The following is a 115343-nucleotide window of genomic DNA, read 5'->3' as shown; positions in this document are numbered from 1 at the left end:
AACGCCGCGCTGGTGGCAAACGGCATCGAGCGCGTGCAGATCGTTCAAGCGCCCGGTGGTCGTTTCATGGTGGATCACCGCCACATGGCCGATGGTACGGTCCGCGTCGAGCATGGCGGCCAGCCGCTCGGGATCGGGCGCCTGCATCCAGTCATGTCTGATCACCTCGTGGTCGATGCGGTATTGACTCGCGATCTGCGTCATGCGCTCACCGTACACGCCGTTCTCGACAATGAGCAGCTTGCCGCGCGCGGGCACCAGCGCGGCAATCATGCTTTCGACTGCTGCCGTGCCTGACCCGGTCATCAATACCGCGGCCCATTCTGCAGGGTCCAGCCGGTAAACGTCGAGCAGCCGCGCGCGCGCCTCGTCCTGCAAATCGAAGAATTCACTTTCGCGATGGCACAGGTCGGGCTGCAGCAGGCTGCGGCGGACGCGCTCGGACAAAGTAACCGGGCCGGGGTTGAGCAATAGCATCAGTTCTCTCCGAGATCAGCGCCGATGTGGCGCGCGAGGCGGAACTTCACTTCCGCGGGGGTGATGGTGGGCCGGGGCAGGCCATCCGGCGTGCCGGCGCGTATCATCAGCCGCACGAAGCGCGAGCCGGGCGCACCCGGCTCGACAGGTGCCGCCGCAAGCCTATCGTCAAGCAGCTCAAGGCGGTCGCCTTCGACCGCCGAGCGATAGCCGCAAGCCGCCGCCACGCCGGCGAACGACACATTGGGCGACACCGTGGCCTGTGCGCCGGTCGAGTCGTGCGCGCCGTTGTCGAGCAGCACGTGGGTGAGGTTCGACGGGCCGTATGCGCCCAGCGTGGCGAAGTTGCCCATGCGCATCAAGGCGGCGCCGTCGCCATCGATGGCGACCACATGCAGGTCCGGCCGCACCAGCGCGAGGCCGAGCGCCAACGACGCCACGCAACCCATCGATCCCACCATATAGAGCTGGTTTGGCCGGTCATCGAGCGCATACAATTCGCGGCCGCAGAAACCGGTCGATGCCAGCACCACCGTCGAAGCGGCCGGCGTATGCGCGATCACGCGCTCCAGGGCCTCGCGACGCGAAGGCAGCGCATCCAGCCCCCCTCCCCGCAATTGCGTGCGCGCCTCGCATCGCGCACGCGGCGCGGGTCGATCCTGCGGCTTGAGCGCAAAGGGCGCGACACTGCCCTTTTGCATGACCAGCGCGTAAGGGCGTCCGGTCGCGTCCATATGCGCCAGCGCGCGGTCAAGCGCCGGGCCGATGGCGGCCGCATCGGTCGGGAACAGCTCCCAGGGTATCTCCATGGTGTCGAGCATCGCAGGCGTGACCGGGCCCATCAGCGCGTGCTGCGGCTCGTCCGCGGTGCCCGGTTGCCCTCGCCATGTCACGATCAGCAGTTGCGGCAGCCGAAACGTCCAGGTCAGCGAAGTGAGCGGGCTCACCGCATTGCCAAGGCCGGAGTTCTGCATCATCGTGATGCCGCGCTGCCCCCCTCTGGCCCCGAGCGCCACGCCCGCGATCAGCGCCACCGCGTCGCCTTCGTTCGCCGACGAGACGTAGTGCAGCGATGGATCCTGCAGCACGTAATTGATGAAGGGAGTGAGGTACGAGCATGGCACCCCCGCATACCAGGAGAAGCCACGCGCCAGCGCCGCCTCGATAAACTGAGCCGCTTCGATCATGGGCGATTCTCGCTGCTGGTTGCGCCCTGGGCGATCGGCAGCCGGGCATGCGCGAACTCGCCAGCGCGCTGGTAGTCCTCCAGGTCGTTCACGCTGCGCCAGTGGCCGTGCACATACTTCACGTCGATCTCCTCGCCTGCATCGATCAGGGCGTTGAGCAGGTCAGGCATGTCCAGCGTGTCGAAATCCGCTCGCGCACGCAGGCCGGCAAGGGTCTGCTGCAGGGCCTCGCGCCCGGCGCCGCGCACGCACAGCAGGCCAATCCAGCGTCCCTGCGGGGCCTGACCGCCAGTGACCGCCACTTCCCGCGCCTTGTTCGAGACGTGCCGCAGCAGGATCTTCTGGCCGAACAGGGCGCGATCGTCGGGCGCGGAGCAGTAGGCGAAATCGCGTACGCTCTGATTCGACGGTTGCGTCTGCGACGAGTCGACCACCACGCTGAAGCGGGACTCGCTCTCGAACAGGTCGCGCAGGAAGTAGCTGCGAAAGAGCAGGTCACCGTAGGCGATCACGGTATCCGTATGCAGGCCGTCGGCCGCACACGCAAGCGACGCCAGTTCCCCGGTACTCGCGTGGCGCTCGTTGCGCACAAGCTTGACACCCGTGCTCTGGATCGCATCGGCACGATAGCCGCCGACCACGGTGATGTCGTGGATCCCTTGCATCTTGAAGGCGTCCACCAGCCAGCGCAGCAGCGGCTTGCCCGCGACCGGAAGCATGACCTTGGGCCGCTCGGCGGTCAGCGCGTCAAGCCCTTCACCCCGGCTCGCCGCCAGCACGACCGCGGCGCCGAGCGCCTCGGTTCCAGACAGGTACAGCCGTTCGGCGGCGGAATACTCGTCGGCATCCTGCAGCCGGAAGATCTCGCTCATCGGCGCGATACGGTCCTCGACATGAACCAGCGTCTGGGTGTCGTGGATTTCCCTGGCCACCGCCTGCATCGACGATGCAGCCGCACGGATCAGATGGTTGGCCCAGATCACGACGCTGATGCCGGCCTGGCGGAACACCTCGGTGGGGGTGCTGTAGTACTTGGTCGGCACGATCACCAGCGGAGCGCGGCCGGCCCACTCGCGTGCGAACTCGAGGATCTCATCCGGCCGCGACAGCTTGCTGTGGATCAGGATCGCGTCGGCACCGGCCTGCCGATAGGCTTCGGCCCGGCGCAAGGCCTCGTCCATGCCCCAGCCCGCGATCAGTGCTTCCACGCGCGCGACGATCGAGAAATCGGCATCCGCCTGGGTATCCTTGCCGGCCTTGATCTTGCCGCAGAATTCGTCGATGGTGGCCAGCGGCTGGTGTTCGCCGTCGATAAAGCTGTTGGTCTTGGGGAACTGCTTGTCCTCGATGCACAAACCCGCGATGCCGCGCTGTTCGAGCTTCCTTACCAGGCGCCGCACATTGTTGAAGTTGCCGTAGCCGGTATCGCCGTCGACCAGGATCGGCAAGCCGCTGGAGTCGGCCATGAATTCGAGCGTGTCGACCACCTGTGTCCAGCTTGCCTCGTTGTTGTCGCGCACGCCGAATTGCGCCGAGATCGCCAGGCCGGAGGCCCAGATGGCCTTGAAGCCTGCTTCGCGCACAATCCGGGCCGAGAGCCCGTTGTGGGCCTCCATCATGAATTCAAGTTCGCTGCCCACCAGCAACTGGCGCAGCGCGGTGCAGCGCGACGCAGTGGGCATAGCCAGATCGCGTGCGTTCATGGCGTGACTCCCGAGTTGACTCCCGAGGTGACTCCAGATTGGCGCTGGAGTTGCGGCAACACTTCATCGCGCGCGCGCGCGACGTCGCCCGGGAAGTCGATCTCGAGCCAGGGCGCACCGGTGACGTCCGCGATCTCGAAGGCATGGCCGCCCTCCAGCAGCAGATCGCGCACGGCTTCCTCGTGCGGCATCTTTTCCTGGTTGCGCCCGACATACCCCGCGACGATCTGCGCCAGGCGGCGTGCAGTCTGCTCGCTAAAGCGGAAGAAGCCGACCGACTCGCCGATCGTGTCATATTCCAGGCCCACCGCGACCTGCTTGCGCAGCTCGACCGGAAGGCCGTCCCGCAGGCAGAGCTTGACTGGCTCGTCGCCGGTTTCGAAGTCGCGGTCGATCAGCAGGCGGTTGACGCTGTCGCCGGCGACCAGCGCGGCGAGAATGCGCTCGTCGTAGAGCACGTCGGCGTCCATCAGCAGCACGTCGCCGCCGCGCGTGAGCGCGTCGGCGACGGTGTGCACGGTCAGGACGCTGCCGAGCTCGTAGCGCGGATTCAGAATGATTTCAGGATGGGGCAAACGTCCGATCCGGTCGAGTTCGGCCTTGACCTGTTCAGGCTGGAAACCGAGCGCAAGCACGACCTCCGTGACGCCCGCCGCGTCCAGCATGCGTAGATGCCGTTCCAGCAGGGTGATGCCATCGAAGCGCAACAGGCACTTCGGGAATTGTGCTTCAGGCGGTTGCTGCAAACGCAGGCCAAGGCCCGCGGCAAGAATAATCGCTCGCATATTTCTCCGCTCCCATGCAAACCGCCATCAATCGGTAGCCGGCACACCACCCATGCTTCGCCGCCGGTGGTTTCGTTCACTCCAGTACAAATACAGAAGCCCGGGCGCGCCAAGCACGATTTCCCGGGCGCGCTTGATCAGCGACAGCGCCAGCGCCGCGTCGGCAGGCAGACCCACCAATGGCGCGAGCAGCAGGTAGCCAGCCTCCTGGGCACCCAGCGAGCCGGGAATCGCAAACGCGGCGCCCCGGATCGCCTGCCCGGCGCTCTCCAGCAGCAACGCGTCGAGCCAGCTGACGGGATGGCCGAGAAACCGCAGGGCCAGCCACACCTCCCCGGTGCCGACCAGCCAGCCCACCAGGCTCAGCGCGAAGGTCGCGGCGACCTTGCCGGGCGCGCGATAGGTCTTCCGCACGGCTGCGTCCACGGCATCGGCGCGCGTCGTCAGCGCAGACCAATCGCGCTTTCCCGACAATCTCGACAGCAAGCGCAGCACGCGCCCAAACAGGCCGCGCCGCTGCGCCACATAGAACCCGAACAGGCACAGCGCCAGCAGCGCGGTGGCGGCAATGGCCGGCAGGCGAACATCCTCGCCCGCGCCGCTCGCCGTTGACGCGCCGAACAGCACGAGGCCGAGCACTGCGAACACCAGCTGCGCGATCGCCTGCATCGTCGTGCTGACGGTGATCGCCGCGGCAGCGTCGCGCATGCGCGCACCGCGTTGCGCAAGATGGCGCACCATCACCACCGGACCACCCAGCTGTCCGGCGGGCAGCAGGCTGTTCACGGACTCGCCCACCCAGCGCGCAAGCAGCGCGTCGCGCATGGCGCGATGCCCGGCGTGGCGATCGAACAGTACGAAAATGGCACCTGCATCCAGCGCCAGCGGCAGCAGGTGAAACGCCACCACCACCAGGCTCAACCACCCCGCCGACATCAGCGTCGATGTCACCGGGCCGAATCCGGTATAGGCAATCAGGGCGACAAAGAGCGCCGCGCCGAGCGACAGCGAAATCATCGCCGCACGCGTCATGCCCGGGGTTGCTGGCCCTTGGCCAGCCGTTTGAATACTTGCCGGAAGCCGAAATACGCGAGCGCGTCCTTCATGTTGGAGACGAAACGCAGCCAGGGCCGCATGCCCGGGTCGGTGACGTATTCGAAGGTCAGCGACACCCGCATCTGGTTCGGCCCGAGTGGCGTGATGCGGTGGCGCAGCTTGTCGCCATCGAAGAAAACGAGGCCACCGGGGGAAATCTGTACCGACCCCGCTTGCACGGGCACATCGGGCTCGCGCGTGTGCAATTCGTAGTCGAGACGGCACGACGATTCGTCGATCACGCCGAACAGCAAGGTGTAGCGCCGGCCGTTGTAGTAAGAGGTGTCGTAATGCCAGCCGATATGGTCGCCCTCGCGCGTGTAGTAATAGAGCGCGTAGGCATGCGGATCCTGCTCGGGCGAAGGCAGCAGCTGCTCGCCGCAGATCTGTTCGAGCCAGCCGATCAGCGCCTTGGACCGATAGAGCTGCGCGATAAAAGGCGCGTGCTGGTCGATCGTATGGCGACTGACGCTGCCGCCCTGCTTGTGGCCTGGAAGATAATTGCGATTGATCCGGTCTTGCAAGGCCTGGGCGCTGGCAACCAGCCCTTCCGTGACTTCGTCCGGCAAAAACTCGCCCACATGCAGGAACGCACCCTGGCGCTCGAATTCCGCGCGCAGCGCGCTGTGCCCGAGTGTGCCAACACGTACGGCCACAACTGCATCGGGATCGGCACGCGCGTCCGCAGGGTCGGCGAACGGCTGCTGCCGCTCGCCCGGCACGGTGAGAAGATCCCGGTCCGCTTCGGCTTGTTCGCTCATCGGCGCCTCATGGTCTGGTAGACGCTGTAACGGGGCGAGTGCGCCGCACGACGCGCCAGTAGTCGATGAACACCCATGCCGCGAACAAGGGCGCGCCGATCGACGCCGCCGTCAGGAACGGGGCGACGGCACTGCTCAGTGTCACAAGTGGCAGGAGGTAGAGCACATCCTCCGTCTCGAAGCCGCCGACCGAGGCCTGTTTGGTGGCGGTCTTGCCAGCGAGCGCTTCGATGCGCATGCGCAAGAAAAAGATCAGCGCCACGGCCACGCCCGCCACGCTGCCGCGCATGACCGCTGACACCGCGGCGTCCTGAAACTGGCCCGAGACGCCAATCCCCATGCTGACGAAGAGCAGGATAGTGACCGCTGCGTCACTGGCAAGATCGTAGAAATGGCCTAACTTGCTGGATTTCCCGCTGATCCTCGCTAGTTCTCCGTCAGTGTGGTCAATAAAATTGGAAAGCACGACCAGCAGCGCACCGCCATTCGCCCAGGCGAAGCCGCCTTGCGCGAGGCACGCCGCGCCGGCCATGCCGGTCAAAAGCCGGAGTGTGGTCAGATGATTGGGCGTAACCCAGGAATCCTTGAGCGGTTCGACAAGCCGTCGCGCCAGGCGTGCGTCCCATGTGCGCGGAGATGGCGGCGGTGCAGGCGGGCCCATTGGATTGCTGCTCATCTTGCAAATCCCCCGCGGCAGGAAATGCGACATGGCCAGGACTGCAGGGCCAGTTCGCGTGTTTTGCTTGGCAGTATTTCGATCTGAAGGATCAAGGTCTATCGCGCGCGGGATTCCGCGCCGCAGTCGCGTTCAGACACTGCGACCGCAAGCCCCGGGCCAGGTGCCGTCCCTTGTGTGCACAAGACAAGTGCACTCCGGCCTTCATTGGCGTTAATGATAGACGTGATTCCGACAAGCTGCCGAGGCAGCGTGCTTCTTCGCCCCTGCCATCCGCTGGGCGATCTGCAAGAGTTTTCCCAAGGGTTTATACTACGTCTGTCTCCTCCCTTTCTCCTAAGGGATTCGTGCCCGCCCTTGACGCGGGCTTTTTTTCGCCTGCTTCAGGAGCGGCCTGGCGGGGCTGTGTCGGCCGTATCCGTCGTGAGCGTCGACGGCGGACAAAGGTTCTGCCGGGGTCCGGCCGCCTCCATTCAGGCATTCAAATAACCTCCAGCAGTCCGCAAACTTTTGCTCTGCGGGCGCTAAGTTCAGCTCTGTCTATCGGCATGTCGTCGACGCGACTGATGTCGGCTCAGGATTTGCAGAGCATGGCGCTGCACAAGGAAGCGATCCGCCTGATTCAGGTGAATGATCAGGGCCCGCACACTTTGCGCTTTCCCTAACTGTCCCGAAATGTCAAATATTTGCCCCCGAATGTTAAGACGCTTTGCATCGACCGCTCATACTTCTGGCACGACTTCCGTCGTCAATGGCACCCAATTCCAGCCCACACCCATAACGGGGAGACATCTATGCCAATCCGCCCTGCCCTGAACTGCGTGCGCCGCGCCGCCGTCTGCGCCGTCCTGGCCCTGTCCATGCCCGTCGCCATGGCATGGACCAACAAGCCGGTCCGGGTACTGATCCCTGCGCCTGCCGGCGGCACCATGGATGTGCTGGCACGCGTGCTGTCAGAAGCGCTCACGGCGGAACTGGGCCAGCCCGTGGTCGTCGATAACAAGCCCGGCGCCGGCGGCAGCATTGCGATCAACACCATGCTGGCGGCGCCGGCCGACGGGCAGACCATCCTGGTATCGACCACCAATGTGCTCACGGAGATCCCGCATGTAATGAAGACGTCCTTCGATCCGATGAAGGAAGTGAAGCCCGTGGCCGCGGTGGCGAGGTCGACCCTCGTGCTGGTCGGATCGACGAGCCTGCCGCCCAAGGACCTGCCAAGCCTGGTCAGCTATGCGAAGGCCCATTCGGGCCAGCTCAGTTTTGCTTCCTACAGCGCGGGCACGGTCGCCCACTATGCCGGTCTGATCATGAACCAGAAAGCTGGCATGGATCTGCAGCACGTGCCTTTTGCCGGCTCTCCGCCTGCGCTGACACAGGTCATGGGCGGACAGATCGCCGTGATGTACGACGGCATGGTGACCTCGCTGCCGATGATCAAGGCCGGCAAGCTGCAGGCCTATGCCTTGGCCGCGAAACAGCGCTCGCCGCTGCTGCCGCAAGTCCCGACCTTTGCCGAACTGGGCTATCCGGACATTGACTTCAACAACTGGGCGGGCGTGTTCGTATCGTCCAAGGTGCCGTCAGACGTGGTCCAGAAAATCCAGGCTGCCGTCTACAAGGCGGCCTCGACGCCCAAGGTGCAGGACCGGATTCTCGGGCTCGGCTTCGAGACCGTGTCAGCGCAAACCCTTGCTCAGCTTGGTCAGGGCTTGCGCACCGAGTACGATCGCAATGCCGCCATCGTGAAAGCCAATAACATCCAGCCCTGACGGTCCGCGGCTCCGGCGGCGTTGGCTGTTTCCTTCCTGCCGGAGCTCGCTTCAGGCGACCGGCGACGATCGGCGCGATGCTTCAACCGTCGCCGGTCGCTCCCCTCCTTTCCGATTTCCATCGCCATCCGCTTGCCCAATGTCCCCAGCGGTCACGGCAAAGACCCCTATCATCAATCGCCAAGCCGGCCGTCTGCCTAGAATCGGCACACATACCTCACGGCACCGCGCACCGCGCACCGCCCTGCCCCCGATCCGCCGAACCTTGCAGGAGCTTGCATTGCCTCTCAACCGTGCCCTAAACCATGCCGCCACCCCCGAAGAGGTGGGATTGTCAGCGCCGCGGCTGCGGGCCATTTCATCGGTATTCAATGCGGATGTCGACCGGCGCAAGATCCCGGGCGCCGTCGTGCTCGTCGCGCGCAAGGGCCGGATCGCCTGGTTCGAGGCGTTTGGCTTCGAGCATGCGGATACCCCGTCGCGTCCGATGCAGCGCCATTCGGTCTTCCGCATTGCAGCGATGACGCGGCCCGTCGTCGGCGTGGCAGCGCTGATATTGATGGAAGAAGGCCGGCTGGCCCTGAACGACCCGGTCGAGCGCTACATCCCCGGGTTCGCCTGTCTCCAGGTCGGTGTCGAGTCGGTCGATGCGAACACCGGGGAGCGCCGCCTTGCGCTCGAACCCATGCGCCGCGCCATGACGGTTCACGACCTGTTCCGGCACACCTCCGGTCTGACATACGGGCAATTCGGCGATTCGCTGGTGCAGCGCCAGTATCGCGAAAGCGGCCTGATGGATCCCGGACAGACCAATGCCGAGATGGTTGCGAAGCTGGCGGCCATCCCGCTGCAATGCCAGCCGGGCGAGGTGTTCGAATATGGCATGTCCACCGACGTGCTTGGCCGCATCGTCGAGATTGTCTCGGGCATGGACCTCGCTCACTTCGTCGCGGAGCGCGTGACGCGGCCACTGCGCATGCATGCAACAGGCTTCCGGTTGATCAGGCAGGACGGCGCGGGCCTGGCGCTGCCCTCCGGCGCATCCGGCAAATCCACCGCCCTGTTCGACTACGACGAACAGAATCCGCCTCGCTGGCATTCCGGGGGCGCCGGCCTGCTGTCCACGGCTGGCGACTACGCGCGCTTCTGCCAGATGCTGCTCAACGGCGGTGTGCTCGATGGCGTGCGCCTGCTTTCCAGGAAAACGGTCGAATTGATGCTGGGCAACCATCTGCCTCGGTCCACGCGCTTTGGCGGTTCGACAACAGGGCTCGGCATCAACGCGCCGTTGCCCGATCTCGGCCAGGGCCATGGCCTGACAGTGGGCGTACGCACCTCCCCGGGCTTGAGCCCGGTGCCGGGTTCCGTCGGCGATTTCTACTGGGGCGGCGCGCTCGGAACCTATTTCTGGGCGGATCCGCAAGAGCAGCTGCTCGCCATCCTGATGCTTCAGGAAAACGACCTGGCGACGCGTGTCGGATACCGGTCCCTCTTGCGCAACCTCGTCTACGGCGCGCTGGAAGACTGAGCAGCGAGCGCATTACGGCGACCGTCGGTGCGGCCCGCGCACACGGCGCCAGGCAAATATTTTGGAGGAGCAAGCATGAAGACAATGAACCGGCGCTGGATCCTCAGGCAGCGCCCCGTCGGCGATATCGGCGACAACGACCTGCAGCTCGTGGAAGCACCGCTGCCGCGACCGCGCGACGGCGAGATCCTGGTGCGCAACATCTATCTGATGGTGGCGCCGACCAACCGCGTCTGGATGAGCGATATCGACCAGTACATGGCCCCGGTGGCGCTGGGCGAGGTGATGCGCGGCGTCACCATGGGCGTCGTCATGGAGTCCCATCACCCAGACTTCAGGCCTGGCGACATTGTCGAAGGCGGCATGGCGTGGGAAGAGTATTCGGTAACGAGAACGGCCCGGCGCGTCCCGGTGGAATACGGCCTGCCCTTGCATGCCTATGCGAGCGTGCTGGGCAACTCCGGCATGACGGCCTATTTCGGCATGCTCGACATTGCCAGGCCCAAGGCTGGCGAGACCATTGTGGTGTCGGCCGCCGCGGGCGGCGTCGGCTCGATCGCCGGCCAGATCGGCAAGATACTTGGCTGCCGGGTGGTGGGCGTTGCGGGCGGCCAGGGCAAATGCCGGTTCGTCACGGAAGAGTTTGGCCTGGATGCCTGTGTCGACTACAAGGCGGGCAACGTGCTTGCCGATCTTCGCGCCGCCTGCCCAAACGGCATCGACGTCGATTTCGAGAACGTGGGCGGGGACACCATGGATGCCGTGCTGGCTCTGATCAATCCGGGTGCCCGCATCGCCCTGTGCGGGATGATCTCGACTTACAACGCGAGCGGTGACTGGTGGAGCCCGAAAATGTTCCGCAACGTCATCATGAAACGCGCCCGCATCGAAGGGTTCCTCATTGCCGACTACCGCCCGAGGTTCCACGAAGCCGTGGAAGTCATGGCGAAATGGGTCAGGGACGGCCAGCTCAAGTACCGGGTCGACATTATTGATGGCATCGAGCAGGCGCCCGCCGCCCTGAACCGCCTGTTTACCGGCAAGAACATCGGCAAGCAGCTAGTCCGCCTTGCCCCGGAATCCGTGATCGGCTGAATGCCGCGCCCCTCAGCCCCCCCGCCCCTCAGCCCTTACCTGCGACATCCATGATTCATCCAGACATCGACAGCAACGATCCCCCGCCAGACACCCGACCCCGCCTTCATGACTTCCAGGGCAAGACGGCAATCATCACAGGCGCCGCGTCCGGCATCGGCCTGGCACTGGCCAATACACTCGCGGCGCGCGGTGCTGACCTTGCGCTGGCCGACATCGACGCACACGGCCTTGACGCTGCACGCGAGCGGCTCGCATCGACCGGCAGGCGCATCTGCACGCGCGTACTGGATGTTTCCTCCGATGCGGAGGTACGCGATGCGGCGGCGGAGTTCGCGGCGAAACTGGGGCGCATCCACCTGGTCTTCAACAATGCCGGCATCGATATGAGCGGCGAGCTGGCATCGCTGTCCGAGCAGGACTGGACCCGCGCGTTCGGCATCAACGTGTTTGGCGTGATTCACGGCATCCGTCATTTCCTGCCACTGCTGCGCCGGCACGGCGAGCCGGCGCATTTCGTCAACACTGCGTCAGGCGCGGGCTTCTGGGTGAACGGCGACTTTCCCATGGGCGCCTACGCCGCCACGAAGTACAGCGTGGTGGCCCTCTCCGAGGCGCTCGAGCAGGAGCTTCGCGGCACCGGCATCGGTGTATCGGTGCTTTGCCCTGGTCCAGTAAAGACCCCCATCGCCGAACGCTCGCTCCATGCCAGCGATTCGTTCAGGGCCAGCGTTGCCGCAGGCACGGCTCCGGAGCTGGTGGCCGGCCAGGCGCTGGAGGCGATACAGGCAGGCGAGTTTTACATCTTCACGCCAACGCGCATGCGGCCGCGCGTGGAGGCGCGCTTCGCGCGAATTCTCGATGCACTGGAGCGCGCGCCCACCATCGTCACCTGAGTGCCGACGACATGATCAATCTCACTGCATGCCACCGCTGCGCCATGCACTGGGGCTGCAGCCAAAATGGCCGCGGAACCAGCGTGAAAACGCGCTCTGCATCGAAAACCCAAGCAACACCGCCACATAGCTGACCGGGCGTTCCGAATGCCGGAGATACTGCACCGCCAGCGAGACACGGACCTCATCGAGAATGCTGCTGAAAGTCGAGCCTTCCTGCAGCAGCTTGCGGTGGACCGTGCGCCGGTCGACGCCAAGCTGGCTGGCGACGCGCTCCACACTGCAGTTTCCCGAAGGGAGCAAGGAGAGCACCATGCGCCGGACCTTTTCGGCCATGGACAGGGTCGCATGCGCAGCCAGTGAGTCCAGATAGGCATGCGCGTACTGCGCCAGCTCCGGGCGCGCGGAGCACGGCACTGCCTCCAGGTCCTTCTGCTCGCAGACAATGCCGTTGAAGTCGCAGCCGAAATCCACGGACCGGCCGAACACGCGCGCGTGGGATGCCGGATTGCCTGGGGCGCCATGCGCAAGGCAGATACGCCGCGCGCGCCACCCCGGACCGATCAGTTCCTGAAGCATCCGGTAAAGCGCAACCACTACCATCTCGTCGGCCTGTCGTGTCGACCCGGAATGCTCGACCATCAGCGACACGCGGATGACAAGCGCGCCCTCCCGTTCTTCCACGCCGAGGAACAGAGCCTCGCTGTGCAGCGTGATGTAGCGCACCATCGCACCAAGCGCCTCCCGCAGCGTCCGCGAATCACGCACGGCCATGCCGAGAGGCCCGAGAACCGATAGTTGACGGCCCTCACCCAGTCGCAGGCCGAAATCTTCGGCATCTGAAGCTGCCGCGGTCATTTCGAGAAGCCGGCAGACTGTGCTGGCGCAAACCAGGTTGTCGCCGGCGTCCAGGCAGCTTGGCGGCAGCCCTACTTCTGCCAGGATCCGCAAGGGATCCGCGCCAACCGAGCGGGCCACCTCGGTATAGCGCGACAACGTGGCACTGCGGACTAAACGGCTCACGGGCCTCCTTGCACGGGCAGCGGCTGCAAGGCCATTGCAGCCGGCAGGTGTCGCGGGAACTGTGTGCGCCCGCCTTTCGGCCACTTGGCGTCAGGCGCGGCGCATCAGGCTGTAGCTCTGCGCACTGGGGCCGAAATCGGGCATGCCGGCCAGGAACAGGGCAAGCGGGACAACGTCCGCGGGATCCTTGAACCATTCGCCGGGCGGCGCCGCAACGTCGCGCGTCATGTCGGTCCTGACCGGCCCCGGTATCAGCTCATTGACGCTGATGTTGTCCTCCTGGAGTTCCATCGCCAGCGACTGGGTAAGCATCCACAGGCCGCTCTTGGAGCACGAGTAGGCCGAAAAGCCCGCGTTGGGCCGCTTGCGCTGGCCGGAACCGATCATGATGATCTTGCCGGCGCCGCGGCGGCGCAGGTGGGGAATGGCGGCATGGGCGGTGTGGTAGGCACCGGTCAGGTTGATATCGATGGTCTTGCGCCAGAGCGCGGGATCGCCGTCAGCGATCCTGCGCTGCTCGAGCGCGACACCGGCATTGGCCACGACGATATCGACACCGCCGAAGGTATCGCTGGCGCGCCGGAACAGGGTCGCGACGGTCTCGTAGTCCGCCACGTCCACGGTCTGGGCAATGGCCCGGCCACCCGCTTCGCGGATCAGCGCGGCCGTCTGCACGATGTCGGCCTCGCTGCGGGCGCTGCACACCACCGCAGCACCGGCGCTGGCATAGGCCAGTGCAATGGTGCGTCCGATGCCGCGGCCCGCGCCGGTGATCACGGCAACCTTGTCCTTGAGCATGTTGGGATCGATCTGGCTCATTGTCTGTCTCTCAGTTTCGCTTTGCGTTGCATTGGGGTGCAGGGAATCAGGACACTGTGATCAAGCGTGTCGCTCAGAACGGGCGATCTCCCATCACCGTGGCCCGGTCCATCCTGCGATGGCACGGCGGGTAATCCATGACCGCGTAATGCTGGGTCGAGCGGTTGTCCCAGATCGCCACGCTGTTCGGGGTCCAGCGCCAGCGCACCTGATACTCGGGAACGTAGGCTTGCGTGATCAGGTAGCGCAGCAAGTCAGCCCCGCCGGGATTGAAGTCCTGCCCGAAGCGCACGCGTTCGGGCGTATGGAAGTTCGTAAAGTGGGTGGTAAAGCCGTTGACGAACAGCACCTTCTCGCCGGTCTCGGGATGCGTCCTGACGACAGGGTGCTCGGCATCCGGAAACTGGGCCTTCAGCGCGAGACGCTTTTCGATCGGCATGGCGGCGCCGAAACTTGCCTCGATGCTGTGGCGTGCGCGCAGGTTGGCGATCTGGTCCTTGACGTGTTGCGGCAGGTTCTCGTAGGCGAGCACCATATTGGCCCACATGGTGTCGCCGCCGACAGGCGGGCATTCCCGGCAACGCAGGATGCTGGCAAGCGGCGGGGCTTCGCGCCAGGTAGCGTCCGTGTGCCAGGAGTTCTCATAACGCGGCGTGGGCTCGTCGGGACTCTTGTAGATACGGACCAGCCCCGGATGTTCGGGATCGCTGCCCGCTACCGGATGGTCTTCAAGTTCGCCGAAGCGGCGGGCAAAGGCGACGTGCTCGCCGGCCGTGATGTCCTGGTCGCGCAGGAACAGCACGCGGTGCCTGAGCAGCGCTTCACGAATGCCGGCGAATATGCCGTCATCGTGGATCGCGTCGGCGAGGTTGACGCCGGCCAGTTCGGCGCCGATGGAACAGGTAAGTGGCTCGACTCGCATTGCGACTCCGAAAGTTTGTAGGTACAGGTCGAAGCAGAAGGGTCGATGCAAAGTATTGAAGAAGCCGCGCACGATGCATTGACATTGCGGGGCAGCGACTTTACATTTTGGGGCACCTTGGGGGAACTCCTATGTCGACGCTGCTGCAACACGTGAACCTGACGGAGTTTGTCGACGTGGCCCGCCAACTCGGCCTGGATCCGTACCGCCAACTCCGGCAGGCGGGTATCAGCCCGACGGCCCTGGTGGACCCGGAAATGCGGGTGCCGGCGAAGTCGGTCATGCAGTTGCTGGAGGATTCGGCACAGCTTGCCGGCCTGGAAGATCTTGGGCTACGCGTGGCGGAAACCCGTCAATTGACAACACAGGGACCTCTGTGGACGGTGATGCGCGAGGGCGCCACCCTGCGCAATGCGCTGGATGCGATGGCGCGCTATCTGCATTTGCTCAACGAAGGCATCGATTTGCGCATCGAGACGGTCGGGGACGCCGCGGTGGTCAGGCTCGAACTCCTCGTGTCCATCGAAGGTTCCATGCGGCAATCGACGGAGTTCGTCATTTGCCTCTGGTTCCGGTTGTTCAAGCTGCTTGCCGGGACGGCATGGAAGCCGCGCAGCGTCTGCTTCACCCACGCCGCGCCCGCCAGCCTTGCCACGCATCGGCGCGTGTTCGGTGTACCGGTGCGATTTCGCCAGGATTTTGATGGCATCGTGCTGGCCGCCTCCGATCTCGACGTGGCTGGCGCAGCCTCGGATTCGGCGCTGGGCCGTCATGCGCGCGAATTCCTGGATATCAAGCTGGCGCAATCCGGCTCCACCATGCCGGACAAAGTACGGAAGCTGGTATTCGCGCTGTTGCCAACCGGCGAGTGCGGGGCCGAACAGGTGGCCCGGCAGCTTGGCATCGACCGCAAGACGATGCATCGCCATCTGGCTGCCTATGGGCAGAACTACCTGTCCGTCGTCGATGCGGTCAGGGTCGACCTCGTCACGAGATACGTGAAAAACAGCGAACGACCGCTGTCGGAGGTTGCCATCCTGATGGGCTTTTCCTCCCTCAGTGCCTTCTCCAGGTGGTTCTCCATGCGCTTCGGCTGCAGCGTGTCGGCGTGGCGCCGTCAACCACCGGAACCGGAAAATACGCGCTAGACGCCGTGCATCGCGGCCGGCATGGCACGAGTCGGGTCCGATTGGCGCACTGTGGTTAGGGCTTTCCGATTATCCGAAGCAGGCGGCCAGCTGCGCCCCCTGCGCGAAGGATGCGCGAAGGAGGGGGCGAAACGGACGCGAAAGGCCGGGAACTACTCGAGCCCCTCCAGCAGTCCCAGCAGCTGGGCGCGCCGTACGGCGTGCTTGCGCGTGCCGGCGCTCAGCTTGCCGAACAGGTTCTTCACATGCCACTTGGCCGTGACTTCACCCACGCCGATGGCCTGTGCAATCTCCTTGTTCGAGAGATTGCGCGCCAGCAGTTCCAGGACTTCGCGTTCCTTTGGGGTCAGCACCGTACTGGCCACGACACGCGGCGCCATGGTCGGACGTTCGGCGCGGCGCGGTGTGCGCGCCACCGGCAGCGGCTGGGCGGCGCCAGGCTCCGCGGCCCCCTCCTCCACCAGGCGCCTGGCCCAGTCGGCGAGGCCTGGATGTGCGTCAGCGAAGGTGCGGGCCAGGCCATAGGTCCGCGCAAGGTTCATGGCTTCCTGCATCAGCGGGCGGCTATCCTCGCCGCCGCGATGACGCACGAACGCCTCCAGCGCCATGATCTCGATGCGCTTGCGCCCGAGCTTCATGGCTTCCGCCGCAGGCGCCGCCCGGCGCAGCGCATCGAGCGCGGATGGCCAGTCCTGGGCGGCGATTGCCGCATTGGCATGTGCCATGGCCTGCATCAGCGCCACGTCGCGGCGCCACAAGGGGCCGTGGCCCGCCTCGGCCCCGGCGACCAGTTCGTCAAGGCGGACGATCAGGGCCCGGCAGGTCTCGGCACGGAAGCGCCCGGCGTGCATGCGCACCTGCTCCGCCAGGCTCGCAATGCAAAGCCGCGGCGTCCGGCGCGCGACGCCCACCGCGTACAACGCTTCGAGCAGGTCGAGTGCGCGGTGCTCGACGCCTTGCACGGCGGCCACGCGCGCAGCGCTCAGATACGCCAGCAACGACGTCTCGGCCGTGCCCGACCGCTCCAGCACGTCGAGCCGGTTGGCGAGCAGCGCAGCCGCTTCGTCGACCCGGTCGCATTCGTAGACCGCCGCGGCCAGCAGCGACGCGAGCATGCAGGCGAGCGGGTGGCGGCGGCCAAGATCGGCTTCCGCGCTCGCAAGCGTGGGCCGCAAGATCGCTTCGCTCAAGATCACCTGCCCCTCATGCAGGTAGCTCAGCCCGATCACGAATTCGCCCCAGCGCGCTGCGTAGCGATGTCCCTCGCCCAGGTTGCCGCGGGGCGCGAGTTGCAGGTGGCGCCGCGCGTTCCCGGTCTGCCCATGCAGAATCGCGGCCATTGCCAGGCGGTTGGCATGCATCTGGGCGAGGCGCGGGTCGTGCGCGGCAGGCTGCTGCTGCCATGGCTCCAGCAGCGCCAGGCAGCGGTCTGGCTGGTCCGCGTAGTAGGCCGCGATGCTCAGGATCAGCGCGCATTCATAGCGCAGGACGGCATCGTCGCCGGCGCCGTCAAGCATGCGGGCGACCAGCGCCTCGGCCTCCGCATGGCGCTCGCCCAGCGCGAGCACCCAGGCAGCGGCAAGGCGCAGGCCCGGGTAGCGGTCCAGTTCCGCGTCAGGCAGGCGCTCCAGCCATTCGAGCACGGTACCCAGCCGCCCCTGCATCACGGCGTCGTATAGCGAGCGCCCTGCCAGCTCGTAGGCAAGCGCATGCTGGCCCGCCGCGTGTGCGTGACGCGCGGCTTCCTCCGTGATGCCGCGCGCGGCGAGCCAGCGCAGTGCGCGCGTATGCAGTTCGTCCTGCTCCGTGCGGGACAGCTCGGCCACGCGCGCCTGCAGGGCACTGCGCGCGAGCGCGTGCAGCCGGCACCAGTCGCTGTTGTCGCTGGAGATGAAGATCGGTGTCTCGCGGACCAGCCGTGCCAGCTGCTCCGGTGCCTGCTCGGCGCCCGTCAGCGCACGGCACAGGTCCGGATGAACGTGGTCTACGACGGCGATGCGAGTCAGGAACGCGACGTCGTCGGGCGTGAGCTTGGCAATCAGGCCACCAACCAGATGCTCGCCTTCATCAGCCGGGCGAGCCGCCATGGCGTCCACGACGCTGCGCGGATCGGCGCCGCGCTCCATGGCCGCCAGGACAAGTTGCAGGCCGAGCGGCCATCCGTCGGTCAACTCATGCAGGCGCGCACAACTGTCGGCATCGACCCGGTCGCCGAAGCGGCTGCGCACGAGGGTCATGGTTTCATCAAAGCGGAAACGCAGCGTTTCCGCGCCGATGCCGGTGCATTGGCCGTACGCCGTCAGGTCGCTGAGCGCGGCGTCGAACCCGCCGCGCGCCGCGACCACGATGCGCAGATTGGGAGGCGCGTTGTGCAGCAGGTAAAGCAGCGCCCCAACCCCGTCCTGCGAGAGACGTTCGGCTTCGTCGACGATCAGTACAAGGTCCAGCGATGTCTGGGCCACCTCGGCAAGCCAGGCCGTGAGCCCTTCAGTGCTGCCCGGCGCCGCGGCCGCGCCTTCGAGAAGGGTGCGGCCAAAGCCGGGCCGCGCGCAGCCTGCGCGGACGGCAAGCACAAGGCATTGCAGGAAATGCAGCGGATCGTCGTGGGTGTCCGCCGAAATCCAGGCGACGGCCGCGCCGTGCGCCAGGTACTCGCGGCGCCATTGCGCCAGCAGCAGCGTCTTGCCGAAGCCCGGTGGCGCCTGCACGACCACCGCGGGCCGGTCGCGCAGCGCTTCGCTGTCGAGGCTGAGGCGCGCACGCGCAAGCAGGTGCCGCGGCGCGCGCGGCGGCATGGTCTTGAGCGCAAGCTCGGAAAATGCGGTATCCGAGCCGCGGTTCACGGAGGTCATCTGGCGGGTACTGGTTGGCTTGGATGCGACGCTCGCCGGGACGTGCATGCCGGGCTGCGGCGCGGCAATGCCGCTTCCGTGGCTTCGCCCTGCCGTTGGGCGCGGCGTGCCTGGCTCGAAATCTGGTGTCTCATTATAGGCACACCGCCGGCCTGGCGGGCAATCGCCCCCTCCTCCGCGGAGGGGGCGTACAAGGTGTGCGGCGGCTAGCATGCGTCCAGGTCGAAACGGAACGCGAGGTGCCTTCGATGCAATTCATGGACGTGTGCGCGCTGGAGCAGGGACGTGTACGGGTCGGGGTGTCGGCATGAGCCGCCTTTGTCCCGATGCCGACGCCGTCACGTGCCGCCACCTGCTGGTCCCGCTCGACGAAACGGATGAATGCATGGCCACCATCACCGGGGCCATCGAGCTGGCACGCATTGCGGCCGCACGGATCACGTTTGTCCATGTGCCCCGCCTGATCACAGTACCGCGCGACGAGATGAGTCGCGGCCGCGAACTGCTCGGCAAGGCCGAGTCGGTGGCGCGGGCGCTAGGGGTGCCATGTGCGTCGGCTGGCGTAGCCGAGGGCGACGCACCTGCCGCCATCCCCGCAACCGCGCGCAAGGCTGGCTGCGACCTGGTCTTCATCGGCGCCCACGGGCATGAAGCGATGACAAGATCGCTGGTCCAGGCGGCGCTCGCGGCAGGTATCCCGGTATTCGCCATGCCGGGTCACACGCCGGTGATGCCAGTGCCGGCCATCCGCGAGATCCGCGACGAGCACCGCGCCCTCAGTACCGTATTGCGCGCATGGCTGGACATGCTCACGGCTGCGAATGACCGCGGCGCCGGCGCGAATGTCCAGGTGATGCGGAACATGATCCGGTTTATCGAGGCCTTCCCAGTGGCGCGCCACCATCCCCGCAAGCAGGCCTGCCTCTACGGCAGGCTGCGCCGGCGCACGGCCCGGACCGACGCAGAACTCGACGAACTGGAGCGCCAGCATGAACGCAATGCGCAATGGCTTGGCGCGCTCACCGAAGCCGTTGAGCGGTTTGCTGCAGGCGGCCCGCTGGCGGAGCTGCTAGGCAAGGTAGATCACTACGCGCAATTCGTCTGGGCACTCATGGGGCGCGAGGAAGGCGTCATCCTGCCGGCGGCGCAGCGCTACCTGACAGAAGCGGACTGGGACAAGATCAACGCCGCTTACGATTCGGCGAATCCCGTCGCCGCTCCCGGCACGCGTGCCGGTGGGCATGAGGACCGCCAGTTCGACACACTGCTTGCCTTCATTGCCGACCTTCCGGATGCCGATTGCGTGGCCCGCATTTGCTCGCGAGCAGGAAACGTATCGGTGCGGTTCAGCTGAGAGCGCGGCCACGCGCTCCGAATCGTGGCCTGTGGATCAAGACCGTCAAACGGGCGCCAATGGATGCGCCATTCACCATCAGGAGGAGACCATGCAATTTCTCGACGATTCCCTGCACCCGGAGAACCAGGACAAAGTGGTAATCACCGTGGCCCCGTATGGCCCCGAATGGATGCCGGAAGATTTCCCGGAAGACATTCCGGTGACCATGGAAGCGCAGGTGCAGAAGGCCGTCGATTGCTATAACGCCGGCGCCACCGTGCTGCACCTGCATGTGCGCGAACTCGACGGCAAGGGTTCCAAGCGCCTGTCGAAGTTCAACGAGCTGATCGCCGGCGTGCGCGCCGCCGTGCCCGACATGATCATCCAGGTCGGCGGCTCCATCTCGTTCGCGCCGGAAGACGATGGCCAGGCTGCCAAGTGGCTGTCGGATGACACCCGCCATATGCTGGCTGACCTGGACCCGAAGCCGGACCAGGTCACCGTGGCGATCAACACCACGCAGATGAACATCATGGAGCTGCTCTATCCCGAGTACCTGAAGGGTACCTCGCTGGAGCATCCCGCCTACCAGGCTGCCTACCGCGAAATGACGGTGCCGGCCGGCCCGGGCTGGGTGGAAGAGCACCTGCGTCGCCTCAGCAACGCCGGCATCCAGCCGCACTTCCAGCTCACCGGCATCCACGCGATGGAAACGCTGGAGCGCATGGTGCGCGCCGGCCTCTACAAGGGTCCGCTGAACCTGACGTGGATCGGCATCGGTGGCGGCTTCGACGGCCCCAACCCGTTCAACTTCTTCAACTTCGTCCACCGCGCGCCGGATGGCTGCACGCTGACCGCGGAGTCGCTGCTGAAGAACGTGCTGCCGTTCAACATGATGGCGATGTCGATGGGCCTGCACCCCCGCTGCGGCATCGAGGACACCATCATCGACCAGCACGGCAACCGCATGACGTCGGTGCAGCAGATCGAGCAATGCGTGCGCGTGGCCAAGGAACTGGGCCGCGAGATCGCCTCGGGCAAGGAAGCGCGCGAGATCTACCGCATCGGCACCTGGTACGACAGCGTTGAAGAAACGCTGGCCGCCCACGGCATGGCGCCCAACCGCCAGGCCGGCATCAGGAACCTGCCGCTACGCGCCGCCTGATGTGCAAGGCCCGCCCGGACGCAGCGATTCGGCTGCGGCCAGGGCGGCCGGCCATCCTGTCCCTGACGGAGCCCAACATGTCCCATCGCCCTGACGCGCTACGCACGGAATACGAGCGCAATGCCGGCATCGTCAAGACTTACCACATCCAGCCATGAGATCCACGGCCCTTGCGGGCACCGGACCGGCATGAACTTTCTCCAGGAGACCAGAATGGCAAAAGCAATCCGCTTCTACGAAACCGGCAGCGCCGACGTCCTCAAGCTTGAGACCGTCGAAGTCGGCGATCCCGGCCCGGGCCAGGCCCGTGTCCGCCATACCTATATCGCCGTCAATTTCATCGACATCTACTTCCGCACCGGCCACTATCCGCTTCAGCTGCCCAACGGCCTGGGCTCCGATGCGGTTGGCGTGGTCGAGGCCGTCGGTCCGGGCGTGACCGACATCCGCGTCGGTGACCGCGTCGGCTACCTGCTCGGGCCGCAGGGCGCTTACTCGGACGTGCGCGTGATGCCGGCGGAAGTGCTGATCCCGCTGCCCGATGGCGTCTCCGACCGGACTGCCTCGACGCTCATCATGAAGGGCATGACGGCCCAATACCTGTTCCGCCAGGTCTACCCGCTCAAGGGTGGCGAGACCATCCTCTACCACGCCGCGGCGGGCGGCGTCGGCCTGATCGCGTGCCAGTGGGCACGAGCGCTTGGCGTGACCATGATCGGCACGGTCAGCTCCGACGAAAAGGCGGAGATCGCCAAGGCCAATGGCTGTACACACACCATCGTCACCTCGCGCGAGGACATCGTCGAACGCGTGATGGAGATCACCGACGGCAAGAAGGTCCCGGTCGTCTTCGACTCGATCGGCAAGTCGACGCTGGATGCATCGCTGTCCTGCCTGCAGGTGCGCGGCACCCTTGTCAGCAACGGCACGACGTCCGGGCCCGTGGAAATCGACAGCCGCACGCTGGCGGCCAAGGGGTCGCTGTGGGTCACGCGTCCGGCCATGGTGCACTACGCCACGCCGCGCTCGCACATGCTCGACATGGCCAGGGAAGTGTTCGACATGGTGCTGGCCGGCAAGATCACGAGCGAGCCCAGGCAGAGCTTCGCGCTGGCCGATGCCGCCGAGGCCCATCGCGCGCTCGAATCGAGGAAGACCAGCGGCGCTACCGTACTGGTGCCGTAACGCATGCGGCCTGGCGCCCGGGCATCACCGCCCTGTACGCCCTGACGCGAAACGACCTACGGGGCGACGTGTTCCTGGCACGATCGCCCCGAAGCCATTGCAGGAAATCGGAGGGATCATGGACCTGAAGTTAAAAGGCAAGCGTGCAATCGTGACCGGCGGCAGCCGCGGCATAGGCAAGACGATTGCTCTTCAGCTCGCGCAGGAAGGCGTGGACGTCGTGCTCGCCGCGCGCGCGAAAGAAGCGCTGGAAGCGACCGCCGCGGAACTTGCGGCGCTGACCGGCCGTCGCATTGTGCCGCTCACGGTCGACACCGCCGACAAAGCTTCCGTCGATGCCATGGTGGCGCAAGCGATCGAAGCCCTGGGCGGCATCGATATCCTGATCAATGCCGCGGCCATGCCGGGCGGCATTTCGCCAGCCACGCAACTCGACGAGATCGTCGATGCGCAAGCGCTTGAAGACATCGACATCAAGGTCATCGGCTACCTTCGTACCGCGCGGGCGTTGGCCCCGCATCTCGCCGCGAATGGCTGGGGCCGCATCATCAATATCGGTGGCCTGGCGATCTACCACACGGGCCGGCCCGTCGCCACGCTGCGCAACGTCGGCGTGGCGGCCATCACCAAGAACCTTGCTGACGAACTTGGCCCGAAGGGCATCAATGTCACGGCGGTCCATCCCGGGCCAACGCGCACCGAGAAGACGGACGCCGCAACCGAGGCGTGGGCGGCGACCAGGAGTTCCCTTGGCCGCATGGTCGATGCCAGCGAGGTCGCTTGCGTGGTGACCTTTCTCGCCTCGCCATTGAGCGTGGCAATCAACGGTGAGGCCATCGCAGTCGGCGGCGGGACGCCGGGCATCATCCACTACTGACATCGCCGCCATCGGCGGCGGCGGGTTGACCTGCGAGCCCCTGGGCGAAGCGGGGCCCGCAGCTTGCTGCCGACCTCAGTGGCTGTTGCCTTCCTGCAGCCGCTGGCGCAACACCGCGCGCAGATCCTCGCCGTAGCCGGTAAGGGTGCCGCCGTCCACCGCCAGCATCTGGCCCGTGATCATGTCCGCGCGCTCGCTGGCGAGAAAGGACACCGCTTCACCAATCTCCGAGGGCTCGCAGAACCGGCCCAGCGGTACCGTGCGCCGGATCAGGGACTCACGCTTTTCGGGGCTTGCGTACGCTTCGATCGCAGGCGTCCGGATGCCGCCGGGGCATACCGCATTGACGTTGATGCGCTGGTCGGCCAACTCCCATGCAAGATGCTGGGTCAGTCCCGTTACCGCATGTTTGGACGCGGTGTAATCGACGCTGCTGAAGTACGCCATGCGAATACCGGCGATCGAATCGATATTGACGATCTTGCCCTTGCCCTGCGCCCTCATTGCCGGGATGACCGCCTGGCAGCAGAACAGGATGCCCTTGGCATTCACCCCCATCACGTGGTCCCAGTTCTCCTCGGTGACGTCGCAGACCAGCGCAGAGGCCCCGCCCACGCCGGCATTGTTGACCAGGATGTCGATGGCACCGAAGGCCTCGAGGGTCTGGCTGGCCATGGCCTGCGCTTCGGCCTTCTTGCTGACGTCGGCGCGGATGGCAATGGCGCGCTTTCCCTCCGGATCGAGGCTGGATGCGACGCGCCGCGCCGCCTCAAGGTTCAGGTCGACCACGGCGACCCTGGCCCCTTCCCGCGCCAGCACGTGCGCGATGCCTTCGCCGCCACCCTGGCCAGCCCCGGTGATGATGGCTACTTTGTCCTTCAGTTCCATTGTCGTCTCCTTGCGAAGCCGCGCCGGTTCAATACCGTGCGCGTGCCGTGCGCGTTGTGGGTCGGGCCGCCGCTAGTGGCGGCCGGATACAGTTCTTGACGCCGCAGCGTCATGTCCCGAAAGCCGTGAGATCAGCCTGTCCGCCATTGGCCACTCGCCAAAACCGGAGGCCGGATTCAGGTGCCCCACCTGACCCAGGTCGACCAGTTCGCTGCTCCAGTCCCGCGCCAGCGCGGCGACGCGTCCAGACCTGGCAAGCGGATCATTCCGACTCGCCGCCACAATACTGGGCAATGGCAATGGCAATGGCTCGCGCGGCACCGGCAGCCAGCCCGCGGCGGACAGCGCGTCCATGGTCGGATAGCCGGCAGGCATCGGCTGCTCAAAATCAGGAGGCGCTGCCAGCAACGCACCGAGGATCGGATGGCGGTATTTGCTAGCCCAGTGGGCGACCATGACCACGCCACCGCTGTGCGCAATGATGATGGCCGGGCTCCTGACCTGCGCGAACGCGGCTTCGATCGCCTCGACACGTGACGTGCAAAACAGGTCGTCGCGGCCCATCGGCGGCACGCTGACCACCGACCGGCCCGACTCGCGCAGCCGCCTCTCCAGCAAAGTCTGCCAGTGCTGCGCAACATGGTCACGTAGTCCCGGTACGAACACCAACGTCGGCTCGCTACATGTCTTGCTCATGGGTCTCCTTCTGCGGATTCGGACGGGAAATTCCATGCCGGCCGGGGAAATGGCTAGTCAGGCGGAGGCGCAATGAGACGCGCCATTGCATGCAAGCCCAGCAAGTATCCGGGAATGACGACTACTCACTTGACAATCCGGGGCACTGGATTGACAGTTTGGGGCAGGGCACTCGATGGCCGTGGAGGTGACCCCGCTCCGCTCGCTTAAACGCGTCGCTTACTGCCACAAGCTGTCGGCTTCGCAACGGCGGTAGCCGGCCATGAAGCGTCATTCACTCGTACCATCGGTCGGGCGTTCAGACGTCGGCTCCGGCTGCAGCTTCGGTCATAGGCCGGACCCGATCAAATGGCCGCTTAACCGTTGGATGTCCAGGAAGGCGGTCACTCACTCGTGCAGTCTCCAATTGTGCGCAGAAAGTAAGCCTTCTGCGCGGAAGCCGCAAACTCCGGGGCGTTGCATAACGGGGCCCACACGATCACTTGCGCAATACAATGCTCCTGTACAAGCGGCGGTGGGCCTGAGTGAGTCTCCATATGACCGACAAGAGAGTGAACTCCAATCTTCGCAATACCTGGGAGTCGGCAGCACCCGGCTGGGCGAAGTGGGAGCATGTGTTCGCCACCAATCTTGCGGGCGCCACGGACACGCTCATCGATATGGCCGGTATCCGGCCGGGCATGCGCGTTCTCGATCTGGCTTGCGGTGCCGGCAGCCAAAGCATCCAGGCAGCGATACGAGTGGGTGCCAGCGGCGAGGTGGTCGCCAGTGATATATCGGGCACCATGCTGGAGCATGTCCGCCAAAATGCCGCTCGCGCCGGTCTTCAGAATATCCAAACGCTGGAATGCGCAGCAGATGAATTGGACGGGACATTGGCCCCGTTCGACGCGGCGATGTGCCGATTGGGATTGATGCTTTTTCCGTCACCTAGAGAAGCATTGAAAGCTGTCCGAAGCGCACTCAAGCCTGGCGCGCGTTTCGCGGCGCTGGTTTTCACGACGCCGGCCAACAATCCCTTTATGGCTCAGCCGATGGCGATCCTTCTACGCCACGCGGGCAAGTCTCCTCCTGCGCCCGGACAACCTGGAATCTTCGCACTGGGAGGCGATGGCGTGATGGAACGCCTGATCAACGACAGCGGTCTTGGCGATGTGAAAACACAGCACCTTCGAGCGCAGCTCGTCTTGCCGAGCGCGTCCGATGCTCTGCAACTGATGCAGGAAGCCGCCGGGGCATACCGGGCCGTGGTAGCGGACCTCGACGTCGCTGCAAGACTGAGGGCCTGGAGCGATGTTTATGAATGCCTGAAGCAGTTCGACGTCGGTGAAGGCTTTAAGACCGAGCTTGAACTTATCATCGGGTCGGGCGCCAAGCCAGGATAGTTTTCGCCCGTTGTAGACTGAGGTGTCGGCGTACGCGCGAATTGCGCTGCGGATTCAACAAGCCGATGCAGATCGGCAGAAAGTGAGTCCTGTCTGCGCTTCCGAGTTTTTAGGTGTGAGCGAATGACGGCTCAACGACGATGGACGGCCGTTCCAGACACGAAGACTTGATTGACGGCGAAGGGCCGCTTTGAGCCCCCCACCCGCCACCGGATTCCCGGCTCAATTGCAGGGGGCCTCTCTCCAGCATTAGGTGCGCTGCGCCACAAAACCACTTCCTCCGAGGGGGGCGGCTAATCCGGCGCCTTGCCCTATATTGCCTTGGCTACCAGGCTGCGGCCTTCGTGACTCAGGACCAACTGCTATGAAAAGAAGATTCCTGTTTGCCGCCGTTCTCATGTGTTCGTTGCAGGCGATCGCGGGATGGACAGATGGCAATGGACGCCCGGTGCCGGATAGTGACGCTCGCAAGTCCTCAGGTGATTTTGGCGTACAACTTGTGTTGACAGGCGATGCCAAGATGTTTCGGGACACGTGGAACCGCCCGGGCACGCCCATCCTCCCCACCACGAAGGCCGTAAAACGGGGGGAGTCGGTGAGCACCATGCTCCTGTTCGCTGGATGTAAGCCTGGTAAGGACGGACGATGTAATGTGGAGGTGAAATACCGCCTGATCTCACCCAACGGTTCGAGCGACAACTTTGGTACAACCCTGGTCTCTCGTCGAGCGGCACCGAAGCGCGGAATCACGGAGCTGGGGGATTCCGTCGTGACCCTAGAGTTCACCCGCGAAGAACCCGCAGGAAGGTATGTATTCGTTGCCACGGTCACGGATCGCGTTGCCAGCAAGACAATCGAAGTCTCAGCGCAGGTGACAGCCAAGGACAAATGGATTTAGAGAGAGGTCCTGAAGCGCTAGTCGTTATGGTTACGCTGAACAAACTGGGTGAATGGCCCGTCAGAAAGGGATGAAGGCCAATGCCGGCCAGTTTCTGTCTCTCAGGCACGAATTGTGGATGGCAGATGTATCGCTGATTGCGGTCGTTCGTCGTCGTGTCATGCCATACAGGTGCGCATATGCGACGGATTTCGCTGGGGCGACCGGGGCGCAAGACAGTCCCCGGTCCACGAACTCAAACTAGAGCCGGTGAGACAGCACGTGACTCGCCAGGGCGGCAACGCCCGGCTTTGCAAACTGGGCCGCCAGCATTGTTTCCACCCGCATGCGGTTCGCTGGGTCACCTGTCACGACAATCAGTCCGCTGTCCAATGCTTGCTTCCAGCCGATCCGCCCGTCCAGCAGGCCACGCAGCACCTGTTCGCCCGTCACCACGACGACATCGCCGTCGGCCGGACCCGCGTCATGATCCGCATGGAGGTCTGCCTTGCGTTGGCTTGCCAGGGCGTAGCGCGTCCAGAGCCTCGATTCGATCAGCAGCAGCGAGGTGGGCGGCAGCTTTACCCTGACCGACGCCAGCCGCTGTTCCAGCAGGTGCGCGGTGACGTCGGCTCGCAAGCGCGCTTCGGCGCCAGTCAGGCTTTCCGGGGGCGCCAGCGCGCCCGCCCTTAACGCATCGTTCATCGCGAAGGCGACGCCGATCGAGGCCGGGTGCGCGGCGCCGACTTCGTCGCCGAGGACAAAGTCGGATCCGCACGCGGCAACCGGCCCCGGCGCGAGGGCCAGCCAGCCGGCGGCCAGCATCACCATCAGGGCGTTCGGCTTGGTCTTCATGGCGTCACGATGTTGAACCAGAACGGGAAGGAATCCAGCAGGCCGAGGAACTCCCCCAGCGCCTCGCGTCGGCCTTCCACTTTCATGTCGCCCTTCGCGATGGCGTTTTCGATCGTCGTTTCCTTGAGCTGGATGGCATCGAGCGTCGCCTTCGACATCGTGATCTTCGCGTCCGCCTGCGGCAACGGCTTGCCGTAGTTCAGGACCGCATTCTCCACCGCCAGGCCGTATTGCTTCTTCAAGTCAGTGAAGTCGAGATTGAGCGCGATCTTCTTTCCCGCAGCCTTCGGGCCATTCAGGCGCACCGAGAGATAGTCGAACAGCATTTCAGGCGGCATTGCCTTGATCGTGTCCGGGCTGGCAACGTCGGTGCCGCCTGCCTTTGGCACGCCATTGCGCAACTCATACGCCCCCATCAAATACACGCCGCGCCATGGGCCACTTTCCGCCTGATAGCCGAGTTGCTCGAGCGAATCGGCGAGCAGGTCCTTGCCTGCCTTGCTGTTCGGGTTGGCGAAGACCACGTGCTTGAGCGCTTCGGCAGTCCAGCGATAGTCGCCCTTGTCGAAATCGGCCTTGGCGCGGCGCAGGATCGCGGCCTCGCCGCCCATGTACTCCACGTATTTCTTCGCGGCCATTTCCGGCGGCAGATTGTTCAGGTCCGACGGATTGCCGTCATACCAACCCATGTACCGTTGATAGACTGCCCGCGAATTGTGGCGCAGCGTGCCGTAATAGCCGCGGTTCGGCCAGAACTTGTCGAGCTCTGGCGGCAGCTTGATCATTTCCGATATCTCTTCACCGGTATAGCCCTTGTTCATCAGGTTGACCGACTGGTCATGCGTGTACTTGTAGAGGTCGCGCTGCTTCTTCCAGTAGTCGATGATCTTGGCATTACCCCACATCGGCCAATGGTGAGCCTGGAACTTGAAGTCCACGTCCTTGCCGTACGTGTCGATGGTCTCGTTCAGGTAGCTCGACCATTTCAGCGCATCGCGCACCTGGGCACCGCGCAGCGTCAGGATGTTGTGCATGGTGTTGGTCGTGTTTTCCGCCATCCACATGCCCTTGAACTGCGGGAAGAACGTATTCATTTCCGCCGGCGCCTCGGTGCCCGGCGTCATCTGGAATACCATCTTCACGCCATCCACGGTGACTTCGGTTCCGGTCTTGCTGATGATGTCGGAAGGAACAATCAAGCCTGCGGTGCCGGTCGAAACTGTCTGCCCCAGCCCGCCGTTCACACCGCCGCGGTCATTGCGTGGCAGGAGCGCACCATACATGTACACGGCACGACGGCCCATCGCGTTGCCGGCAATGACGTTCTCGCTGACGGCATGCTCGGTAAAGCCTTCGGGTGCGAAGATCTTGATCTTGCCCGATTTCACATCGGCCTCGTTGACGACGCCGCGCACGCCACCGTAGTGATCGATGTGCGAATGGCTGTACACCACCGCCACTACGGGCCGTGAACCAAGGTGTTTGGTCACGAATTCGTAGGCCGCCTTGGCCGTTTCCTCCGAGATCAGCGGATCCAGTACGATCCACCCGGTATTCCCCTGGACAAAGGTCACATTGGAGAGATCGAAGCCGCGGACCTGGTAGATGCGATCCGAGACCTTGAATAGACCGTGCTGCATAGTCAGTTGGGCGTTTCGCCACAAGCTGGGGTTGACGGTGTCCGGCGCGGGCTTGTCGATCCCAATGTATTGTTTGTATGCTTCGAGATCCCAGACCACGTCGCCCTTGGCGTTGCGAATCGTCAGCGTGTCCGGCTTGGCAACCAGACCGCGTTGCGCGTCTTCGAAATCGGATTTGTCGTTGAACGGCAGCTCGTTCAGCAGGGCGGCATTCGCGGCCTTTGTCGCTGCTGTGGCAGGCTTGCCGCCTATCGGCTGAGCCTGGGCCCAACCAGAGGATGACCACGTCATGGCAATCGCAGTGGCTAAAACGAATGCGGCCTTCATCGCTATCTCTCCGGAAATGTTGGTCCTGCGGATCGCTTAGATACTTGCCGGCTCAACTAAGCGTGCAAAGTGCATCGATGCTCCCTTATCGAGGGTCGCGACAGAAGTGAATATTTTTTTGCGCGCCTGAAATGATTTGATCGCGCTCGCTGGATGCGCGCACCAAGAAGCACTTTCTCCAGCAGATGACCTCGACGAAAAATCGATCCTTGACGGCTGACAGACACCGTAGAGCAGCCGCTGGGAGTTGGAAAATTCAATGGCAGAGAAGGGTCGGGAAGAGCCTACCGGATGGGGCGGCAGGTCCTTGCCGGCGTCCGCGCTGCTCTGCCTCTCCAGTGATGAAGACCTGGCTCTGGCGATGCCGAGAATTACCTTGCAAGCTAAAGCACCGTGTCGGTATCAAGGAGAGAATCGGCGCTCGAGCCTGTCGGAAAACCAGCCTTCCCTGGGGATCGCTGCGGATGATTGATCGAGCCGGTGCTTAGACGTTGCGGGACAGCCTGACCTTGCATCCGGGATAGTTTTGGCAACCCCAGAATGTGCCGGCTGGCCCTTTCCGCTCAACCATCTTAACCCCACAGGCCGCGCATGTCGGCGTTCGGTAGTCGTCCCGAAACGCCTGCTTCAGCAACGTCGCTTGCTTGTACTGATCGAGCGCGCAGATCCGCTCGACGATGGCCGCACCGTCAAGTAATTGAATGCCGGCTCGCTCTGCCGACTCCTTTACCGGCCGCCCGACATAGCCAGACAACGACCAGAAAACGCCCCGACGCACCTTGTGTTCGTGCATGACGCCGGCAAGTGCGCGGACCTGTTCCACCTTCACCGGCTTACTCCATGCTTTGCATTGGACCACGGCCACGGGAACATCCAGGCCAGCCTTGTACAAAGTAGCATCGATGCCGCCATCGGGCCCATGGGGGACGGTCTTGACCGCGAACCCCATCGCCTCGTAGTACCCAACACAAAGTAGCTCAAATCGCTTCCACTCCAACTGCTTGAGGGCATCCAGCGTCCAGCTATTGATTTCTGGCTTCTCCGGTACGGGTACTGTCCGCGCTGGCGGGCCAGCGGCCTCCTTTGACTTGGCGGATTCACTGGAGGACCGGGGTGACTTGGGCGGCGAGGACGGTCGGCTCGTGCGGAAGCGCCGAGCCCTGATTGGGACTTCTTGCTTGCTGGTCCCTGCCCTACCTCGCGCACGGATGTATGACAGCACACCCAGGAAGCCGAACATGGCGGCGGGAACCCAGGCTAACGACTGGCTTAACACGGAAATGCCCGTCAACAACGGCCTCGACGCGAATATCGCTGGCACGACCGCGCGAAACACAATGTAGGCACCCACGGCCAGCGCGGCGGATACCCACCACGGCGCATCCATCAACACCTCGCTAAGCGAGGGCTCCTTTCTCCTGCGACCCATTTCTCTACCTGTTGTTGTTCTTCATCTCATGCGGCGCCATCCCGCCATCGGCAATCTACCTGATCTGATATACACGGCGGGTTGCAACAGGCCAACACCCCACCAACTACGGGTGGCCAAGCAGCCGGCCTATACCCTGGTGAGTTCACGGATTTCGCCATAGTTTCGCTTGACGGCATCCCTTAAACTGGATCCTTCGCGCAACACTAGACGAAAACCATGAGAAAAGCAGGTCAGGTCAAGACGTGGCATGCCGACAAGGGCTTTGGCTTTATCGACGTCCACGCGGACACGAAAGATGTGTTCTTTCACATCACCGCGCTACAGACACGGGCCGTGACGCCGACGCCTGGCGACCGCGTGAGCTTCGAGCTCGGCAAAGGCCGGGACGGCCGGATACAAGCCCTGAGCGTTGCCATCGTCGGTGCACCGAAGGCGCAGTCAGGCGTGAGTCTTTGGCCAGTGTTCGCGGGTCTCGCGGCGTTGGGGCTCATCGCCGGCGGCGCCCTGGCGGGTTATTTCCCGCGACAGGCCGGCATGGTCAGCCTCCTGGCCAGCCTTATCACGTTCTTCGCTTATGCAGACGACAAGACGCGGGCCAGCCGGAATACCTGGCTCCCCCCTGTTTGCGAGTCCGGCGAAACGCAACGGCAGTAGCCCGCTGCCAGTTTCCGCCGCTCCGAGCCAGCTTTCCCGATATGAAGGGATTCTCACCGCGCAACCTCAAATAAATGCGCCACCGCCCTAGCTGAGACAAGGCCCGACGTCGAATTTGTGCAGCAGCCTGCTGCATGCTTCAGCTCTGTACCTCGCTAAAGTGAATAATACGCATCTTTCAAATGGCATGCCGCTCAAGCACTCGCCCACGGTTGGTCCCGCAAGGCGTTTGGTGATGCAGATAGAGACCCGATTGCATGAGCGCGAAGGTCAGGCCGTCCTTGGATGCTGATCGCGCACAGGATTGAACTAGACCCTACCCGAGCCCAAGAGACGAACCGGGCTGCCGCAGTCCACGTGGCTAACTTTGGCGAGATATGGACGTAAATTGTCATTCATGCCACTAGTTCGTTCAAGCCGCGCTCCCTATCCTGTGCTCGGTGGATCGTGGCCCGACAGGGACATAGTCCGCCCAGAAACTTCAACTTACTGTGAGATAGAAATTGAAAGACAAGCTACTGATGCTCCGCGCCGATTTTACTCAAGCCTCGGACACAGCCAGCTAATGGGCATGGACCGCTACGACAAACAAATCCTTGACATCCTGCAGGAAGACGCCACTGTCTCCGTAACGGAAATTGGGGACCGCGTCGGCCTGACCTCGACGCCGTGCTGGCGCCGCATCCAAAAGCTGGAAGAGGCCGGCATCATTCGCAAACGGGTTGCATTGCTGGACGCAGACGCGTTGAACGCCGGTGTCACAGTCTTTGTCTCAGTGCGTACCAGCCAGCACAACCTGAAATGGATCAAGCTGTTCCATGGATTGGTGGCATCGATCCCGGAGGTGACCGAGTTTTACCGGATGGCCGGCGACACCGATTACCTGCTGCGCGTGGTAGTACCGGATATCGCGGCCTATGATCGCGTTTATAAGAAGCTGATCCAAGGGGCGGAGCTTGCCGATGTTAGCTCCAGCTTTGCGATGGAACAGATCAAGTACACCACTGCGCTACCATTGGATTACGCGTAAGCGGGCACCGGTCATCCTGGACTGGCGAAGGAACCTACTATCTCACGCGTACAGGTGGCTCGGTTGGATGGACACCCCGTGCCACCATAAAAGAGCGCAATGGCAACTGGGATCCGCCATTGGCCGGAATCAATGCAGCGCAGATGTACTGAAATGTCGTCTGTAGTGTCCGGGACTTGTTCCGAGCCGGGTCCGGAAGTGATTGCGCAACGTGGCTGCGGCGCCGAACCCCACTTGCACCGCGATGTCATCCACGGATGCATCGGTCTCTTCGAGCAACACCTTCGCTCGGCTTAAACGCTCTATCAGCAACCACTCGCCAGGCGGCATACCCATCATACTGACAAAGTGCCGCTGGAACGTGCGGGCACTCATTGCGGCTTGCCTTGCCATCCTGGCAATCGGCCAGTCTTCGTCCAATGTTGCGCGCACCGCGTCCACCAAGGGGGCCAACGAAGCATTGCTGCGCTTCGAGACCGGCTCGGCAATGTACTGGGCTTGGCCGCCTTCACGGTGTGGCGGCATGACAAGTCGGCGTGCGACCTGATTGGCCGCGCGAGGGCCAAAGTCCCGGCGGATCAGATGCAGGCACAGATCGATTCCTGCTGCGCTTCCGGCCGACGTCAGGACATCGCCGGCATCGACGTAGAGGACATCTGCCTCCACCCGAATTTCCGGATATCGCTCCGCTAGTGTTGCCGCGTGACGCCAGTGCGTCGTCGCGCGCTTACCGTCGAGCAATCCTGCGGCGGCCAATACAAAGGCCCCCGTGCAGATCGACATGATTCTCGCCCCTCGCTTGTTCGCCTTTCGCAAAGCGCGGCAGAGATCCGGCGGCACAACCGCTTCAATATCCCGCCAGCCCGGGATGATGATCGTCTTCGCCTTCGACAGAAGTTCAAGGCCACCGTCAGCCTGTACTTGGATGCCACCCGGCCCGCGCAACGTCCCGAACTCGGCCGAACACGTCGCAAAGCGATACCACGTGCTTCCCATTTCCGGTCTGGGCAAACCGAACACTTCAACGGCGCAGCCGTATTCAAAGAGGCTCAGGCCGTCGTAGACGACGACTGCGACAAGTCCCCCATTGGCGCCTGATTTGGATTCGTTTCTTGGCACGATGCAGATAGAAATAGGCATTGATGCCATCTCGCCAGATTTTGCGCCCTCTGCCTCGCGTCTCGCAAGTGTGGAAACGGGTCAGTTTGACAGTGCCGGGAGCACGCCAGCCTGCTCGCAGGCGCTGTGGACATCATGCGGCGCACCTTGGCATGATCGAGACGAAAAGTGTCGTTCGTGCCACTGGTGCGTTAAACGCTCGCTCCTATCCATTGCTTGGTGGATCGGCGGTCAGACTTTTTTCGCGAGACTCCATGTGCTTCGAGAAATGGTCTTCACCCCGGCTTGTGCCGGTCAACGGCGACACCGGCGGCGCGTCGAAGGCACGAACCTCCGGCGGTTCTCCGTTGGACCACGGCGCGATCTCGACCAGTGCGGAATGCGCGCTGCACCCTTGGGCCAGGCGGGACGTGCCGCGGTCCATTGTCAGGACGTTGGGATTGCCGTGGCGCTCAAGCGAACTGTTGCTCGCATCGAACCAGGCGCCGGTCGACATCACTACGACTCCTCGTATCAGCGTATCGTCCAGACGAGCGCCGGCCAGGCATGCCCCGCGCTCATTGAACACACGCACAATATCGTTCTGCACAATGCCGCGCTCTGCCGCGTCCATCGGATGCATATGGATCGCCTGCCGGCCTCCAATCTTCATGGACATGGAGTGGCTACCCGCGTCCAGCTGGGAGTGCAGCTTGTCCGCCGGCTGGGACGTGATGAGGTGCAAAGGCCAGCGCTGGGCTGCGGCATCTCCAAGCCATTCGGCAGGTGGCAGCCAGGACGGATGAGGAGGACAATCCTGATAGCCGAATTCTCCAATGCGCCGGGAGTAGAGCTCGATCTTTCCGCTGGGTGTGCTCAGGGGACTGCCCTGTGGATCGGCACGGAAGTCCGAGAACAGCACGAACGGCGTGCCCGGCTCCGGCAAGCCGGTGTACCCCTGCTCCCAGAACTGTTCAAACGGCGGCGCTTCGAAGCCTGCCTCGGCCCAGCGTTCCACCATGCTGTTGTAGATATGGCGAATCCATGCGAATTCGTCGCGGCCTTCCGTAAACGCGACTTCGCAGCCGGCGCGCAATGCCAGGTCTCGATAGATGTCGAAGTCGTTGCGGCTGCTGTACTGGGGCGGTAGCGCCTGATGCATCGCCAGCACGTACCGGTCTCTTGACGAGCCCCCGATGTCGTTGCGCTCCAGCGTCGTGGTGGCCGGCAGAACGATGTCCGCGCGCCGCGCGGTCGGCGTCCACCAGCTGTCGTGCACCACGATAGTCTCCGGCACTTGCCAGGCGCGCGCGAACCTGTTCAGGTCCTGATGGTGGTGGAACGGGTTGCCGCCGGCCCAGTACACCATGCGGATATCCGGATAGATGCCTTCGCGGCCGTTGAAGTCGTAGCGCTGCCCTGGATGGAGGAGCATGTCCGAAATACGCGCGACGGGGATGCTGCTGCGCGCGGGATTGGCACCCGCGCCCATCTCCGGCGCCGCAACGTCGGGCCTGGGCGTTCCGGCGCCGTTGATGGAGCCATGCCCGAACGCAAAGCCACCGCCCGGCAGCCCGATCTGCCCCAACATCGACGCCAGCGCGATGCTGGCCCAGTACGGCTGTTCGCCATGATGCGCGCGCTGCAACGACCACGTGCAATTCAGCATCGTGCGCTGCCGGGCGGCTTCCGTGGCCAGTTCGATGATGGTCCCGGCCGGCACCGCGCAGATCGATTCCGCCCAGCGGGCGTCCTTGGCCCGGCCATCGTCGCGGCCAAGCAGATAGGCCGCGAACGCGTCAAAGCCCTCGCAATGGCTCGACAGAAAATCCGCGGCGTGCAGGCCGCGCGTCAGCAGGGTGTGCGCGATGCCAAGCATCAGCGCGGTGTCGGTGTTAGGCCGGATCGGCACCCATCGGGCCTGCAGGCCGTCGGGTATGTCAGCGCGCGTCGGGCTGACCACAACGAATTTCACTCCCGAGCGCTTTGCACGTTCTATCCACTCTTGCGAGCTGTGCGCACCCGCGCCGCCGGAAGTGATCTGGGTGTTGCGCAAGGGCAGACCGCCAAAGGCGATGAACAGCTCCGTGTGTTCAAGAACGCTGCGCCAGTCGGTTACTCTTCCCGTGACTGGCTTGTAGGTGCCGATCACATGGGGCAGCAGGAACTGCGCAGCGCCCCAACTGTAGTTGCCCGCCTGCGTGGTGCAACCCCCGCCTGCGAACAAGAAGCGGTGCGTCAGCGTGCGGGCATGATGCAGGCGCCCGGCGGAGGACCATCCGTAGGAACCGCCAAAGACGGATGCGTCGCCATGGTCGGCACGCACCCGTGCCAGCTCGCCGGCCACCAGGTCCAGCGCGGTGTCCCAATCCACCTCGACGAACTCATCGTTGCCCCGCTCGCTGCGCTCCGCGTTTTCGCGCTTGCGCAGCCAGCCGCGCCGCACCGAAGGGCGGTGGATGCGCAGGGGCGAATGCACCATGCCCGGCATGGATTGCAGGATCGGTGAAGGTGCGCTGTCGCAGGGAAACGGCTCGCACGCGACGAGTCTTCCGCCTTCTACGATCGCCGTATATGCACCCCAGTGCGAAAGCGTGGGAAAGCGGCTGCGAGTATCGGCTGCAGCAAGCTTCGTTGTCATGTTGGTCTCCTCCACCGGAATACAGACGCCCGCTACGGGCGGCGCAAGCACCCAATGTTGGGCGGGCCGCGCGAGCATTTTTTTCTCTTTTGGACGGGATACTTCAGTGGAATGAGATGAATTTTCTCCGTACGCATCCCTAAGCTGATCGACATTCCAGCGGCGATCACCACACGAATGCCGCACCGCTCAGCTACGGAGATCCGATGAAAGAAAGCACTCAGTTAGTTTGCGCTGGCCGCCACCCGGAGCGGTTCGGCGGGGTCGTCAACACGCCGATCTTCAGGGCATCGACCATTCTTGCCGGGTCGATGGCCGAATGGGAGGAAATGAAGCGCGCCCGCGCCGCGGAAGAGCCTGGCGCGACGACCTACGGCCGCTATGGCACGCCCACCATCCACGCGCTGGAAGAAGCCGTTGCCGCGCTGGAAGGCGGATACCGGTCGCTGGTGTTTCCGTCCGGCCTCGCGGCGATCAGCACCGCGCTGACGGCGCTGCTGTCGGCCGGTGACCACGTGCTGATCACCGACAGCGCCTATTCGCCAACACGCGCTTTCCTGGAGCGCGTCCTGACGCGGTTCGGCGTCGAAGTCGAGACCTACGATCCCACCGGCGGCACGCCGATCGAGTCATTGCTGCGGCTCAACACGCGTGTCGTATACGTCGAATCACCGGGGTCGGAGACGTTTGAGATTCAAGACATAGCGGCCATTTCGGCCGCCGCACATCGACATGACGCCGTCGTGGTCATGGACAACACGTGGGGAACTCCGCTCTTCTTCAAGCCTTTCGCCCACGGCGTCGACGTTTCGATCCAGGCCGCCACCAAATACATCGTCGGACATTCCGATGCCATGCTCGGCGTGGTCACGTGCAATCGGGATACCTGGCCGCTGATCAAGCAGACTACGCAGGACATGGGACAGACCGCGGGGCCGGACGACGTCTACCTGGCACTGCGCGGCCTGCGCACGATGGCGGTGCGGCTCCAGCGCCACTGGGAATCCGGGCTGCGCGTCGCCCAATGGCTGGAGCGCCAGCCGCAGGTCGAGGCAGTGCTGCATCCCGCCCTGCCGTCCCATCCCGGCCACGTGCTGTGGAAGCGCGACTTCACCGGTGCCTGCGGCCTGTTTTCCGTAGTGTTGCGCACGAACTCGAAAGCATCGCTCGCCGCCTTCATCGACACACTGGAGCACTTTGGCCTGGGGGTTTCCTGGGGCGGCTATGAAAGCCTCGCCATCCCATTCACGCCGGGAAAGAACTGCACCGGCGCGCGCTGGCCGCATCAAGGGCAGGCCGTGCGCCTGCATGTGGGTCTCGAAGACCCGCAAGACCTCATCGACGATCTCCAGCGCGGCTTGATGGCGCTTTCCGCGCATGAATCCAGCCTGGAGGCCTTGCAGGACGCCCAGGCCGACCAGGCTTGCCCGACCTGAACGACAACGCAGCCTAAAGCCGGGTGTTCCCGGCACTTACCCCTCCCCTACACGAATCCACAACGGAGACAGACATGAGCAAGATGAAGATTGAAGGGTCCTTTGTTGCCCTGATCACCCCCTTTTCCAAGGACGGCAGCCCGGACTTCGGCGCCTTTCGCGAACTGCTGGATTTCCAGGAACGCCACGGCACCTCGGCGGTGCTGATCATGGGATCCACAGGCGAGGTCTCGATGCTCTCGCAAAAAGAGCGCGAGGCCATCATCGTGGAAACCGCGAAGATGAAGACCGGCAAGATGAAGCTGTTCTATGGATGCACGGGTAACAACACCCAGACCACCAAGGATTACCTGCGCTTTGCCAGGGCCAATGGCGCGGATGGCGCCATCATCGCCGCGCCCGCCTACATCTGCGCGCCGGAGGCCGATATCGAAAGCTACTTCCTGGAAGTGGCCGACGAGACCGACCTGCCCCTCGGCATCTACAACAACCCGCCGCGCGTGAAGACCGACCTGCATTGGGACAGCCTGCTGCGCATCTTCAAGCATCCCAACTATGTCGTCCACAAGGAGTCCACGACGCGCGTGGGACAGGTAGCGCAAGTGCTGCGCGGCGCGCCGGATGTCTCCGTGATGTGCTGCGACTCGCCCAACCTTGGCCTGGTCGTTCCAACCATGAGCCTGGGTGGCCATGGCACCGCGAACATGACCGGCAATATCGCCCCGGCGGAGCTGACGCAGATCTCCCGTCCGTGGACATCCCCCGACACCGCGGCCAGCTTCCACCGGGCCTACCTGCAGAACCTGCAGTTGTTGCACTACGCCTACTCGGCCATCAACCCGGTCGCGATCAAGTCGCTGATGAAGGCGGTGGGCCTGCCTTCGGGCGAACTGCGCAAGCCGCTCACCGGCCTGGAAGGCGAGCCCCTGCTGCGCGGCCTGCGCGTCATCAAGGAGCTCGAACTCGACCGGAAGTACGGCTGGTCGTCGCCGATGCTCAAGGCCGTTTGAACCGAACCGGGAGCGATCAATGGACCTCGGCATTGCAGGGCGCCATGCACTCGTCTTCGGCGGGAGCAAGGGCATGGGGCGCGCTTGCGCGCACCAACTGGCGGCGGAAGGCGTGAAGGTATACATCGCCGCCCGCACGGAAAGCACGCTGGCCGCGGCGGCAGCGGAAATCGGCGCCGCGACGGGTGGTGATGTCCGCTACGTGGTCGCGGACATCACCACGGACGAGGGGCGCGTCGCCGCGCTGGCGGCATGCCCTGCCCCGGACATCCTGGTCAACAACGCGGATGGCGCCCCGCCCGGTGATTTTCGCCAGTGGACACCGGCAGACTGGCACGCCGCGATCGATGCCATGATGATCGGGCCGATCGACATGATCCGGCGCACCGTTGACGGCATGATCGAACGCCGCTTCGGCCGCATCGTGAATATCGTCTCGCGCAGCGTGAAGACGCCGCAGCTGGAACTGGGCCTGTCCAATGGCGCTCGCTCTGGCCTCGTCGGCTTCGTCGCAGGGCTTGCGCGCCAGACGGTTCGCCACAATGTCACGATCAACAACCTGCTCCCGGGCGTGTTTGCGACCGATGCCCAGCGCCACCACATCGAAGGCATGCTCGAATCGACCGGCAAGAGCTTCGAGCAACTCTGGAACGAACGCGGCGCCAACAACCCGGCCGGCCGCTATGGCCGGCCGGAAGAGCTTGGCGCACTCTGCGCCTTCATCTGCTCCGGACACGCGAGCTATATCTGCGGTCAGAACATCCTGATCGACGGTGCAGCTTACCCCGGCACCTTCTGAGCCACCAGCTTCTCCGAAGCCATCCTAAGGCAGCGCCGCACGCCGCACCCCACGTCATCGCTCGCGATGGCGCTGCCTTCCCCTGTCCAGCAAGTTACGTTGATCCGGCTATGCAACCACGCCCCCTCACCCAGATCCGTTCCGACCACATGCCCCTCGTACGCATGGGCATCTTCCTCCTATCTTTCGTGACATCCGCAGGCGTCGTGAAAGCGGAATCCAGGCCTGACAGCGCCTACCCCGTTCGTACGATCACCATCGTCGTGCCGCATGCGCCTGGCGGCTCGGTGGACGGCCTTGCGCGCGTGTTCGCGATGAAGCTCGGCCAGGAGCTGAAGCAGACCGTCATTGTCGACAACCGGCCGGGCGCATCGGGCCTTGTCGGGGCCGGCATTGTCGCCCGCGCGCCGGCTGACGGCTACACCCTCTATATCAACGCCTCGATCCACAACATCAATCCGATGCTCTATCGGAAGACTATCAAGTTCGATGCGGTCAAGGATTTCACGGCGGTCAGCATGCTCGCGCAAGGCGCGCTGATCTTTAGCGTGAATCCGCAGGTGCCGGCAAACTCGCCGCAAGCATTGGCGCGCGCCGTGAAAGCCAACCCCAAGCAGTACAACTTCGCGACCAGCGGCAACGGCTCCGCCGGCCACCTGGCCCTGTCCCAGTTCATGTATGACAGCGGCATCGCGGACCTGCAGGTGCCCATTGCCCTGTACAAGGGCGGCGGTCCGGCGCTGACCGACCTCATGAGCGGCCAGGCCCAGGGGATGATGGATCCCATGCTCTCGTCGCTGCCCGGGGTCAAGGCCGGCAAGCTGCGCGCGATCGCGGTGACCGGGCGCACGCGCAGCCCGTTGTTGCCGGATGTCCCGACCATGCAGGAAGCGGGCTTCAAGAACTTCGAGTTCTATTCCTGGTACGGCCTGTGGGCGCCGGCCAGGCTGCCCGATGGGATCAGGAAGAAGCTCGACAGCGCCTCGGCGAAGATCATGTCGTCGCCAGACATCAAGGATCGCCTGAACGGACTGGGATTCGAGAGCGCCTACAAGGATGGCGGCGAATTCGAGCAATACATCGACAGCGAAACCAGGCGCTATCGCGCGATCATCGATCGTGCACACATCACGGCCGATTGAATCCTTGGAACGGGGCAGCAGACATGCGCGTACTAGTGCTTGGCGCCGGCGTCGCCGGCATATCCGCCGCCTACCACCTGTGGCGCGATGGCCATGAGGTGACCGTGCTGGAGCGGCAAACGGGGCCGGGGATGGGATCGAGCTTCGGCAACGCAGGGGGCCTTTGCCCCGGCTTTGCCGGGCCGTGGGCGTCGCCGGGCATGCCGTACAAGGTGCTGCGCATGGCTCTGCAAAGGCATGCGCCGGTGCGCTTTTCGATGATGCCGGATGCCGAGCGCCTACGCTGGCTCGTCAAATGGCTCAAGGAATGCAATGCGGAGCGCTTTGGCATCAACAAGGCACGCATGCAGCGCATGGCGCACTACAGCATGCGCTGCATGCAAGCCTTGCGTGACGAAGTGCCGGAGTTCAACTTCGGCTTTCACCGCGACGGCACGCTGCAACTGCTCGAGACCGACCAGGAAGTCGAACTGGCACAGCTGGCCACGCGCACACTCAGCCAGTTCCAGGTGCCATGGCGAATGATGGGGCGCGACGAAGCCATGGCGCTCGAACCATCGCTGCGGGCGTCTGCTACAGCATGGCAAGGCGCACTGCATCTGCCAGACGATGCGTCAGGCGACAGCGCAAAGTTCTGCGCCGGCCTTGCCAGCTATCTTGCCCGTCGCGGCGTGTCGTTTCAGTACGGTGCTTCGGCAACCCGCCTCGTCCATGCGCACGGCCGCCTTCGCAGCGTCGAGATCACGCATGGCGGGCAGACGGATCAGCGCCAGGCCGATGCCTGCGTGGTGGCGCTCGGCTGCCAGGCGCCCGCGCTACTCGCTACTGCAGGCCTGCGGATCCCGATCTATCCGCTCAAGGGCTATTCGATCACGATCCCCATTGCCGACACCGGGGCTGCACCGCGCATGGCGATCATGGACGAGCATAACAAGATCATGCTGACTCGCCTGGGCGACAAGTTGCGCGTCGCGGGAATGGCCGAGTTCGTCGGATACGACCTGTCAGTGCGCCGGGTCCGCACGGAACTGCTGTCGGCACTGACGCGACGGCTCTTTCCACGCGGGCTCGACTATGCCGCGGCCACGTCGTGGGCCGGCCTTCGTCCAATGACACCGGACGGGCCGCCCATCCTCGGCGCGACACCGCTGCAGGGCCTCTACCTGAATGCTGGCCACGGCTCCAATGGCTGGACACAGGCATGCGGCACCGGCCGGCTTGTTGCCGACGCGGTCACCGGCAGGCCGCCGGAGATCGACATGGACGGACTGACCGTGGAGCGCTTCGGCATGCACCGCGCCGGATGCGCGCCGGCTCGCGTGGGCTGATCCATTCACTTACACGGCCGCCGCTGCCGGCGGCCCCGTTCGCGCCGAGTGCCATCGGCGTGGATGGCAGCGCCTGCGTGACACGCACGGCCGCCCGCTGAACCGCCTTAGCCGCATCGCCAGTTATCGCCGCATCGCCCGTGCCCGGGCGGTGGCGCGCGCTGCCCTGCGCGGGCAGCAACTCGAACATACCTACGGAGGAGAACGATGAAAACATCAGGAAAGTGCGCCATCGCGGCGTCAATGGGGTGCCTGCTTGCCGCGACGGCACAGGCGCAGTCGAACGTCACGCTGTATGGCGTCATGGATGCCGGCGTGGAGTATGTCAGCCATGCCGGTACGAATGGCTCGGGGTCTGCATACCGGGTCACCTCCGGAAACACTGCGGCATCGCGGTGGGGCATGCGGGGCAAGGAGGCGCTGGGCGCGGACATGAGCGCGATCTTTGTGCTGGAGAGCGGGTTCCTGACGGACACCGGCATGGCCGGATTTGGCGGCCGCCTGTTCGGCCGGCAGGCATTCGTCGGTATCGCGGGGCCTTGGGGCCAGGTCACGCTCGGGCGCCAGAACAATATCCTGTTCGATTTTTTTATCCCCTTTGACGCAAACCGCTATGCGCCGTACTCAGTGCTTGCCCACGATGCGCAGTTCGCGGGTCGGGCCGACAATGCCATCAAGTACACGGGCAACTTCGGCGAACTGACTATCAGCGGGCTGTACAGCGCCGGCTACGACTCGACCATTGCCAATGGCGGCGAAGTCCCCGGCGCGCCTCGCGTGGGCCAGGAGATCGGTGCCGGCGCCTCATATACCGTCGGCAAGTTTGGACTGGCCGTTGCCTATGACCAGCGCCGCGGCACATCCACGGCCACGGCAGGCAACATTGAACGCCGCTACGCAGCAGGACTTCTCTATACCAGCGGCCCCTTCACGGCCGAGGCCGGATACCGGTTCCTGCAGAACGGACTGGGCGCGCCCGCCAGCCGCTCCCATCTCTACTGGCTGGGCGGTGCTTACGCGGCAAGACCAGCACTGACGCTGCGCGCCGGTATCTACCGGACGGATAACCGTGACTCGGCTGACGACGCCACCAGCTACGTGCTGCAGGCCGCGTACAACCTGTCGAAGCGCACGGAGCTTTATGTCAACGCGTCCTACATGGACAACGCGGGCCGCTCGACGCTGGGCGTGGCGAGTGCGACCAAGGTCGCGCCAGGCGTCGGACAGACCGGCCTGGCAGCGGGCATGAAGCATATTTTCTAGTCTCACACGCGGGGTGCGGTAGATATTCCCGGCCGCCGCGGCCCAACATCGATCATTCATCCAAGGAGACAGAGATGTACATAGGTATCCCGCGCGAGACGCGGGCCGGCGAGACTCGCGTCGCCGCCACCCCCGAGACGGTCAAGAAGTATGTGGCCCAGGGCCACAAGGTGGTCGTCCAGGCCGGCGCCGGCGTTCGTGCCAGCCAGCCCGACGGCGCGTATGAAGCGGTCGGCGCCACCATTGGCACTGCCGCCGAAGCGCTGGGAGCACAGCTGGTGCTCAAGGTGCGCGCGCCGGACGACGCGGAACTGGCACAGATGAAGCCGGGGGCCGTACTGGTGGGCATGCTCAATCCCTTCGATGCCGAGAACAACGCGCGCATGGCGGCAGCCAACGTGACCGCCTTCGCGCTCGAGGCCGCACCGCGCACCACGCGCGCGCAGAGCATGGACGTGCTCTCGTCGCAGGCCAATATCGCCGGCTACAAGGCCGTGCTGGTGGCCGCGCACCACTACCAGCGCTTCATGCCGATGCTCATGACCGCCGCCGGCACCGTCAAGGCCGCGCGCGTGCTGATCCTCGGCGCCGGCGTGGCCGGCCTGCAGGCGATCGCCACCGCCAAGCGGCTGGGCGCGGTGATCGAAGCGTCCGACGTGCGCCCCGCGGTCAAGGAGCAGATCGAATCGCTCGGCGGCAAGTTCCTCGACGTGCCGTTCCTGACCGACGAAGAGCGCGAGATCGCGCAAGGCGTGGGCGGCTATGCGCGCCCGATGCCGCCGGACTGGATGAAGCGCCAGGCCGAGCTGGTGCACCAGCGCGCGATCCAGGCCGACATCGTCATCACCACCGCGCTGATCCCGGGCCGCAAGGCGCCGGTGCTGCTGCAGGAAGCGACCGTGCAGCAGATGAAGCCGGGCTCGGTGGTGGTCGACCTGGCCGCCGCGCAGGGTGGCAACTGCCCGCTGACGGTGGCCGACGAAGTGGTCGAGCGCCACGGCGTCATCCTCATCGGCCATACCAACCTGGCCAGCATGGTGGCGGCCGACGCCTCGGCGCTCTACGCGCGCAACGTGCTCGACTTCCTCAAGCTGCTGATCGACAAGGACGGCAAGCTCGCGATCAACCCCGACGACGACATCGTCGCGGCCTGCCTGATGACGCGGCGCGAGCAACTGGCGCTGGCCAGCTGAACCGGCAATCTAGGAGATATCGATGGAAATGGTTAGCCACACGGTGATCAACCTGATCATCTTTGTACTGGCGATCTACGTGGGCTACCACGTAGTCTGGACGGTCACCCCCGCGCTGCACACGCCGTTGATGGCGGTGACCAACGCGATCTCGGCCATCATCATCGTCGGCGCCATGCTCGCCGCGGGCCTGACCGAAGGCTACGTTGGCCGCGCCATGGGCACGCTGGCGGTAGCACTGGCCGCGGTCAATGTGTTCGGCGGCTTCCTGGTCACGCAACGCATGCTGGAGATGTTCAGGAAGAAGCCTCCCAGGGCGCAGGCTGAAGCCAAGGGGCAGCCTGGCGGCAAGCTGGCGGAGGTGGCGCAATGAATGGCCTGTCGATGAATATGGTGACGCTGTCCTACCTGGGCGCGTCGGTCTGCTTTATCCAGGCGCTCAAGGGGCTGTCACACCCGACCACGGCGCGGCGCGGCAATGTCTTCGGCATGGCCGGCATGGTGGTCGCGGCGCTTACCACGGTGGCGCTGATCTTCAAGCTGAAGGGCGAACTGCTGTCCGGCGGGGCGGACCCGTCCGCGCCGGGCACCGGCCTGGCGCTGATCCTGGCCGCGCTGGTGGTGGGCGGCGGCATCGGCGCCTATGTGGCAAAGAAAGTCCAGATGACCAAGATGCCGGAACTGGTGGCGGCGATGCACTCGCTGATCGGCCTGGCGGCGGTGTTCATTTCGGTCGCGGCAGTGGCGGAGCCCGCGGCGTTCGGCATCACGGCTGCCGGTTCGCATGACATCCCGCTGGGCAATCGCATCGAGCTGTTCATCGGCTGCTTCGTCGGTGCCATCACCTTCTCCGGTTCGGTGATCGCCTTCGGCAAGCTGGCCGGGCGCTACAAGTTCCGCCTGTTCCAGGGCGCGCCGGTGGTGTTCGCCGGCCAGCACTGGCTGAACCTGCTGCTGGCGGTGGCGATGGTGGGCTTTGGCATTGCGTTCTTCCTGACGCAGGACTGGCTGCCGTTCCTGGTCATGCTGGTGATTGCCTTCGTGCTGGGCGTGCTGATCATCATCCCGATCGGCGGCGCCGACATGCCGGTGGTGGTGTCGATGCTGAACTCGTACTCGGGCTGGGCGGCGGCGGGCATCGGCTTCTCGCTGAACAACCCGATGCTGATCATCGCCGGCTCGCTGGTGGGATCGTCCGGTGCCATCCTGTCGTACATCATGTGCCGGGCGATGAACCGCTCGTTCTTCAACGTGATCCTCGGGGGCTTCGGCAGCGACGCCGCCGCCGCGAGCGGCCCGGCAGGGCAGGCCCAGCGCAACGTGAAATCGGGTTCGGCCGACGACGCCGCCTTCCTGATGGGCAATGCGGAGACGGTCATTATTGTCCCGGGCTACGGCCTGGCAGTCGCGCGGGCCCAGCATGCGCTCAAGGAACTGACCGAAGCGCTCACGGAAAAGGGCGTGACCGTGAAATACGCGATCCACCCGGTGGCGGGCCGCATGCCGGGCCACATGAACGTGCTGCTGGCCGAGGCCGAGGTGCCGTACGACCAGGTCTTCGAGATGGAAGACATCAACAGCGAGTTTGGCCAGGCCGACGTGGTGCTGGTGCTGGGCGCCAACGACGTGGTCAACCCGGCGGCCAAAACCGATCCCAAGTCGCCGATCGCCGGCATGCCGATCCTGGAGGCGTACAAGGCCAAGACCATCATCGTCAACAAGCGCTCGATGGCCGCCGGCTATGCCGGCCTGGACAACGAGCTGTTCTACATGGACAAGACCATGATGGTGTTCGGCGACGCCAAGAAGGTGGTCGAGGACACGTTCAAGGCACTTGCATAGATCCCCGACCGCTTTTGCGCTCAACGTAAGCAGACTGCTGAAAACGCCGGCATTGCGCCGGCACACCGAGATGCCGTTTCACGGCGCTCCGATCACAAGCCCACGATGACACCAGCCCAAAATTCCTCGTCGTCTATGGAAGTCGACGCCTTCTTCGACCCCGATACCGGGACCCTAAGCTACATTTTGCTCGATAGCTCCAGCCGGCAATGCGCCCTTATCGACAGCGTGCTCGACTACGACCCGAAGTCCGGCCGCACCCGCACCACCAGCGCCGACCGGTTGGTAGCGCGCGTGCAGGAACTGGATGCGACCGTGCAATGGATTCTCGAAACTCATGTCCATGCCGACCATCTCTCGGCCGCGCCATATCTAAAGCGGCGACTCGGCGGACAGACTGCCATTGGGAACCAGATCACCACAGTACAGAAGGTCTTCGGCAAGCTGTTCAATGCCGGTCCGGAATTCTCGCGCGAGGGGGGGCAGTTCGATCGGCTACTGAACGATGGCGATAAATTTGCCATCGGTAGCCTGCAGGCGCGGGCGATGCACACGCCCGGCCACACACCGGCCTGCATGACCTATGTGATCGGCGACAGCGACGGCCACGAGATCGCAGCCTTCGTCGGCGACACACTGTTCATGCCCGACTATGGTACCGCCCGCTGCGACTTTCCGGGCGGCGATGCAGGCACTCTTTACCGTTCCATCGGCAAGTTGCTGACCCTCCCGCCGGAGACTTGCCTTTACATGTGCCACGACTACAAGCCTGACGGCCGGGAACTACGCTACGTGACCACGGTAGCAGACGAGCGCGCGAACAACATCCATGTGCGCGATGGCATCCCGGCGGAGGAATTTGTCGCGATGCGCGAGGCGCGGGATGCCACGTTACCGATGCCCGCGCTGATCCTCCCCTCAGTGCAGGTCAACATGCGCGCCGGTGAATTCCCAACGCCAGAATCCAACGGCGTGCGCTATCTAAAAATTCCACTCGACGCGCCATGAACAGGAAGGCTTTCGCCAGCGCCGTAGCGTCTTGAAAAAAATGAAAGGGACCAGCTGCCCTCACCCCGCTGACCTTTGGGGTAAAACCTAGGAAGGGACATCCGGTCTTCAATAAGCACAACGTTTTCGAACCATATTGCTGCGCCCTGCGAAGGCTGGAACTTGGAGCCAGTCCACGCGCGGCGAGTCTGGAGGGCAGCGGCAGCTTCCGGCAGTCGGGAAGAGCCGGCCGGCACCGCGCTCACTCGGCGGATGCCGAGCCAGGCGTTAGTTTTGCCGCGCGGTAGCAGATAGCTGGACGTTCGTCGGAAGCGGCCGCGAACCGAGGCAGGCCGTTCGCCAGCGACAGCTCTCGTGCACTATATCTAGCAGAAGCAGGTGTGGGGCCCTCAGCGCTTGGATTGGTACCGACCTGATGGTCGCCACCAGCACCGTGTGCGCGACCACCAACCCCTTCGACCGCCTCCCTCGACCACCGGCCTCGCCCATTTCGCCCGAGCCACCGCCCGCACGCGACTGACCGCGCTCATGCCGGCCCCGCTGGAGCTGGCGGACATCCTGCGCCGCCACGGTCCGTCGCATCGTCAACTGCACGCCGACTTGCTTGGTCGCGAGCCGCAGCGTGTCATGCGCGCCATCGAGCAATGCCGTACCGCGGCCTTGGGCGGTCATGTCGAGCAGTGTGATAGCTGCGGCCATCAGCGTATTGCCTATAACTCATGTCGTAATCGGCACTGTCCGAAGTGCCAGTCGCTCGCCCGCGCGCAGTGGCTTGACGACCGCCAGGCGGACCTCCTGCCTGTGCCGTACTTCCATGTCGTCTTTACCCTGCCCGAGCCAATCGCGGCAATCGCCTTCCAGAACAAGCGCGTGGTCTATGACATCCTGTTTCAGGCCACCGCCGACACCCTGCGGACCGTCGCCGCGGATTCCCGCCACCTGGGTGCCACGCTCGGCTTCATCGCGATCCTGCACACCTGGGGACAGACGCTGGTACATCATCCACACCTACACTGCGTCGTCCCCGGCGGGGGTCTCTCGCTGGTCGGTAAGCGCTGGGTCGCCTGCCGCCCCGGGTTCTTCCTGCCCGTGCGGGTGCTCGCGCGCCTATTCCGGCGATTGTTTCTCGCGCGCCTGCAACATGCCTTCGACGCCGGAAGGCTGCGATTCTTCTCAACGCTAGCGCACTTGGCCAAGCGGGACTCCTTCCTCGGCCATCTTGTCGGCCCGCGCCACACAGAGTGGGTCGTCTATGCTAAGGAGCCGTTCGGCGCCCCCGGCAGGTCCTGGACTATCTGGGCCGCTACACCCATCGCGTAGCGATCTCCAACAACCGGCTACTTGAGCTTACCGAGGAGCACGTCACGTTCCGCTGGAAGGACTATCGCCACCCCGGCGAGCCGCACGCGATGTCCTTACCCGCCCACGAATTCATCCGACGCTTCCTGCTGCACGTGCTGCCGCGAGGATTCCAGCGGATCCGCCACTACGGCCTGCTCAGCAATCGCTCACGCGAGCGTGGGCTGGCCGATTGTCGCCGGTTGCTCGAGGCCCCGCCCTTGCGCGAGGTTCGCCTTCTCCCGCAGTCTGACTACCGCGACCGCTACGAGAAGCTGACCGGCCGGTCGTTGTACGACTGTCCCGTCTGCGCGCGGGGGCGCATGTTTTGTATCGAGCGCCTGTTGCCAACCGCTTTGCCACGCGCACCGCCGAGGAGGGTTGCATGACCCCCCACGCGCGTGCCGTCAATCACTGCGTTCGCTCCCTTTGGCGCGACACAGCAGACAGGTTCGTGCCACAGGCCTCCAAGCGTCGCCGGCTCCGCCTAGGGTCAGCCGCCGATCCCACGCAATGGCATCCATTGCCCACTCAGGTGCGAAGCGAAACTCCCAATCCGCACTGTCGCTGGCATCCGACCCCCAGGCGCAACGCGATTCAATGCCCATAGCTCCCACGGCCCGTGGAGCGGTTTAGCTCAAGTATTTTTTTGCATAGCGAAGACGGGACGCGCAACTGTGCCCATGCTGACCATTGCGCCGTCTCCGCTGCGCAAAAAACTCTCTGGCTTATTGCCTCCTCCTGCGTTGCGGCGTCTCCGAGCGCCGCTCGCTAAGGCCCGTGCTTATTCGAGAGCACGCAACGGCGGGTATCCAGCCACAAACGGTCGGCCAGCCAGCGGCCCTTTAAAGCAGGCAACTAAAGGCTTCGAGGGTTGACCCTCCGTGCCTGTACCTCGGCAAGCAATGCAATGCCGGAGACACTCCCACTCCACTACTCAGCGGCTTCAGGCGTCCGCACCGGGTAATGTCTTCTCCACCGTCGGCGCAGCACCGACGGTGTTGGTTTGCTTCCTCGCGACTTGATCGCGGTAGTGCAGCCGCTGCTCGTGCACTGGCAGCACGTTCGGCGTCAGGAGGATGTCCAGCGGCATTTCCTGCACGTGCCACGGTTTGGACGGTGCGCGGCCTGCAGGGCAATGCAGCAATGTCAATTTGCGGCACGACGACAGTCGCTGATGGAGCGCGTTGGGAAGGGGCACGTCCAGGAAGTCGAACTCCTCCTCAGAGCTCGCAGCATCGAAAAAGACAAATACGCGCCGTTTTTCTTCGTAGACCGCCTTCACCAGTTTGCCCTGCATATGGAACGGCATCGCGTGGAGCAACCACACCTCATTGCTTCCGTCGAACACCATGAGTTCGAAGAAATCCAGCCGGCCAAGTGCAGCAGGAGACTGCAGGATCTGCTCTAGTGAGGTCTTCGCCTGCTGCAGGGAGCGGAAGAACAGGATGCTGTTGAGCCGGATCACCAAGCGGTCGAGCGCCGGAAAGCGCATCGGGACGCGACTGTCGTTGCCGGACAGTGCGGCTGTCTTGCAATGCAGCAGATCCAGCAGCAGCTCGCGCTTGTGGCGCTGTTCGATGAGAAGCGCAAGCGTGAGCACCAGCACAGTGATCAGGAAGGCAGCGGCCGTGGCTTCAAGTCGGCCGTAATCCAGCAGCCCAGCAAGCAAAGCCCACGCTGGAACAAACACCAGAGCCGCGGAGAACAGGAAAGACCGCAGCGCACCCAGAGATTCCTTGAATTGTGCCCGGTCCTTGGCCTCCACCTCCCGAGGATTGAAGACCTTGTAGACTTTGTACGACATCCCCATCAACGAGTACACGGCATTGCGGACCTTGTCGTAGTCCTCCCCTTCGCCGAAAGGATGCACAAACTTGCCCCGCGCATCCACACGCCAGGGCGGCGAGACGCTCGTGATGAGCCCGACGTGGTCGCGTAGGAGTCGCAGCGAGACACCCGAGTCGGGAAACGCGAAGGCACGCTCCAGCGCGATCGGCCGCACGGTGTAAGGCGGATCGCCACCGGGGAACTCGACCGCAAGCCACTCGGTGAGCTCGTCGAGCGAGCCAACAAACGTGTGCCGCGTGGCGATCACCTTTATCATTGTGGAGACGACCGTACCGGCCACCGCGAAAGTCATGAGCGATTTGGCCCACAGCGTGTTCGCAGCGGCCAGTAGCGACGGTGGTTGGAACGCGGCCAACTCGCCGAACAGCGCCTGCGGCACGCCGAGCGAAACGACGTCGGCAAACATATAGGCGAAGAAGCCGAGCCAACTCAGCATGGACGGTGGCTCTTGAAGCGCAGGATCGATGAAGATGGTCGTGGTTGGGCAAGCAGTTGCGTACATCAGCAGCGGCATGGCCATCAGCCCTGCCACCTTGATGCGCCCGACCATCTTTTGGCGCGAGGTCTCCGACACGCTGAGCACGTAAGTCATGGCCCAGTAAGCGGCAGAGCCGGTGAAGTACGCCGCCATGCCATACGCCACCGCCGACAGGATGGCCAGGTGTCCGACCAGTCCCGCTGCGAACCACACAATGCCAAACAACGCGAGTATGACAAGACCCAGGCGGGCGAGCACACCGGCCAGCTTCGCGGCGATTCGCTCCAGCGCAATGAGCAGCGGCACGGCGCGCCGCGACTCCTCCTCGAACTCGCGAAGCTGCTCGGAGGACTCGATAGCCTGTGGCAGCAGCCGTGCGAGCACATGACGCGACACGAGTGGATCGTTTCGGCTAACCTCCCAGCGGATCACCGCGTCACGGTCGAGCACATCAGGCCGTACTGGCGGCTGCTGCGGGTCGCTGTCCATATGGCGTCCTCCCCTAACCATCCGGCGGGCCGCGTCTCAGGAGGTGCACCGCGGCACCCGACCGCGCAGGCAGATGGATGCCGAGACTTCAGCCCCTATGCGCCGACATTACCGAAAGCGGCAGTCACAACTTACCTGATCACTAAGTCCGACGAACAGATGCAGCTTAACGTCGCCGGCTGGTAAAGCGCAAGACGACACACCCTGCCGAAAGGGGCACCGTGCAATTGGTGATGTCGCCGCAGAGTTCGTTCAGGGGTGCAACGGGTCGGCTAAAGACGACGAGCATGACCTTTGGCGGGATCCTCGCCACAGCCCAATAATTTCGTGATCATGAAATTATTGGGCTCTTCCTAGAACTGTCGCCTGCCAAACCTGCAGCCTAGTTCACCGGGCCTCTGTGAAGTGCTCTGCGGGAGTCTTCGCAAGAGTTTATACTGATCCTCGTCTCCTCTCTTTCTCCGAAAGGGATTCATGCCCGCCCGAGCAGCGGGCATTCTTTTGCTTGTATTCCCGATCGACTAGCCAGAAGTCCCCGGAAGTCAGGATTCTCACGTCCGCCACCAACAGAGTCGAGTGCGAAAAAATCAGCTAACCATGTACTGTGCCTCGATCATAGGATTGGTATTCATTGATTGTACGTCGTCACCTCCGCCGCCGCAGGCCGTCAACAACAGCGCACACGCGATTCCAGTTAGCCAAAGAACAGGACTTTTTAACATTTGCCGTTGCGTCATGATCCACCTCGCTTGATAAGGCACCTCACCTCCTGCGTTGTCGCTCAAGAAGGAAGTTGTACGGGAAGAACGTGGCGTCGGAAGCGAAACCGATAATATCGCCACGATTGTTGATCGCCGCGAAAGAGTTATAGCGGAGGCCCTCCGGCGCGCCTTCGATGGCCTCCAGCAGGTTGAAACGCACGCCAGGACGTGGAACAACGTAGACATTGCCTCTTTCGGAGGCAGGCCTTGTGACCCCATAGATCAGGATTTGCTCGTCGTTACTGACCTTAAGATTTCCACTGATTGTCGGGTACTCTGGGATTCCTTGAGTGAAATGGTTGGTGAATCGCCCGTTTCGGTCCCAGATGCCGACATGTTCGATGCCGCCCGGGATGAATGACCAGCCTACAAATTCATCGTGCTTGTTAGCGTCCTCGATCCTCGTATCGGTATCGCCCTGGAAGACGGGCGAGAACAGGGTCGTTTTGCCGGTCTTTGGATCCATGTGATACGCCCGGTGGGTGATGACGTTCGCAGAATCCACTGCGAAGATCGCGTTTCCAAAAATAAGCCCGCCGTTGCTAAGACCGTAAGTCGCCACGCGGTAGCCGACATCCTCTAAATGGACAGCAGTCCATCTTCCTCCATCGTAGAGCCAGAGCGAAAAGGCGAAACTTTGGTCTTGGGATACCACTAAAGCGACATCGTCATCAGTGATGCCAACCACTTGGCTGCTTACTTCCCCTGGTTGTCTCGGGATGAGTTCAATTCCTGACCTCCGAGCGAACGCTGCTTGCCCATAGAAAAAGACCGGGTCAGTCACCACCATCCCGGCGGCAGTGCCCTTGTCATTGGCGACATTAGGAATGAAGTTCCTCACGCGTGCGTAAATCTCTTTGTTGCGAATGAAAACTACGTCATTGAGAACATCATCTCCTGTAAATGTGGCCGCCCATCCAATGATCCGACCGGCATCATTCAAACTAAGTGGTTGGATTCCGAGGTTGTATTCAACCGGGGCTAATGCATCTAGTGACGTGTATTGATAGTCAGGCTGCTGCTGCGGCGTCCTGCGCGCAGTCGTTGAGAGACTGCCGGCACTTAACTGCGCTTCCTCAACTGGCTTGAAAATATCAGGTCGCTTCGTCGCCAAGCGCGCATATAGCGCCTCTGGAATCCGTTGCCCAGTTCCGCTGAGGCATGGGTCCGGAACCGTGGCGGCTCGCCGGTTGGCCGCATCGAGCACGGCTTTCCCCATGACTTGCGGGTCGCGGGAAGCATCCCGCATAAACCAGGCGCCAGCGGGATCTCTGACAATGCACCCCATTTCGGCTGAGACCGATGGCTTAGAGATTGTGGCTAGAAATAACGCAGCGCCACACGCCGCGATGAGCTTGGCGAGTTGCATGATTGTTCTTCCCTTCGTTGTTGCAAGCAGACTTGTCACCCCCTGTTAGAGAATGGGCCAGGATGATCACGTCAGCGACCGCGTTTCCCTGACGACGAACGATCCGTGTTCATAGTAGTGACGTGCGGTTGCATTGCTACTCCCATTTGGGAGGGACAGGTACCCTAGGCGATTCTCTGTTAGGACGATCTGCTCGCACGCCCCCGCTCACGCGCAGGCCATCCTCCAGGTCTAGTGCTGGCTTCGACGCGTGCATGACAAATGCGAAAGACCTCTCCCAGTGGGGAGCTGATCACGGGCAACGAAGTGCGTCAATTCTTGAGGGCGCCTGATTCGCCTTCGTCCCCTGCCCCGACCGCGCCCACTGGTGCCTGTCGTGTGGCTACGCCGGTGGTGGTGCAACGCCAATCAACGGGCAAGGGTTAGGCAGTGCATCTTTCCTATGGGTTAAGGTCGCTGAAAGCTGAGGGAGTCAGAGCTGGAATCACCGCTTACTGGTTGGCCTCTGAGCAGAAGGGAAACCAACTCACCTTGGCGGTGCGTACCGGTCTTTGCCAAAACATGTTTGAGGTAACCACGCGCGGTGCCGATCGTAATCCCCAGCTGCGATGCCACATCGGTAAGCGCTAATCCACTCGCTAGCATGGCAGCCAGTTCGGATTCGCGCTGGGTCAGGTCGAACATTTCGGCGGCGTGAATAGGTTCAGCGCCTGGTGGCACGTCGGGGTCTACCACAAACAAGATTGCGCGCGTCGCATTACTGACCCCATTTAGCCGGCAGGCGTCTTGGACAGGAACTACTGTAACAAGTAGGGGCGGCCGCGGCTGTCTGCGCGAAAGATGGCACCTGAGAGCGGGATGATGGATCGCACCCTCGCTGGCGTCACGCGACAGATGGTTAAAGGCGATCGCTCTAGCGACTAACTCCGATAGAAGTTTGGACTCGGCAGGAGTCGAGGAAGAAATCCCTTGCTCCCGCAAGAGTAAGCCGTCGCCAACAGCGGCGATCATTTCTGCCCTCGCGTTCGCAAAGACCGGCCGCATCCAAACATCCACAAGTATGACGCCCACATTCAATTGGCCGAATACCTCAAGAGCCCATCTCCCCTGCAAGTCCGCAGCTTCTATTCGGTGCCGGACCGCCAAGGCAGTTAGGAGGTGGGGCACAAGCATGCGAAAGGCGCCAACGTCTTCTTCTGTGAAGTCCCGCTCACCTAGGTTACGTCCTGCAGAAAGGAGGATTCTCCGCTCCGGCGTTCGGGCTAGCGGCGCAATGATCCCGTAAAAGGCGTCCGCTGGCCGGAGCGCGTCTTGATAGAGATCGGTTCGACGGAAATCCGCATCCGAGATCACGGAGGTTTGCCGCATCACGGCGCCAACTGGGATGGACTCGATCCAATCTGGCATGCGGGTCGCAAACTCCTGTTGAATCCTTCTCGCATGTTCGTCGATAAACCCAGTTGCAACAGCAAAGTTGGGACCGTTACTCGGTTCGAAGAACAACATGCCACGATAGCTCCCCACCGTTGCAAACACCGACCTAAGCGCTCCGGTCCATTCCTCTGGGGCTAGCGCCGCTTGATAAAGCGTTCGGATCGCCTGATGAATGGTCTCGGCACGGGTCATTGCGCCCCTCCGCTGAGCAGAACACTCCCAAATGGGAGTGTTCGAATTGCACTGCACCAATAATATGAAATGACGAGACAATCCACTAGTACAACATCCCTTAAATAGCTTCAATAATTATCGGGCTGCAGATACGGGTTCAAGAGCGAGACGACCACCTCGGCCATCTCGTCGAGTGTACCGTTGCCTGGCAACGGTTCCCAACGCCCGCTATGGGTGCGAAAAGCTGCGCCATAACGATTGCGACCGAGCTCGGTCAACCGAGCCACCACGGTCGGCTCTTGGTCGTCCAGACGCTTAATCAACAGGTGACGCCCGTAGGCTTGCGTGATGATCTGCTCGTGGCCGAGCAGGCTGCGCAGTTGCCCCTGCAATTTGGCAGCATAATGTTTGGCGGGTAAGGCTGACATTTCTATCCTCGATTACGATGCGCCGGTTTGCAGCGGATAGCCCCGGAAAGACCATTTGAACGGGCACGCCGCCTGATTGTGCGCGCGGACAAACTGTTCGGTGCGCTCGCGCAGGTGCGCGATGCTGGTGTGGCTCGCATTGCGCAGTACCCGGCGCGTGTAGCGGGCAAACCAGAGTTCGATCTGATTGACCCAACTCGCGTGCAATGGCGTGAAGTGGAAGTGAAACCGCCCATCGTGTCGCGCGTTGAACGCCTGCCAGACGGCCTGGGCGCAATGTGTGTTCAGGTTGTCCCACACGACGTGCACCTGTTTGCCCGGATACGCGGCGGCCACGCGCTCCATGAAGGCCACCAGGTCGTCCTGGGTGCGCCGGTCGCGGCATTCTGCCAACACCTGTCCGGTGTGCACGTCCAGCGCTGCAATCAACGCCTGGGTGCCGTGACGAACATACTCAAACTCGCGACGACGCAGTCGTCCCGGTGCAGGTGCGCGTCCAGGGTGCTTGCGTTCGATGGCCTGAATGCCGGTCTTCTCGTCGATACTGAGCACCACCGCGTTCCGAGGCGCCTTGCGATACAGCTTGCAAATCCCGTTGACCTTCTCACGAAAGGCCGGATCTGGGCTATGCAGCCATTGCTGGACCCGGTGCGGACGCACGTCGCCGGCCTGCAGAATGCGCTGCACCTGGCTGCGGCTGATTTGCTCGACGACTCCACGCTCCACAGCGCGCGTCACGATCTCATCGAGCGTGGGCGTGACTCGACCTTCAGGTTCCTGCGTCTCACATGCCAGCGCAATCAACTGCAGTCGCGCCTCCTGGCTGATACGTGGCGGCCGGCCACTGCGCTCGCCCTCCCGAATTCCTTGGACACCTTGCTGCGCAATGCGCTTACGCCACAGGCAGACCGTTTGCGCCGATACACCCAGTTCCCGCGCAATGACCGTGTTAGCGTGACCCTCGTGGGCCCACAACGCGATTCGCGCACGCATCACATCTCGCTGCGCGGCCGTCTTCCGCTCGATCAGCGTTTGCAGTTCCTGTCTTTCCCTTTTCGCCAGCTTCACTGGCATTGCTTGGCGGCCTCGGCTCATCCCGCCATGATATCCGAGGCGATTACTTATTCAAGATATTTACGGGATGTTGTACTAGGTTGATTGTGTCTCGACACCTGTAGCTATGGCAGGACGAGCCCATTTCGGTGAGCGCCAATCGCACTCATCGAGAACTAGAAGCATTTTCAATTGCGGACCCGCCCTCTGAATGCGCTCCCAGCATTTAGGAGAACGTTGGGGTTGGTCAGATTGCACGGTACGGTATTACGGTGCATCCTGTGGATCCGATCTCTCCGCAATACTTCGATCTTGCCTCAGGATCCGATTAGGGCGGAGTTGGGCACGGTGGATGCGAACTGGCAGACACTAGTTGGCGCGAATGGCAACCCTTCGAAGACCGAGGTGAGTCGCAGCGAGCGCTAGCCTATTTCTCGACTCGCCGCAGACAGCAATGCTTGCCGGCATCAGGCGCCGTTGCTGCGCCTTCGTCTTAGCGTATGTACCTGAACTTTCCGGAACCGAGCGCCTACATGCCGACGGGACTGAGCTGCTCGCGGGGCCGACAGACATTCACCCTTCTCCCTCAACAACGTAACCTCCCGCAACCCGGACAGACAATAAATGTCCAGGCAAAGTTGAAATGTCCGGACATTGAACCTTTGCCGCTACAAATAATAAAATTTCTCAGTACGGGCGTTATGTGCAAAAGTACGCGGCTAAGCCTCAGCCCGTTGGTCCTGCCCCCTTCGTTGAAGCTTACCGGAATCAGTTCTCCGGCGCAGGCTCCTGACGCTTGCGAATCCACTCGGCAAACGCTTCGTCTTCGATGCGGTAGTCGCCCATGGCCAGACGGGTCACGACGTTATCGGCAAGCAAACGGCGCAGTGCATGGGCCGTGGTGTTCCGGGTGGCAGGCTTGCCAAGCATGGTACTCAGCTTTTCGAGTGTGGCGCTGGAGTGCAAATCGGACTCGCCGCGTGCTAGCAGGTATAGAATCGCCCGGTCAGCCGGCTTAAGCTGGCGCCACTGAGCGAGCGAGTGTTCGTTTGAGAAGACTGAGGCCTTTGTGTAGGCAAGCGCTGCGACGTCTCCCTGCGGTTGATAGAGCATGTACCTTTCGATAAACCGTTTGAAGAACTCCGGGGTGCGATGCAGTTCGTCGAACGCGCGCATACCCTGCTCCAGCGTTAGCTTCTGACGCGCCATGCTGTTCAGGAGCTTGACCGTGAAGGCAACGAACTCATCGCCAAGCAAGGGGAACGGCTCGAGAGGTGCCCAGTTGAAGAACGGCTCCGACGCCCTCGCGAACATGGCGCGAAGGGTCGTCTCGGAACTGCCGGCAAAGATGACTTTGATGCGATCCTTGCGGATATCGAGCGCGGCGCGCAGGGCGTGAGCGAAATCGCTGTGGTCCGCGCCGGCCAGGACTTGGGCTTCATCAATCACGAGGAGCAGCGGCTTCTTGGTGCGGTCGAACTGCTTGAGTACTTCATGCAGCGCCGCGGTCCTGTCTACGCCAGCCTTTCCTAGCTCGGCTTCCAATGAACCCTCTACCCCACCTGGAATTTTCGCGCTGGCCTTCAACTTCCTGACCGGGGCGCGAAGCTTGGACAACAATGCGGCCGCTCCTTTGGGTTCGAGGGCGTCGCCAAGCGCTGCCACAAGGGCGTTTTCAGGCGAGGTACGGCTATCCCAGAGGTTTGTGTACGCTGTGAGGTAACCATGCTCAACGGCCGCCGGCATCAGGTCTCGGCGCAAGAACTCGGTCTTTCCCATTCGTCGGCGAGCGAACAGTCCCCGGGCTGCGGATAGTTTTAAGTCAAACGCATGCAGATACCCGTTTGCCAACTCGGGGCGGCCAAAGTGCCAGGGATCGGGCAAGCTCTTCTCTTCAGTTCTCATGAGATTTGAGAATTCTCAAAATTCGTGAGAAGTCATGATACAAGTCGCTCAGCGACGCGTAAAGGGCTAGCGTGCGGGCTCTGTCTTTTGAACGTTGGGAGCACCCGATGGGCGGCACCAGCACCGGTGGTGGAACCAACAACCACCGACGTGACAGGCTATGCCTCAAATCCAGAAGGGCTAAGGGTAGTCCATCGCGCTACCGCTGCTTTCAGACGAGTGCGGTAAGGCAACGTTATCGTGCATTATTCCGTCTGGAATTCGGACTCACGTTTCGCCAGGCGCCGCCGCGGCCAGATTCGGCTGGGAGGGGATGACAAGCCATGCCTGCCGACCGAATCCAGGAATTCGGCCGGGTCGAAGCGTTCGAACAGCACTAACTCCGTGCCGCGGAACAGATTGGGCTGGACGAGCATGCCCGACGCATGCGTGACCGGGCCCAGCAACGCCAGCCGATCGCCGGGACGTACCTCGCTGTCGGACAGCAGCACCTTGCGAAACGCGGCCAGGCGATTGCCGTAGCTCTGCATCGCAGCCTTGACTTTGCCTGTGGAGCCGGAGGAAAAATGCAGCACGGCAAGATCGCCGGGGCCACGCGGATGTCCAGGCGGCTCGTCGGTGGATTCCGGCCGAACGCGTCACAACCCAATAATTTCGTGATTGAAATTATTGATTGGGCATCCGGAACGGAGCGCCTGCGCGTCGAGGAACTCCTTTACAAGATAGGCATTCACCGAAACTGGCCAGCCCCCGCTAGCGCCCCGTCCGTCCAGCCGACTCATCGGTGAAGTGGTAAAGGTGCGTGTTGTCCGGCGCCTCGCCGATCCTCTCGCCGCTCGGGCGGAACTCGACCTGGCGCCGGTAGTTTTCGCTGTCGGCCCTGGCGTCGCGGGCCGCGAGCTTCAGCGCCTCGGGATAGGGCATGGGGTCCTTCGATTTCTCGATTTCGAGCAGCATCGTCTGTTCGTTGACACGAACGCTGTACCTACCGAGGTTGAAAAGGAGGTACATCGCCAGAAGGTTGTCATAGTCCTGGTAAGCCCCGGCGTCGCGGCGGAAGTCTAGCGACAGGACCGAGGGAAAGCGGTCGGGCAAGTCCTTGAAGGCCACTTTCTCTTCCTCTTGCGGGTCGACATAGGCCGAGCCACGGTACTTTTTATACAGCACCACGTCCATGCCGTACTTGCGCCGGCCCCACTCCTTGATCAGCTTCATCGCCATATCGGTAGGGACGTTGGCGGTGGCTGCCGCCACCACGCGCCGTCCTGACAGCACTCTCGCGCTGGTCACCTCCAGGTCGCGGTAGCCAGCCCCAAACCTGAAGGCGGCGCCGATGGTCTTGGCGCAGTTCAGGCGCAGGTAGTCGTACTTTATTTGCCCTCGGTGATACTCGGTGTTACTACGCTGCCGGTGATAGTCTTCGTTGATGCGCCGGAAATAAGCTGCCAGGGCCGCCCTTTCCGCCGCTGGCACGCCGTAGACACGCACACCGATGACTGAGCGCTTGTAGATTTCGCCGAAGTCCAGCCCAAACGATGCTGTCTCGGCGATCGTGGAGATTGTCCTGAACAGATATTCCTGCTTGGGTATGGCGATCATCAGATCGGCGGTGTAGTAGCCGCTCGCGTGCTTGATGTCTCGGTCCGCATAAAAATTGGCCGAATACACCACCTCGTCGCCAGCCAGATCGTCACGGAGCGCCAGTGCGATATGGCCGGCCGATCCGCGTTTGGACGTGCCAAAGCTGATCAGCAACTCCAGATCATAGGGATCCTCGCGAAGCCGTGCTGCGATCTGTTCAATGTTGGCGGGCTCCGGCCCGCCCTTACTGCCGAATTCGGTGGCAAGGGCCAACCGGGGCGATAGAATCGCTACAGCGACGAACCAGAGCACCAGCCTCGTTCTCATTATTCCCCCAGCCCTCGGGACGGCCAATGGCTAACCATTTGGAACGCCTTTTCCGGAGACATCCCCTCCATCACCAGCATTACAAGCTCATCCCGGTAGTTGCGGATTTCGTTAGGAAGTTCTGCCTTATGGGCCCGAAAGTGAGCCGCCACCATCTCGAGCGCCTCTGGCTCTTTCGGCTTCCGCTTCACGGGCGTGGCATCGGTGTCGAGCAACGAGTACGAGCCAATCAGTGAACTCCTCTTGCTCTGAGCTTGGCGCTCCCCCAGCTTGCCGAGGGCGTTTGCCACCCAATACCCACCCCAAGTATTCACGACGTTCTTGCCGAGGGCAGCGCACTGAATCTCATAGCGGCGCCGCCATTCTGGGTTGCTCTCTATCGCACCGAAGACTTCATCGATGACGTGTTCCGTGTATGGTGTGGGCAAGATGCTCAGTACTTCTCGCACCAGGAATTTGACGTCGGCAGTTTTCATTCGCTCCTCGCGTGAGGCCTATCGATCCAGCATAAATTTCAGAAAATCAAGAACTTAGGCTGACCCAGAACCCGGTTAGGTTTGCAAACCGTCGCACACATTGCACCGAAATCAAGACTACGCCCTGTGGAACACCTTTGGCAGGCCCGGATGCGAAAAAAATGGGCAGGTGCGTCCAGCGTACATGCATTCGAGCCCCTCCGAACAAAGCGCAGTGGAGGGCGTTAATGTCTCCTTTTCGAAATTGCTGTTGTGCTGTATCACGGGTGCGTACTCGGCAACCTTTCTTGGTAAATCGCCAAGGCGTGCGGAGTCCAGATAATCCAGGCTCAGGTTCACCGTGACCGCGCTTTTCGAGCCCCCGGATTCCAGTACCTACGTAGGAACCGATGCAGCACCGTGCGGCTAGCGGCGCGTGGTGTCACTCACGCCAGCCTAGTCAAGACTCAGATTCGAATGACGGACGATCTGGCCCCAAAGTCGCTGCTCGCTGTCGACGAAGGCAGCGAACTTCGCCTGCGGCTGCCCTCCCGGGAGGCTTCCCATCTCCCTGATCTTCGCCACGACTTCCGGATCGCGCATGGCCTTGATCAGGCTGTCCTGCAGCTTGGCGACAATGGCCGGCGGGGTCTTAGCGGAGACGAAGAATCCGGCCCAGCCCGTCACCACGAAGTCATTGACGCCTGCTTGCGCCATGGTGGGCACCTCCGGCAGGCTGGCAACGCGTTCCGCGCTGGTAACTGCCAGGGCGCGCAGTTTCCCAGAGCGTATTTGCGGCAGCGCTTGCGTGAGGTTGTCGAACATGAAGGTGGTTTCACCGGAGACCAGCGAGGTGGTCGCGGGAACCGAGCCGCGGTAAGGCACGTGAATGGCCTTGGTGCCGGTGCGCATCCCAAACATTTCACCGCTCAGGTGCGTGGTTTGCCCGATGCCGGCGGAGGGGAAGCTAAGCTGCCCCGGCCGGCTCTTGAGTTCCGCGACTAGCTCCGCGACCGTCCTGATCGGGGACTGCGCGTTGACCACCAGTACATTCGGGAACACGATCAGATCGGTGAGCGGAATAAAGTCCGCGGGGCGATAGGGCAGTTGCTTGTAGGCGCTGTAGTTGATAGCGTGGGAACCGGTATTCCCCGCCACCAGGGTGTAGCCGTCTGCTGGCGCCCGAAGCAGTGCCTGCACGCCGATAATGCCACCGCTTCCGGGGCGATTGTCGATGATGACAGGCTGGCCCAGCAGGCCAGTAAGCTTCTGTGCCATGAGGCGGGCCGGAATGTCGATGGTGCCCCCCGGCGCTCCCGGAACGATGATGGTGATCGCCCGCTCCGGCCAGGCTGCCGCAGCCGGCGTCGTGACGGCGGCCGAGAATGCAGCCACCAGCGACAATCCCGCCTTGATCAATAGCTTGAAACGCATGGTTTTTCTCCTCCACGTAGTGGTGTCGCGCCAGTGGGCCGGCCGGATCATTCCGGCTCTTGCAGTCCCACTGCGCAAATTTGTGTGCGCCCAGCGCGGTCGTTAGCGCGCGGCCATCCGGATGGCACCGTCAAGGCGAATGGTTTCGCCGTTGATCATCGGATTTTCAAGGATGTGCAGCGCCGTCGAAGCAAACTCGTCCGGTTTGCCCAGGCGTGCCGGATGCGGAACGGAAGCGCTCAGCGCGGCTCGCACAGTCTCCGGCAGGCGATCCAGGATGGGAGTATCGAACACGCCCGGCGCGATGGTGCTGACGCGGATCAGGCGCTGGGCCAGGTCGCGCGCAGCCACAAGCGTCATGCCGACCACGCCGGCCTTGGCGGAGGCGTAGGGAATCTGGCCAATCTGACCCTCGTAGGCAGCCACCGAGGCGGTGAGCACGCAGGCACCGCGCTCACCGTCGACGGGCTCGTTCTTTGCCATGCGTGCCGCCGCCAGCCGCAGCGAGTTGAAGGTGCCGATCAGGTTGATCCGTACGATCGATTCGTATTTCTCGATCGATCCCGGTGTTCCGTCCTTCTCGACCAGCCGCACGGTACCGCCCAATCCCGCGCAGTGGACCAGCGCGCGCAGCGAGCCAAGCGATTCGGCCGTGTCGTAGACACGGCCCATCTGCTCCGTATCGCAGACGTCCGCCTGCACGAATCTCGCCTTGTCGCCAAGTACCTGCATGGCGGCGGCACCCCGCTCTGCCGACAGGTCGGCGATGACCACGGCGACGCCTCGTTCGAGCAAGCGGCGGGCGGTGGCAAGTCCCAGGCCAGAGGCGCCCCCGGTAACCACGGCAGACATGTTTTCAAGCTTCATCTTGGTTCTCCTATCCTTCTTGGTGTATCACCCTGGATCGACTGTCGCGATCCGGGTCAACGCCGCGCAATGGTTGCGGCGTGCGGTCATGCGCCCAGGCGCGTAGCGGAGGCGGCAGCGGCCGCCAGCGGTAGGCGATTGCGCGTCGATTCAGTACGATTTCGGCAGGCCCAGCACGCGCTCGGCGATAAAGCACATGATCAGTTGCGGGCTGACCGGCGCGATACGCGGGATATACGACTCGCGCAGCAATCGTTCGACCCGGTACTCGCGCGAGTAGCCCATGCCGCCCAGCGTCAGGATGGCGGTCTGGCAAGCGTTGTGCCCTGCTTCCGCAGCAAGGTATTTGGCGGTGTTGGCCTCGGCGCCGCAAGGCTCGCCGGCGTCGTACAGCGCGGCAGCCTTGAGCATCATGAGGTTGGCCGCCTCGAGCTGCATCCATGCCTGCGCCAGCGGATGCTGCACCCCCTGGTTCATGCCGATCGGACGGCCGAACACGACGCGCTCCTTGGCATATTGCGTGGCGATGGCCAGCGCCGCGCGGCCGAGGCCGACGGCCTCGGAAGCGATCAGGATGCGCTCCGGATTAAGCCCGTGCAGGATGTACTCGAAGCCGCGCCCCTCCTCCCCGATGCGGTCTTCCTCGGGAATGAACAGGTCGTCGATGAACAGCATGTTGGTGTCGACGGCAGCGCGGCCCATCTTGTCGATCTCGCGGATCTCGATCTTGCTGCGATCTATCCTGGTGTAGAACAGCGACAGCCCGTCGGTGGGCTTCTTCACCGATTCCAGCGTCTGCGTGCGCGCCAGCAGCAGCATGCGGTCCGCCACCTGTGCGGTCGATATCCAGATCTTTCGGCCGCTCACCGAATAGCCGCCCGGCACCTTCCGGGCAAAGGTCTTGAGCTTGGATGTGTCGAGCCCCGCATCGGGCTCGGTCACGCCGAAACAAGCTTTTTCCTGGCCGGCGATCAGGGGCGGCAGGTAACGGCGCTTCTGTTCATCGGTAGCGAACACCACCACCGGATTCAGGCCGAACACGTTCATGTGCACTGCCGAGGCGCCGGTCATGCCCGCGCCCGACTGCGAGATGGTCTGCGTCACCAGCGCGGCCTCCAGAATGCCCAGGCCGGCGCCGCCATACGCTTCCGGCATCGCTACGCCAAGCCACCCGCCTTCGCACAGTGCCTTGTAGAACTCATGCGGATAAGTGCCGGACTTGTCGAGCCGGTCCCAGTACTCCATGTCGAACTGCGAGCAGACCGCCTGGACTGCCTCGACGATGGACTTCTGCTCTTCGGAAAATTGGAAATTCATTTCTGATCCTTGCTCAGATTGTGGAATCGGACCGGGTGCCACAGCTTTCCATCGAACCGCGGTGCCGGCCTTGCCTGAAGCTGGCCATCCTCTTCAACGTAAATGCCGCGTGCGACGTTGTGCGGATGCCTGGCTGCGTCATCCGGACTGAGCAACGGGGCGAAGCAGACATCAATACTTTCCAGCAATGCACACTCGCAGAGCCGGCCGCCGCTGCTCCCGTCTGACCAGCGACCGGGTTCTCCCCGCTCACAGGCTGCGGCCGATGATCTCCTTCATGATCTCCGACGTACCGCCATAGATCCGCTGTACGCGGCTGTCCACGAATGCCCGTGCGATGCCATACTCGCGCATGAAACCGTAGCCGCCGTGCAGCTGCAGCAGTTCATCGACTGCCTGCCCTTGCGCTTCCGTGGCATAGAGCTTGGCCATGGCAGCCATTTCGCTGGTGAGCTCTTTCTTGAAATGCAGTGCGATGCAGTGATCGATGAAGACACGGCAGGCGACGGTCTTCGCCTTGATTTCCGCCAGCTTGAAGCGCGTGTTCTGCAGGTCGAACACCGGCTGGCCGAAGGCCTTGCGGCTCTTGGTGTATGCAATGGTTTCTTCCAACATGGTTTCCATCACCACCGGGCTACGCACCGAGACCATCAACCGTTCCTGCGCGAGTTGGTGCATCAGGTAGCCGAAACCCTTGCCTTCCTCGCCCAGCAGGTTGGCGGCAGGCACGCGCACTTCATCAAAGAACAGCTCGGACGTGTCCTGCGCCTTCAGGCCGATCTTCTCCAGCAGCGGGCCCTTGGTGAAGCCGGGCGTGCCGGCTTCCACCACGATCAGGCTGATGCCGCGCGTGCCGGCGGCGGGATCGGTCTTGCACGCCACGATCACCAGGTCTGAATTGGCGCCGTTGGTGATAAAGGTCTTCTGCCCGTTGATGACGTAGCTGTCACCGTCGCGCCGCGCGGTGGTGCGCAGCGATTTCAGGTCGCTGCCGATGCCCGGTTCGGTCATGGCGATCGCGCCAATCTTTTCGCCGCGGGCCATCGGCGGCAGCCAGCGCTCCTTCTGCGCCTCGGTGCCGTAAGCGAGGATGTACGGCGCCACAATGTCGGAGTGCAGCGGAAAGCCCGGGCCGGTGGCCAGCACGCGCATCAGCTCTTCGATCACGACAATGGAATGTCCGAAGTCGCCACCACCGCCACCGTACTGCTCCGGGATGGCGCACAGCAGCAGGCCTTCGCGGCCCGCCTTGAGCCAGGTTTCGCGCGGCACGCAGCCGACCTTTTCCCATTCGTGGTGGTAGGGCGCGATCTCGCGCTGGACGAATTTGCGTACCTGGTCGCGGAACTGTTCGTGATCTTCACGGAGGGCTGTTCGCATGGGGATGTCTCCTTTGGATGGTGCTTGTCTGGGTTGCCAGGCGTGCGGCTCAGCTGGCGGCCGCGGCCGGGCTTTCTGCAGCCGCTGCAGCAGCGGCTGCGTACTGGTTGATGAGCAGCCGCTTGTAGAGCTTTCCGTTTTCAAGCCGCGGCAGCGCCTTGACGAAATCCACGCTGCGTGGGCATTTCACGTGCGAGATGTGCTGGCGGCAGAAGTTCAGAATCGCCTCCGCCAGTTCCGGCGTGGGCTGCTGTGCTGACTGCAGTTCGACCACCGCCTTGACTGCTTCGCCGAACTCCGGATGCGGCACGCCGATGACCGCGACATCCGCCACGCCGGGATAGGTGGCAAGAAGGTTTTCAATTTCCTGCGGGTAGATGTTTACGCCGCCGGACAGGATCAGGTCAGTGCGGCGCCCGGAGAGATAAAGAAAGCCGTCCTCGTCCACGTGGCCGATATCGCCGAAGGTCGCGCAGCCATGCGCATCGTAGGCGTCGGCGGTCTTTTGCGGATCGTTGTGGTAGGCAAAGCGCGGCGCGCCCGAGAACCATATGCGGCCCTGCTGCCCTGCTGGCAGCTCCCGGCCCGCCTCGTCCTTGATGTGGATCGTGCCCAGCAGCGCGCGCCCTACCGTGCCCGGCCTGCGCAGCCACTGCTCGCTGTCGACGCCGGTCAGGCCAATGCCCTCTGAGCCGCCGTAGTACTCGAACCAGACCTTGCCCCACCAGTCGATCATGCGCTGCTTGACGTCGGGCGGGCACGGCGCGGCGGCATGGATCGCCACGCGCATGCTCGACAGGTCGGCCTGCGCACGCACGGCGTCGGGCAGTGCCAGCAGGCGGATCATCATGGTCGGCACCCATTGGCTGTGCGTGACGCGGTGCTGCGCGATCAGCCGCAGGGCCTGTTCGGCGTCGAAGCGGCTTGACACGATGTTCTCGCCACCCCAGTCGATATTGCGCATCACGCTGCGCATGGGCGCCGCATGATAAAGCGGTGCCATGGTCAGGTAGACGGTGTCACGGCCAAACTTGAAGAATTCGCGCCAGACCACGGCGTCATAGGCGTCGCGCAAGCGGTCGGCGAACGGCACCAGCGGGCGCCGGATGCCCTTGGGCTTGCCGGTTGTGCCGGAGGAGTATAGGAAGTCGCGTCCCACCGCGCGCTCGGGCAGGGGCGTGCCGGTGTCATAATCCGCAAGAGCTTGAGCAAAGGGCAGGAAGCCGGGCGCTTCGCCGTCGAGCAGGTACTTGTCGCCGGTCCAGTCCTCGCCGATGGCGGCGGCCAGTTCCACGGTCTTGCGCGTCGCGACCAGCAGCCTGGCACCGCAATCGCGCAAGATATATTCCACTTCCGAAGGATTCAGGTGCACGCTTACAGGCGTGTAGTAGAGTCCCGCACGCCGTGCGCCCCAGGCCAGGGCGAACATGGCCGGGTGGTTTTCCATCAGCAGCGCGATCCCCTCGCCCTCCTTCAAGCCAGCACCGATCAGCCATTGCGCGACCAGGTTGGCGTGCGCATCGAGTTCACCGTAGGTCAGGTTCAATGTCGCCTGCCCATCGGTCAGCCGTACGGCGGCTTTGTCGGGTTGAACCTGCGCCCAATGGGCAAGCCGGTCCACGGTCTGTAGTGTCTCCATTGTCTCCTCTCTCCTCTGGTCCGGCCCTGCTCGTTTGCGCGGACCCGGATCTCCGTTACGTCAACCCGTCACAGCCAGATCAGCCATAGCTGGCTGGGGGAATGCCCAGCGCGGCCTCAATGCTGCGCACCATCGTGGCCAGGCGCGGACCCACGTCCTCCTCCAACTGGCCCGGCCGCAATTCGAAGCTCGGCACGGTGCAGGCGAACACGTAAATCTCGTCCGGCACGTTGGACCGCACCGGCACGGCGACGGCATCGAGTTGGTGATGCAGGTCACCGTGGCTGATGCAAAAGCCGCGTTCGGCCAGGTTCTTACGCGCTTCCGACATGCGATCGGCCAGCCAGGCGCCGTGCTCGGGATCGCTTGCGCGCATCGCCTCGACATAGCGCTCCCGTTGTTCGGGGGGCAGTGCCGCAAGGTAGGCCCGTCCCTTTGCCGTGCGCGACAGCGAGATATGGCTGCCCATCGCCGGCCGCACGGTCTCGCATTCCTTGGCCTGGGCCAGTTCGATAAAGACCAGGTCCAGGCCCGCGCCCAGTCCCAGCGAAACCTGGCCCCGCACGCGATCGGCCAGGGCCTGCATTGGGCCGAAAGCCAGCTGGCGGATACGCACCCGCGCCAGCAGCGGCGAAGCCAGGCGCGCCAGCCCGGGTGCCGGCTGAAAACGGCCGGTCAGTTCGTCGTAGCGCAGCAGGCCGGCCTCGCACAGCGTCGAGGCCAGGCGGAACAGCGTCGGCCTCGGCAGGCCGGTAGCGGCCATCAGGTCCCGGGCGTTCAACTCCGGCGTCGCGGTGGTGAAGGCCTGGAGGATCTGGATGCCGCGCGCCAGCGCACTGCCTGCGGCAGTTGCGCCACTTTCGGCTTGCAACTCGGATGGAAGCTCTTGAATTTGAGATTCACGTTTCATTTTATATCTCCGTTTCACAAATTATGGACACATGATTTGACTTGCGCAACTATTTTCGAGACACTCATCTCACTTTTTGAGGAGACGCGATGACTGAAGCATTCATCTATGACGCCGTACGCACCCCGCGCGGCAAGGGCAAGCCCGGCGCCGGCGCGCTGTATGAGGTTAAGCCGATTGATCTTGTCGTCACATTGCTGGAAGCGCTGCGCCAGCGCCACGACCTGGATCCAGCGCGCGTGGATGATCTCATCATGGGCATCAGCTCCGCGGTCGGTGACCAAGGCTCCTGCCTGCCCCGCATCGCTGCCCTGTGCGCGCCAGGCGGCTGGACGCAGGTGCCCGGCATGGCACTGCAGCGTTTCTGCGGCGCCGGCCTGGAAGCGATCAATATTGCCGCGGAGAAAGTCCGCTCTGGCTGGCACGACCTGATTGCCGCCGGCGGCGTTGAGTCGATGTCGCGCCTGGGCCTCGGCGCCTCCGGTGGTGCATGGATCTATGACCCGGCCACCAGCCTGAAGATCGCTTATGTGCCGCAGGGGTTCAGCGCCGACATGGTTGCCGCGCTGCATGGCTTTGGCCGCGAACAGCTGGACAGCTATGCGCTGCGCTCGCAGGAACTGGCCGCGGCTGCCCGCCGCGAAGGGAAGTTCTCGCGCTCGCTGGTACCGGTGCGCGATGCCAGCGGGCTGGTGATGCTGGACCACGACGAATACATTCGCGAGGAAACCACGTCGGCGTCGCTGGCGTCGCTCAAGCCGGCCTTTGGCGGCGCGGCTGGCGCAGCCAACGCCGTGGTAGCCCGCCAGCGCTATCCCGAACTCGACCATATCGATGCCGTGCACACCGCCGGCAACTCCTCGGGGATCGTCGATGGTGCCGGCCTGGTGCTGGTCGGCAGCGAGCGCATCGGGCAGGAGCTTGGCCTGCGCCCGCGCGCGCGCATCCTGGGTACGGGCCTGGCGTCGGTCGAAGCCACGCTGATGCTGACCGGCCCGGTGCCGGCCACGCAAAAGGCGCTGGCCAAGGCCGGCCTGCGTGCCGACCAGATCGACCTGTTCGAGGTCAACGAAGCCTTTGCCGCCGTACCGCTGCATTTTGCCAAGACGCTCGGCGTGCCGCTGGAGAAGATCAACGTCAACGGCGGCTCCATCGCCATGGGCCATCCGATCGGCGCCACCGGCGCGATCATCGTCGGCACCCTGCTCGATGAACTGGAACGCCGGCAGCAACGCTACGGCGTGGCCACGCTGTGCGTGGCTGGCGGCATGGGCGTGGCCACGGTCATCGAACGCCTCTGAGCCCCCTTAGATATCCAGAACCACGCGCGCGGCGCGATCAGCCCGCCCTGCCGGAGACCCCAGATGCAAGCCCCGATCCAGTACCACAAGTCCGCCGACGGCATCGTCACCCTCACTTTCGACGCGCCGGAACAAAGCGTCAACACCATGTCCGACGCCATGCGGCAGTGTTTTGCCGACATGGTGACCCGCCTGCAAGCAGAGAAAGACGATATCGCCGGCGTCATCCTGACGTCCGCCAAGGAGACCTTCTTCGCCGGCGGCGACCTGAACCGCCTCTACAAGATGCAGCCCGCCGATGCGCAGCGGCTGTTCGAAGCCACTGAGCTCGGCAAAAACACGCTGCGCCGGCTCGAAACGCTGGGCAAGCCGGTGGTGGCCGCGCTCAATGGCACCGCGCTGGGCGGTGGTTTCGAGATCGCGCTGGCCTGCCACCATCGCATCGCGCTGGACAAGCCCAAGGTCCAGTTCGGCCTGCCCGAAGCGACGCTGGGCCTGATGCCCGGCGCCGGCGGCGTGGTACGCATGACCCGCCTGGTCGGCCTGGCTGCCAGCCAGCCGTATCTGCAGGACAGCAAGCTGATGTCCCCTGCCGAGGCAGTCAAGAGCGGGCTGGTTCACGCGCTGGCCGACTCGAAGCAGGCGCTGCTTGACGCCGCGTGCGCCTGGATCATCGGCCACCCCGCGAGCACCCAGCCCTGGGACGTCAAGGGCTACGTGCCGCCGGGCGGCTGGAACGATGCGGACGGCCCCAAACGCTGGATTTCCACCGCCGCTGCCGCGGTACGAGCCAGGACCAAGGGGTGTTACCCGGCGCCGGAAGCGATCCTGTGCGCCTCGGTCGAAGGCATGCAGGTTGACTTCGACACCGCCAGCCGCATCGAATCGCGCTACTTCGTGCAGCTCGTTACCGGCAAGGTATCCAAGAACATCCTGCGCACCTTCTGGTTCCGTGCCAACGAGATCAAGTCGGGCGCGCAACGTCCGCAAGGCGTGGCCAAAGGCAAGGTCGGCACGCTGGCCGTGCTCGGCGCGGGCATGATGGGCAAGGGCATCGCCTATGCGGCCGCCGCGCGCGGTGTCGATGTGTGGGTCAAGGACGCCACCCTGGCGCAGGCAGCCGGCGCGCGCGATGCCGCCGACAAGCTGCTCGCCAAACGCGAAGAGAAGGGTGAGATCGATGCCGACCGCCGCCGCGAGATCGTGGAGCGCATCCATCCGGTGGAACGCTACGAAGACCTCGCCCACGTCGACCTGGTGATCGAAGCCGTGCCCGAGAACCCCGCACTGAAGGCCGAGATCACAAAATCCGCCGAGCCGCTGCTGGCCGACGGCGCGTTCTGGGCCTCGAACACGTCCACGCTGCCGATCACCGGTCTGGCCAAGGCATCGGGGCGCCCGGACCGCTTCATCGGCATGCATTTCTTCTCGCCGGTGCATCGCATGCAGCTGGTGGAAGTGATCAAGGGCGAGCAGACCTCGAAGGAGACGCTGGCCCGGGCACTGGACTTCGTCATTCAGCTCGGCAAGACCCCGATCGTCGTCAACGACAGCCGGGGCTTCTTTACCAGCCGTGTGTTCAGCACCTTCACGCGCGAGGGCGTGGCGATGCTGGGTGAAGGCCAGGACCCGGCCGCAATCGAGGCGGCGGCCGCATTTGCCGGTTTTCCCGTGGGACCGCTCGCGGTACTGGACGAAGTCAGCCTGAGTCTGTCCTATAACAACCGGCTTGAGACGCTCGCAGCGCATGCCGCCGAGGGCCGCCCCCTGCCGGCGCACCCAGCCGATGCGGTCATGAAGCGCATGCTCGACGAGTTCGGCCGCAAGGGCCGCGCCGCCGGCGGCGGCTTCTACGAGTACCCGGCAGAGGGCGGCAAGGTGTTCTGGAGCGGACTGGCGCGCCATTTCCTGCGCCCCGACGAGCAGTTCCCGCAGCAGGACAAGCAGGACCGGCTGCTGTTCTCCATGGCGCTGGAATCGGTGCGCATCCTGGAGGAAGGCGTGCTCGACAGCGCGGGCGACGGCGACATCGGCTCGGTGCTTGGCATCGGCTTTCCGCGCTGGACTGGCGGCGTGTTCCAGTTCCTCAACCAGTACGGGTTGGACAGGGCGGTGGCGCGCGCCACGTACCTGGCCGAACGCTATGGCGAGCGCTTCGCGCCCCCGCCACTGCTGCAGGACAAGGCAGCCCGCGGCGAACAGTTCTGACCTTACTAGAGCATTGAAAGGAGACAACCATGCAACCCTCTAAGACGCTCGCCACTGTCCTTGTTGCAGCATCTTTCGCCGGCGCCGCCACCTCCGCCCTTGCCGCGGACTTCCCAAGCCGGCCGATCCGGCTGGTAGTGCCCTACGCTGCCGGCGGCACCATCGACCTGATGGCGCGCATGCTGGGACCGAAGCTGCACGCCGCGCTGGGCCAGCCGGTGGTCGTGGAAAACCGCCCCGGCGGCGGCACCACGATCGGCGCCACTGCCGTGGCGCGGGCCGAAGCCGACGGCTACACGCTGTTCCTCGGCTCTAATGCGGCCTTCACCATTAGCCCGCAGGTGATGCCGAACGTGCAGTATGACCCGCTGCGCAGCTTCGCGGCAATCGGCACGCTGGCGTCGTTTCCGAACCTGATCCTGGTCGCCCCGCAGTCGCCGTACAAGACGGTGGCGGATGTGGTGCAGGCCGCGCGCAAGTCGCCGGGCAAGATCAGCTACGCATCGTTCGGCGTCGGCAGCACAGCGCAGTTGTCTGGCGAGGCGATCAAGGTCGCCTCCGGCGCCGACATCATCGAGGTGCCCTACAAGAGCGGCGCGCAGTGCGTGCAGGCGCTGCTTTCTGGCGAAGTCACGTTTGCCTTCGACACGGCCATCGGTTCGGTGCAGCGCGTGAAGTCGGGCCAGCTGCGCGCGCTGGCGGTCACGTCGTCGAGCCGCCTGCCCGACCTGCCGCAGGTGCCCGGCATCACCGAAGCGGGCTATCCGTCGGCCGACGTGATTGCCTGGGTGGGCCTGTTCGCGCCGGCAGCCACGCCGCCCGCCGCACGCACCGTGCTGAGCGACGCGGTGCGCAAGCTGATGAGCGATCCGGAGGTAAAGCGCCAGTTCGCCAATCTGGGGGTGCAGGCCAGCTACCTGGATGGCGATGCCACCATGCAGAAGATGCGCAGCGAATACGTGCGCTTCGGCAAGCTGGTGGAGCAGGCCAGGATCCGCGCCAATTGAGCGAACCGGCCAATGCACTGACCCTTAGTCTTGCCTAAAGCGATAGATCGCTGAGTTCTGCCTGTCACGGAACTCAGCCCTGACGCTTTCGCCTTGCCTCCGAAATGACGATGAGCTACACGACCCTCTCCCTCGCCCGCGAAGGCCACCTCACACGCGTCACCCTGAATCGTCCCGACGTCCGTAACGCCTTCAACGATATCCTGATCGCCGAGCTGACCAGCGCTTTCAACACCTTGTCTGAAGCCGAGGACATTCGCGTCGTTGTCCTGGCAGCCAATGGCACCGCGTTCTGCGCAGGCGCCGACCTGAACTGGATGAAGCGGATGGCAGGTTACTCGCGCGAAGAGAACTTCGACGACGCCAAGCAGGTTTCCACTACCAGTATCTCCATAAGCTGCGGCGATCCGATTGTTGACTTTCGGCAGCTGTGGAAGGTCGACTGGAAACACTACTTGAAGAGGCCGTTTATGAATCCTTAGGCGTCACGCTTTTCACCCTGACAGCATTGATCCAACAGAACAACAACGTCATCCCTTGGCATCATCCGCTTCAGTAGCATCCGCATCCAGAGATCCCACTGGTGCGTCATGCCAGAATTCGGCGCGCTGGCACTGGGGGACTACAGGCGTAGCGCCCGGAATCGAGCTGGGGCATCACACTGAGGGACTGAGGTTGGTCCACGGGCGGCTTGGCGGACATCACAAGCCGCGGCTAGGCATGCTGCGCGACTATCGCGGCGCAGTCGCTTCGCGCTCGAACTCGCGGATCACCGGATTCCCAAGGATGGCATCCCTTCCCGCTTCGATCAGACGGTCGACGTCCCTCTCGGGCAGGCGAAGCCTGGTCGGCAGCTCGTTCAGACTTGCAGCACGGTCATTGTCGAGGGCCTCAAACGAGATCCGCGTGACGAAGAACTCGACATCATTGCACTGCCAGCCCGGGCGGCGTGCAGCGATCTCCTGCTGCAGGGAATGCGGCATTCCACACCGATAGGCCACGAGGTCGTCGCGCCATTGCTGCATCATGGGAACGAATGCGTCATAGCTCATCCGAACGTTGGTCGCCATTGCCGCGTCGATGGCCGCGCTTGCGACTTCGATTCCGGATGGGCCAACCTGCCGTTGGTTCCAATCGCCGCGCGGGCCCTGCCCGGCGTCTACCACAATGAAAAGTAGCCGCCGCACACTGATCGCGTCGTTCTCGCTCATGGGACCGTAAGGCGTTCCCAACAGCACACGCGATTGCAGAATGGTGGCCAGGCCGTAGTTGTCGGTCACCCCGCCGTCGACAAGCTTGATGTACTTTCCTTTCGAAGTGTCCCGGTGACCGCGAACGGCGTTTGCCAACGCGCCAAGCAGCAGCGATCGCCCAGGCGCGTGGGCGTGGTCAAGGCTCGGCAGCGGCGCACTGCAAGCCTCGGGATGCTTCTGCAGGACGATCGGCGCGAAGAAGAGCGGGACCGCCATGGAAGCGGCGACAGCCTCGGAGACGGGAAAGCTTGAAAGATCACTGCATAACGCATCGAATGCCAATTGGCTGAACGGGAACGCGACCCGGTAGTAGACGTTCGTAGCGTTGATCCAGACGATTGGCTTGCCGCGGCGGAACATGTCGGCAAACGTCGCGCCCTTGAACACGTCCTCGTCGAGCCATGTCCGGAGATCTTCCCGATCGTTGAGCCCGCCGGCGAAGAGGCGCGCCAGGTTGATCGGATTCAGCAGACTGAAGCGAAGTCCCGCCTCGCCGTCCTTCAAGAGCACTGATCGAAAGGTCGTCAGGCTGCTCTTGCCATGCAGACCGTAGTACGCTGCGGTGATCGAGCCTCCTGACACGCTGCTGATAAATGCGACGTTGTCGAGCAGCGACGCGTCCGCAGGAGCTCTAATAACGTCGAGCCCCTGCAGCGCGCCGAACGCGAAGGCTGCGGCTCGCGTGCCACCGCCAGAAAACGACATGGCGACGGCTGTCGGGCCGACGACGTCCATGGGCTCGCGCAAGGGCGCGGTTGCACTGCCAGCCGCGGCCTGAGGCAGATTGCGCGGAGCATTGTGTGGAAGCGACCCGCAGGCGCTGAGTCCCGCAAGTAGAAGCAGCACCAGAGTGTGATAGCCCCCGCCGCAGCCGTGCCGAAGTCTCCCGTGCCCCCCGATGCGCCAAGGCAGACCGCGCTTGCGGCAACGAGCGGGGTCATGTCGAAATTTCCACATTTGACTAGATCAGTTCATTAGAGCTTCGAACGAGTGTACCGGCGAATGTGCTGCAACTAGTCCATAGCAAGGCCCCTGTCGGCAATCACCCTCGCCCAACGTTCGCGCTCGCTGTGAATAAAAGCCTTGAAAGACACCGCCCCCGCATAGAAGATCTTGAAACCAAGGCCGGAAACCGGCACTTTGAAGGACGCATCCGACAACACCATTTCCACTGCACGGTTCAGTTTCTGGATCCTTGCCTTCGGCGTTCCTTTAGGCGCGAGAATACCGTACCAGCCTTCCACTGACATGTTGCGCACACCAGCCTCGGCAAAGGTAGGAGTGTTTGGTGCGATAGTTAGCCTGGCTTCGCTCGCGACTGCCAAAGGTCGCAATTTTCCCGCCGCAACGTATCGAAGGCTATCCGGCCCAGCAAAGACAGCGTCCACGTCTCCACTCATCACAGCTGTCACTGCTTGGACGCCGCCGTGGTAAGGAACATGAGTAAGTTGAGTCCCCGTCGCCTGCGCTAGCAGTTCTGCTGCGAGGTGGCTGGTGTTCCCATATCCCGATGAAGCCATGGTAACCCCACCAGGAAACGCCTTGGCGTGATTGATCAACTCGGACACAGACGAGAACATCGACGTTCGTCGCGTGTAAAGAATTAAGGGCTGCTTGGCGAGTAGAGAAACGGGTTCGAAGCTTCTCACCGGATCATAGTCACTTGCCTTGCTCAGGAGCGGCCCGATCGCGTAGGCAGCAAGCACCAACACAAGCGTATACCCATCGTTCTTTGCGTTCGCCACATGTCGCAAGGCAATCTGGCCTCCTGCGCCCGGCTTGTACTGAATGACTACATGGGTACCCAGCACCTTTTGCAGTTCGGCGCTTAGCGGCCGGGCCAGCAGATCGGCTGGCCCGCCTGGAGGATATGGTACGACAATGGTGATGGGTCGATCGGGGTATGCCGCCCATATGGGCTGCGCGGAGAGAAACAAACAGGCCAACCCCGCAAGACCGAGTGAAGTCTTTCGGCGTTTGATGGGCAATGCCCCTGATCGAGAGTCCGAGGCATGGAACAAGCTCCGGATCCAATTGAAAGGAGCGAAAAGTTTAGGTCGCATACTGGCTCAGGAAAACAGCGAGGGAAAGCGGAAACGCAGATTCACTCTGCAAGATGGGGGAGCCGGGGGCTCCTCCTCAAATAGCCCTATTTTCCTGTCGACGCCGACTGGCGTTGCAGGAATCCGCCCGTTACACCACTTGCCATAGCCATACCGTCCCTCAATTGCTTCTATTGCTTGGAGTCAACGCATCGTCAAATCGTTCTTGCCTTGGGCAAGCTGAAGCGGAAGACCGTGCCCTGGGGTTGACGAGGTTCAGCCCATAGCTGGCCACCGTGACTTTCGACGATCGAAAGGCAGATTGCGAGCCCCATGCCCAAGCCTTCGGGTTTCGTCGTAAAGAACGCATCAAACAAGCGGCTCCTTGCATTTTCATCAAGCCCAACGCCACGGTCGGACACGGCCACCGTCACTCCGTCTGGGCTTGACACAGTCTGAACCGACAGTATTCGCTGCGGCATATCCTCAGCGCGCATTGCCTCCAAGCCATTCATGACCAAGTTCAGAATGACCTGTTGCAATTGCACCCGGTCCCCGGTGACATGGGGCAAGTCCGGGCTCAACGTGGTTTCAATGGTGCAGCAATGCCGGCTCGCTTCCCCGTCGATCAGACCAAGCGTTTGCATGATCACAGAATTGATGTCAAGGGTATTCCTCGGCCCAGAAGTCTTTCTCAACATTGACCGCATGCCTACGATGACGTCGCTGGCCCGCTGACCTTGAGCCACAATGGCTGTCAGTGCCTCGCCGACCTCGTTCAGATCGGGCACCTTTCTGTTCAGCCATCGAACTGCCGCATTGGCGTTAGCGACGACAGCAGCCAATGGCTGGCTTACTTCGTGGGCAATCGATGATGCAAGGGCACTCATTGTCATCACGCGTGAGACGTGAGCCAACTCGACTTGTGCGCGATGCAGTGCGTCGTCAGCCTGCTTCCTTTCCTCATAGAGGCGACTGTTCTCCAGTGCGGTGGCTGCCTGGAACGCTAAAAGCTTGATGATTTCCGTACGTGCCGGCACGAACACGCGGGGGGCGAGTTCGTTCTCAAGGTAAAGCACGCCCACCAACTTCGCTTGGTTCAACAACGGAAGGCATAAAATCGATCGAATCTTTCGTCGTTGGAAATATGGATCGCTTGCAGCCACAGTCGGGAGGAACGCGTCATCGAGCACGACGTGCTCCTGTCCTTGGATCACCTGGCAAATCAAGGACAGCGGGACATCGTCCGAACAGGGCGTTCGGCGCTCGTGATTTATCGCGATATCGCTGCCGGCCACCCGCGCCTCTGCTACGACGCGAAACTCGTCTTGCAAGGGCAGGAGTAGTACGCCGCGCGAAGCACCCGCTTGCTCAATGGCTGTACGAACCAGCATCTCGATCAGTCTGTCGAGACTGATTTCCCCGGACACTGTTTGGGATACCGCAATAACGGTAGAAAGATCCAGATGCTTGATCGGCGTGTCGATAGTCCCCGACAAGCGGACGGAGCGGGATTCATTTGCAATGCTCGGGTACAGGGCGTCGATCTGCCAAACCTTCGCGTCAGCACCCCAATAAGAGTAACAATGCCGCGCCTCGAGCAGATATCCGCGCGATGCCTTTTCGAGGCCGCTATGCAGGTAAAAGCGCGCAGCAATCTCATTGGCCATCGCGCGAACATGTACGAAGTCGTTGTCGCGAGCCGAGGCGATTGCCGACTCATAGCCATGCATTGCCTGGAGGCTTTGCCCTTCGAGACGAGCGATCTCCGCACCGACTAGTGCGGCACGACAGGCAAAGGTGCTCGGACACAGTTCGGCCCACGAAAGCAATTGACGGTGATGTTCCGCAACTTTCCGAAGCGAGTCCCCAGCGCGATTCTCTTCCCTTGATCCAACGCAGGCGGCTATCGCCAGGGCAGCATAAAAGTGATACTCGACCTGTTCAAAGTAGGCGGGCGACGTCCACATTAAGGCTTGCGCCTTGTGAGCACACTCGGCGGCCACGGCATAGTCGCCCGCCAAGTATCGGGCCTGCATTTTTCGAATCCAATACCAGCTCGTTGCCAGAAGCCTACCGATGTCACCCTGCAGATAGCTTTCGAAAGCCGCTTCGTCAAAGTCTTCGGAATCAAGAACGCCGAAAACGGGTGTTTCACCTCGTAGCATGCGCACCAGTTGCATGCGCGGGGCGATGCGGTCCCTGACGAGGTCATATCTATCACCCCAGGTCGCAATGCTGCCTTGCTCCATGGCTGCTTGCACGCTTGCCAGACTTTCACCCTGAGCCAGCCCGTGCGTGATGCGATTGCTATGGATGTAAGCGGCATAGGTAAAATTATGCGTGGCTTCCGTGACTTTCAACGCCTGATCCAGAACATCGCGCGCGACGTGAAGGGGCTGACTCCAGTGCAGGACATTGCCACCAACAATTTGGAAAACTCGGGCAGTGTACCGTTCGTTCCCGCTGCGCTCGGCCAAAGCAAGAGCGACACGCCCGAAAGCACAGGCAGCGGACGTTACCCCTGGCTTGGAGATTAGGAGCATGCTAAGCCAGCCATACACCATTGCCGATTCGTCGCTGTTGCCGTAGCGCAGGCTAAGATTGACCATGCGGAATATCACGAGCCGGCGAAGGTTGTCGTTCGAATGCCAGGCTGGCTGCATTAGGGCCACCAGCACGCGCATCGTACCGAGGACCTCTGGCTCGACCATGCAACGATGCTCACAGAGCTGCTCAATGGGCAGGGTACCGATCTGCCGCCACATCGCTTCCTCTTCCATTTTCACAACCTCGAGGGACGGTTGGCTAGACCAATGTACCCCAGCGCGACCAAGGTATTGAAGGCCAACGGATACTGCCTCTTCTCGGCGCCCGACCGTAAGCAGCAGTTCGAGCTGCAGTTGCGTGATGACCGCCAATTGCCGTAGCTCAGCAGCTGTTCGAGCCAAATGCGCAAGGCGTCTTTCTGCGGACTCCAATTGTCCAGTATGAAATTCACATTCCGCCAAATGCTGGGCAATGAGAAACGCTAAATCATGCCGACGCAACCGTGTCTCATCATCGAGATTCTCGGCCGCGGCGCCGAGATACTGATGTGCAGTAGGATAGGCCGATGCCATCTTCGCCCGAAGCGCAGCGGCTAAATTCAGTTCAGCCAAGCGCTCACGTTCAGATGGCGTTCTGACGAGCTTCGCGCCAAGATTGAATTGCTCGACGATAGTGAAGATGTTGTCGTCAAACTCCTCAGAGGGCACTTGGGCAGCGAGCTGGCGACCGATCCGAAGATGTAACTGAAGACGATCAGCTTCTGGAATGAGCGCGTACGCCGCCTCATGGATGCGATCATGCCGGAATTGCACTACATTCTCTCTTCGGGTGACCAGACCGGCCCGAATCGCATCCCATAGGCATGGCACTACGGCCCGTTCCTGATCAGACCAAACGCGATTCAAGTTTTCCAGGGTGGAATCGTTCCCAAAACATGCCAGAAGCTGCAGGGCCTTTTGCGTGTCAGAGCGCAGGCGGCCGATTCTACCTAACATGAGCTCGACGACGTTGTCCGTAAAGCCCTTCGAACGGATCTGCTCCAGGTCCCACGCCCACAGGCCGGCACCATGGTCCAATCCTAGCATTCCGTCTTCCACCAGTTCGGTAAGAAACTGAATCACGAAGAAGGGATTGCCTGCAGTTCGTTCTTTTACCAGGCGAGCAAGCGGTGCGCTCGCTTGCGTCGAGCAATGCAGCGTATCGGCCAACATCTGCCCAAGGCTCGCCACATCAAGATCGGCTAACTCAATCTCGCAAACACGGTGTCCATCATCGCGAAGCACTCCCGCGCTGACCATAAGCGGATGCCCTGCCACGACCTCATTCTCACGGTACGCGCAAACGACCAGCACCCCTGGAAGGCGGTGGTCCGCGATTAGGCGCTGGACGAACGTGATCGTTTCCTCGTCCAACCACTGAACGTCATCCAGAAAGATTGTCAGTGGCGCTGAGTACTGAGCCAGCACGGCTATCAACGCTTCAAGCGCCTCTCGGAGCCGGCGCGCCGCCTCCCCGGGTTGCAGATCGGAGATGGAGGGATAGCGGCCCAGCATCTGTTCTAACTGTGGAACAAGGGGCGCGAGCAAGGCGCCATCTGACGCCACAGCCTTTGCCAGCATTGTGCGCCAGATTGTCTGTTGCTCAACGGGCATCGAAACGAACCGTTGCAGTACGCCACCCAATGCGTGTGCCAAAGTCGCATAGGGAATGGTCTTTTCCCGCAACTCTGCCTTGCCTGATGCCAACAGGCTGCAGTCCTCGACCATAACCCGCCGCAGTTCGTTCACAACTGACGTTTTTCCAGCGCCAGAATAGCCGGACACCAGGACAAGCTCATTGCGGCCTGTCGCCCTTACCCGCCCCCACGCCTCGGAAAGCGCAGCAATTTCCTTTTCCCGTCCATACAGGCGATCCGGAAACGAAAGCCCTTCTGAAAGGTCGTACTGGCCAAGTTGGAACACTACGATAGACTCTGCTATGCGCCATTCACTTTGACAGCGTTGCAGATCTGCTTTGAGCCCCGCGGCGGTCTGATAACGCTCGTCCGGAGACTTGGCAAGCAACTTCATGACGAGATCCGACACCACCCGGGGTATGCCTGATATCCGCTCCGCCGGCGTCAAGGGCTGGCGTGCCAGATGGTAATGGACCCAGTCTTTCGGCGCGCTCGCGTTAAACGGCAGTTCGCCACACAGCATTTGGTAGAACGTGACGCCGATCGAGTAGAGGTCACTGCGCGTGTCGATCGCGCGGTTCATCCAACCCGTCTGCTCGGGCGACATGTATGCCAACGTCCCGACGATGTCGTTGACCGTTACGACCTCATGCACATCCCGTCGAACCAGCGAAGCATTGCCGAAGCCTGTGAGCCACACCTGCGTATGCCACGGCGCCACAAGGATATGCCCAGGCTTCAAATCTTTGTGAACAAGACCGCTTTGATGCAACTGGCCGACTGCGGTGGCAATTGCAATGGCGAGATCCAGAAAATCGCCAACATCCAGTGCCGTCCCCATAACACGGCTCAACGGCTCGCCGCCGGGGTCGGCCAGGAAGAGGGCCGCGCTACCGCTTGCGCGCTGAATTTCGACCGGCGACACCGCCCACGCGGCGTCGAGCAACTCGCGCAACTCGAATTCGTGCGCCAACTTGGAGAGCGTACCTGGACAAGGCTTCTCCGCTAAAGGCCGGACCATCAGGACCGATCGCTCGGTGCCCCTCGGCACATATCTTCCGAACGAACGGTCACCTTCTTCCCAGAACAAGTCAAAACCGCTTTCCGCGCCAGCGTAAAACATAAACGTAGAACTCCTAAGGCTTGCTGGTGGCGGAGCCGAAGGCCCCTTAGGTCACTTAAATGGCGGCGCTTGGAAGTTGCCGGCGGGCATTGTACCGGTGCCGCGTCGCTTGCCACGTACGACGAGACCATAAGGCGTTCGTATGAATGCCGTTGCGAGGTATGCTCATCGTAAGTGGTGGCAGCCCCGTCGGTCATCGCATTCATATTGAAGGGAGACCCGCGTGACTGTCCACACCATCGCAATCGTTGATGACGATGAATCGGTACTTCAGGCTATTGGCCGCCTCGTTCGCTCACTGGGCTACGAAGTCGAGCTATTCGCAAGTGGCCGCCAGCTCCTCGAAAGCGAAGGGCTTAGCCACATAAATTGCGTCATCACGGATGTCGAGATGCCGTGTATGGATGGCCTGGAACTTTCCCAATGCCTTCGGCGCATCGGGCATGCGGCCCCCATCATCTTTATCAGTGGCGTCGTGGACGCGGGTTATGAGGAGCGCGCACGTACGACTGTCAACGCGTGTTTTCTCAGCAAGCCCTTCGCAGAGCAAGATCTAATTGACTGCATCGAACTCGCACTCTATCCCCCTCCTCTTCGATAACTTCGAAACAAGCGTCAGTTCAGGCATTGCCGACGCCTTACCTTCTCGACTGAATGACGGCTTGGCTGCAAGGGCCAGTAGGCTGAGCCTGGTGGCCGCCCGCTTCCGGGCGTGATGGACTTTGGCGCTGGGCTGCACAGCTCCGGAGGCAGCGAACCGAAGCGACACTCATACCATCGTATTAGTTGACATGGCTTCAAGGCGGCCTCTCCACCGGAAGCGCACATGCGACCGCGAGCCAGTCAGGTGCGCATTCCGGCAGAGGAGATGGACCAATTTCGGTGCAATCGGGGTCGATGCGACTAATACCATCGTCCAATGGCGAACCGTGGGTGCTTCCTTTAGGCTTCCGACCGCGTTGCGCTGCCCTCGCCACTGGCAAGACAACTGCGGCATCGGCGCCGGTGCACGTCCCGGCCTGTTGCGTCCATCTCTAACTCCTTGTCCCGAGGATCGACACCATGTCCAACCCGAAGCTCGAAGTCCTGACCCCCCAAAACAGCCAGTTGATCATCATCGACCACCAGCCGCAGATGGCCTTCGGAGTGCAGTCGATGGACCGGCAGGCCATGAAGAACAACGTCGTCGGCCTGGCCAAGGCCGCGAAGATCTTCAATATCCCGACGACCATCACCACGGTCGAAAGCGAATCGTTCTCCGGTTTCACCTATCCCGAGCTGCTCGATGTCTTCCCGGAACAGAAGACACTGGAGCGCACCTCGATGAACTCGTGGGACGACCAGAAGGTCCGCGACGCGCTCAAGGCCAACGGCCGCAACAAGGTGATCGTCGCCGGCCTGTGGACCGAGGTCTGCAACACCACCTTCGCGCTGTGCGCGATGCTGGAAGGCAACTACGAGATCTACATGGTGGCCGATGCCTCTGGCGGCACCAGCAAGGACGCGCACGACTATGCCATGCAGCGCATGGTACAGGCCGGCGCGGTGCCGGTGACCTGGCAGCAGGTGCTGCTGGAATGGCAGCGCGACTGGGCCCACCGCGACACGTATGACGCCGTGATGAAACTGGTCAAGGAACATTCCGGCGCCTATGGCATGGGCGTCGACTACGCGTACACCATGGTGCACAAGGCGGCGCAGCGTACCGCCACGCCGCACGAGTCGGTGGCGCCGGTACCGGCTCGCTGATCGTTGCATCGGCCGGCCGCGGCTTGCCAGCGGCCCAGTTGGCCAATGGCACGACGCTCACAATCTGTCCCGACGCGGACGGAAAGGAGCGGTCAGCCCGACCCGGTCGATGCATTACCTGCTGATTTCATAGCTCACAAACAGTATGTCTGTCACCCGCCGGCAATTCATCGCCTCGGCTGCCGCCCTCGGCGCGGCAGCTTCTTCGGAGATCTTCGCCATGACACCTGGCAATTCCCCCGACCTCATCCTCGTCAACGGCAAGTTCACCACGCTCGACAAGTCCAACCCGCAGGCAGACGCCGTGGCCGTCCGCGACGGGCGCTTCGTGGCCGTCGGCACGCGCCAGGACGTGATGAAGCTGGCCGGCGCGCAGACGCAGGTCGTGGACCTGAACGGCCGGCGGGCCATCCCCGGGCTGATCGACAGCCACATGCACATCATCCGCGGCGGCCTGAACTACAACATGGAGTTGCGCTGGGACGGCGTGCGCTCGCTGGCTGACGCCATGCGCATGCTGAAGGACCAGGTCGCGCGCACGCCGGCACCGCAGTGGGTGCGCGTGGTCGGCGGCTTTACCGAGCACCAGTTCGCCGAGAAGCGGCTGCCGACCATCGACGAACTGAACGCGGTGGCGCCCGATACCCCGGTGTTCATCCTGCACCTGTACGACCGCGCCATCCTCAACGGCGCGGCGCTGCGCGCGGTGGGCTATACCAAAGACACGCCCAACCCGCCGGGCGGCGAGATCGTGCGCGATGCGCGCGGCAACCCCACCGGGCTGCTGCTGGCCAAGCCGAACGCCACCATCCTGTATGCGACGCTGGCCAAGGGCCCCAAGCTGCCGCCCGAGTACCAGAAGAACTCGACGCGCCATTTCATGCGCGAGGTCAACCGGCTGGGCGTGACCGGCGTGATCGATGCGGGCGGTGGATACCAGAACTATCCCGAGGACTACAGCATCATCGAGGAGCTGCACAAGGACGGGCAGCTGACGGTGCGGCTGGCGTACAACCTGTTCACGCAGAAACCCAGGGAAGAACTGAACGACTTCAGGACCTGGACCGCCAAGGTCAAGCCGGGCCAGGGCGACGACCTCTACCGCCACAACGGCGCGGGCGAGATGCTGGTCTACACCGCGGCCGACTTCGAGGACTTCCGCGTCGAGCGCCCCGACATGGCGCCGTCGATGGAAGCTGACCTGGAGCCCGTGATCCGCCTGCTGGCGGAGAAGCGCTGGCCGTGGCGGCTGCATGCCACCTATGACCAGACCATCGCCCGTGCGCTCGATGTCTATGAGAAGGTGGCCAAGGACATTCCGTTCGACGGCCTGAACTGGTTCTTCGACCATGCCGAGACCATCTCCGACCGCAATATCGACCGCATCGCCGCGCTCGGCGGCGGCATCGCCGTGCAGCACCGCATGGCCTACCAGGGCGAGTACTTTGTCGAGCGCTACGGCGCACGCGCCGCCGAGGCCACGCCGCCGGTGAAGAAGATGCTGGAAAAAGGCGTCAAGGTCGGCGCCGGCACCGATGCCACGCGCGTGGCCTCGTACAACCCGTGGGTGTCGCTATACTGGCTCACCACCGGCAAGACCGTGGGCGGCATGGCGATGTACCCGCAGGCCAACCTGCTCGACCGCGAGACCGCGCTGCGGCTGTGGACCGAGGCGAACACGTGGTTCTCTTCGGAAGTCGGCAAGAAGGGCCAGATCAAGGCGGGCCAGCTCGCCGACCTGGCGGTGCTGTCCTCTGACTACTTCAGCGTGCCCGGCGACGAGATCCAGGACATCACCTCGGTGCTGACCATCCTCGGCGGCAAGGTGGTCTATGGCGATTCGGACTTCAGCAAGCTGTCGCCCGCGCTGCCTCCCGCCATGCCGGACTGGTCGCCGGTGCGGCACGTCGGCGGCTACCAGCCGCGGCCGGAAGCGCGCAAGCTGGCGCTGAACACGGCGTGCGGGTGCGCGAGTTCGTGCGGTGTCCATGGCCATGCGCATGCCAAAGCCTGGACCTCGGGCGTGCCGACCTCGGACGAGAGCACGTTCTGGGGCGCGCTGGGCTGTTCCTGCTGGGCCTTCTGACCTGCTGCCGACCGCAGCCAACGGAGACCGGCCATGCCTGAACCGATGACTTCCCTTCCCCTGGCGCCAGCCAGTGCCGCCGGGCTGCCGCGCTGGATGCGCTGGATGCGCTGGCTGCGCTGGGTAGGCCTGCTGCTGCTGTGCGCGGCCTACCTGCAGGGCGGCCTGTTCAAGCTGGCCGACTTTCCCGGCGCGGTGGCCGAGATGCGGCACTTCGGGCTGAACCCGCCGGTGCCGCTGGCAATCGCCACCATCGTGCTCGAGCTGGGCGCGTGCGCCATGATCCTGCTGGGCTGGCGGCGCTGGCTGGGCGCGCTGGCGCTGGCGGCGTTCACGGCCGGCGCGACCTTCATCGCAAACCGCTTCTGGGAAGCGCCGCCAGAAGCCCGCTTCATGATGACCAACGCGTTCTTCGAACACCTGGGCCTGGCCGGCGGCTTCCTGCTGGTGGCCTGGCACGACCTGCGCGAGCGCGCAACCCGGCACGGCTGACCAAGATGGCAGAGCAAGCAACGCACTCCCCTTCCCGCCCCGCCGATGGCGGCACCTTCGCGCCGCTGGCGCAGGCCACGTTTGCCGTGCTGTGGGCGGCGACCATCCTCGGCAACGTCGGCAGCTTTATGCGCGACGTGGCCAGCGCCTGGCTGGTCACCGACCTGTCGTCGTCGCCGGCCGCGGTCGCGACGATCCAGGCCGCGGCAACGCTGCCGGTGTTCCTGCTGGCGATCCCGGCCGGCGTGCTGTCCGACATCCTCGACCGGCGCCGCTTCCTGATCGCGATCCAGGTCGGGCTGGCGCTGGTCAGCGGCACGCTGATGATGCTGGCCTGGCGCAATGCGCTGACGATCGAGATCCTGATCGCCATGGCGTTCCTTGGCGGCATCGGTGCGGCGCTGATGGGGCCGACCTGGCAGTCGATCGTGCCCGAACTGGTGCCGCAGCAGGAACTCAAGCGCGCGGTTGCGCTCAATGCGCTGGGTGTCAACATCGCCCGCGCGATCGGCCCGGCCGCGGGCGGCCTGCTGCTGGCGGCGTTCGGCGCGGCCGTTACCTATGGCATGGACCTGCTCAGCTATGTCTTCGTGGTCGCCGCGCTGCTGTGGTGGAAACGCCCGGCACGCGCTGCCGACCCGCTGCGCGAGCATTTCCTCGGCGCGTTCCGCGCCGGGCTGCGCTTTACCCGCGCCCACAGCAAGCTGCATGTCGTGCTGGCGCGGGCCGCGGTGCACTTTGCCTTTGGCAGCAGCATCTGGGCGCTGTTGCCGCTGGTGGCCAGGCAACTGCTGAAAGGCGGCGCCAGCCTCTATGGCGTGCTGCTGGGCGCGGTCGGGCTGGGCGCGATCCTCGGTGCACTGGTCATGCCGCGGCTACAGCGGCGCCTGGACGCGGACGGGCTGATGTTGCTCTCTGCCTGCACCACCGCGGTGGTGATGGCCGGGTTATGCGTGGCGCCGCCGGTCTGGATCGCGCTGTTGCTGCTGCTGTTCCTGGGTGCGGCATGGATCATCGCGCTGACGACTTTGGGCGGCGTGGCGCAGGCGATCCTTCCCAACTGGGTGCGCGGGCGCGCGCTGGCGGTCTACCAGATGGTGTTCAACGGCGCGATGGCGGCGGGCAGCCTGGTGTGGGGCTTTGTCGCGCAGGCATTGGGGACGCCCGGCGGGCTGCTGGTGGCCGCGGCAGGCATGCTGGTGGCAGCGCTGCTGCTGCACCGGCTGCGCCTGCCCCGCGGCGAAGATGACCTGGGACCGGCACGGCACTGGCCCGAACCCGAAGGCGCCGCGGCTATCGCGCATGACCGCGGCCCGGTCATGATCCTGATCGAATACTGCGTGCGTGCGCCCGACCGCGACGCCTTCCTGCGGGCGGTGCACCAGCTTTCCGAAGAACGGCTGCGCGACGGGGCCTTCAACTGGGGCGTGATGGAAGACCCGGCCGACCCGGAGTTGCTGACGGAGTGGTTCCTGGTCGAATCATGGGCCGAGCATTTGCGCCAGCACGAGCGCGTGCCCCACGCCGATGCCGACCTGCAGCGCGAGGTGACGCGCTTCCATGTCGGCGACAAGCCGCCGCGCGTGCGGCACCTGCTGGGCGTCGGATTGCCGCCGGCTCCTGCGGCGCGCCACTGATTCCCATGCTCTTGTTCCCGGAGACTTTCCGATGAAGCTTTATCTTGTTTCCCTCGGCGCCGGCATCCTCGTCGGCATCATCTATGCGCTAATGCAGGTCCGCTCGCCAGCGCCACCCGTGGTGGCGCTGGTCGGCCTGCTCGGCATGCTGATCGGCGAACAGGTGGTGCCGCCGATCAAGCGCCTGATCGCCGGCGAGCCGGTCACCATCGCATGGTTCCATTCGGAATGCGTGCCGAAGATTACCGGCGCCCCCGGCCCGACGCTGAACGTGGCCAGCAAGACGCCTGCGGATAATGCGACGAACTGACCTGCACCAGCTCGCCGCCGCTGCAACTGGGCTCGCGGCGCTAACGCTTTCGGCTCATGCCGCTGGCAGTGTCACCGTGTATGGTCGGCTGAACACGGCGCTGGAAGCCAGCCACGCCAGCACTGCCACCGACGGTACGGCGTCAAGCAGCGTGCTACGCCAGACCAATAATCGCTCCGTGTTTGGGCTTCGCGGAGAGGAGTCGCTCGGCGGCACATTGAAGGCGCTATGGCAAGTGGAAAGCAACCTGTCTCTGGATGACGGGCAGGGGCAGATTGCCGGCCGCAACTCACGCATCGGTCTACAGGGCAGTTACGGGCTGATCTTCTTAGGCCACTGGCACACGCCCTATACCGAAGCCACGATGGGCTACGACCCCTACTACCCGACAACGGCCGGATATATGGCGCTGATCGGCAATGGCTCGGCTTCCAGCACGAACAATGTTGAAAACGTCAGTGCGTTCGACCGACGCCAGAAGAACATACTGCAGTACCGTTCTCCGTCATGGCGCGGGCTGGGCCTGTGGCTCGGGTGGGGTCTACCAGAGGAGAAGGCCACCGTACCACGCAACCCGGCGCTCTATTCCGTTGCCGCCGTCTATGACGGTGGCGCGCTCAATGGGACGTTGGCGTGGGAGCGGCACCAGCACTATCAGGCCGCAGGTCGCAACGACGACGCGATCAAGCTAGGGCTGGCGTGGCAGATGGCACCTGGCACGCGCTTGGCTGCTGTCTACGAACACCTCCACTATCGCACCGACAGTGGAGACTTGCAGCGCAATGCCTGGTATGCATCGCTGGTGCAACGATTCGGGCCGGGCAGCATCCGTATTGGCGTGGCCTACGCCGCCAATGGCACTGGCGGCTCCACAGAAACGGTGGGCTTTTTCCGCAGCGGCGCCGACACCGGTGCGGTGCAGTACACCGTCGGCTATGACTATCCGCTGTCGAATCGCACAGCGCTGTATGCTTACTACAGCCGCATCGACAATGCGCGCAATGCGATCTATGACTTCGCCATCAACGATCTCGGCGTGCGCGCCGGGGCCGATCCCCAGACTTTCGCGCTGGGATTGCGCCACAATTTCTGAAGGGTCGGTGGCACTTGCCTGCAGAGATCGCACAATAGTGCTTTGAACCCTGCTATCGGGTGATGAAAATAAGGACCCATGTGAATGCCATCCCAGTAATTGCACTCGTCGACGACGATGCGGCTGTGCGGCATGCCTTGGGTCGGCTCGTGCGCGCGTTCGATCTGGCCGTTGAGTTGTATCCGAGCGCGATGGACCTCCTTCAATCGGGTTCAATAGACGCCATCGACTGCATCATCACGGACGTGCAGATGCCGGGGATGGACGGCTTCGCGCTAAATGATGCGCTGCGGGCGCGCGGGCTTCGCCTACCAATCATCTTCATGACGGGCTTCGAACAGAAAGGCTATGCGCTGCGCGCCCAAGCCGCCGGCGTAGCGTGCTTTCTGAGCAAGCCATTCCAGGAATCGGACGTCCTGCGTTGCATCGAGCGTGCGCTGGGGATGCATCGATAAGTCTTCCATACCCCTTACGTCTGCGCCCTCACACCTACAGCCAGCGCGTACTGGTAGCGCCTCGCCCAGACTGACCACAACTCCATTCCTTAGCTGAACTGTTCGCACAACTCGGTTTGCCGTCCGACGAGAGTGACGTCAAGGCATTTGTCGCGAAACGCTCGCCGCTGCCGCTCGACATCGAATTATGGGAAGCCTCGTTCTGGACGCCCGCTCAGGCCTCCCTGTTGCGCGGCGAATGAGTCTTGATTAATGAACGATTCGGCGTGCGCGGCGCGTTCGTGCAGGTGGGCGGTATCCGTTCGGTCGATCAGGAGACTAAGCAACTCTGGTCTGTTGTAGTGTCCAGCCGAGTCCATCAACACCTTGCGCCGGTCGATCAACGAGAAATCAAGATCGGCGATGACCTCACCCTCACCCGAGCGGATAGGTTCGCCCAACAACATGCCGTCCGGTGTCACGATAGTGGTCAAGCAACCGCCAGAAATCGGCTCGATGTTGCATCCCGTGTCCCTCATGATTTGCGCCTGCTGGTCAGGATCCAACCACGCTGTCGCATTCACCACGAAGCAGCCAGACTCAAGCGCATGGTGTCGGATATTGATTTCCATCCTTTTGGCAAAGCCTTCGCCGAAGGCTGACCCCGGATACATGGCCGAATGGATCTGTTCTCCGTCGGCGATCATCGCGTAGCGCGCGAGCGGATTGTTGTGCTCAAAGCATGCGAGCTGGCCGATTCGTCCGACCTTGCTGTCGACCGCGCGAAGGCCAGACCCGTCGCCCTGACCCCAGATCATGCGTTCGAAATGCGTGGGCGTGATCTTTCGGCGGCGCTGGATCAGGGTCCCATCTGCGTCGAAAAGCAACTGCGCGTTGTAGATGGTGCCTCTGTCACGCTCATTTACACCAATGGACACCACCATCCCAGCCTTGCGGGCCGCATCTCCGATTGCATGGGTGGCAGGGGACGGTACCGTCACGGACTGCTCGAGCAACCTGAGATGTTCATTTCCGGCAAGGAGTTGGAGGCCCGTCTGGACCGCTGAGAAATATGGGTAGTATGGCACCACCGTTTCCGGAAACGTAGCGAACTGCACCCCCTTCTCACCAAGCTCGTGGATCTTCTGCACGACTTTATCCACGGTTGCCTCACGGCTGTAAAGCACAGGGCTGATCTGGACTGCGGCAGCTTTGATGACTGTCATTTGAAAAATTTCCTTTGCATGGGACGCGACACCGTAGTGCCGCAACGAAGTTGGACAGGCGGCAGCAGTTCAGTGTCGAACGTTCGTGACAACTGGCTCCGACGGTCGAGGTAGCAGCCTTCAAGTCAGGCGGGTTCGGCTCAGAACCGCCGGGTCCACGCAGGCGTCCAAGCACTTGCTCGACGCGGCGGGACAGGGCAAGCAGCTCACGGTCGCGACTAGCGACCGCATCGAGCTCGAGCTCGCGCTTTCATCGGATGCGATGGAAGCGATAATATAAATTTCTGCGTTGGCTGGCAGGACTAACTTCCCTCCTTTTCTGCCAACGTTGAAAGGCGGGCTTCCGCAACTCCTTGTGTTCCCCGAAGCGCATCAGCGGGAGTTCGTGCTTGCACGAGGAACAGACCAGAGATGGCGATCATCAGGAACGAGAGCAGGTTGGAGAGCCGCAAACCGCGACGATGTTCCCCGTGGCAATCCGGGTAGGTATCAAGCAGTACAAGGGCAACGATTGGCATCGGGCGCCGGTCAGCGGGTTGGCGATACCTCGCATCCCGGCCACCGGCGAATGACACGACGACTCTGAGTTTGCCCATCGCGGCGGCCAGAGGGCATACGCCTGACAGCTTCCGGACTGTATCCTGAACGAAACAGATTGCACCGATTTCACCACTGCCTCGAATCTATTTGTCTGCCGTAACATAATAAAAACAACACATCCGGCAATGTTGGCATCTTTGTTGCGGTTTATTTGGGGTGACGACCGGGCGCGCCAAGCCTGCCGAACAGCAGGGCATTTTGCATGGGTCGCGGGGATAGAAAGATTGCGGTTTGCGCCATGCCCTGCCCATTTCGCCGGGTCGCATGCCAAGACAAGTTTCGAATCCGGGGCACTTCGGCCAGGAGACTGCGATGTCCAAGAGATTCCTCCTTGTGCTTGCAATTTCATTCTTTCTCGGCGGCTGCGGCGGCGGCGATGACGACAACGACGGCACAGGGGCAGCCAGCACGCCGGTGCAGCCTCTGACGGTGCCACTCACCACAGCCATGGCAAGTCTGGCGGCGAATGGACTGACCGCAAATTTCTCGATTTCCGGCACGGTAGAGAATGTGCCCGTATCAGGCTCCGGGACCCTGATCGCCACCCCTTTCGTTGCGACCTCACTGGATAACACTTCGGTATTGAGGACCACTGAAACCGTTAGCGGCACGGTTGTCGCAAATGGTAATTCGGCGCCATTCTCGAACACCAGGGCCATCTTCCGCAATACGGTTACCTATGCCGTAATGGTGATCGACGAGGGGGACGCCTTCGTGGTGTTCGCCGACTATACGATTCCACCGACCGTAAAGGCCGGCGACTCGGGACCGCTGGCAACCGCCACGATCTTCTCGGACAGCACACGGGCCACGAAGGTCGGTACGCTTATCGAGTTATATAGCGTGGCCACCGATACCGGAAGCAGCCTCCTGCTGACCTTGATCGACAAGATGTTCGACAACAGCAATGCCCGCATCGCCGAGGATGAGACAACGTTCCGCATCGACACCAGCGGCAACATCAGCTTTGTTTCGTCCAAGTCCACGGCATTCAATACCAATGGGCAATCGCTGGGGACTCTGGTGTTCCAATAGGGCAATCAGGAGCACCCCTATAGGCCGATCATGCAAGGCGGGGCGCGAATATCGGAACCAATGGTCGGGCCAGACCATCGGTTTGGTTTCTTCGCGACCGCCGGCACGACTCGAACGAAAGAAGCGCCGGCGATCGCCTTCTCGTCAGTTGACCGGGATCGGCCAGTTTCTGCCGTTCAATTGGGTCACAGGGCGGATGCTCGAACGGCTGCTTCACGCCGGTGGCAGTCGGTGGCCCACCTGCAGGTCACCTTGGATCTCGGACATTGAACTGGCTCAGCCCTGAGAAGGCTCGGGCGCGCGCGACGAAATCTTCATACAGGCGACTCTCGGGCAAGGAGGAGCGCTGCCTCGACGCCGCCTTCCAGGATTTGCTCCGCGCGTGCAACGTCTGGCACGGCGCGCGCGAACTGGAGGGTTCCCACCATGAGAGCGAAGATGGCAGTTGCCCGACGACCCGCTGCTGTGGAATCCGCATCTGGGAGCAATGCGGCCAATGTCGCAACGAAGCTTTGCAACCCATCCTCATAGGTTTGCCGTATTGACACCGAGTGCCTAGCGATTTCCGGAAGCAAAGCCGCCGAAGGACATCCGCATGCCAAGTCCTCGCGATGCGCGTGACTGAGGTAGCTTCGAATCACTCCCTCAAGGTCAGCGCCCGTCTGGAGTTTCTGTTCGAGGTCCCGTTGCCGCTCTGCGAGCGCGCCCCCGACCGCCTCGCGAACAAGCTCCTCCTTGGACCCGAAGTGGGGATAGAATGCGCCATTGGTCAGACCGGCCGCTCCCATGATCCCGCTGATGCCCGCAGCCGAGACTCCCTCTCGGCGGAAGCATTTCGAGGCGACCTCGAGAATGTGCTGCCGAGTCGCGGCTTTGTGACCTTTTTCGAAACGCATCTTCTCTCCACTCGTGTCCTGCGGCCGTCAGTTTGCAGGCGCCTCCAACAAGGCTTGGAGGTCGCGATCAAGCTGATTAGCCACGGTATTAACCTCCTCGCTGCCAAACTGGCCGAAAACGGAGGCTGGTCGATCATATTCAAACCCGACACCACCATCGCCATCCTCGCGCAGCAGCACACGGATGGGTGCATAGAGCCCCGCCGACAGTTGATGGCGGGTCATCTTCGACGCGGTGAGCGGATTGCCGATATCGTACTGGATGGATCGGCGCGTCAGCCCAGCAATAGCAAGCAGCGCCCCGTGGTCACGTCAGTTGCTGTTTGGGGTTGGCCCGTTTCCCACGGAAAGGGGCTAGAACGTCAGAGCGTCGGCGGCTGGGTGCCTAAGACTGCCTCGATCCCGCGGGCAAGCTTCAGAAGCGCCCGGTCGCTCGCCAGCGGGGCGTCCAGTTCAAGACCGATCGGAAGGCCCGCGCGAGACATGCCCGCAGGGAGACTGATACCCGGCAGACCCACGCTGCTCGCTGACAAAGTATGGTTCGCCAAAGCGAGGTAGCTGACTTCCTGGCCCGCGATGTGAAACTCATCCTGCTTCTCGATCGAAGGCGCCATGCAGGGCGTCGTCGGCTGCAGAATGGCAAGCGCCCCTCGCGTGACGAATGCCTGGTTCAGGCGGCGCTGGATTTCCGGACGGCTTACGTTGAGCGCAGTCTGATAGGCCTCCACTGAGGTAGCGCCTGCACCGCCCGGCAGTACGATGTTCTCCCACGCTTGGCGAAGCTGGGGCTTGAGGCCTCCGTAAATCGCCTCGAACGTGGTCGGAATATTGTGTAGACGGAGGAATTCCGAGACCGCGCCCTGGGTCTCATGGGCGAAAATGCCCCACGTAGTTGTCTGGACGAGGGCATTGAAATCCTCCCCGAGGTCGATCTCAAAGACCTCGGCGCCGGCGTCCTGCAACCGCCGAACTACCTCACGAAAACGATTCTCGACTTCCGAGTCCACCAAACCCAGAAACTGCCGCGGCGCGAAAGCCAGTCGGACTCCCTTAAGGTTGAAATCCCACTCGACGGGCTCCGCAGCCTGCTCCCCGGTGACGACCTGGTCCAGCAGTATGCAATCCTCAACACTACGCGCGAATACACCCGTCGTGTCGAGAGTGTGGGAGATCGGTGCGACGCCGTTACGCGGCCAGCGTCCTGTGGTCGGCTTGAACCCGACGACACCACAGAGCGACGCGGGCACACGGATCGATCCGACTGTATCGCCACCCAAGGCGGCGGGCACTATCCCGGCGGCCACTGATGCGGCAGAACCGCTTGATGACCCTCCCGTGACGCGATCGTGGGCGCGCGGGTTCTTCACCTGGCCATAGCGCTCGTTGTGCCCGGTCAGCCCATAGGACATCTCCACCAGATTGTTCTTGCCGAAGACGAGAGCACCTGCATCCTTGATCGCCCGGACCGCATCGGCGTCTTCCGTCGGAATGAAGTGCGCCAGACGATCGAGGCCGATACTCGTGGGCAGCCCCCTCGTCAGGTAGCTGTCCTTCACCCCGATCGGCACACCCAGTAGGGGACCCTCTGCCCCGGCCGACCGCGCCTTGTCTGCGTTCTTCGCAGCCTCAAGCACGGCGTCTCCGTCGATGGTGATGAAAGCGTTAAGGTCAGCGTGCGACCGAGCCTGCCGCAGCAAAGCCGTAGCGTACGCCTCTGATGTCATCTCCCCGCCGCGGATCGCGTTGGCGGCCGCGGCGAGCCCGAGTGAAGCGAACCTCTGCACTTCTGGCGCAGACGTTTGGCTAGAGCTGGCGATCGTGTCGTTCATAAATTCCTCACAAGAAAGGTGTCTACCCGGCATTTCACGACCGCGAGAAGAGTCGCAGCTCATGAAATTACGATCATAATATAGCATTACGCTCGTAATACAAGAGGTTTCGAAGGCGACGGGCGTGGCTGGACCGTAGACACCGTTGGTCGACGAACGGTTGCTGTGTCCTCGGAAACCGTCGCCGGCTTAGCGAGCATATCTAGAGGCAGATCGCCAGCTTCTGGTCGGTCTCGGCCCTCGGTCCGACCTGGGCAGGGGGCATGCCGGCGCCAGAGGCGACTACCGACCCGAAGCCTTGCGGCTACCCGGCAAGCACTGTATATTTATACAGTTGTCGCCGCATCCCGAAAAAGCTGGCTCCTGAAGCGAGCCCGTGCGGCGCCTGCGCTTTCTCTCCCCACCTCGAAAGGCAATCATGTTCGTGGACCGCACCGAAATCATCAACGCCGCCAAGGCATTGCGCGCCAGCCAGGAAGAGTCCAGGTACAGCAAGCTCGTCGCGCTCGCGAACAAGCAACTCAAGGCAATGCAAACGGCAATCCAGAGGGGCAAGGAAGAATTCGAGACCAGACTGGTACTCGACATCAACGAAGACAATCCGCAAGCAGCGCTGGAACCGCGCGCGCAACGGCTAGCCGACGACCTCAGAGCGCAGGGCTACACCGCGACGGTGACCACGTTTGCCGAGGTCAGCACCGACCGCAAGAACTGGACGCCGAATATCACGGTCGTCATCGGTCTGGGCGACATGGTTTCTGGAGACGACAACGCGATAGCGGAAAGCACGGTGACCGACGAGACGGAAGTCGCGCTGACTGGCGAAGCTACCAGTGAAATGGCCTGACAGCAGGCTGGCAATCAGAGATAAGGACCGGCATCACGGGGCTTCGGGCACAGTCGCGTGCTTGATGGTTTCTCCAACAACGGAAATCTGCACGCGATTTACCAGTGGCTGACCCGATGAAGGAAACCGTGGCGTGTAAGGACGCAATAGCCTGCGTCTTGTTCGAACGAGGATTGTCACCACGCACGGCGGGTGCGCTTAACATCCGCCTTGGGCCTACGAGCCTTCAACGGCAGAGAAGCGTCGTTCAGAGACGGCCGCCGTTTCGCGACAGCATCAGACCGAGACCAGTATCAATCGCTCGTTTAACTGTATCCAACGACCGTTACTGCCGTTGCGGTCATTCTCAGACGCTAGCGCCATCCATTGACATCCTCTCCGGGCTAAACCCGGGAGATTGCTACTTCTAGCGCCTGATGTCCCAGGCGGGCAATGTTGCACGCGGGCGTTCGTGTCGCGGTCGTGTACCGACCCGCACGAGCAACACGTCCACTCCTTATTCCAAGTTTGGCCCTACCTTTTTCGGACTGCTGGACGAGATAACGCCACAGCACGAGCACGTTTGGGTTGAAAACGCTTCGTCGACCTCTGCGAACACCACTGCTTGCCTGATGGCCTTGTACTGGAGTTGTGCCCTGAACGTCGTCCACGCGGCATCGAGCGAACTTTGCCATACTCGTTTCCCAGCAACCCGCGGCCAGCGTGCCCTGCGGCTTCACGCAAACAGGCCTGCCCGTTGGGCTCCAGATCATCGGTGCCGCGCACGCCGATGCGCTGGTCCTGCGCGCCGCGCGGGCATTTGAAGCGACACAGGAAGGGTCGCTGCCCTGCGCCGACCACATCTTCAATGGAGATTCCGATGACTGAATCCGAAGTGAAAACGCTGTTGGCGACTTTTGGCTCCGCCTTCCGTGCAGGCGATGCGGACGCGGCGGCCGCCTGCCTTGCCGAGGACTTTACCTGGCACCTTCCTGCCGCCAACGGCGATCCGCGCGGCCAAGTCCTGCAAGGTCGTGAGGCCACGCTGCGCTACTTGCGCGAGCGGTTTGCCGAACAACAAGGCGGCAATGGCGTGGCCTTTTCGGACGGCCGCATGGAGGTGTTCGGCGACATGGTGATGCTGCGCTATCGCGTCCGCGGTACGACTGAAGGTGGCCAGCCAGTGGATGCAATGGGACTCGACGTGTTCCACGTTGCCAATGGGCGGATTCTGTCGAAGGATGCGTACTGGAAGCAGGTGACCTGGCGCTGTGGTCCGCGCCGCCAGGACAGCGGTCCTGTCCACGCCAGCCTTTCCTAGCTCGGCCTCCATGCCGGGCAATCTCGGAGAGTGCGATGTCCTCGCCGCTTCCGCTGCCGACCAGGCGCTCGCACGTGAATTGATCCGCCGACTGCCGAAAAGCAGACGTAAGCAATATTGAATTGCTTGCCGGATCGTGCGAACTAGCATTTGGATACATCCGTGCCTGGCCTGACAGCGGCCCGGAAGCGTGCAGGCAGATATCCCCATGGCATCCTCCAATCCGACAGCCGCAAACCTTGACGCCCGACAGGACGCCTTCGTCCATGCGTGCGCGGCGCTCACCGGCTTCACGCCTTTCGATATCCTGGGCACCGGACTCGTGCGGCAGCATCTCGACTTCGTCACTGCTGTCGCGGGCGTTGACGCCATCGACGAGCTGACGGACCGCATCGCCGCCCTGCCGCCCGACGAACCGGCACGCGACCGCGCCATGCGATCGACCATCCTCGCCGACGAGTGGCTGGGTCCCATTGCCCGCAGCCTGATCAAGCTCTGGTACGTCGGCACGTGGTTCGCCCTGCCACCGGAATGGCAGGCGCGGTACGGCGTCTCGCCGCTCGACGTCACCACCATTCCCTCGTCAGAATCCTATGTCGAGGCGCTGGTCTGGCTCGCCATCGGCGCACATCCGCCAGGCGCGAAACAGCAGGGCTTCGGCGCATGGGCCGAGCCGCCGGGGGGAGGCACGATCGCGCTCGTGCGTCACCGACGATAGCCATCGGCAGCGAACAGAACAACAGCTCTAGCCAACACCGCTAACCTCGCCGTTTCTGCCGGAGGGATCCATGCGTCTTGTGTCCGCATCAGAGGCCGCGCAACGCACCTACGACCTGGTAGTGATCGGCGGCGGCCTTACCGGCGCGCTGGTCGCGCGCCGAGTGGCCCGGGCCGGCAGGCGTGTGCTGATCCTGGAGGCCGGCCCCGGTGCGGCCGCCTCGTACACTGGATACCAGCAATACCTGAACAACTACTACCGCGCGCTCGCCAAGATTCCCGAAGCGCCGTTTCCGTCGAACCCGAACGCCCCCGAGCCCACGGTGCTCGACCCCACGCAGATCCAGCCCGGCCATCCTGATACCAATGGCTACTTCGTGCAGCTAGGTCCACTGCCGTTCCGCAGCACCTACGCCACCTACCTGGGCGGTACCACCCTCCATTGGCTGGGCACCTCGTTGCGCATGCTGCCCGAGGACTTTGCGCTGCGGAGCCGCTTCGGCGTGGCGTCGGACTGGCCGATCTCGTACGCCGACCTCGCGCCGTGGTATGCCGAGGCGGAGCGCCAGATCGGCGTCTCCGCCAACGTGGACGAGCAAGCCTACGGCGGGGTCACCTTCCCGCCGGGCTACGTCTACCCCATGCACGGCCTGCCACCAAGCGTGGTCGACCAGCGCCTGGCCGGCGACCTCGCCGGCATGCGCTTTGATATCGATGGCGAGCAGCACCCGCTCGACGTGATCGGCACGCCCGCATCGCGCAACGGCATCCCCAACGAGGCCTACGATGGCGGCAAGGGCTACCGTCCGGTCGGCGCAGTGCACAATCCCGCCATCGGACACCGCTGCCAGGGGAACTCGAGCTGCGTACCGATCTGCCCGGTGCAGGCGAAGTTCAACGCATTGAAAATTCGACAGCATCGACTCCGCACAAGTCGACATGGTGGTGCAGGCGGTGGTGAGCCGGCTCGCCATCGACCCCGATAACGGCCGCATCACCGGTGTCATGTTCAAGTATTACCCCGACCTTAGCGCGCCGGGCTACCAGACGTTCGGTGTCCAGGGCAGCCTCTACGTGCTGGCGGCCCACGCGGTGGAGAATGCCAAGCTGCTGCTGGCGTCGGGTGCGGCCAATTGCAGCGGGCAGGTCGGACGCAACCTGATGGACCACACCGAGCTGCTGACGTGGGGGCTGATGCGCGAGCCGGTCTGGCCATTCCGCGGGCCGGTGGCAACCTCCGGCATCGAGGGCATGCGCTACGGTACGTTCCGCCGGCATTCGGCGGCCTTCCGCATCGAGATCGGCAACGATGGCTGGAGCTGGCCGGAGGAAACACCTGAGTCCGATGTGCAGGAAATGGTCGACGGCCGCAACCTCTACGGTACGGTGCTGCGCGAACGGATGACGGCACTCGTTACCCGCCAGATGCGCTTCGGCATCCTGGTTGAGCAACTCCCCGAATGGTCGAACCGCGTTACCATCGACCCGACCTGGCAGGACCAGCTCGGGAGCTTCCGGCCTGTCATCTCGTACAACCTGTCCGACTACACGCGCGCCGGCTTCGCGCTGGCGCGGCACGTGTCCGACCTGATCTTCCGGCGCTGCGGCATCGAAGACCACTCTGTGTACGACCCGGCCGATCCCGGCTTCTTCAACTACCGCGGCCGGGGCTATGTGTTCCAGGGCGCTGGGCATTACATGGGCACACACCGCATGGGCAGCTCACCGCGCGGCTCGGTGGTGGACCCCAACCAGCGCACCTGGGACCACGCCAACCTCTACCTCGTGGGCTGCGGCAACATGGTCACCGGCGCCACGTCCAATCCCACGCTGACAGCCTCTGCGCTGACGCTGTGGGCAGCCGAGCACATCGTGGCCGATCTGGGCCGCTAGCCGCGGGCCAACCAGGGGCGTTGCCATGCGCACAATCGCCGCCGACGAATTATCCGCACACCGCTACGACGTTGTGATCGTCGGCGCAGGCATCGGCGCGGCGATGCTCGCGCGCGTGCTGTCGGCACGGCACCGCCGCATCCTGCTGGTCGAGGCCGGTACGGGCGACGTGGAGCGCTTCAGCGAGTTCGAGGACTACCTGCGCACGTTCTACCGCGCGCTCGCCAAGATTCCCAATTCGCCCTTCCCGACTAGCGCCAACGCCCCCCAGCCGCTGGAAACCGATGTGCGCCCCATCGCCGGCACCACGCCGTCCACGGTCGGCTGGTTCGTGCAGACCGGGCCCAACCCATTTGAGAGTGGTCGTGGCCGCGCAACGAGCCGACCGATACCGTCGCCGCGTTCGTCGACAGCGCCAACCTGTCGGCGCACGGCTGCGGCAGCGCGCAGAGGCCGACATGCCCCGCCAGGTACGAGTCGACATGATGACCGAGCAGCTTCCGTCGGCGGCCAACCAGGTGAACGTCGACCCGGCCTTCACGGATGCGCTCGGCAACTTTCGTCCCGTGATCCGCTATGGGGTCGACAACTACACGCAGGCTGGCCTCGTATTCGGCCGCAGCTTCGCCCAACGCGTGTTCCGGCGGCACGGAATCGAGGACTTCACCGTGTTCCCGCCCGGCGATCCCGGCTTCTTCACGCACGGCAGCGCGGGATTCGTCTGGAGCGGTGTTGGCCACGTGGCCCGCGCGCACCGAATGGGGACGTCCGCGGCGCACGCGGTGGTGGACCACCGGCAGAAGTCGTGGGAGCACGACAACCTGTACATCGTCGGCTGCGGCAGCATGCCCACGCTGGGCACGTCCAATCCGACGCTGACCATGAGCGCGCTGAACCTGCGCACCGCCGGCTTCATCGATCGAGGCCTGGACGGGATCTGAGACGCCCCGACCGCAACGATCACTTGCCCCGAGGAGATGTCCATGCAAGCCACCGCCGCCGGCGCACAGGAAATGCAAGCCATCCGGCAGGCCTATCAGGACATGGAGGTGGGTCCGCTGGAGCAGGAGCTGGAAGCCCTGCGCCGTTTCCTGCAGGCCGCCCTCAAGCTGGAACACGCCACCCTGCCGCCATACATGACCGCGCTCTACTCGCTCTACTCGCTCGGCGCGGGAGTGCCGTGGGAAGTGATAGAAGTGTACCGCTCCGTGCTGGTGGAAGAGATGCTGCATATGGTGCTGGCCGCCAACGTGCTGAACGCCATCGGCGGCAAGCCGGTTACCTACGGGCAGGAATTCATGCCCGACTATCCAGCCTGCCTGCCGTACGACGTCGACAACATCGAGGTCAGCCTGCTGGGCTTCTCGCGCGCGGCGGTGGAGCAGGCGCTGGCAATCGAGCGGCCGAAGCGGGTCGATCCCGCCCGGCTGCGGCAGCTTGCGCACCTTACCGCCACCGGACGACTGGTCAATGCCGCCGGCGTCGGTACAAGTGCCGTGCCCGAGGTGCCACCGGGCATGACCATCGGTGAGTTCTACCACTTCATCGAAGGAAAGCTACGGGCAGTGGTGGCCAGATATGGCCCGGCACGGGTCTTCACCGGCAACGTGGCACATCAGATTGGCCCAGATATCTACTACTACGAGGGCGCGGGCAATGTCGTGCCGGTCCACGACCTCGACAGCGCCATCGAGGCCATGGAGGTGATCCGCGACCAGGGCGAAGGCGCGAGCCACGGTATCTGGGCTGGCGACCGCAAGATGTTCCACGACTTCCCGGAGGTGGCCCACTACTTCCGCTTCAACCAGCTCGCACTCGGCCGTCTCTACGTCGAGGGCGACACGGTTGCCTCGGGGCCGACCGGCCCGACGCTGGAAGTGCCGTGGGAGCACGCGTCGCACATCGTGGCCAACGCCAAGGTGAGCCAGTACCCCGCCGGCAGCGACGTGCGCGCGCACGCGGACGCGTTCAACAGGGCGTACTGCAGCCTGCTGCGCAGCATCGACCGCGCGTTCAATGGCCAGCCAAACCTGCTGCTGGGTGCGGTGCCGCTCATGCTCGCCATCAAGGACCTCGCCGCCCGCCTGATGCGCAATCCCTTCCCCGGGCGCGAAGCGGATGGGCTGCACGCGGCGCCCACGTTTGAATTCGTCGCCGTCGATTGATGGCCGATTCCCGGAGCACGACATGCCAGATACCCAGATACAAGCCACGCTGGACAAGCTCGGAACCGCCTACCGCACGCAGAATCTCGCGCTTGCGCTCTCCACCATGGACGAGCGCGTGGTGTGGGACATCAGCGGTCCCAACGACGTGCCGTACTGCGGCGTCTACTACGGCCACGAAGGCTTCTCCCGCTTCTGGTGGCTGCTCGGCACGACCGTGGCCTTCCATGAGGCCGGCGGGCACACCACGCTGTATGGCGATGACGTGGCCGTCGCGCTCGGCGGCGAGTGCGGCAGCTTGCGGGCCACGAACCGCACCTACCACTATGACTGGGCGGTGGAATACCGGTTCGGCGCCGACGCACGCATCGTCACCATGCGGCAGTACTGGGACCCGGGGCGTATCCATGCCGCCCTGGGTTCGACGCTCAACTGGCCCGGCACGAAATGACCGCTATTTGCTCCCCTCCCTCGTGAATGGGGCGAAGAAAAAACCCGAGGGCCTTTCATTCTGAATCTGTCTCTTAAGGAGAAGCGTCATGACGTCACCCACCAATGCGGCCCCGCACAGCCAAGCGCTGCCGGACGTCCCGTCTCCCTTCACGATGCCGTTCTACTACGCCTCGCTCGGCAACTGCGACGTCTACTACCTCGTGGACATGGCCCGCGTGGCCCCCTTCCTGCAGGACACCGGACTGACGCCCGCCAGCTTCGGCGGCAAGGCGCTCGTCGCCTACAACTACCAGATCTACCCGGGCATGTTCTCGGCCGGGCGCGACGTTCCGCCCGACAAGTGGCCACTCTCCGGAGGCGACTTCACGCAGGAGTTGGAGCTGAACATCATCGTCTACCCCACGCACCTTGCTGCCCTGGTCGCGCAGGTCGACCTGCGGCAGTTCCTGCTCGGCGACGAGCAATCGAAGACGATTGGCAACCACCGCGTGTTCGTGCCTTGCGACAGCGACATTGCCATTGCTGCGGGCGAAACGCTGTTCGGCGAACCGAAGTTCAAGACGAGCTTCCGCGCCAACATCCCCTCGTTCAACCCGGTGCGCGCGTCGTCGGCCGACTACCACCCCGCCTGGGTACATGCCTGGGGTTTCCGCGTCGACGACCCGCAAAGTAGCACCCAGAGCATCTTCACCTGTTTCGTCGACCTCGACGGGCTGCTCCCCCAGCCGGCCAATCCATCGCCGATCACAGAATACGGGCACTACCAGAACCGCATGATCGGCTGTCGCTGGAACATCCTGCAGCCTATGTCGGTGTTCTTCCTCGATGGCGCCGATACCGCGCGGGTGCGGCTCGAACTGGGCGACAGCAGCCATCCGATGCGGGCCGCAATGCAGACGCTAATCGGCAATGCGCCAGCCTGCGCGGTGCGCACCTTCCTGTCCGCGCCCGCAGCGATCCAGAGCCGGGCCTACTACCCCTGAGCCGCGACGGGAGCCATCATGAGCAAGACGCTGCTGGACCAGCTCTATTTCAGGACACTGGCCGAGGTGTCGGGCGAACGCTTCGACTACATCGTGATCGGCGCGGGGGCCTATGGCACCAGCTTCGCCCACAAGGCGCTGGCGCTCGATCCGCGATGCCGCGTGCTGCTGTTGGAAAAGGGCAGCTTCCTGATCCCGGAACACATCCAGAACCTGCCGCCCACCTACATCGACCTGAACCAGCAGGCTGGCACCACGCCGTGGGCGTACACCGGCACCGAGAAGTTCATGCCTCAGATCCCTTACGCAGGCGGCCGGGCGCTGTTCTGGAACGCATGGGTGCCCCAGCCGCCGCGCCTTGAAATGCCCGACTGGCCGGAAGCGTCGGTCGAAAGCCTCACTGACCAGTGGCTCGCGGCGGGCCGCTACCTGGGACGGCGCTACTCGCTGGAAGCCCCCGGCAATGCCAACGCTTCGCTCGGCGCGGTCATGCGCGAGCGCCTGTTCGACGGTCTCGATACCATCCGCAACGCCATCCCCGCCGGCAACCCCGCCTCGCTCGACTCGGCGATGGCCACGGCCCAGGGCGGTGCCGGCGGGGAATGGTCCAAGTTCGCGCCGATCGCGGTGCTGGTAGCCGACGTGCAGGCCGACGCGGCCCGCCTGGCCGTGGTCAGCGAAGCGGAGGTGCTTCGCCTCGCCCGCAGCGGCGACAGGATCGTCGGGATCGAAACGACGCAGGGCCAGCTCGCCGTCAACGATGCGCAGGTGATACTGGCGTGCAATACGCTGGAAGCGGCGTTCATCGTGCAGCGGTCTGCGGTCGGGCTGCCGCTGGTGGGCAAGAACCTGTGCGGGCACATCCGCTCGTGGCTGGCGCTGCGCATGCCCGCGACCGAGGTGCCGGGATGCTCCGACGGCCTGCAGGTGTGCGCGTTCTACCTGCCCGGCCAGGCAGCCGACGGTCGCCTGCTGCACACCCACATCACCGTGGCCCACAATCCGACGCCGGCACTCTCATACGACGTGCTCTACAAGGTCCTGCCCGATGCATCGATGGCGCAGACGCTCACCACATACCAGGACCCGGCATATGTCGTCGTCATGCTGCACACGATGGGCGAGTTCCTGGGCGAGCGCAGCGCAAGTTCGTGGAACTATGCCGGCGTCAATGACAGCGGCCAGGCCGTGGTGCACGTGGTGATGCGCCCCGGGGACCATGCGTTCTGGGGCGAAATGGACCGCACCACCTTCGACGTGGGCCGGGTGCTGGCCGGCGAGGCCGCCGTGCAGTACCAGCAAACCGACGGCTCGTGGTTAGCCGAGCCGCCGCCGTCGATCCGCAACAGCGGCCTGGTTCACGAGGCCGGCACGTTCTGGATGGGCGAAGATCCCGCCGGCTCGGTCACCGACATCAATGGCACCGTGCATGGCCTGGTCAACCTGCATGGCGTGGGCAGCATGCTGTTCCCGCGACCGGGCTCGTTCAATCCCACCCTGACCGGGATCGCCCAGTCGTTCGGGCTGGCGCAGCGACTGGCGGGGGCACGCTGAGGCATGCGGCCGCTGACTTTGCAGCAGCAAGGGAATCTCAATCGGTTGGGATTGAGTACTCAAAGGGATCTAGCCCGTCCAGCCTCGCGCCTTCGCAGCATTTAGTGCTGTGTCGAGGAGACGCCGACCGGCTTACCGGGCCATCGTTAATGAATTCCATCTTCGGATCGCGCATCGCGCATCCCAGGGTCGCATAAATTCGATGGTGCGGCCGTACGCGATATACGTTTTGAAACCGTTCGCGGGGAGATAGGAGGCGGACCCGCAGGTAGGGCAGTGGGCACGAGTCCGATCCTCACTTTTCCCGCCAACGGCCAATTCCTTTCATACGCCAATCAAAAAGATTCACTTCGAATTGGCGTGCGCCTAGTAGATTCTGAATCGGCTGCAGATCCGACAACTGGAATGCCAATCTAATAGCCAAGAGCCAGTATCGCACGTGATGTTTCGGCGCCAACGGCCAAACGCACAAGGGAGAATGCGATGAAAAGTGATATTCGCAGCATACTGGTGCTGCTCCGCTCGGTGTGGTGCTACGCCTCCACATGCATTCTCGTTGCGCTGACTCTGACGCTGATCCCGACTCTCGCCTTTGCCCAGACGCCTGCCACGAAGCCAAACATTGTTGTCATCTTCGGCGACGATATTGGCCTCTGGAATGTGGGGGCATACGCACATGGCATCATGGGTCGGACTCCCAATATCGACAGCCTCGCCCGTGACGGCGCGCTCTTTACTGATCACTATGGCCAGCCCAGTTGCACCGCCGGGCGCGCAGCGTTCATCACAGGCCAAATGCCGGTGCGCACTGGCATGACGACGATCGGCATTCCGGGCTCCATGCGCGGCATCCAGAAGGAAGACCCCACGCTGGCCGAAGTGCTGAAGACTCAAGGTTATGCGACCGGTCAGTTCGGCAAGAACCATCTTGGCGACCGCAACGAGTTCCTGCCTACCGTGCACGGGTTCGACGAGTGGTTTGGAAACCTGTATCACCTGAACGCCGAAGAAGAACCGGAGGAGCTTGATTATCCGGGGCAACGCAACCCGGAATATCTAAAGAAGTTCGGGCCGCGTGGCGTACTTCACGCCTGGGCGACCAGCCAGGACGATTCGACCACCGATCCAAAGTTCGGCCGCGTCGGCAAACAGCGGATTGAGAATACCGGACCGCTCACGCGCAAGCGCATGGAAACCTTCGACGCCGAGGTCCTCCAACACACGCTCAACTGGATGGACCGGGTCGGCAAGGACAACAAGCCGTTCTTTCTCTGGTTCAATTCCACGGCGATACACATTTGGTCGCACCCACAGCATCAGTATGTGCAGAAGGCCGTTGCCGAGGGACGTGCAGAGCAGGACGTGGTGCGCGCCAGAATGATCGAGCATGACGAGCAAGTCGGGAAGATCCTCAACAAACTGCGTGAAATGGGCGTGGCTGAGAACACGATTGTCATCTACACCACCGATAACGGCAATGAACTGATGATGTGGCCGGACGGTGGCTACGCCCCGTTCCGAGGAGAGAAAGGCACCACTTGGGAAGGCGGCGTGCGGGTGCCCTGCTTGATTCGCTGGCCCGGCAAGATTCCATCAGGCTCAGATCTCAATGGGGTCCAGAATCACGAGGACTTGTTCGTATCGCTGGCCGCGGCAGCAGGTCTGCCCACGCTGAAGGACGACCTGCTAAAGGGTTATCGGATGAGTGGCACACGGTACAAGGCGCATCTGGATGGCTATAACAATCTCGACTACTGGATGGGCAAGACCGACAAATCCGCGCGACGCGAGATCATCTACTACGACGAGACGGATCTAATGGCCATTCGGGTTGACGGCTGGAAGATGCATATCGGTGTCAAGAAGGATGGAAGCTGGTTCAACACGAAGTACTACCCAAGCGTGCCGTACATTTTCAATCTGCTGATGGACCCGCTGGAGAAGATGGATCCGGAATCGCACGAATGGGGCTATGCGGGCCGACGCTTTGTCGGACAGAAGCTCTGGGCACCGACGGCAGCCGTGCCGTTCCTGGATGCTCACTTGAAGTCGATGGAAGAATATCCACCGCGCCAAGGTGCGGACACGCTCAGCATGAAGAAAGCGATCGACGAAGCAATGAAAAAAATGTCGACGCCGAATAAGGGCAGCAATTGAATGGCAGTTGGCCGCTGGTTCACGCTGGCAATCCGACGTTCATCGCCTGGCACGGTACGGGAGATCCAATGATCGCTCATTGCCAGGGAGCGGTATTAATGGGCGGCTTTCGTTCCGCTTGTGCTGCACAAACGCGGACATGGCGACCTGGGGAAAGATGTGTGTATCTTTGAGCGCCGCTGTCAGCCGTTCGTAGAGCTTTATCTCATCCTGACGCAAGAATGGAGATCTGCGAACAAAACGAAAATCCCTGGAGGAACGCCCGCCCGCCGCTGCTGACTTTAGTATCGACAGGAGAAGGATGCCAATTGCGAAATGGGAACGCCAGCCCTAGCATTGCTTTCACTTGTGACCCTCTGCTTATTGTTTAAGGGCGATGCTAAGCGCTGGGGCAAGCTGCCAGCACCCCTCCATAGTGGGGCTGGGTCGGGATGCGCAAACCGGCCCTGCCCCCCGTCGGGGCCAAGGCCGGCTGCACTTCGGAAGCGGACCTTGGTGTCCGAGTCCGAACGGCCGTTCCTGGTCGGAAGCGATGGCCGCATAGCAGCCGGATGCCTCGCCAATTGCCGCATGCGGTTTCCCGCCCCGCGTCTTCGTGAAAAATGGTAGCGCGTGAACTACCTCATCAGCGCGTCAAAACGTGCACTGGAGAGGCGGCGTCTCACATGGAATGCCGTCACCATCGCCATCCATTTTCACCGCTGGGCAGTTCTTTAGGTAGAAGCGGGCTTCCGCGCAGGAAGACATCTGGCTACAGTGCTGTTTGCCCTCGCAGCGGAAGACTGGTTCCGGCGTTGGGGCAATAATCGAAACCGCGATCGGCTGTGGCTCGGCGTCGACCCCCACATTTTCCAGCGGCGCGTGAGTTTTGTAGTAGATGAAAACGGCCGCGGCGGCCGCGACTAGCAGCAAGCTCTTGTACATGTTGACCCCAACCCTGCTTTTTTTGTTATCCAACAGCAAGGATGCCACAACAACATCGTAGTCGGTCTGCCGCCCTGCCGGGATGCGGTTCCAGGAGGGACTAATGTGCAATTGACGCCCCAGCCGGGATTGAGTCCACCCTGCCGGGTCTGGCATGTCTCGGCCAAATCGGACATTCCAGCTTTGCCGCGGCAGGCAATGTCCAGGCAAAGTTCGCCCTACGGGCGTTATGTTTAATGGTAGCACTCCAGCTCGCCGGTGCCGATAAGTCAGCCCCGTGGGTCGGGATCCGTCCATTTATACTTCGGCATGGCCTACGATCTCACAGATAAACTGGTAATCGGCATCTCATCCCAGGCGCTATTTTAGAGTTGGAAAACGGCTATCAAACCGAAGGCGTGACGGCATAATTCCGCGTACCAGCGGCGGCACGGGATAAGCGCGTTCTCGATTATTCCGAAACGGTCTCATCGGGGCACTGGAGTTTCGCGAGCGCAAGCGTCGTGGCGCCGGCCGGTGGCACGCGATAGTTCTTCTGAGTCAGTAAATCCAGCCCGCATGACAGGCCTTCGACCCAGTCGATGAAGCGCGCCACCATCTCCTTGCCGCAAAACGATGGTCCGTGTTGGGGAACGATCCAGTCGATATCGAGCGTCCGCGCCATGGCGGCCCACAGTCGGCAAGCGCGGTTGCCGCTCATATAGCGCTGGTGGAAAGGCAGCATGTGGCGCGCATGCGCGTCGAAGTCCGAGACCGTAGTGCTGGCCACGTCGGCGCCGGTCATAGCCGCGCCCAGGTCGCCCGAGAACAGGATCTTGCTGACCGGGTCGTAGAACTGGAAGTTTCCCTCCGAATGAAGGAAATGCGCTGGCACGGCCACCAGCGTGCCGTGGCCGAGGGGGATGTGCGCGCCCTGGTCGGAAATGGTCTCGATGCGGCCGGAGGTCTTGCCGGCCTGGCAGAAATGCGGGAGAAAGCGTGCCCACACGCTGGAAATCACCACGCGACAGTCGGAGCCGCTTAGCCAGCGGCCGACCGAAGCGACAATATCCGGATCGGCGTGCGAGGCAAGGACGTAATCGAGCTGCTTGGGCGGAAAGTAGCGGCTGATGGCCAGGTACAGTCCGCCATAGGTCATCGGCGGTAGCGGACCGCAGACCCGCCTGTAGCAAGGCTTTGACGGCGCAATAAATCACGCGCCGTCGGACAATCTGTAAGTTATTGATAGATAAGCCATTTTCTGTACATACCGCCAGAAAAATACGGATAGTACGATGACCACGAAGCGCTTGATCGACCGATACAAGTCTTGAAGTGGGGGCGCGCGTTGCGGAATACCTGGGACGCTCGCACTATCGCATCTTTCACACGACTGCCACGGTGGGAACGCTTGCCGCAGCGGTTGCCGTGGGCAGGCTTCTTCGGCTCGATTCGCAAAGTATGCATTCATGGCCGCGCAGGCACCGAGTAGCTCTACGGCGCCATACGGACAGCACCGGAGGTCGAGGCCTTCCGCACCCGTGTGTCGATGAAATTGGACAACGAGGTCGATGCCGCCTATCCGCAGCGATGGATCGGCAAGGTACGCGTGGTCACGGTCGAAGGCCGCGAGCTCGAGTCCGTCGTGCGGATGCCCAAGGGCGACCCCGTCAACCCGCTTACTGACGAGGAGATCGAGCAAAAGCTGCTGCGCCTGGCCCGCTTTGCCGGAGGAGCAAGCCCGGACGAAATCGCCGCCCTCATCCGGCAGGTCCGGGACATGGAAAGCTGGCGGACACCGCGGTTGCTGTCGTAAGCGCGACGTGGCCGACCGGTTTGCCGGGCCGCAGACGGGATGCTTCCCGGCTGGCGATGATCAGCGCCAGAGGTGGCGCGCGAAGAACGTCAGTGTGCGGTCCCAGGCGACCTGCGCCCAAGCGGCGTCGTACTGGGTACCGGCGATGCGGCCGTCGCCGATGGCTTCCTCGTTGGCAAAGGCATGGTGCGCGAGGTAACGGTGGAACGTCGCATCGACGCCGCCGGCGCGCAGCTTCTCCTCGAGCTTGTCGAAGTTCTCGGCCGCAAAGAACGCGTCCTGCGCGGCCGAGTGGACGAGCACCGGCACCTTGATATTGGCAGGGTCGATGGCTTCCAGCGGCGGCATGCCGTAGAACGGCACACCTGCCTTCAGCTCGGGGATGGCGTTCAGCGACAGCAGCGTCAGCGCGCCACCCATGCAGAAGCCGGTGATACCGATGCGGCTGCTCAGGGTGCCGAGGTACTGCACGGCGCCGCGGATGTCCTGCGCCACGGCGTCACCGAAGTTCAGCTTGGACATCAGGTGGTGGGCCTCTTCCTGCTCGACCGTGCTGGCGCCGCGGTAGAGGTCCGGCACCAGCGCGTAGTAGCCGGCACGCCCAAGGCGGTCGGCCACGCCGCGAATCTGGTTGTTCAGCCCCCACCACTCCTGGACAACGATGATGGCCGGGGCGCCGTCGGTGAGATCCGGCCTGGCAAGGTAGCCGTTGACCGACTGGCCGTCGGGACGGATGAACGAGACAGTCTGACCGATGTGTCGCATGATTGGCTGCTCCTGTCGTTTGCTGTGGACCAGATGGCCGGATGATAGCGCGTAAGGCCGGATCCCGGCCCTCTCTCTTTCCCGGCTCGCCCCCGATTCGTCTAAGGTCATCCCCGTTACTCACGACGCTCGCTCCAGATGAAAGGCCGATCCACCAACTATGCCACCGACGCCGCCTTACCAGTCAGTGTGGCCATCGGGACGAGCGGCGCAGTCGGGACCTGCTATGTCGCTCGGAGACGCATTCCGTCGTCGCAGGTTTCAAAAGTCCTCTACGTCTTCCTGGAATAGCTATGCGACTCAGAAGCAGGGCCACCAAATGCGAGTCAAACCTGAGGGAGGGCCTGTCCGCCTTGCGTATTCGTGGCATGGCTCGGGGAAATCGGACCGAAGCGGATGCCAGAAGAGCGATCTCTTTCAAAAGTTCTACATGAAGGTCGCAGGCGCGATCGGATCAACAGAGGCGTCCATTTCAAAGCCCACGGAGTGACCGTTCAGGGTTGTCGGGAAGTGCCGGCCGCCGAGTTCGCAAGAGTCGCTTGCCGGCGAGGAGTCGAGCGGGTAGCAGCGGTTTGCATCGAGACAGTCCGGCGGAGATCTATTGGACGACGAAATCAGTGCTGAACGAACCCATATCTTGGCGGCTGACACTTGACCAGGATCATGCAAGGGCTCGTCCAGCGTCGCTACACTTTGTCAGTCGTAGTCCGACTTGCGCCCGACTTATCTTGATGGGCAGTATCGAAGCCATCTTCGCCCCCCTCCGCCATGAAGCCTGCAATCGCCCAACACACTCCCATAGAGAACTTGCAGGCACTGATAATAGGCACACTGCTTGTCGCACTGGCAGTATCCATGTTCAAGCAGGCAGGTTTGCTTTCGGGCGGTACGGCTGGTCTGGCATTCCTTGCCCATTACCTCGGCGGCATGCCGTTCAGCGTAGCGTTCTTCGTCTTCAACCTGCCCTTCTACTGGCTTGCATGGAAATTCATGGGTGGGACGTTCACTTTCCGGACGTTTGTGGCGGTATTGTTGTTCTCAGTCGAAGCCGACTTGCTGCCACGCTGCCTCAGCTTCGCCACGCTCGACCCCACGCTTGCTGCAATCCTGGGAGGCGTACTATTGGGCAACGGATTCCTGATTCTGTTTCGGCACAAGGCGAGCCTTGGCGGTATCGGCATCCTTGCTCTCGTGCTTCAGGAACGGCACAACTGGCGTGCCGGCCATATCCAGATGGCGGTGGATGCAGCGGTCGTCGGAGCGGCTCTCCTGACCGTTCCATGGCCGCGCGTCGCTCTCTCCATTCTCGGTGCCGTTGTCCTCAACTTTGTATTGGCGACCAACCACCGCCCGGGACGCTACGTGGTCCAGTGATCATTGCTGGCGTCCGTCAACTGCGAGTGAGAACGATCCTCACCGTGCTGCTCACTTCTGGCCAGTATGCTGCGCTAACCATTGCCGTCGGCCGCAACCTCCGAATTTGGTTCTCCGTCCTTGGTAGCAATCAATGCTTTCGGTGTCAGCGGAATCAAAGGGAGAATCAGTGCGTACACCACGGTAGTCGCGATCACACACAACGTGAAGCCGTGCGCTGCGCCGCTGTTATAAATCCATGAGCCCAACAAATCCCCGGCACGCGCCGAGAGCGCGAGAACACCATCGACCAGCATCATCAAGGTCCCTTGCAGGCCCGGTGGACAGGACCGCATCGCAAGATCGAAGTATGCTGCCGTGGCTACCCCGCCCATCAGCCCTATCGGTGCCGCCAACACCAGGGCGAGATCGGCTGAGTGAATGAATGCCAGCGGAACCATCTGCGGCACTGCGACGATCGTTCCCCACCACAGCAGCTTGTTCAGCGATACCTTCTTGCATAACACGCCGTACAGCAAGAATGTCGGGATGAACGCGGCGGCGAAGATGCCGTTGTAGTATGAATACACGGAATCCGACGCATTTAGCTCATTGCTCAGATAGAACTGCAGCGGCGTGGCAGACCCTGGCGCAAAGTTCCACAGAAAGCAGATGAGCAGGGCTGGATAGACGGCCTTATGCTTCACTAGCCGTCTGACATTACCAACGAAATCCGCGCTCCCGGCTTGCGGCTTCTCGTACACATGGCCGAAGACGGAAGCGGGATTCCAGAGCCCGAACACGGCAATCAACAGCGTGACCATCGCCACTAACAAGAAGGCCTCTTGTGGGGCAAGATGATCGGACACGAGCCCGGAAGCGAACGCTCCCGCAACGACGGGAACGGAGCTGACCACGTTGGACAAAGCGCTCAGGCGCCCAGACATGAGCTTTTCCTGGCCCACCAGTGCGAGTAACCCCTGATAGGCTGCGGCAGTAAATCGGGATGACAGCATTGCCAGCAGCATTCCGACGACCAGTCCCGTGTATGAAGTCCCCGCAAACGCCATCCAGGTGAATGCCGCCGCGGTGGTGGGAGCGAAAATCAGGAAGAAGCCGCGGTCTCGCAATCCGAGCGGATTCCAATGATCGCGCGCGAGGCCAAAAGCAAACGCAATATACACGGGTATGCCGGTAATCAGCCGGAATGCCGAGATCTGCGTCGCTGTCGCATGCAACTCATTCTTGAGTAGGTACGACGTCTGTATATCAATCAGGTAACCGGCCGGCGTCGCCAGATGGACAAATAGTGTCAGCCAACCGAAGTACAGCAGGGTTCGGTAATTGTCCTTGGGGCCATTGGGATCTAAAGCGGCCGGCATTGTCGGAGGCGGAGCGAAAGACTGGAAATTCGATCTGTACAGATTGCCGATCAGAACTGCTCGTAAAGCCACACCTCCAGGTACGGCGTGCCCAAACACCAGCTTCCGGATTCGGCATGGAGTCGCCCTTGCCCGCGAGAATAGTGCTCAAGAAAAATCAAGTTAACTGCCGGGCAACGATAACAGCATACTGCGCCAGAGACGATGGAGGTAGCGCGGACTTGAATGACGGCCCTGGGTAACGAGGACCGCACCGCCGTTCCGCCTTGTCAATCACATCAGTCGCATCCAACGGGCGGTTCCAGCCTAGCCGTGTGCTGTCTGCTGACGCCGTCGGACTTCTATTCGCAGCCTTCTATGGAAACACAACCCGCAGTGTTCCCTCCATCGTTGGGTGCAGGGAACGCCCATAGGGGAAGACTCCGGCCTTGATGGGCCGATATTTCCATGACTGGCCCGCCGCGATAGTTTTCGAGTCGAAGACTCCGGCTTTTGTCGTAGCAGTATGTGGGAAGGGATCCCTGTTGATCCACACAACCGCATCGCCGGCTTTGACGGTCAACTCCTGCGGCTCAAACCGTATGCCGTCCATAATTACCGTGTGGGACACCGGCCCGGCGCTTACATTCCGCACCGGGCCGGCAAACAGCAATCCCATCGTCAACAGCAACGCAGCCGATCGAGTTCGCATGGTGGGTCAGCGCAATGGTTACTTCCTGGCAAGCGCTGCCTGGATGCTCTTGGCGTGCTCCAGGTGTGCAACGAATGCCGGCCGCACCTTGACCAGCAGTGCTTTCAGCTCTTCGTTCTTGGCGCTGGGAATCAATGTCTTATCCATGGCATCGAGCACGGCCTGGTGGTACTTGACCTCGTTATCGATGTAGGCGCTATCGAACTCCGCTCCCTTGAGGCCCTTCAGCTTCTCGACATTCTGCTCCCCGCCGGTTTTCAGGCTTTGACTGGTCGGGTTGTCCTCGGGCGTGACTTTCAGTTTCTTGACAAGCGCGGTGGCGGAATTGTTGACACCGGTATGGTCCGTCACCATCTGTTTGCCGAATGCCTTGACGTCCTTGTTGGAGCCCTTGGATTCTGCGAGCTTGCCTGCATCGATATCGACCTGATTCGCCGTTACCACAATGGAGGCAATCTGCGCGTCATTGGGTGCGGCCGCCTGGGCCATTGCTGCCTGGCCCGCGAAGATGAAAGCGCTGGAGAGAAGGACGTTCGCGATTCTCATGATTTTCCTCTTCGTAAAGTGTGTGAACCGACCCGGTTGAAATTCCGGCGGCGAATCTCCGTCAGTGCGAACGGAGCAGCCCGGGCTATCAGTTCGGCATCCGTGTGGGCATCGACGGCAGACATCATGGGGGACCTGGCATTCCGGTTTGTGTCCATATTGGCGATTTCGCTCCCGTTCCTGACCATTAGACGTGCCTACTTACGGAAAGGTGACAAAGATCTGGGTTCCGGACG

General features: G+C 62.9%; 97 protein-coding genes and 5 pseudogenes (2 of these 102 cut by a window edge). 55 read left to right on the top strand and 47 right to left on the bottom strand.

The window, feature by feature from the left end:
* The 7 genes in view from CTP10_RS31820 to CTP10_RS31790 are tightly spaced (at most 27 nt apart) and all read right to left on the bottom strand, a layout consistent with a single transcriptional unit that may run on beyond the window.
* Positions 1-477 carry the 5' portion of a 2-aminoethylphosphonate aminotransferase gene (locus CTP10_RS31820; protein ID WP_116323383.1) on the bottom strand. Its footprint begins 588 nt before the window's first position, so only the first 477 of its 1065 coding nucleotides appear in the window; it begins with the start codon at positions 475-477; its stop codon lies off the left edge, out of view.
* The gene (gene aepY, locus CTP10_RS31815; RefSeq protein WP_116323384.1) at positions 477-1664 is read right to left on the bottom strand and encodes a phosphonopyruvate decarboxylase; all 1188 of its coding nucleotides are present in this window, start codon (positions 1662-1664) and stop codon (positions 477-479) included. The genes CTP10_RS31820 and aepY overlap by 1 nt, the downstream gene beginning before the upstream one ends.
* Positions 1661-3367: a phosphoenolpyruvate mutase gene (gene aepX / locus CTP10_RS31810; RefSeq protein WP_116323385.1), complete on the bottom strand. Its 1707-nt coding sequence runs from the start codon at positions 3365-3367 to the stop codon at positions 1661-1663. Before aepX ends, aepY begins: the two co-directional genes overlap by 4 nt.
* Positions 3364-4152 (bottom strand): phosphocholine cytidylyltransferase family protein, encoded by a 789-nt coding sequence (locus CTP10_RS31805; RefSeq protein ID WP_116323386.1) that lies wholly within the window; start codon positions 4150-4152, stop codon positions 3364-3366. The genes aepX and CTP10_RS31805 overlap by 4 nt, the downstream gene beginning before the upstream one ends.
* Before the next feature lie 27 nt (positions 4153-4179).
* Positions 4180-5184, bottom strand: coding sequence for a flippase-like domain-containing protein (locus CTP10_RS31800; protein WP_116323387.1), 1005 nt, complete (start codon positions 5182-5184; stop codon positions 4180-4182).
* Positions 5181-6008, bottom strand: coding sequence for a HalD/BesD family halogenase (locus tag CTP10_RS31795; RefSeq protein WP_233528437.1), 828 nt, complete (start codon positions 6006-6008; stop codon positions 5181-5183). The genes CTP10_RS31800 and CTP10_RS31795 overlap by 4 nt, the downstream gene beginning before the upstream one ends.
* Positions 6009-6015: 7 nt before the next feature.
* On the bottom strand, positions 6016-6684 hold the full coding sequence (locus CTP10_RS31790) for a CDP-alcohol phosphatidyltransferase family protein (RefSeq protein WP_116323417.1): 669 nt from the start codon (positions 6682-6684) through the stop codon (positions 6016-6018).
* A gap of 794 nt (positions 6685-7478) precedes the next feature.
* Between CTP10_RS31790 and CTP10_RS31785 the strand changes: the two genes are divergently transcribed.
* The 4 genes from CTP10_RS31785 to CTP10_RS31770 all read left to right on the top strand — a co-directional run bounded on the left by CTP10_RS31785 (position 7479) and on the right by CTP10_RS31770 (position 11975).
* A complete protein-coding gene (locus tag CTP10_RS31785) occupies positions 7479-8456 on the top strand; it encodes a Bug family tripartite tricarboxylate transporter substrate binding protein (protein WP_116323388.1) in 978 nt (325 codons plus the stop codon).
* A 280-nt stretch (positions 8457-8736) separates the two neighbouring features.
* Complete coding sequence (locus CTP10_RS31780; RefSeq protein WP_116323389.1) at positions 8737-9984, top strand: serine hydrolase domain-containing protein; 1248 nt, start codon at positions 8737-8739, stop codon at positions 9982-9984.
* A gap of 75 nt (positions 9985-10059) precedes the next feature.
* Positions 10060-11079: an NADP-dependent oxidoreductase gene (locus CTP10_RS31775; RefSeq protein WP_116323390.1), complete on the top strand. Its 1020-nt coding sequence runs from the start codon at positions 10060-10062 to the stop codon at positions 11077-11079.
* Between the two features lie 50 nt (positions 11080-11129).
* Positions 11130-11975 carry an SDR family NAD(P)-dependent oxidoreductase gene (locus CTP10_RS31770; RefSeq protein ID WP_116323391.1) on the top strand — a complete coding sequence of 282 codons (846 nt, stop codon included), beginning with the start codon at positions 11130-11132 and terminating at the stop codon, positions 11973-11975.
* Between the two features lie 21 nt (positions 11976-11996).
* Here the strand turns inward: CTP10_RS31770 and CTP10_RS31765 are convergent, their stop codons facing one another.
* From CTP10_RS31765 to CTP10_RS31755, 3 genes are all read right to left on the bottom strand, one after another.
* Positions 11997-12971, bottom strand: a complete 975-nt coding sequence (locus CTP10_RS31765; RefSeq protein WP_233528438.1) for an AraC family transcriptional regulator — start codon at positions 12969-12971, stop codon at positions 11997-11999.
* Positions 12972-13088: 117 nt separating this feature from the next.
* A complete protein-coding gene (locus tag CTP10_RS31760) occupies positions 13089-13817 on the bottom strand; it encodes an SDR family NAD(P)-dependent oxidoreductase (protein ID WP_116323393.1) in 729 nt (242 codons plus the stop codon).
* Between the two features lie 73 nt (positions 13818-13890).
* Positions 13891-14739, bottom strand: a complete 849-nt coding sequence (locus CTP10_RS31755) for a TauD/TfdA dioxygenase family protein (RefSeq protein WP_116323394.1) — start codon at positions 14737-14739, stop codon at positions 13891-13893.
* Between the two features lie 131 nt (positions 14740-14870).
* Here CTP10_RS31755 and CTP10_RS31750 point away from each other — a divergent pair, with 131 nt between their 5' ends.
* Positions 14871-15887, top strand: coding sequence for an AraC family transcriptional regulator (locus tag CTP10_RS31750; RefSeq protein WP_116323395.1), 1017 nt, complete (start codon positions 14871-14873; stop codon positions 15885-15887).
* Positions 15888-16039: 152 nt separating this feature from the next.
* Here the strand turns inward: CTP10_RS31750 and CTP10_RS31745 are convergent, their stop codons facing one another.
* Positions 16040-18739 (bottom strand): LuxR C-terminal-related transcriptional regulator, encoded by a 2700-nt coding sequence (locus CTP10_RS31745; RefSeq protein WP_116323396.1) that lies wholly within the window; start codon positions 18737-18739, stop codon positions 16040-16042.
* A 307-nt stretch (positions 18740-19046) separates the two neighbouring features.
* Between CTP10_RS31745 and CTP10_RS31740 the strand changes: the two genes are divergently transcribed.
* The 4 genes from CTP10_RS31740 to CTP10_RS31725 all read left to right on the top strand — a co-directional run bounded on the left by CTP10_RS31740 (position 19047) and on the right by CTP10_RS31725 (position 23302).
* Positions 19047-20093 carry a hemerythrin domain-containing protein gene (locus tag CTP10_RS31740; protein WP_116323397.1) on the top strand — a complete coding sequence of 349 codons (1047 nt, stop codon included), beginning with the start codon at positions 19047-19049 and terminating at the stop codon, positions 20091-20093.
* 91 nt (positions 20094-20184) lie between these two features.
* A complete protein-coding gene (locus tag CTP10_RS31735) occupies positions 20185-21240 on the top strand; it encodes a 3-keto-5-aminohexanoate cleavage protein (protein WP_116323398.1) in 1056 nt (351 codons plus the stop codon).
* Positions 21241-21453: 213 nt separating this feature from the next.
* Positions 21454-22425, top strand: a complete 972-nt coding sequence (locus CTP10_RS31730) for a quinone oxidoreductase family protein (RefSeq protein WP_116323399.1) — start codon at positions 21454-21456, stop codon at positions 22423-22425.
* Between the two features lie 118 nt (positions 22426-22543).
* A complete protein-coding gene (locus CTP10_RS31725; protein WP_116323400.1) occupies positions 22544-23302 on the top strand; it encodes an SDR family NAD(P)-dependent oxidoreductase in 759 nt (252 codons plus the stop codon).
* A gap of 75 nt (positions 23303-23377) precedes the next feature.
* On the opposite strand, the gene CTP10_RS31720 is transcribed toward CTP10_RS31725, so the two are convergent.
* Together CTP10_RS31720 and CTP10_RS31715 are read right to left on the bottom strand one after the other, a co-directional pair.
* Complete coding sequence (locus tag CTP10_RS31720; protein WP_116323401.1) at positions 23378-24190, bottom strand: SDR family NAD(P)-dependent oxidoreductase; 813 nt, start codon at positions 24188-24190, stop codon at positions 23378-23380.
* A 72-nt stretch (positions 24191-24262) separates the two neighbouring features.
* A complete protein-coding gene (locus CTP10_RS31715) occupies positions 24263-24886 on the bottom strand; it encodes an RBBP9/YdeN family alpha/beta hydrolase (RefSeq protein ID WP_116323402.1) in 624 nt (207 codons plus the stop codon).
* A gap of 536 nt (positions 24887-25422) precedes the next feature.
* Between CTP10_RS31715 and CTP10_RS31710 the strand changes: the two genes are divergently transcribed.
* On the top strand, positions 25423-26271 hold the full coding sequence (locus CTP10_RS31710; RefSeq protein WP_116323403.1) for a class I SAM-dependent methyltransferase: 849 nt from the start codon (positions 25423-25425) through the stop codon (positions 26269-26271).
* 364 nt (positions 26272-26635) lie between these two features.
* The gene (locus CTP10_RS31705) at positions 26636-27169 is read left to right on the top strand and encodes a hypothetical protein (RefSeq protein WP_147316323.1); all 534 of its coding nucleotides are present in this window, start codon (positions 26636-26638) and stop codon (positions 27167-27169) included.
* Positions 27170-27409: 240 nt separating this feature from the next.
* Here the strand turns inward: CTP10_RS31705 and CTP10_RS31700 are convergent, their stop codons facing one another.
* The 3 genes from CTP10_RS31700 to CTP10_RS31690 all read right to left on the bottom strand — a co-directional run bounded on the left by CTP10_RS31700 (position 27410) and on the right by CTP10_RS31690 (position 31357).
* Complete coding sequence (locus CTP10_RS31700) at positions 27410-28003, bottom strand: hypothetical protein (protein ID WP_116323405.1); 594 nt, start codon at positions 28001-28003, stop codon at positions 27410-27412.
* The gene (locus CTP10_RS31695; RefSeq protein ID WP_116323406.1) at positions 28000-29970 is read right to left on the bottom strand and encodes an alkyl/aryl-sulfatase; all 1971 of its coding nucleotides are present in this window, start codon (positions 29968-29970) and stop codon (positions 28000-28002) included. Before CTP10_RS31695 ends, CTP10_RS31700 begins: the two co-directional genes overlap by 4 nt.
* A gap of 484 nt (positions 29971-30454) precedes the next feature.
* Entirely contained in the window at positions 30455-31357 is a 903-nt protein-coding gene (locus CTP10_RS31690; protein WP_334223341.1) for a restriction endonuclease, read from the bottom strand.
* 261 nt (positions 31358-31618) lie between these two features.
* Here CTP10_RS31690 and CTP10_RS31685 point away from each other — a divergent pair, with 261 nt between their 5' ends.
* Entirely contained in the window at positions 31619-32056 is a 438-nt protein-coding gene (locus CTP10_RS31685; protein WP_116323408.1) for a cold-shock protein, read from the top strand.
* A 571-nt stretch (positions 32057-32627) separates the two neighbouring features.
* Positions 32628-33086 (top strand): Lrp/AsnC family transcriptional regulator, encoded by a 459-nt coding sequence (locus CTP10_RS31680; RefSeq protein ID WP_116323418.1) that lies wholly within the window; start codon positions 32628-32630, stop codon positions 33084-33086.
* Between the two features lie 129 nt (positions 33087-33215).
* On the opposite strand, the gene ftrA is transcribed toward CTP10_RS31680, so the two are convergent.
* The gene (gene ftrA, locus CTP10_RS31675) at positions 33216-34226 is read right to left on the bottom strand and encodes a transcriptional regulator FtrA (RefSeq protein ID WP_116323409.1); all 1011 of its coding nucleotides are present in this window, start codon (positions 34224-34226) and stop codon (positions 33216-33218) included.
* Positions 34227-34410: 184 nt separating this feature from the next.
* The gene (locus CTP10_RS31670; RefSeq protein ID WP_116323410.1) at positions 34411-36825 is read right to left on the bottom strand and encodes a molybdopterin guanine dinucleotide-containing S/N-oxide reductase; all 2415 of its coding nucleotides are present in this window, start codon (positions 36823-36825) and stop codon (positions 34411-34413) included.
* A gap of 206 nt (positions 36826-37031) precedes the next feature.
* On the opposite strand from CTP10_RS31670, the gene metC reads away from it, so the two are divergent.
* From metC to CTP10_RS31615, 11 genes and pseudogenes are all read left to right on the top strand, one after another.
* Positions 37032-38261, top strand: a complete 1230-nt coding sequence (metC, locus tag CTP10_RS31665; RefSeq protein ID WP_116323411.1) for a cystathionine beta-lyase — start codon at positions 37032-37034, stop codon at positions 38259-38261.
* A gap of 74 nt (positions 38262-38335) precedes the next feature.
* On the top strand, positions 38336-39271 hold the full coding sequence (locus CTP10_RS31660) for a 4-hydroxy-tetrahydrodipicolinate synthase family protein (RefSeq protein WP_116323412.1): 936 nt from the start codon (positions 38336-38338) through the stop codon (positions 39269-39271).
* A 19-nt stretch (positions 39272-39290) separates the two neighbouring features.
* Complete coding sequence (locus tag CTP10_RS31655) at positions 39291-40070, top strand: SDR family NAD(P)-dependent oxidoreductase (RefSeq protein WP_116323413.1); 780 nt, start codon at positions 39291-39293, stop codon at positions 40068-40070.
* 206 nt (positions 40071-40276) lie between these two features.
* Positions 40277-41212, top strand: coding sequence for a tripartite tricarboxylate transporter substrate binding protein (locus tag CTP10_RS31650; protein WP_233528439.1), 936 nt, complete (start codon positions 40277-40279; stop codon positions 41210-41212).
* Between the two features lie 23 nt (positions 41213-41235).
* Positions 41236-42540 carry a D-amino acid dehydrogenase gene (locus CTP10_RS31645; RefSeq protein ID WP_116323414.1) on the top strand — a complete coding sequence of 435 codons (1305 nt, stop codon included), beginning with the start codon at positions 41236-41238 and terminating at the stop codon, positions 42538-42540.
* Between the two features lie 207 nt (positions 42541-42747).
* On the top strand, positions 42748-43803 hold the full coding sequence (locus CTP10_RS31640) for a porin (protein WP_116323415.1): 1056 nt from the start codon (positions 42748-42750) through the stop codon (positions 43801-43803).
* Positions 43804-43877: 74 nt separating this feature from the next.
* Positions 43878-44996, top strand: a complete 1119-nt coding sequence (locus CTP10_RS31635) for a Re/Si-specific NAD(P)(+) transhydrogenase subunit alpha (protein ID WP_271816124.1) — start codon at positions 43878-43880, stop codon at positions 44994-44996.
* Between the two features lie 22 nt (positions 44997-45018).
* Positions 45019-45369, top strand: a complete 351-nt coding sequence (locus CTP10_RS31630) for an NAD(P) transhydrogenase subunit alpha (RefSeq protein ID WP_116324098.1) — start codon at positions 45019-45021, stop codon at positions 45367-45369.
* Positions 45366-46838 (top strand): NAD(P)(+) transhydrogenase (Re/Si-specific) subunit beta, encoded by a 1473-nt coding sequence (locus tag CTP10_RS31625; RefSeq protein ID WP_271816123.1) that lies wholly within the window; start codon positions 45366-45368, stop codon positions 46836-46838. The genes CTP10_RS31630 and CTP10_RS31625 overlap by 4 nt, the downstream gene beginning before the upstream one ends.
* Before the next feature lie 105 nt (positions 46839-46943).
* Positions 46944-47846 carry an MBL fold metallo-hydrolase gene (locus CTP10_RS31620; RefSeq protein ID WP_116324000.1) on the top strand — a complete coding sequence of 301 codons (903 nt, stop codon included), beginning with the start codon at positions 46944-46946 and terminating at the stop codon, positions 47844-47846.
* A gap of 528 nt (positions 47847-48374) precedes the next feature.
* Positions 48375-49573, top strand: a pseudogene (locus tag CTP10_RS31615) (IS91 family transposase).
* 557 nt (positions 49574-50130) lie between these two features.
* Here CTP10_RS31615 and CTP10_RS31610 read toward each other — a convergent pair.
* The 15 genes and pseudogenes from CTP10_RS31610 to CTP10_RS31535 form a co-directional block, all read right to left on the bottom strand.
* Positions 50131-52002, bottom strand: coding sequence for a hypothetical protein (locus CTP10_RS31610; protein ID WP_116323999.1), 1872 nt, complete (start codon positions 52000-52002; stop codon positions 50131-50133).
* A gap of 762 nt (positions 52003-52764) precedes the next feature.
* Positions 52765-54132, bottom strand: a complete 1368-nt coding sequence (locus CTP10_RS31605; RefSeq protein ID WP_116323998.1) for a hypothetical protein — start codon at positions 54130-54132, stop codon at positions 52765-52767.
* Positions 54133-54579: 447 nt separating this feature from the next.
* Positions 54580-55638: a helix-turn-helix transcriptional regulator gene (locus CTP10_RS31600; RefSeq protein ID WP_158577779.1), complete on the bottom strand. Its 1059-nt coding sequence runs from the start codon at positions 55636-55638 to the stop codon at positions 54580-54582.
* Positions 55639-55868: 230 nt separating this feature from the next.
* Positions 55869-56168: a hypothetical protein gene (locus tag CTP10_RS31595; protein WP_116324089.1), complete on the bottom strand. Its 300-nt coding sequence runs from the start codon at positions 56166-56168 to the stop codon at positions 55869-55871.
* A gap of 12 nt (positions 56169-56180) precedes the next feature.
* The gene (locus tag CTP10_RS31590; RefSeq protein WP_116324090.1) at positions 56181-57263 is read right to left on the bottom strand and encodes an IS630 family transposase; all 1083 of its coding nucleotides are present in this window, start codon (positions 57261-57263) and stop codon (positions 56181-56183) included.
* Between the two features lie 726 nt (positions 57264-57989).
* On the bottom strand, positions 57990-59105 hold the full coding sequence (locus tag CTP10_RS31585; RefSeq protein WP_233528471.1) for a hypothetical protein: 1116 nt from the start codon (positions 59103-59105) through the stop codon (positions 57990-57992).
* 347 nt (positions 59106-59452) lie between these two features.
* Positions 59453-59716 (bottom strand): annotated as a pseudogene (locus CTP10_RS31580) (AMP-binding protein); the annotation flags it as partial.
* A gap of 163 nt (positions 59717-59879) precedes the next feature.
* Positions 59880-61019: a hypothetical protein gene (locus CTP10_RS31575; RefSeq protein ID WP_233528472.1), complete on the bottom strand. Its 1140-nt coding sequence runs from the start codon at positions 61017-61019 to the stop codon at positions 59880-59882.
* A 14-nt stretch (positions 61020-61033) separates the two neighbouring features.
* Positions 61034-61510, bottom strand: coding sequence for a hypothetical protein (locus tag CTP10_RS31570; RefSeq protein WP_116323805.1), 477 nt, complete (start codon positions 61508-61510; stop codon positions 61034-61036).
* A gap of 435 nt (positions 61511-61945) precedes the next feature.
* On the bottom strand, positions 61946-62923 hold the full coding sequence (locus CTP10_RS31565; RefSeq protein WP_116323806.1) for a Bug family tripartite tricarboxylate transporter substrate binding protein: 978 nt from the start codon (positions 62921-62923) through the stop codon (positions 61946-61948).
* A gap of 102 nt (positions 62924-63025) precedes the next feature.
* Positions 63026-63790, bottom strand: coding sequence for an SDR family NAD(P)-dependent oxidoreductase (locus tag CTP10_RS31560; protein WP_116323807.1), 765 nt, complete (start codon positions 63788-63790; stop codon positions 63026-63028).
* A 150-nt stretch (positions 63791-63940) separates the two neighbouring features.
* On the bottom strand, positions 63941-65107 hold the full coding sequence (locus CTP10_RS31555) for an acyl-CoA dehydrogenase family protein (protein WP_116323808.1): 1167 nt from the start codon (positions 65105-65107) through the stop codon (positions 63941-63943).
* Positions 65108-65356: 249 nt separating this feature from the next.
* Complete coding sequence (locus CTP10_RS31545) at positions 65357-66487, bottom strand: acyl-CoA dehydrogenase family protein (RefSeq protein ID WP_116323809.1); 1131 nt, start codon at positions 66485-66487, stop codon at positions 65357-65359.
* 49 nt (positions 66488-66536) lie between these two features.
* Positions 66537-68126: an AMP-binding protein gene (locus CTP10_RS31540; RefSeq protein ID WP_116323810.1), complete on the bottom strand. Its 1590-nt coding sequence runs from the start codon at positions 68124-68126 to the stop codon at positions 66537-66539.
* 79 nt (positions 68127-68205) lie between these two features.
* Positions 68206-69036, bottom strand: a complete 831-nt coding sequence (locus tag CTP10_RS31535; RefSeq protein WP_116323811.1) for an IclR family transcriptional regulator — start codon at positions 69034-69036, stop codon at positions 68206-68208.
* Between the two features lie 89 nt (positions 69037-69125).
* Here CTP10_RS31535 and CTP10_RS31530 point away from each other — a divergent pair, with 89 nt between their 5' ends.
* From CTP10_RS31530 to CTP10_RS31515, 4 genes are all read left to right on the top strand, one after another.
* Complete coding sequence (locus CTP10_RS31530) at positions 69126-70337, top strand: acetyl-CoA C-acetyltransferase (protein WP_116323812.1); 1212 nt, start codon at positions 69126-69128, stop codon at positions 70335-70337.
* Positions 70338-70400: 63 nt separating this feature from the next.
* Positions 70401-72545, top strand: coding sequence for a 3-hydroxyacyl-CoA dehydrogenase NAD-binding domain-containing protein (locus CTP10_RS31525; protein ID WP_116323813.1), 2145 nt, complete (start codon positions 70401-70403; stop codon positions 72543-72545).
* Between the two features lie 29 nt (positions 72546-72574).
* Positions 72575-73552: a Bug family tripartite tricarboxylate transporter substrate binding protein gene (locus tag CTP10_RS31520; protein WP_116323814.1), complete on the top strand. Its 978-nt coding sequence runs from the start codon at positions 72575-72577 to the stop codon at positions 73550-73552.
* Between the two features lie 110 nt (positions 73553-73662).
* Entirely contained in the window at positions 73663-74034 is a 372-nt protein-coding gene (locus CTP10_RS31515) for an enoyl-CoA hydratase-related protein (protein ID WP_116323820.1), read from the top strand.
* 249 nt (positions 74035-74283) lie between these two features.
* On the opposite strand, the gene CTP10_RS31510 is transcribed toward CTP10_RS31515, so the two are convergent.
* The 3 genes from CTP10_RS31510 to CTP10_RS31500 all read right to left on the bottom strand — a co-directional run bounded on the left by CTP10_RS31510 (position 74284) and on the right by CTP10_RS31500 (position 82195).
* Complete coding sequence (locus tag CTP10_RS31510; protein ID WP_233528473.1) at positions 74284-75540, bottom strand: patatin-like phospholipase family protein; 1257 nt, start codon at positions 75538-75540, stop codon at positions 74284-74286.
* Positions 75541-75818: 278 nt separating this feature from the next.
* Complete coding sequence (locus CTP10_RS31505) at positions 75819-76793, bottom strand: Bug family tripartite tricarboxylate transporter substrate binding protein (protein WP_233528474.1); 975 nt, start codon at positions 76791-76793, stop codon at positions 75819-75821.
* 269 nt (positions 76794-77062) lie between these two features.
* A complete protein-coding gene (locus CTP10_RS31500) occupies positions 77063-82195 on the bottom strand; it encodes a trifunctional serine/threonine-protein kinase/ATP-binding protein/sensor histidine kinase (RefSeq protein ID WP_116323817.1) in 5133 nt (1710 codons plus the stop codon).
* Between the two features lie 223 nt (positions 82196-82418).
* On the opposite strand from CTP10_RS31500, the gene CTP10_RS31495 reads away from it, so the two are divergent.
* The 9 genes from CTP10_RS31495 (at position 82419) to CTP10_RS31455 (ending at position 90259) form a co-directional block, all read left to right on the top strand.
* A complete protein-coding gene (locus tag CTP10_RS31495; protein ID WP_116323818.1) occupies positions 82419-82796 on the top strand; it encodes a response regulator transcription factor in 378 nt (125 codons plus the stop codon).
* 461 nt (positions 82797-83257) lie between these two features.
* Complete coding sequence (locus CTP10_RS31490) at positions 83258-83944, top strand: hydrolase (protein WP_116323819.1); 687 nt, start codon at positions 83258-83260, stop codon at positions 83942-83944.
* Positions 83945-84089: 145 nt separating this feature from the next.
* Positions 84090-86030: an amidohydrolase gene (locus CTP10_RS31485; RefSeq protein ID WP_271816120.1), complete on the top strand. Its 1941-nt coding sequence runs from the start codon at positions 84090-84092 to the stop codon at positions 86028-86030.
* Between the two features lie 33 nt (positions 86031-86063).
* Positions 86064-86522: a DoxX family protein gene (locus CTP10_RS31480; RefSeq protein ID WP_199414776.1), complete on the top strand. Its 459-nt coding sequence runs from the start codon at positions 86064-86066 to the stop codon at positions 86520-86522.
* A gap of 5 nt (positions 86523-86527) precedes the next feature.
* Positions 86528-88159 carry an MFS transporter gene (locus CTP10_RS31475; RefSeq protein ID WP_271816118.1) on the top strand — a complete coding sequence of 544 codons (1632 nt, stop codon included), beginning with the start codon at positions 86528-86530 and terminating at the stop codon, positions 88157-88159.
* A 31-nt stretch (positions 88160-88190) separates the two neighbouring features.
* Entirely contained in the window at positions 88191-88469 is a 279-nt protein-coding gene (locus tag CTP10_RS31470; RefSeq protein ID WP_116318601.1) for a XapX domain-containing protein, read from the top strand.
* A complete protein-coding gene (locus tag CTP10_RS31465) occupies positions 88456-89562 on the top strand; it encodes a porin (RefSeq protein WP_116318600.1) in 1107 nt (368 codons plus the stop codon). The genes CTP10_RS31470 and CTP10_RS31465 overlap by 14 nt, the downstream gene beginning before the upstream one ends.
* A gap of 80 nt (positions 89563-89642) precedes the next feature.
* Positions 89643-90017, top strand: a complete 375-nt coding sequence (locus CTP10_RS31460) for a response regulator transcription factor (protein ID WP_233528028.1) — start codon at positions 89643-89645, stop codon at positions 90015-90017.
* Positions 90018-90115: 98 nt separating this feature from the next.
* Positions 90116-90259: a DUF2789 family protein gene (locus tag CTP10_RS31455; RefSeq protein ID WP_116318598.1), complete on the top strand. Its 144-nt coding sequence runs from the start codon at positions 90116-90118 to the stop codon at positions 90257-90259.
* Here the strand turns inward: CTP10_RS31455 and CTP10_RS31450 are convergent.
* Entirely contained in the window at positions 90203-91222 is a 1020-nt protein-coding gene (locus CTP10_RS31450; protein ID WP_116318597.1) for a nitrilase-related carbon-nitrogen hydrolase, read from the bottom strand. The genes CTP10_RS31455 and CTP10_RS31450 overlap by 57 nt on opposite strands.
* Before the next feature lie 389 nt (positions 91223-91611).
* Here CTP10_RS31450 and CTP10_RS31445 point away from each other — a divergent pair, with 389 nt between their 5' ends.
* Together CTP10_RS31445 and CTP10_RS31440 are read left to right on the top strand one after the other, a co-directional pair.
* Positions 91612-91794 carry a hypothetical protein gene (locus CTP10_RS31445; protein WP_147316202.1) on the top strand — a complete coding sequence of 61 codons (183 nt, stop codon included), beginning with the start codon at positions 91612-91614 and terminating at the stop codon, positions 91792-91794.
* Between the two features lie 340 nt (positions 91795-92134).
* Positions 92135-92857: a hypothetical protein gene (locus tag CTP10_RS31440; RefSeq protein WP_116318596.1), complete on the top strand. Its 723-nt coding sequence runs from the start codon at positions 92135-92137 to the stop codon at positions 92855-92857.
* A 314-nt stretch (positions 92858-93171) separates the two neighbouring features.
* On the opposite strand, the gene CTP10_RS31435 is transcribed toward CTP10_RS31440, so the two are convergent.
* The 3 genes and pseudogenes from CTP10_RS31435 to CTP10_RS31425 all read right to left on the bottom strand — a co-directional run bounded on the left by CTP10_RS31435 (position 93172) and on the right by CTP10_RS31425 (position 95582).
* Positions 93172-93753, bottom strand: a complete 582-nt coding sequence (locus tag CTP10_RS31435) for a TetR/AcrR family transcriptional regulator (RefSeq protein WP_116318595.1) — start codon at positions 93751-93753, stop codon at positions 93172-93174.
* A gap of 27 nt (positions 93754-93780) precedes the next feature.
* Positions 93781-94065: pseudogene (locus CTP10_RS31430) on the bottom strand (DUF302 domain-containing protein); the annotation flags it as partial.
* A gap of 50 nt (positions 94066-94115) precedes the next feature.
* Complete coding sequence (locus tag CTP10_RS31425; protein ID WP_116318594.1) at positions 94116-95582, bottom strand: amidase family protein; 1467 nt, start codon at positions 95580-95582, stop codon at positions 94116-94118.
* A 418-nt stretch (positions 95583-96000) separates the two neighbouring features.
* Between CTP10_RS31425 and CTP10_RS31420 the strand changes: the two genes are divergently transcribed.
* Positions 96001-96429, top strand: a complete 429-nt coding sequence (locus tag CTP10_RS31420; protein ID WP_116318593.1) for a hypothetical protein — start codon at positions 96001-96003, stop codon at positions 96427-96429.
* Positions 96430-96925: 496 nt separating this feature from the next.
* Here the strand turns inward: CTP10_RS31420 and CTP10_RS41340 are convergent, their stop codons facing one another.
* Entirely contained in the window at positions 96926-97027 is a 102-nt protein-coding gene (locus tag CTP10_RS41340; protein ID WP_367395318.1) for a hypothetical protein, read from the bottom strand.
* 80 nt (positions 97028-97107) lie between these two features.
* On the opposite strand from CTP10_RS41340, the pseudogene CTP10_RS31415 reads away from it, so the two are divergent.
* From CTP10_RS31415 to CTP10_RS31365, 11 genes and pseudogenes are all read left to right on the top strand, one after another.
* Positions 97108-97296: pseudogene (locus tag CTP10_RS31415) on the top strand (amidase family protein); the annotation flags it as partial.
* Positions 97289-97729 (top strand): nuclear transport factor 2 family protein, encoded by a 441-nt coding sequence (locus tag CTP10_RS31410; protein WP_158577650.1) that lies wholly within the window; start codon positions 97289-97291, stop codon positions 97727-97729. The pseudogene CTP10_RS31415 and the gene CTP10_RS31410, both read left to right, overlap by 8 nt.
* A 208-nt stretch (positions 97730-97937) precedes the next feature.
* The gene (locus CTP10_RS31405; RefSeq protein WP_116318590.1) at positions 97938-98447 is read left to right on the top strand and encodes a hypothetical protein; all 510 of its coding nucleotides are present in this window, start codon (positions 97938-97940) and stop codon (positions 98445-98447) included.
* Between the two features lie 70 nt (positions 98448-98517).
* Positions 98518-99432 carry an FAD-dependent oxidoreductase gene (locus CTP10_RS31400; RefSeq protein WP_199414547.1) on the top strand — a complete coding sequence of 305 codons (915 nt, stop codon included), beginning with the start codon at positions 98518-98520 and terminating at the stop codon, positions 99430-99432.
* A complete protein-coding gene (locus tag CTP10_RS31395) occupies positions 99386-100339 on the top strand; it encodes a GMC oxidoreductase (protein WP_199414546.1) in 954 nt (317 codons plus the stop codon). Before CTP10_RS31400 ends, CTP10_RS31395 begins: the two co-directional genes overlap by 47 nt.
* Before the next feature lie 458 nt (positions 100340-100797).
* Complete coding sequence (locus tag CTP10_RS31390; RefSeq protein WP_158577649.1) at positions 100798-101280, top strand: GMC oxidoreductase; 483 nt, start codon at positions 100798-100800, stop codon at positions 101278-101280.
* 42 nt (positions 101281-101322) lie between these two features.
* Positions 101323-102504: a ferritin-like domain-containing protein gene (locus CTP10_RS31385; RefSeq protein WP_158577648.1), complete on the top strand. Its 1182-nt coding sequence runs from the start codon at positions 101323-101325 to the stop codon at positions 102502-102504.
* A gap of 22 nt (positions 102505-102526) precedes the next feature.
* The gene (locus CTP10_RS31380; RefSeq protein ID WP_116318587.1) at positions 102527-102955 is read left to right on the top strand and encodes a nuclear transport factor 2 family protein; all 429 of its coding nucleotides are present in this window, start codon (positions 102527-102529) and stop codon (positions 102953-102955) included.
* 88 nt (positions 102956-103043) lie between these two features.
* On the top strand, positions 103044-103940 hold the full coding sequence (locus CTP10_RS31375) for a hypothetical protein (protein WP_116318586.1): 897 nt from the start codon (positions 103044-103046) through the stop codon (positions 103938-103940).
* Between the two features lie 18 nt (positions 103941-103958).
* Positions 103959-105494, top strand: a complete 1536-nt coding sequence (locus CTP10_RS31370) for a GMC oxidoreductase (protein WP_116318585.1) — start codon at positions 103959-103961, stop codon at positions 105492-105494.
* A gap of 483 nt (positions 105495-105977) precedes the next feature.
* Positions 105978-107651, top strand: a complete 1674-nt coding sequence (locus CTP10_RS31365) for an arylsulfatase (RefSeq protein ID WP_116318584.1) — start codon at positions 105978-105980, stop codon at positions 107649-107651.
* A 633-nt stretch (positions 107652-108284) separates the two neighbouring features.
* Here CTP10_RS31365 and CTP10_RS41335 read toward each other — a convergent pair.
* Both CTP10_RS41335 and CTP10_RS31355 read right to left on the bottom strand, forming a co-directional pair.
* Positions 108285-108575, bottom strand: coding sequence for an excalibur calcium-binding domain-containing protein (locus CTP10_RS41335; RefSeq protein WP_116318639.1), 291 nt, complete (start codon positions 108573-108575; stop codon positions 108285-108287).
* 451 nt (positions 108576-109026) lie between these two features.
* Positions 109027-109713 (bottom strand): MBL fold metallo-hydrolase, encoded by a 687-nt coding sequence (locus CTP10_RS31355; protein ID WP_116318583.1) that lies wholly within the window; start codon positions 109711-109713, stop codon positions 109027-109029.
* A gap of 173 nt (positions 109714-109886) precedes the next feature.
* Here CTP10_RS31355 and CTP10_RS41330 point away from each other — a divergent pair.
* A pseudogene (locus CTP10_RS41330) lies at positions 109887-110012 on the top strand (MmgE/PrpD family protein); the annotation flags it as partial.
* 91 nt (positions 110013-110103) lie between these two features.
* A complete protein-coding gene (locus tag CTP10_RS31345) occupies positions 110104-110370 on the top strand; it encodes an MmgE/PrpD family protein (RefSeq protein WP_233528027.1) in 267 nt (88 codons plus the stop codon).
* A 60-nt stretch (positions 110371-110430) separates the two neighbouring features.
* On the opposite strand, the gene CTP10_RS31340 is transcribed toward CTP10_RS31345, so the two are convergent.
* Complete coding sequence (locus tag CTP10_RS31340) at positions 110431-111135, bottom strand: dienelactone hydrolase family protein (protein ID WP_199414544.1); 705 nt, start codon at positions 111133-111135, stop codon at positions 110431-110433.
* Between the two features lie 855 nt (positions 111136-111990).
* Here CTP10_RS31340 and CTP10_RS31335 point away from each other — a divergent pair.
* Positions 111991-112509: a YitT family protein gene (locus tag CTP10_RS31335; protein WP_334223336.1), complete on the top strand. Its 519-nt coding sequence runs from the start codon at positions 111991-111993 to the stop codon at positions 112507-112509.
* A 74-nt stretch (positions 112510-112583) separates the two neighbouring features.
* On the opposite strand, the gene CTP10_RS31330 is transcribed toward CTP10_RS31335, so the two are convergent.
* The 3 genes from CTP10_RS31330 to CTP10_RS31320 form a co-directional block, all read right to left on the bottom strand.
* Positions 112584-113870, bottom strand: coding sequence for an MFS transporter (locus CTP10_RS31330; RefSeq protein WP_116318581.1), 1287 nt, complete (start codon positions 113868-113870; stop codon positions 112584-112586).
* A 355-nt stretch (positions 113871-114225) separates the two neighbouring features.
* On the bottom strand, positions 114226-114462 hold the full coding sequence (locus CTP10_RS31325; RefSeq protein ID WP_233528037.1) for a plastocyanin/azurin family copper-binding protein: 237 nt from the start codon (positions 114460-114462) through the stop codon (positions 114226-114228).
* Positions 114463-114579: 117 nt separating this feature from the next.
* Complete coding sequence (locus CTP10_RS31320) at positions 114580-115107, bottom strand: DUF4142 domain-containing protein (protein WP_116318580.1); 528 nt, start codon at positions 115105-115107, stop codon at positions 114580-114582.
* Positions 115108-115318: 211 nt separating this feature from the next.
* Between CTP10_RS31320 and CTP10_RS41170 the strand changes: the two genes are divergently transcribed.
* Positions 115319-115343: the start of a hypothetical protein gene (locus CTP10_RS41170; RefSeq protein WP_233528026.1), read on the top strand. It continues 368 nt past the right edge of the window; the window shows 25 of its 393 coding nt (coding positions 1-25); it begins with the start codon at positions 115319-115321; the stop codon falls past the right edge of the window.

This window comes from Cupriavidus sp. P-10, from assembly GCF_003402535.2.
Taxonomy (GTDB): domain Bacteria; phylum Pseudomonadota; class Gammaproteobacteria; order Burkholderiales; family Burkholderiaceae; genus Cupriavidus.
This window is presented reverse-complemented; position numbering and strand designations above follow the sequence as displayed.

Coding starts and splice junctions, on each gene's coding strand:
- CTP10_RS31775 (WP_116323390.1), top strand. CDS start 10,060: ATGAAGACAATGAACCGGCGCTGGATCCTCAGGCAGCGCCCCGTCGGC.
- CTP10_RS31420 (WP_116318593.1), top strand. CDS start 96,001: ATGTTCGTGGACCGCACCGAAATCATCAACGCCGCCAAGGCATTGCGC.
- CTP10_RS31425 (WP_116318594.1), bottom strand. CDS start 95,582: ATGAACGACACGATCGCCAGCTCTAGCCAAACGTCTGCGCCAGAAGTG.
- CTP10_RS31470 (WP_116318601.1), top strand. CDS start 88,191: ATGAAGCTTTATCTTGTTTCCCTCGGCGCCGGCATCCTCGTCGGCATC.
- CTP10_RS31365 (WP_116318584.1), top strand. CDS start 105,978: ATGAAAAGTGATATTCGCAGCATACTGGTGCTGCTCCGCTCGGTGTGG.
- aepY (WP_116323384.1), bottom strand. CDS start 1,664: ATGATCGAAGCGGCTCAGTTTATCGAGGCGGCGCTGGCGCGTGGCTTC.
- CTP10_RS31335 (WP_334223336.1), top strand. CDS start 111,991: ATGTTCAAGCAGGCAGGTTTGCTTTCGGGCGGTACGGCTGGTCTGGCA.
- CTP10_RS31770 (WP_116323391.1), top strand. CDS start 11,130: ATGATTCATCCAGACATCGACAGCAACGATCCCCCGCCAGACACCCGA.
- CTP10_RS31395 (WP_199414546.1), top strand. CDS start 99,386: ATGGTGGTGCAGGCGGTGGTGAGCCGGCTCGCCATCGACCCCGATAAC.
- CTP10_RS31490 (WP_116323819.1), top strand. CDS start 83,258: ATGTCCAACCCGAAGCTCGAAGTCCTGACCCCCCAAAACAGCCAGTTG.
- CTP10_RS31725 (WP_116323400.1), top strand. CDS start 22,544: ATGGACCTGAAGTTAAAAGGCAAGCGTGCAATCGTGACCGGCGGCAGC.
- CTP10_RS31535 (WP_116323811.1), bottom strand. CDS start 69,036: ATGAAACGTGAATCTCAAATTCAAGAGCTTCCATCCGAGTTGCAAGCC.
- CTP10_RS31690 (WP_334223341.1), bottom strand. CDS start 31,357: ATGGATGCGCCGTGGTGGGTATCCGCCGCGCTGGCCGTGGGTGCCTAC.
- CTP10_RS31320 (WP_116318580.1), bottom strand. CDS start 115,107: ATGAGAATCGCGAACGTCCTTCTCTCCAGCGCTTTCATCTTCGCGGGC.
- CTP10_RS31345 (WP_233528027.1), top strand. CDS start 110,104: ATGAAATTGGACAACGAGGTCGATGCCGCCTATCCGCAGCGATGGATC.
- CTP10_RS31435 (WP_116318595.1), bottom strand. CDS start 93,753: ATGCGTTTCGAAAAAGGTCACAAAGCCGCGACTCGGCAGCACATTCTC.
- CTP10_RS31625 (WP_271816123.1), top strand. CDS start 45,366: ATGAATGGCCTGTCGATGAATATGGTGACGCTGTCCTACCTGGGCGCG.
- CTP10_RS31485 (WP_271816120.1), top strand. CDS start 84,090: ATGTCTGTCACCCGCCGGCAATTCATCGCCTCGGCTGCCGCCCTCGGC.
- CTP10_RS31510 (WP_233528473.1), bottom strand. CDS start 75,540: ATGGACGTCGTCGGCCCGACAGCCGTCGCCATGTCGTTTTCTGGCGGT.
- CTP10_RS31620 (WP_116324000.1), top strand. CDS start 46,944: ATGACACCAGCCCAAAATTCCTCGTCGTCTATGGAAGTCGACGCCTTC.
- CTP10_RS31785 (WP_116323388.1), top strand. CDS start 7,479: ATGCCAATCCGCCCTGCCCTGAACTGCGTGCGCCGCGCCGCCGTCTGC.
- CTP10_RS31480 (WP_199414776.1), top strand. CDS start 86,064: ATGCCTGAACCGATGACTTCCCTTCCCCTGGCGCCAGCCAGTGCCGCC.
- CTP10_RS31800 (WP_116323387.1), bottom strand. CDS start 5,184: ATGACGCGTGCGGCGATGATTTCGCTGTCGCTCGGCGCGGCGCTCTTT.
- CTP10_RS31520 (WP_116323814.1), top strand. CDS start 72,575: ATGCAACCCTCTAAGACGCTCGCCACTGTCCTTGTTGCAGCATCTTTC.
- CTP10_RS31720 (WP_116323401.1), bottom strand. CDS start 24,190: ATGGAACTGAAGGACAAAGTAGCCATCATCACCGGGGCTGGCCAGGGT.
- CTP10_RS31375 (WP_116318586.1), top strand. CDS start 103,044: ATGACGTCACCCACCAATGCGGCCCCGCACAGCCAAGCGCTGCCGGAC.
- CTP10_RS31610 (WP_116323999.1), bottom strand. CDS start 52,002: ATGGACAGCGACCCGCAGCAGCCGCCAGTACGGCCTGATGTGCTCGAC.
- CTP10_RS31685 (WP_116323408.1), top strand. CDS start 31,619: ATGAGAAAAGCAGGTCAGGTCAAGACGTGGCATGCCGACAAGGGCTTT.
- CTP10_RS31600 (WP_158577779.1), bottom strand. CDS start 55,638: ATGTTGTTCTTCGAACCGAGTAACGGTCCCAACTTTGCTGTTGCAACT.
- CTP10_RS31670 (WP_116323410.1), bottom strand. CDS start 36,825: ATGACAACGAAGCTTGCTGCAGCCGATACTCGCAGCCGCTTTCCCACG.
- CTP10_RS31560 (WP_116323807.1), bottom strand. CDS start 63,790: ATGAAGCTTGAAAACATGTCTGCCGTGGTTACCGGGGGCGCCTCTGGC.
- CTP10_RS31635 (WP_271816124.1), top strand. CDS start 43,878: ATGTACATAGGTATCCCGCGCGAGACGCGGGCCGGCGAGACTCGCGTC.
- CTP10_RS31740 (WP_116323397.1), top strand. CDS start 19,047: ATGAGCCGCCTTTGTCCCGATGCCGACGCCGTCACGTGCCGCCACCTG.
- CTP10_RS31400 (WP_199414547.1), top strand. CDS start 98,518: ATGCGTCTTGTGTCCGCATCAGAGGCCGCGCAACGCACCTACGACCTG.
- CTP10_RS31515 (WP_116323820.1), top strand. CDS start 73,663: ATGAGCTACACGACCCTCTCCCTCGCCCGCGAAGGCCACCTCACACGC.
- CTP10_RS31570 (WP_116323805.1), bottom strand. CDS start 61,510: ATGAAAACTGCCGACGTCAAATTCCTGGTGCGAGAAGTACTGAGCATC.
- CTP10_RS31645 (WP_116323414.1), top strand. CDS start 41,236: ATGCGCGTACTAGTGCTTGGCGCCGGCGTCGCCGGCATATCCGCCGCC.
- CTP10_RS31680 (WP_116323418.1), top strand. CDS start 32,628: ATGGACCGCTACGACAAACAAATCCTTGACATCCTGCAGGAAGACGCC.
- CTP10_RS31355 (WP_116318583.1), bottom strand. CDS start 109,713: ATGACCTATGGCGGACTGTACCTGGCCATCAGCCGCTACTTTCCGCCC.
- CTP10_RS31705 (WP_147316323.1), top strand. CDS start 26,636: ATGAAAAGAAGATTCCTGTTTGCCGCCGTTCTCATGTGTTCGTTGCAG.
- CTP10_RS31735 (WP_116323398.1), top strand. CDS start 20,185: ATGCAATTTCTCGACGATTCCCTGCACCCGGAGAACCAGGACAAAGTG.
- CTP10_RS31805 (WP_116323386.1), bottom strand. CDS start 4,152: ATGCGAGCGATTATTCTTGCCGCGGGCCTTGGCCTGCGTTTGCAGCAA.
- CTP10_RS31730 (WP_116323399.1), top strand. CDS start 21,454: ATGGCAAAAGCAATCCGCTTCTACGAAACCGGCAGCGCCGACGTCCTC.
- metC (WP_116323411.1), top strand. CDS start 37,032: ATGAAAGAAAGCACTCAGTTAGTTTGCGCTGGCCGCCACCCGGAGCGG.
- CTP10_RS31545 (WP_116323809.1), bottom strand. CDS start 66,487: ATGCGAACAGCCCTCCGTGAAGATCACGAACAGTTCCGCGACCAGGTA.
- CTP10_RS31540 (WP_116323810.1), bottom strand. CDS start 68,126: ATGGAGACACTACAGACCGTGGACCGGCTTGCCCATTGGGCGCAGGTT.
- CTP10_RS31790 (WP_116323417.1), bottom strand. CDS start 6,684: ATGAGCAGCAATCCAATGGGCCCGCCTGCACCGCCGCCATCTCCGCGC.
- CTP10_RS31750 (WP_116323395.1), top strand. CDS start 14,871: ATGTCGACGCTGCTGCAACACGTGAACCTGACGGAGTTTGTCGACGTG.
- ftrA (WP_116323409.1), bottom strand. CDS start 34,226: ATGCCTATTTCTATCTGCATCGTGCCAAGAAACGAATCCAAATCAGGC.
- CTP10_RS31330 (WP_116318581.1), bottom strand. CDS start 113,870: ATGCCGGCCGCTTTAGATCCCAATGGCCCCAAGGACAATTACCGAACC.
- CTP10_RS31640 (WP_116323415.1), top strand. CDS start 42,748: ATGAAAACATCAGGAAAGTGCGCCATCGCGGCGTCAATGGGGTGCCTG.
- CTP10_RS31405 (WP_116318590.1), top strand. CDS start 97,938: ATGGCATCCTCCAATCCGACAGCCGCAAACCTTGACGCCCGACAGGAC.
- CTP10_RS31380 (WP_116318587.1), top strand. CDS start 102,527: ATGCCAGATACCCAGATACAAGCCACGCTGGACAAGCTCGGAACCGCC.
- CTP10_RS31745 (WP_116323396.1), bottom strand. CDS start 18,739: ATGACCTCCGTGAACCGCGGCTCGGATACCGCATTTTCCGAGCTTGCG.
- CTP10_RS31700 (WP_116323405.1), bottom strand. CDS start 28,003: ATGAAGACCAAGCCGAACGCCCTGATGGTGATGCTGGCCGCCGGCTGG.
- CTP10_RS31500 (WP_116323817.1), bottom strand. CDS start 82,195: ATGTTTTACGCTGGCGCGGAAAGCGGTTTTGACTTGTTCTGGGAAGAA.
- CTP10_RS31595 (WP_116324089.1), bottom strand. CDS start 56,168: ATGTCAGCCTTACCCGCCAAACATTATGCTGCCAAATTGCAGGGGCAA.
- CTP10_RS31390 (WP_158577649.1), top strand. CDS start 100,798: ATGCCCCGCCAGGTACGAGTCGACATGATGACCGAGCAGCTTCCGTCG.
- CTP10_RS31590 (WP_116324090.1), bottom strand. CDS start 57,263: ATGAGCCGAGGCCGCCAAGCAATGCCAGTGAAGCTGGCGAAAAGGGAA.
- CTP10_RS31565 (WP_116323806.1), bottom strand. CDS start 62,923: ATGCGTTTCAAGCTATTGATCAAGGCGGGATTGTCGCTGGTGGCTGCA.
- CTP10_RS31370 (WP_116318585.1), top strand. CDS start 103,959: ATGAGCAAGACGCTGCTGGACCAGCTCTATTTCAGGACACTGGCCGAG.
- CTP10_RS31710 (WP_116323403.1), top strand. CDS start 25,423: ATGACCGACAAGAGAGTGAACTCCAATCTTCGCAATACCTGGGAGTCG.
- CTP10_RS31605 (WP_116323998.1), bottom strand. CDS start 54,132: ATGCAACTCGCCAAGCTCATCGCGGCGTGTGGCGCTGCGTTATTTCTA.
- CTP10_RS31655 (WP_116323413.1), top strand. CDS start 39,291: ATGGACCTCGGCATTGCAGGGCGCCATGCACTCGTCTTCGGCGGGAGC.
- CTP10_RS31530 (WP_116323812.1), top strand. CDS start 69,126: ATGACTGAAGCATTCATCTATGACGCCGTACGCACCCCGCGCGGCAAG.
- CTP10_RS31410 (WP_158577650.1), top strand. CDS start 97,289: ATGACTGAATCCGAAGTGAAAACGCTGTTGGCGACTTTTGGCTCCGCC.
- CTP10_RS31440 (WP_116318596.1), top strand. CDS start 92,135: ATGTCCAAGAGATTCCTCCTTGTGCTTGCAATTTCATTCTTTCTCGGC.
- CTP10_RS41335 (WP_116318639.1), bottom strand. CDS start 108,575: ATGTACAAGAGCTTGCTGCTAGTCGCGGCCGCCGCGGCCGTTTTCATC.
- CTP10_RS31715 (WP_116323402.1), bottom strand. CDS start 24,886: ATGAGCAAGACATGTAGCGAGCCGACGTTGGTGTTCGTACCGGGACTA.
- CTP10_RS31660 (WP_116323412.1), top strand. CDS start 38,336: ATGAGCAAGATGAAGATTGAAGGGTCCTTTGTTGCCCTGATCACCCCC.
- CTP10_RS31475 (WP_271816118.1), top strand. CDS start 86,528: ATGGCAGAGCAAGCAACGCACTCCCCTTCCCGCCCCGCCGATGGCGGC.
- CTP10_RS31465 (WP_116318600.1), top strand. CDS start 88,456: ATGCGACGAACTGACCTGCACCAGCTCGCCGCCGCTGCAACTGGGCTC.
- aepX (WP_116323385.1), bottom strand. CDS start 3,367: ATGAACGCACGCGATCTGGCTATGCCCACTGCGTCGCGCTGCACCGCG.
- CTP10_RS31555 (WP_116323808.1), bottom strand. CDS start 65,107: ATGAATTTCCAATTTTCCGAAGAGCAGAAGTCCATCGTCGAGGCAGTC.
- CTP10_RS31755 (WP_116323394.1), bottom strand. CDS start 14,739: ATGCGAGTCGAGCCACTTACCTGTTCCATCGGCGCCGAACTGGCCGGC.
- CTP10_RS31760 (WP_116323393.1), bottom strand. CDS start 13,817: ATGAGCCAGATCGATCCCAACATGCTCAAGGACAAGGTTGCCGTGATC.
- CTP10_RS31630 (WP_116324098.1), top strand. CDS start 45,019: ATGGAAATGGTTAGCCACACGGTGATCAACCTGATCATCTTTGTACTG.
- CTP10_RS31450 (WP_116318597.1), bottom strand. CDS start 91,222: ATGACAGTCATCAAAGCTGCCGCAGTCCAGATCAGCCCTGTGCTTTAC.
- CTP10_RS31795 (WP_233528437.1), bottom strand. CDS start 6,008: ATGAGCGAACAAGCCGAAGCGGACCGGGATCTTCTCACCGTGCCGGGC.
- CTP10_RS31695 (WP_116323406.1), bottom strand. CDS start 29,970: ATGAAGGCCGCATTCGTTTTAGCCACTGCGATTGCCATGACGTGGTCA.
- CTP10_RS31385 (WP_158577648.1), top strand. CDS start 101,323: ATGCAAGCCACCGCCGCCGGCGCACAGGAAATGCAAGCCATCCGGCAG.
- CTP10_RS31525 (WP_116323813.1), top strand. CDS start 70,401: ATGCAAGCCCCGATCCAGTACCACAAGTCCGCCGACGGCATCGTCACC.
- CTP10_RS31325 (WP_233528037.1), bottom strand. CDS start 114,462: ATGGACGGCATACGGTTTGAGCCGCAGGAGTTGACCGTCAAAGCCGGC.
- CTP10_RS31340 (WP_199414544.1), bottom strand. CDS start 111,135: ATGCGACACATCGGTCAGACTGTCTCGTTCATCCGTCCCGACGGCCAG.